Genomic DNA, 87,041 nt, shown 5'->3' on the forward strand with positions numbered 1-87,041 from the left:
CCCGTGCAGGTTTGCAGGCCGACGACCTGCGAAGACGTCCGCCGGCAGAGTGTCTGCCACGTTCATGACGAGGTCTGACAGCTTGGATGGTGTGCGGCATCGGGGCACACGCGGCGGGGTAGCCTGCGGAGATGACTTCACCGGGTGACTACACGGCGACGCTTCCCCGAAAACGCATGGGCGCGGGGGTCTTGTTCACGGACGCGGATGGGCGGGCGTTGCTCGTTGAGCCTGTGTACAAGGACTACTGGGAGATCGTGGGCGGGTGCGTTGAGGAGAACGAGGCGCCACGAACGGCCGCGGTGCGCGAGGTGAAAGAGGAGCTGGGCAAGGCGGTCTCTCTAGGGCGGTTGCTGGTGGTGGATTGGGTGCCGCCGCGGCCGGACCGCACCGAGGGAGTCATGTTTGTGTATGACGGCGGCACGCTCGATGAGCAGGGTACGGCCGATATCCACCTACCGCCGGACGAACTGTCTCGCTGGGCATGGTGTGACCGCGAGCAGATCGAGCAGCGGATGTCGTCGCTGCTGGCCCGGCGTGTGACTGCCGCGCTGCGGGCCAAGGTCGAAGGCAAGGTGTTCGATCTGGAGAACGGCTTTCAGGTGCTGTGATTCATACCTGCGACGCGCTCCCGCTCGTGGAAGCACGCCGTCGTGATGTTAGTCAGGCTGCGGTGCCGTAGTGGTCGGCGGTCGCGGCGCCGGCCCGGGGTGGCGCACCGGTGGCCCAGATCGCCGCCGCGCGTGCTGACTTCCGCGCGACCCGCTTCAGCCAGCTCGCCCGCCGCTTACCAAAGCTGCTCGCCCAGGCTGTCGCCTGCCGTGAGGCTGCCGCCCTCACTGAGGCTTCACAGGCCGCCGATCGGCTGGCGCAAACCTATAACTTGGCCACGCAACTGCTGGTCAAGTTGCACGACAACGGGATGGCGTGGGCAACCGCGGACCGTGCCGTTCAGGCAGCCAGTAGCGGCAACGACCCGATGGTGCTTGCCGACGCACGCCGCCTCGCGGCCACCGTGATGCGGCGTACCCAGCACCGCGACGGCGCACAGCGGCTCATGCTCGACGCCGCTCGTCAACTACACACCGACGGCGGACTCGCCGACACCGCAGCAGCCGCCGTATACGGGCAGCTACTCGCCGCAGCCTCCTACACTGCAGCCCTGCGCGACGACCGGGACAGCGCCTGGACACTGCTGGAAGAAGCGGAGAACGCCGCACGCCGCATTGGCACTGTGAAGAATGACCGGTTCGACATGCTCGAACTGGCCGTCTACAAGATCAGTGTGTCGCGGGTTCTCGGCGACTTCGGCGCCGCCGTCGACTACGCGCGCTTGGTCGACCCGGCCCGAATTCCGTCGCCCGAGCGTCGCGCCCGCTACTGGGAAGACACTGCCCTCGCGCTGCATGGCCGCGGTCGCCCACAGGCAGCATTCCAGGCGCTCGTCGCGGCCGATCGCGACACCCCACAGGAAGTCCGATACCGCCCGTGGGCGCAGAAACTCACCCGCGATCTGCTGTCCAGCGCCCGCCACAACGACCTCCCCGGGATGCGCGACTTCGCCGCCCGCGTCGGCGCACTTTGAACCAGCCCCTGATTTTGAACAGGACACCTGCCCAGGAGCTTCGGGTACCAGTTGGGAAGTGACGACCGGGCAGGGGCGCTCTCGAAGCGCGGTGTCTTGTCATTCATGCCCTCAAGGCTTTCGTGGCGACACCCCGGTCACCTAGGGCCTTTGCGGGGCATTGCGGGGCAGACTGTCGGAGTGCCTGACAAGATGGCGGGATGATCACTCCCGAACAGTTGATTGCGGCGCCGAAGGTTCTGCTCCACGACCACCTGGACGGTGGTCTGCGGCCGGGGACGGTGGTGGAGCTGGCTCGGGAGATCGGGCATGTGTTGCCGCGGACTGATGCCGGTGAGTTGGGTGCGTGGTTCGTGGAGTCGGCGGACTCGGGGTCGCTGGAGCGGTATCTCGAGACGTTCGATCACACCGTCGCGGTGATGCAGAACGCTGAGGCGATCAAGCGGGTGGCCAGTGAGTGTGTGCAGGATCTGGCCGCGGATGGGGTGGTGTACGCGGAGGTGCGGTACGCGCCCGAGCAGCACCTGACCGCTGGGTTGACGCTGGAGCAGGTGGTGGACGCGGTTGGCGAGGGGTTCGAGCACGGGATGGCGACCGCCGAGCGGCCGATCGTCGCTCGGCAGTTGCTGACCGCCATGCGCCACAAGGCCCGGTCGATGGAGATCGCGGAGCTTGCGGTGGCGTACCGCGACGCCGGGGTGGTCGGGTTCGACATTGCCGGCGCGGAGGCGGGGTATCCGCCCACCCGGCACCTGGACGCGTTCGAGTATCTGCAGCGGGAGAACGCCCACTTCACCATCCACGCCGGCGAGGCGTTCGGTCTGCCGTCGATCTGGCAGGCGATCCAGTGGTGCGGGGCGGACCGCCTCGGCCACGGCGTCCGGATCATTGACGACATCACGTACGACGAGGCCGGCGAGAAGGCCGAGCTCGGCCGACTGGCGGCGTACGTGCGGGATGGACGGATCCCGTTGGAGATGTGCCCGAGCTCCAACCTGCAAACGGGCGCGGCCGCGTCGATCGCCGACCACCCGATCGGGCTGCTCGCCAAGCTCCGCTTCCGGGTCACGGTGAACACCGACAACCGGTTGATGAGTGGTACGTCGATGAGCCGGGAACTCACCCTTCTCGCCGAGGCGTTCGGCTACGGGCTGGCGGACTTCCGCTGGTTCGCCATCAACGCGATGAAGTCCGCGTTCCTGCCGTTCGACGAACGCCTGGCCATCATCGACAACACCATCAAGCCCTGGTACGCCAAAGTCCTGGCGAGCTGAGCCTGCCCTCACGCGAGGGCAGGCTCAGGCCGTCAGACGGAGCGTTGGTAGGTGCGGAAGGCTCGGGTGGAGAGCCAGGCCACGAAGAGAGTGAAGGCCAGTAGGTAGAGGGAGTGGCGGGCTACCGAGGACCAGTCCGGGTTGGCGGAGAGGGCTTGGCGCGCGGCGATGGCGGCCCAGTCGACGGGGTTGTAGCGGGCCGCGACGTTGACCCAGTGGGGCGCGACCGCGGGGTCGATCATGATCGAGGACATGAACGTCAGCGGGAGCGAGACGAACTGCGAGATGCCGATCAGCGCCTCCTGCTGGCGGGTCAGCAGAGCCACCGCGTTCGACAGCGAGCCGAAGGCCGTTCCGACCAGCATCGAGGCCGCGACCGTGACGGCGTAGCCCGCGGCACCGCCGTCGTACCGGGCGCCCGCGGCCATGCCGATCGCGAACACCAGGAGGGTCTGGATCAGCGTGGTGGTCGCGTTGCTGATCAGTTGCCCGGCCATCAGTCCGCCGCGGCTGACCGGTGACGCGAGCATGCGGTCCATCACACCGCGTTCCATGTCCGCGATGAACGTCGTACCGCTCCAGCCGCTGGTCATCAGCGCGGTCATCATCACGATGCCGGGCGTGAGGAAGGCGATGTACGACGAGTCGCTGAAGCCCGGGATGTTCACCACACCCTTGAACAACTGCCCGAACAGCAGCAGCCAGATCGCCGGCTGGATCAACGTGAACGCGATCAGTGCCGGCTGCCGGTACTGCGCTCGCAGCCAACGGCCCGTGATGAGTCGAGTGTGCCCGACGAATCCGGTACGACGCCCGGCCAAGGTCAACGTGGACATCACGCCGCCTCCCTTTCAACGGAAGCCTCACGGAACGACCGGCCGGTGTACCGCAGGTACACATCGTCCAGCGACGGCCGCGACACGGTCACCGCGGTGACCGGAATCTCCTTGTCCTCAAGGGTTCCCAGTACGGCGGGAACCGCGGTCGCACCGTGGTCGACCCGGGCACGCAATGTGTTGCCCTCGACAACGATCTCGCCGACACCCGGCAACCCACTCAGTAACCCGCGCACGTTTCCATCGGTGTCCGGCGACACCAGTTCGACGTGGACCGAGTCGCCGCGTAGTTCGGCCTTCAGTGCCTCCGGGGTGCCCTCGGTAACGATCTTGCCGTGGTCGACGATGGCCAGCTGATCGGCCAGCCGATCCGCCTCTTCCAGGTAGTGCGTGGTGAGCAGCACGGTCAGACCCTCGTGACCGGACAGCCGGCCGACCTCGTTCCAGAGATCGGCTCGCGCCTCTGGATCGAGGCCGGTCGTCGGCTCGTCGAGGAACAACACCTGCGGCCGGTGGACCAGACCGAGAGCGACGTCGAGCTTGCGTTGCATACCGCCGGAGTAGGTCTTGACCTGGCGGCTGCCCGCGTCGGTCAGGTCGAATCGCTCGAGCAGCTCGGCGGCACGTCGTACTGCCTCTGCGCGGGTCAGGCCGTAGATCCGGCCGCTGAGGACGAGGTTCTCGACGCCGGTGGCTTGCGGGTCGGAGCTGGACTTCTGCGGTACGTAGCCGATTGACCGTCGTACCTCGTCCTGCGACCGGTTGACGTCATACCCGGCCACCCGTGCCGTGCCGGAGTCGGCCCGGGACAGGGTGGTGAGGATCTTGACGGTGGTGGACTTGCCGGCGCCGTTGGGACCGAGCAGACCCAGTACGACGCCCTCCGGGACGCTGAAGGTGAGACCGTCGAGCGCGCGCAGAGGTGGGTTCTTGCGGCCGGCCGGGTACGTCTTGACCAGGTCGACCGCTTCGAGGGCAGGCGTAGCCATGATGTGGTGACTCCCTTGTGGTGACGGGAGCCGGTCCGCTGCTGGCTATCCTGATGGTTGCGCCTTGGGTGCCAGGTCTTCGGACCGACTCGAGGAACTGCGGCCCTTGACCCCTGGTGTTGCCGCACCGCGGGTCGAGGGCCGTCCTGCTTCCAGGTGACTTCCTTCTAGGTGGCTTCCGGTGGTATCGCCCGCATCCAGGCGAAGTCGGTGCCGAAGTACTTGACCGGGTCCTTCAGTTGCTCGCCCGGGCTGATGCCGTCCTCCTGGTAGTGCTTCCAGGCCTTGCGCCAGAACGCCGAGCCGTCCAGCGCGTCGGTCCGGATCTCCTCGGCGAGTTGGTGGATGTACGCCGACTCGGCCTTGAGCAACGCCAGCCGGAACTCCGACTCGACCCAGAAGATGCGCGGGAACTCCATCGACGTCATGTGCTCGTGCACGGCGGTGACTTGCTCGATCTCCGCGTCGACCGCCTTGAGCCGCTGCTCCAGGAGCTCGGCCACCCGATCGGGCGGGAGGCCCGGCAGGTAGGCGAGGCCGGCCTCGAGCGGGTGGAACTCGCGGGTCGGCGTGCCGATCAGCTCGGTCAGCCAGTCGGCGAACTCCTGCTGGCCGGTGTCAGTGATCTGGTAGACCGTGCGCTCGGGGCGGTTGCCCTCGCGGATGGTCTCGCGGGCCTCGATGAAGCCGTTCTTCTCCAGCGCCGCGACGACCGAGTAGAGCGAGCCGTAGTTGAGCTTGATGCTCTGGTCCTTGCCGCGGGCTCTGAGGATGGTCGAGATCTCGTACGGGTGCATCGGGCGCTCGCCCAGGCTCCCCAGCACCGCGAACGCGAGCGGGTTGCCGACCTTCCGTCGCGCCATCGCGCCCTCCTCGATCTCAAGTACTCGAAATCGAGTATTAGTTCATGGGTATCCGATGTCAAGTATTCAGCCAGGCGAAGGCACGGAACCCCAGCCGCTGCACCGGCCGAACGCGCGGGGCAGTCAGCACGCGGTACACCGGCTGCTCGACGTACTTCGTCAACAGCCAGGCCAGCACGATGACCCCGGCCACCGCTCCGGCGATCTGCTCGATCCGCCCCGCCCCCAGCCCCATCAGGTGGTACGCGATCAGGTACCCGACCTCCTGGTTGAGGAGGTAGATGCCGAACGAGATCCGCGCCAGGAACTGGATCGGCCGGCGGATCGGGGCGAACACGTGCCAGTCCGGGCCTCGGGCGGCCAGTGCGACGAACACCAGCAGAACCCCGATGCCCAACGACGACGGCAGGTCAGCGGTGTGCGCGTGCTGGGCGAACACGGTCGCGGCGAGCAGGGAGCCCAGGTGCAGTACGCCGATCCGGTGCTGTGACCAGAGCCAGATCGCGATACCGATGGCAAACAGTTGCAGTCGATGTAGGCCGAGACCGTTCCACGCCACCTGGACCCAGAGTGGGCAGTGCAGGATCCGGTCGTGCCACTGCACTACCACCGGTGCCACGGTCATGATCCACAGCAGTCCGGTGATCCGCTGGCCGGAGCCCATGCCACGCGGCCAGAGCAGGGCCGCGGCGGCGAAGGCCATCAGTTGCAGCGGCAGTGTCCAGTAGGAGCCGTCGATGAGGCGCACGGTTGGGTCGAAGGCGCTGGCCAGCGTCAGGTTGCCCCAGAGGTCGTGCTGGGTGGGCAGGTTCCAGTTGTCCGGTCCGAAGGCGATCAGGACCGTGTAGGTGACCAGCACGGCGGCCAGGTACGGCGGGAGCACCCGGCAGACCCGCTGCCACAGCCACTGTGACGTGGATGCCTTCCGGATCGTCACGCAGATGAAGTACGCACTGATCACCAGCAGGACGCTGGCGCCGACCTGGAGTGGATACCTACCCAGTGGCGCACCGAGCTCGGGGTGGAGCACCGGGCCCTGGTACGTCGTGTGGCAGAAGACCACTGCGAGGACTGCGAGGACGCGGACGACGTCCCAGCTCAGACGGCGTGATGTGCTGGCCCGGAACGGGACAGGCGTTGCCACAGTTGCTCCAACATCTCTCGGCTCGCCGATCGTCTTCGGCTGTTATCCCCCTGTGACACTTCGAAGGATCCTAGGGGGAGCCGGTGGTGGCAGCGCAAATCCTGTGGGTTGCATCACGCCGCTCTCGGTCGACCGTCAGGCAGGTGCGCCGCGAAGAACCGGTGGGCTCAGAGCGCCTTGACCCAGCGGGACCATTCGGGCTGCGGGGCGTAGCCGGCTGTACTCCAGATGTGGTGGGCCTGGGCGTTGTCGTCGAGAACCATCGCGTCGGCTCGGGTCCCGCCGTATGACGCGAAGCGGTCCTCGGCCAGAGCGACCAGCTTGCGGGCGATGCCTTGGCGGCGGTGGGTGGGAGCGACGGCCAGGCGATAGAGGTGGCAGCGCCAGCCGTCCCAGCCGACGATGATCGAGCCGATGACGATGTCGTTGTCTACGGCAAGGATCAGTGCGGACGGGTCGCGCTCGATCAGGCGCAGTACGGCGTCGGCCGAGTCCGGCGGGCGGTGTGAATCCTCAGCAGCAGTGGCCCAGAACTTCATCACGTCGTCGGCATCGGCCGCGACGGCGTTGCGGTAGTCGACCATCAACTGGCGGTCTGGAAGGTGCGGCGGTAGTCCTGTGGTGGCACGCCCACCACCCTACGGAAGTGGTGCCGCAGCAACGCCGCCGTCCCGAATCCTGACTCGGCCGCGATCTGCTCGATCCCCATCCGGGTCTGCTCGAGCAGCGTCCGCGCCCGCAGCACTCGCTGTGTGGTGACCCATTTCAGCGGCGTCGTCCCGGTCTCCGCGACGAACCGCCGCGCGAACGTCCGCTCCGACATCTGCGCCCGCCGCGCCAACGCCGGCACGGTGTGGTCGATCGTCAGATTGTCGACCATCCAGTCGAGCACCGGCTGCAGGCTCTCACTCGACGACTCCGGCACCGGGACCTCGACGTACTGCCGCTGACCGCCGTCGCGCTGGGGCGGGACCACCATCCGGCGCGCGATCCGGGTCGCGACCGCACTGCCGAGCTCACGCCGGACCAGGTGCAGCGCCGCGTCGATCCCGGCCGCGGTGCCGGCACTGGTGATGATGCTGCCGTCGTCAACGAACAGGACGTCGGCGTCCAGCTTCGCGGTCGGGAACTGCTCGTTGAACAGCTTGACGTAGCGCCAGTGCGTCGTACACGCCCGGCCGTCGAGCAGCCCGGCCGCGCCCAGCACGAACGCACCGGAGCAGACCGTCAGCAGGATCGCGCCGCGTGCCTCGGCCCGGCGCAGAGCGTCGAGGATGCGCTCGTCGTACTCGTCCCGCCAGGTGGTCGCCGGGATTCCGATCAGGTCGGCGTCCTCGAGTTCCTCCAGCCCGTACGGCGCGATGACCTGCGAGTGGCTGCTGGTCTGCAACGGCTCACCCGGGCGGGTCGAACACACCTTGAAGTCGAACGCGGGCACACCGTCATCGGTCCGGTCGATGCCGAACACCTCCGCCAGCACCCCGAACTCGAACAGCGCGACGTCCTCCATCAGGACGACAGCGATCTTGTGCAGCATTCCGACAGTATGGCAGTAATTTGTGGAAGGATGTCAATAGTGCCAATGGTGGCTGGATCTAGTTGGTAGCACAATTGGTGCCATGACCGGAATCCTTGTTCTCGCAGTACTCGCACTGGCCGTCATCGCGGCTCTGGAATTCAGCAACAGGCGTCACTCGACCGGTCTCACCGCCGGCCCGAACGGCTCCTGGGCTTCCGCTGACCGCGACCTGACCAGGACCAAGCTCGACCTGCTCGCCCTCGGTGGCGTGGCCGAGCCCCTCAACCACAAGCCCGTAGCGACCGCAGGCACCGTGCACGCCATCCGCCGGGCCCGCGCCTTGACCCACCACGGCCGGCACGCGGCCTGAGCAGGTTGCCCCGCGCTGACGGGACCCAGCGCCAGGGGCAACCGAAGTACAGAGGACCGCCGGACTCCGGCGGTCTTCTGCTGTCTCAGACCTTGCGTTGCCAGGTAGGAGCCGTCGCGTTGGTGACGGCCCGCAGCACGCCTTCCACCGGGCCGTAGCCGTACCGGCTCATCCAGAGGTGACTCAGCACGACCTGTACGGCGAAGATCGCAACAGCGATCCCCATCGTCTCCAGCGGTGACACCTGACCGACCAGACTCAGCCCGATCCCGGTGAAGACCAGCATCGTCGCGACCGACTGAACCTCACCGGCAAGGAAGCCGTACTGCGGCTGATCTGGGCGAACAAGACGGTCCGCTTCTCTGCCTCACCGGACCGGACCCGGTCGGGTGCGCAGTTCTACAAGGCACGGATCTGGACGCCGGCCTTCCAGTAGATCGGCGGCTCGGCCATGACCACGTGTGGCATCGTCTGGTTGTGACTGACTACCGGGAAGTGAATCGGGCCAACTGGGACGAGCGGGTGCCGGCGCATGTCGCGTCACCCAGCTACCACGTGCCCGACTTCGAGGACCCGCAGTACCTCAGCGAGGTGGTCCGGTTCGACCGGCCGCGGCTGGGCGACATCTCCGGGCTGCGCGCGGTGCACCTGCAGTGCCACATCGGGACGGACACGGTGTCCCTCGCGCGGCTCGGCGCCCGGATGAGCGGTCTCGACTTCTCCGCTCCGGCGATCGAGCAGGCGCAGTCGCTGGCGGACCGGCTCGGGTTGCCCGTCGACTTCCATGTAGCCGATGCGTACGACGCGGTCGAGGTGCTCGGCGCGGCGTCGTACGACCTGGTCTACACCGGGATCGGCGCGATCTGCTGGTTGCCGGACATCGAACGCTGGGCGCAGACCGTCTCGGGCCTGCTCAAGCCCGGCGGGCGGCTGTTCATCCGCGAGGGGCACCCGATGTTGTGGGCACTGGACGCGGCGCCGGAGTATCCGGTGCTGAAGTACCCGTACTTCGAGACGCCGGAGCCGATCATCTGGGACGAGGGCGGGACGTACGTCGAGACCGACGCCGAGTTCGCCACCACCGTCACGCACGAGTGGAACCACGGCCTGGCCGAGATCATCACCGCGCTTCAGCGGGCCGGCCTGGTCTTCGACTCACTCGTCGAGCACGACAGCTCGCCCTGGAACGCCCTGCCCGGCCTGATGACCGAGGACGAGGCCGGCGAATGGCGCTTGACCCACCACCCGCGCCGGCTCGCCGCGACGTACACCCTGCAGGTGCACAAGCCCGCCTGAAGGCGCACTTCAGGCCCGGCTGTGCGTGCCGACCAGCCGGGCTGAAGTCCAGTGATGCCTAGTGCGCGCCGCCGCGGCGCTGCTGCATCTTCTGGAACGCGTCCTTGAGCTTGCGCTGGTTCTCAGGCTTGCTGAGCTCCCGCTGCGCGACCTGTGCCAGCTTGGCGACGACCGCACCCTTGACCAACGTCTTCACAAACCCCATCAGGGCCTCCCTACTCTCTTGCCCTAAGACGCTACCGCCCCGAGCCAACAAACACCTGCGGGTTCCCCCCACCACTTCCCTGTTCCCACCCCTTAGCCCGTTCCAGGCAGGAAAAGTGTCCCCGGGGTAGGGCACACTGGGACGGTGCCTGAGTTGCCGGAGGTCGAGTCGCTGGCGGGGTTCCTGCGGGAGCGTGCCGTTGGGCGGGCGTTCGTGCGTGCCGACGTGACGGCCATCAGTGCGCTGAAGACCTACGACCCGCCGATCTCGGCGCTGGTCGGGTTGCTGATCGACGACGTGCAGCGGCACGGGAAGTTCCTCGACATCTCCGCGCAGGGCGTGCACCTGGTGATCCACCTGGCCCGGGCGGGCTGGTTGCGGTGGAGGGACGAGCAGTCGACCGCGCTGGTGCGGCCGGGCAAGGGTCCGATCGCGTTGCGCACGGTGCTGGACGACGGCTCCGGCTTCGACCTGACCGAGGCCGGCACGCAGAAGAAGCTCGCGGTGTACGTCGTCCGCGATCCGGCCGAGGTGCCGGGGATCACGCGGCTCGGACCCGACCCGTTCACGCTGTCCCTGGACGACTTCAGCGCCATCCTCAAACGCGAGGGCCGGGTCCAGCTCAAGGGGGTCCTGCGCAACCAGTCGGTCATCGCCGGCATCGGCAATGCGTACTCCGACGAGATCCTGCATGTGGCGAAGATGAGCCCGTTCAAACCGGCGTCGAACCTGTCCGACGACGAGCTGAAGGTCCTGTACGACGCTATGCGCGAAACCCTCCAGGACGCCGTCGACCGGTCCGCCGGCCTCGCCGTCCAGGACCTGAAGTCGGAGAAGAAGTCCGGCCTCCGCGTCCACGGCCGCAAGGGCCAGAAGTGCCCGATCTGCGGTGACATCGTCCGCGAGGTCAGCTTCCACGACTCGTCCCTGCAGTACTGCGCCACCTGCCAGACAGGCGGCAAGCCGCTCGCCGACCGCCGCCTGTCCAAGCTGCTGAAGTAAGCCGTCAGGCTGCTCAGGTAGTCATCTGGTCGAACATCGCTTTCACGTCGGCCGAGTTGGGTGTGGCCGTACCGCTGGTCGTCCGGCGGGGGTCAACCCGTCGCGGGCAGGTGGACGGTGTACGGCGACGAGGCCGAGCGCCGGCCCGCGTCGAGCCGGACCCGGAGCTCGTGCCGGCCCGCCGGCCCACCGATCGGCACCGGCCCACCGATCGGCACCGGCCCATCGATCGGCACCGGGCCAGCGATCTGCAACAGCCCACCGATCGGTACCGGCCAGGCGATCGAGGCGCCCGGATCGAGGCCCTCGAAGCTCCACCGGCCGCGCGATCCATCGGGCAACTTCAAGGCGGCCTCGCCGTGAGCGGTCGCCCGGCCGAAGTTCGTCACCACGACGGACAGTTCGCCGTCGCCGGTCGGGTGGATCGAGGCCAGCACCGTCCCGATCGGCGCCACCAGGATCCGTCGTACGCCGGTCGCCTCGACCTGCAGCGGGACCACCAGGCCGGCCGGCATCGGGAAGGGGCCGACCGTCCGGTTCACGTCCGTGGTGACGGACGACTGGTTGGCCAGGACGATGCGCGCCTTGCTGTCGGCGAACACGCGGACAGCGACATCCGCGGAGCGGCGGGCGATCAGGTGGGACGTCGTACCGGTCGGCGTGAGGTCCCAGACACCGTCGGCGTTGGCCGTGACCGTGTCTGGCGGAACGATGCGCAGCTTGCCCTCCAGGGCGACGCGGACGACCGGTGTCTCGCCGGAGTCGGGCAGCCGGACGAGCAGGTCATCGCCGTCGAGCCGCCAGGTGAGCGCGCGGCCGGTGTGCTCCTCGACCACGTGGAGGGGTGTCGTCGCCAGGCCGGGCAGGCGGATCTCGTGATCGGCCGGCCGGCGGGTGATCCGGAGCAGCAGGAGCTCGCCGGTCCGCAGGATCGCCTCACCCCAGGGTTGCGGCCCGAACTCCCCGGGGATGCCCTGAATCAGTGCCATCGCGCCGCCTCCTCCGAAGAAGGTTCCGCAATCGGCGGGCCGGGTGTCAACGCGCGATCCACGCTTCGGGCAACCGCATTCCTGCCGTCCGGCGGTACGGTGGTGACCGCTCGCCTGAGATGATCGGAGCATGTTCCAGAACCAGGAGATTCCCTCGGTCGTGGTGGCCGAGTTGGACGACGCCTTGCTGGCCGAGGCGTTCGTATTGGATGTGCGGGAGCCGGACGAGTGGGACCGCGGGCACATCGAGGGCGCCAACCACATTCCGCTCGGCGAGCTGCAGGAGCGGGTCGGCGAGGTGCCGCTGGACCAGAAGGTGCTGTGCGTCTGCGCGGTCGGTGGCCGGTCCGGGATGGCGACGCAGTTCCTGAACCAGCTCGGCCGCGAGGCGATCAACCTCGACGGCGGCATGCACGCCTGGCAGACCATGGGCCGCCCGGTCAGCACTATCTGATCAGTATAGGAGAAAACCTTCCGGTCAGCCTCTGGAGACGTTACTTTGTCACCGGTCGGTTGACCGGCGTACACCTGTGCCTCATGTGGCGGTAGAGCGCACCGCGTCGGATGGCCGCGTCCGTCCACGTTGGGGAGGCTCCTGTGTCGCTCATCCGTCCCTTGACCGCAGCGATCGGTGTGGGCGGCCTGCTGGCCGGTTCCGTCGTCGCTCCGGCCGGTGCGCAAACCACGGTCGGCGGCATCCCGGATGCCGCGATCGCCGGCGACGGCGTGCTTACCACCCGCGAGGACAGCCCGGTCGCGCCGGGGGTGAACTACACCTCGTTCGAGCGCCTCGACCCGAAGGGCTGGCTCCGCGGCGACATCCTCGCCGCCGACCTGGACAAGCACGGTGTGACGGTCGACTACGTCAACACCGGCAAGGTCTCCGGCGGTACGCCGCTCAGCCAGCAGTTGGCCCGGAAGGGCGCGATCGCCGGTGTCAACGGCGACTTCTTCGACATCAACGACACCACCGCACCGCTGGGCGTCGGGATCGAGCGGAGCGGCCGGCTCATCAACGCGCCGGCGGCCGGGCACAACGACACCGCGGTGATCGGCCAGGACGGCCTCGGCCGGATCGCCGAGCTGTTCCTGCAGGGCAGCGCGACCGATGACGACGCGACCAAGCTCGAGCTGACCAACCTCAACTCGCCGACCGTCAACGCCGCCGGTATCGGCCTCTACACACCGGAGTGGGGCGACGCGGCCCGCACCAGGACCGTCGACGGCCTACCGACCGTCCGCGAGGTGATCCTTCGCGACGGCGTGGTCGTCTCGTCGGCCGCCACTCCGGGCACCACCCCGCTGGCCGCGAACGAGCAGGCGCTGATCGGCCGCGAGGCCGGTGCGATCGCGCTCGACGCTTTCGAGGTCGGCGACAAGGTCGAGGTGCAGTACGGCGTACGCCCCGACGCGGCCGATGTCGCCGTCGGGATCAGCGGCAACTACCAGCTCGCCAAGGACGGCAAGGTGCCCGACGGCGTCCCGGACGCCGACCTGGCGCCGCGGACCGCGATCGGCTTCGACGCCGACGGCAGCCGGATGCTGCTGCTCACCGTCGACGGTCGCGCGACCGGTTCCCGCGGGTTGTCGCTGAAGGAGATGGGCCAGCTGATGATCGGCCTCGGTGCCGACGACGCGCTCAACCTGGACGGCGGCGGCTCGTCGACAATGCTGGCCCGGTCGCCGGGCGAGGCGGGGCCGAAGGTGGTGAACGACCCGTCCGACGGTGGCGAGCGGGTGATCCCGAACGGTCTCGGCCTCTTGCCGGTCAAGGGTTCCGGGAAGCTCACGGGCTTCCGCGTCGAAGCTGTCGGCACCGCGGAAGAGGACCCGGATGCGGACGTCTCGCGCAGCTCCCGCGTCCTCACCGGCCTCAGTCGCGTCCTGGCCGCGTCCGGCCACGACGAGACCTACGCTCCCGCGACAGGTACGCCGTACTGGTTCGCCGGCAGCAATGTCCGGATCGACCAGAAAGGTGTGGTGACCGGACGGAGGGCCGGAGATGCGATTGTCACGGCAGCACGCGACGAGGCGATCGGCAGGTTCCCGATGACCGTCCTCGGTAGGCCGACCCGCCTGGCACCGTCGACCCGGCAGGTGTCGTTGTCCGACGCATCGGCCAAGGGCTTCTTCGAGATCAACGGATACGACGCCGACGGCTTCTCCACCTGGATCGAGCCACGCGACCTCGAGCTCTCGTACGACCCGGCGCTGGTGAATGTGGTTGCGCGCGGCAACGGGTTCGAGGTGAATGCCCTCAGCAACGATGCGGTGTCGACCGTGATCACCGCGAAGGTTGGCGACCTGACCACACAGCTCAGCGTCACTTCCGGTCTGACCAGCACGGTGATCGACGAGGTCGACGATCTGACTCGCTGGGCGGCGAACGCCGTACCGGTTGGAGCGGCGACGGCGTCGCGGTCCGCCGCCGAGGGGCACGACGGTGGGCAGGCGATCGCGCTCGACTACTCGCTGACCGGCTCGACAGCGACGCGAGCGGCGTACCTCTCGGTGACGCCGCAGCTGACGCTGCCCGGTCAGCCGCAGAAGCTGGGTGCGTGGGTCTACGGCGACGGCAAGGGTGCGTGGTTGCGGGCGAACGCCTACACCGCGGCCGGCGGTTCGCCGCAGACGCTGAACATCGCGGCGGCGGTGGACTGGACCGGGTGGAAGTACGTCGAGGCGGACATCCCGCCGGGGCTGGCGATGCCGCTGCGGTTCTGGCGGATCTACGTCGTTGAGACCGTGCCGACCCGGCAGTACTCGGGCCGGATCATCGTCGACGACCTGACCCTGCGCGGCGCGCCGCCGGTGGACATGGCGCCACCGGCGAAGGTGGTCGACCCGATGGTGGTCACCGACGGGACCGTGACGACCAGCGGCCGGTGGCGGTTCGCGGTGATGTCGGACGCGCAGTTCACCGCGGACGACCCGAACTCCGACTTCGTCAAGCAAGCCCGGCGGACGATCCGCGAGGCGCTCGCGCAGAACCCGGACTTCCTGGTGATCAACGGCGACTTCGTCGACCGCGGCTTCGCGAATGACATCGCGCTGGCCAAGCAGATCATCGACGAGGAGGTCGCAGGCAAGGTGCCGCTGCACTACGTGCCGGGCAACCACGAGAGCTACGGACCGGGCAACCTGTCCGAGTGGAGCAAGGTGTTCGGGCCACCGACCAGCACGTTCGACCACAAGGGGACGCGGTTCATCCTGCGTGACTCGTCGCTCGGGTCGCTGCAGGCCGGCGGCTTCGCCCAGATCCTCGACCTGCGCGCGCAGCTCGACGACGCCGCTGCGAACACGTCGATCCGCAACGTGGTGGTGATGGCGCACCACCCGATCGACGACCCGTCGCCGACGGCGAACTCGCAGCTGGGTGATCGCAAGGAGGCCCGGCTGATCGTCGACTGGCTGGCCGACTTCCGGGCATCGACCGGCAAGGGTGCCGCCTACATGGCCGCCCACGCGGGGACGTTCGCGGCGTCCCGGACGGACGGCGTACTGCTGCCGCTGACCGGCAACTCCGGCAAGGGCCCGTCGTCCGCCCCGGATGACGGTGGTTTCACCGGCTGGGCGCTCGTCGGGGTCGACGCGCAGGCGCGTGAGGCCGCAGCCGCTGAGCGGACTTGGTCGGCGCCGGAGCGGTCCTGGCTCAAGGTGGAGTTCCGCCCGCACGTGGATTCGCTCGAGCTCATCGCTCCGGCGTCACTGCGCCGGGGTGAGACGGGTCCGGTGGGCGCGACCGTCGTACAAGAGAGTCGGCGGGTGCCTGTCGCGTTCCCGGTGTCGGCTGACTGGTGGGGATCGCGAGAGCTGCACATCGGTCCGGCGGGGACCGCTCCGTTCTGGGCAGTGGCGTCGTACGACCCGGCGACCGGTCAGGTGACCGCACTGCGCCCGGGTACGGCGCAGCTGGGCGTCACAGTCAACGGCATCAGCAAGAGCACCACCATCACTGTCGGTTGGTAGCGTGACCGACGTGATTGTGCCTGGGCGGTTGGTGGCTGGGGATCGGGTGGCAGTAGTGGCGCCGTCCGGTCCGGTGCGGGCGGAGCGGCTTGAGACCGGGATCGAGTACCTGAAGCAGTGGGGCCTCGAGGTTGAGGTGCTGCCGTCGGTGCTGGCCGGCCACGAGCGGTTGAGTTACCTGGCTGCGGACGACAAGGCTCGGGCTGAGGATCTGCGGAACGCGTGGCTGGACTCGAGCTTTGCGGCGGTGTTCTGTGCGCGAGGTGGGTACGGCGTGCAGCGGATGCTCGAGTACGTCGACTTCGACGAACTGGCGGCTGTGCCGAAGTGGTTCATCGGGTTCAGCGACATCACTGCACTGCACGAGCCGCTGAACGCACGCGGGCTGGTCACCGTCCACGGGCCGATGGCTGCCGCTGTCGAGCAGTTGGGTGCATCCGTCGGCCGGCAACGCCTGTACGACCTGCTGTTCGAGCCAACGAGCGTCACAGACCTGCTTGCACCCGCAGGAGCCCGCACAGTGGTCGACGGAGTCGCGGAAGGACCACTCCGGGGTGGCAACCTGGCTCTGCTCGCGGCAAGCGTCGGTACGCCGACCTACGCGCCACCGACCGGGATCGTGGTGATGGAGGACGTCAGCGAGGACGCGTACCGAGTGGACCGGCTGCTGACCCAGCTGCTGCGATCCGGGTGGTTCGCCAGAGTCACCGGACTGGTGATCGGCGACTTCAGCGGAGCCGACGACTCCGGGTTGGTCAGCGCGGTCGTGCTCGATCGGCTGGAGCCACTCGGTCTGCCGATGGTGGAGGGCGCCGCGATCGGGCATGAGGACGTGAACCTCGCCGTACCGCTGGGGCTGTCTGTCCGGCTGGACGCGACAGCAGCAACCCTCAAACCGTTCTTCAGCTGAGGTGCTCGCGTAGGAACGCCAGCGCCTGCGGGTACGCGTCCAGCTTGTTCGTCAGCTTCGCGAGCCCGTGGCCCTCGTCCGCGTAGACCAGGAGCTGGCACGGTACGCCGCGCTTGGTCAGAGCGCCCGTAATCTGCTCTGCCTCGGACAGCGGCACGCGTGGGTCGTTGGCGCCGTGGATGACCAGCAGTGGTGCCCGCAGGTCGTCGACCCGGCTCAACGGACTCGCCGACTCCAGGAACTCGCGGTCGGTCGCGAGGTACCCGTACTCCCGCTCCCGCGTCGCCCGCCGGTAGTCCGAGGTGTTCTCCAGGAACGTCACCAGCGATGCGATGCCAACGATGTCCACACCGGCCGCCCACAATGACGGCTGGAAGGCCAACCCCGCCAGCACCATGTAGCCGCCGTACGAGCCACCCCACAGCGCAGCCCGCGAGGGATCACACCCGATCGACGGCAGCCACGCGTGGATCGCGGCCAAGTCCTTCACCGAGTCCAGCCGCAGCTCCCGGTCGTCCAGGGAGTACCAGCGCTTCCCGTACGCCGCTGAGCCCCGGACGTTCGGTACGACGACGGTGTGGCCAGCTGCGGCGAGTGCAGAGACCACCGGGTACCAGCCGCGCATAGCCGCACCCTCAGGACCGCCGTGGACGTGGACGACGGTGGACCCGAGGTCGGGCCCGATCGGCCGGTAGACGAAGACTGGCACCTGCTCACCGTCGAACGACGGCACGCGGTGGGTCTCCGGGTGCGTCAGCTCGGCCGGCACCTCAGGCATCTCCGGCGGCCGCATCGCGACGACCTCACCGGTCGCCAGCGTGTAGCGGTAGACGGTGGGCGGCTCGATCGGTGAGTGGTACGTCAGCAGGGCGAATGCACCGTCCGCAGACCAGATCGGGTCCGGCATCATCACGGCCTGTGCGCCGCAGCCGAGCGGGGGCAGGTCGAGCGGTCCGTCCAGTGCGCCGTCCTCCAGCTTGTGCAACGCCAGCGGCACCAGACCGTCGTCGATCGTGGCGACCAGGAGGTGCTCGGCGTCGGGGCAGACCCAGCCGGCCAGGTCGTGCTCGTCGTCCACCAGCAGGTCCGACCAGGTCCCCTCGGCCACGTCGTACTTCCGCAACGCCATCCAGTCCCGGTCCGCGTTACTCGCCACGATGAACTCGGACGAGCCCGGCAGCCAGGACACCGCCCTCTGGTCGTTGTGCGCGTCGTACGGCGTGAGCTCGGTGACTGCTCGGGTGGTCGTGTCGACGAGCACCAGCTGCATCGAGTTGGCCGGGGCGCTGGCCAGTGACAGGACGACCCACTTGCCGTCCGGCGACGGGTTGACTGCCATGGCCCAGCCGCCGCCGTCGTACAGGACGGACTCGGTGCCGGTGGAGAGGTCGTGGGCGATCAGGTCGAAGTCGACGCCGTTGCGACGGTTGGTGGTGAACAGCACCCGGTCGGCCGTGGCCTCGACCAGGTAGTGCTTGAACCGAGGGTCGTGGACGAGCGGCGTGAGCGTCGGGTCGTCCAGGTCGAGGATGGACAGTTGACCGCGTTCGTTGCCACCGCTGTCGTGCTCCACGACGACCCGACGGCTACCGGGGACGAACAGGGCGTTGGCGCACCTCTCGTCCAGATCGGTGAGCGCTCGCCAGGTGCCGTCGGGGGCCACTTCGTTGACCTGGCGGGTGCCGGTCCCGTCGTACAGGACCAGTAGGCGGCCCTCCTCGTTCACGTCGAGGGCCAGCGTGGTGGGCAGCGAGAGCAATGTCGTCAGCAGCACCATTGCATCCTCACACGAGGACGCTGATGGGCGGCGGGGCACGGCGTGGTGGGGCAGCCCGTGCTGGGCTGCCCCACCGAGTCAGCGGTCGCCGTGCCAGGAGCGCCAGAGCGCCGCGTAGGCACCCTGGGCGTCGACCAGTTCGTCGTGGCCGCCGAGCTCGACGATCTTGCCGTCCTCCACCACCGCGATCACGTCCGCGTCGTGCGCCGTGTGGAGGCGGTGGGCGATCGCCACCACGGTCCTGCCCTCCAGCACACCGGCCAGCGACCTCTCCAGGTGCCGGGCGGCACGCGGGTCCATCAACGAGGTCGCTTCGTCCAGAACCAGTGTGTGCGGGTCCGCCAGCACCAACCGGGCCAGTGCGACCTGCTGTGCCTGTGCAGGAGTCAGTGAGACCCCACCGGAACCCACTTCGGTGTCCAGACCGTTGTCGAAGCCGGCGACCCACGCGTGAGCGTCGACAGCACGCAGTGCAGTCCACAGCTCGGCGTCGGACGCCTCCGGCCTGGCCAGCCGCAGGTTGTCCCGGACGCTGCCCACGAACACGTGGTGCTCCTGGTTGACCAGGGCAACGTGGCTCCGGACCTGCTCGGCCGACATCCTGTCGAGGGCCGCACCACCCAAGGTGATGTCACCGACCCGCGGCGAGTAGATACCGGCCAGCAACCGGCCCAACGTCGATTTCCCTGCTCCAGAAGGGCCTACGAGCGCGACCCGGGCACCTGGCTGCACAGTCAGCGTGACGCCGTGCAGCACGTCGCGGCCTTCCAGATAGCCGAACCGCACCTCGTCGGCCAGCACAGTCCGGCCCTCCGGCTCGGCCTGATCACCTGCTGCGGCCGCCTCGACCTCACGGACCCCGACCAGGCGTGCCAGTGACACCTGCGCCACCTGGAGCTCGTCGTACCAGCGGATCATCATGTTGACCGGCTCGACCAGCATCTGGATGTACAGCGCACCCGTGGTGAGTGCGCCGACGGTGAGCCAGCCCTGGATGGCGAAGCCGCCACCGATCACCAGCACCGCCGCCAACGCGACCGTGTGGGTCATGTTGATCACCGGGAACAGGACCATCCGCAGGTAGAGCGTGTACCGCTCCCACCCGACCCACTGTCCGATCCGGGTGTCACCCAGCTTGATCCGGCGATCACCGAGCCGGTGCGACTCCACGGTCCGGCCGGCGTCGACGGTCTCGGCCAGCGCCGAGGCCACCGCGGCGTATCCGGCGGCTTCCGACCGGTACGCCGCCGGCGCCCGGCGGAAGTACCAGCGGCCGCCGATGATCAGGATCGGTGCCGCGATCACCACGGCCACCGCCAGCTCCGGCGCGGTGACGACCAGCGCACCGATCAGCAACGACGCCCAGATGACCGCGATGGTCAGCTGCGGTACGGCGTCCCGCATGGCGTGCGAGAGCCGGTCGACGTCGGTGGTGATCCGGGACAGCAGGTCACCCGTGCCGGCCCGCTCCAGCACACCCGGAGGCAGTCCGACCGCGCGGATCAGGAAGTCCTCCCGCAGATCGGCCAGCATCTCCTCACCCAGCACCGCACCACGCAGGCGCGTGAGCCGGACGAACACGGTCTGGACGAGCAGCGCGCAGACGAACCCGAGGACGACGTACGGCAGGTCGACATCGCGCTCCCCCTGCGAGAGCTTCTCCACCACGTTGCCGAGCAGCCAGGGTCCGACCATGCCGCACAGCGCCGCCACTGCGTTCACCAGCGTGAGCCAGCCGAACGCACGACGATGCCGGCGGAACAGTGTTTTCAGATAGGCGCGCACGGTCGCGCTGCCTGCTACCGGCAGCCGGGCAACTTCCTGCGGCGCTGCCGGGTCGTACTCTGGGCGCTTCACGCCGTCTCCTCGAGACTTGACTCTTCTTCACGGGTGACCACCGCGCGGTAGCGCGGGTTGCTGTGCACCAGTTCGTGGTGGGTGCCGACGGCGTCGACCCGGCCGTCCGGGATGAACACCACCCGCTCCGCGCGGTCCAGCATCAGCGGACTGGACGTGAACACCACAGTGGTCCGGCCGGACCGCAGCAGTCGTAGGCCGTCCGCGATCCGTGCCTCGGTGTGCGCATCCACCGCACTGGTCGGCTCGTCCAGCACCAGCACCGGCGGGTCGACGTACAGCGAACGGGCCAGTGCCACCCGCTGCCGCTGCCCACCGGACAGGGACCGGCCGCGCTCGGTCAGCAAGGCCTGCATCGGGTCCGACTCACCAGCCGGCAGCGTTTGACGCAGTACGTCGAGAATGTCCGCGCACTGCGCAGCGTCGAGTGCTGTCTCCGGAGAGACCTCACCACTCGCTGGTACGTCGAACAGCTCCCGCACGGTCCCGGACAGCAGCACCGGATCCTTGTCCTGCACCAGTACGACGGTCCGCGCGGACTCCAACGGGATGTCGTCCAGTCCGACGCCGTCGAGGAGCACTGAGGCCTGGTTGTCCTCGGCGGCCGGGCTGTGGCCACCGAGGCGGTCGGCCAGCCGGCCACCCGCATCCGGGTCACCGGACACGACCGCAGTGAAACTCCCGGCCGGCACATGCAGCCCGGAGACCGGGTCGAGCAGGTCACCGTCCGGCAGCTGGGCGTCAGCGGTGCCCATGGTCTCGTCGGTCCGCTTGAGCGACAGCACTCGAGCAGCCCGGCGCGCCGACACCTTGGAGAAGATGAACGCGCTCGCCGTCTCCTCGAACGTGTGCAGCGGCACCAGCATGAAGGTGATGAACCCGTACGTCGTGACGAGTTCGCCGACCGAGATCCGGTTGGACGTCACCATCCCGACACCCAGCCACACGATGACGACCAGGAACAGCCCGAACAGCAGCACCTGGAGGGCCGCGATCAGCGACCACATCCGCGCACTACGGACCGCGCTGGCGCGGTACTCCTGCGAGGCCGAGCGGTAGCGGTCCAGGAACAACTGCTCACCGCCGATGCCACGCAGCACGCGCAGACCGGCGACGGTGTCGGCGGCCAGCTCGGTGGCCCGGCCGCCCTTGGCCCGCTGCGCGTCCGCGCGACGCTCCGCGGGACCCATCAGCGGCACGATCGAGAACGCGAGCACCGGTACGGCGACGGCGACCACCAGACCGAGCTGCGGCTCGTAGAAGAGCAGCCCGATCACCACGGCGAAACAGGTCAGCAGTGCGGCCGCGAACCGGCCGAGCACCTCGACGAACCAGCCGATCTTCTCCACGTCGCCGCTGCTCACGGCGACCACCTCACCGGCGGCGATCCGCCGGGTCAGCAGTGAGCCGAGCTCCGCGGCCTTGCGGAACAGCAGTTGCTGCAGGCGCGACGCCGTACAGATCCAGTTGGTCACCACGGCTTTGTGGAAGAACGAGTCGGCACCGGCTTTGGCCGCGCCAAAGGCGAGCAGCAGGCCGCCCGCCAGGAAGAGCTTGGGCCAGGACAGGTCGATCACGGCCTGGACGGCCAGACCGACGGCGACCGGAGCGGCGGCGATACCGCCGAAGTACAGGAGACCCCAGAAGAGCGCGATCAGCTGACCGCGTAGTTGCTGGTGCTCCAGCCAGAGGATGAGTCGGAGACCGGACCGGGTGTCCGGCACACCCGGGTCGGCAAACGGAATGAGGCGCAGCGACATGACGTCTCACAAAGAGGCATAGGAGGGGTGAAGAAGGCACCTGACCAGGCGTGGATCAAGCCTAGGTGCGGCCACCGACAGTCCTCAAACCCTTTTCGGCCCGTGGTCTAAGGCCGGTATCCCGGTGGCTGAGACGCTGCCCGGAAACGTTCCAATCCGGCGGTTGTACAGTCTTCAAGTACGACGATCCGAGAGGAGTCGGGTGCAGGAACTGACGCGCAGGCGACGGCTGCTGATCCTCGTCATCTGCTGCTTCAGCCTGTTCATCGTCGGGCTCGACTCCACCATCGTGAACCTGGCGCTGCCGGCCATCCGGGCCGAGCTGGACGCGGACGTCTCCAAGCTGCAGTGGACCATCGACGCCTACACGCTGGTGCTGGCCAGCCTGCTGATGGTGTCCGGCTCGACCGCGGACCGGGTCGGGCGGCGGCGGACGTTCCAGACCGGGCTGGTGGTGTTCGGGATCGGGTCGCTGCTGTGCGGCTTCGCGCCCACCGTCGACCTGCTGATCGTGTTCCGGATGCTGCAGGCGGTCGGCGGGTCGATGCTCAACCCGGTCGCGATGTCGATCATCACCAACACCTTCACCGATCCGCGTGAGCGGGCGCAGGCGATCGGGGTCTGGGGCGGTGTGGTCGGGCTCAGCCTGGCCGTCGGACCGGTGGTCGGCGGGACGCTGGTCGACACGGTGGGCTGGCGGTTCATCTTCTGGATCAACGTGCCGGTCGCGCTGGCCGCCGTACTGCTGACTGCTCTGTTCGTGCCCGAGTCGCGGGCCGCGGTGCCGCGACGGATCGATCCGGTCGGGCAGGTGCTGGTCGTGCTGCTGCTCGGTGGGGTGACGTACGGGATCATCGAGGGGCAGATGGCCGGGTGGACGTCGCCGCTGATCATCGGGTGTTTCGTGCTGGCCGGGGTCTCGCTGGTGAGTCTTGTGCTCTACGAGCGACGGCGGGAGGAGCCGTTGCTCGAGCCGCGGTTCTTCCGGAGTGCGCCGTTCTCGGGGGCGACGTTGATCGCGGTCGCGGGGTTCTCGGCACTGTCCGGGTTCCTGTTCCTCAATTCGCTGTATCTGCAGTCGGTGCGCGGGTTCTCGGCGCTGCATGCCGGGTTGCTGACGTTGCCGATGGCGGCGATGACGGTGGTGTTCGCGCCACTGTCCGGATGGCTGGTCGGGCATCGCGGACCACGGCTGCCGCTGGTGGTTGCCGGGAGCATGCTCACCGCTTCGGGGCTGGTGTTGTCGCAGCTCTCGCTGGACACTCCGACGCTCGTGTTGCTGGCGGGTTACCTCGTCTTCGGGCTCGGGTTCGGGATGCTGAACGCGCCGATCACCAACGCCGCGGTGTCCGGTATGCCGCGGTCCCAGGCCGGTGTCGCGGCCGCGATCGCGTCGACCAGCCGCCAGGTCGGCGCATCACTCGGGGTCGCTATCGCCGGGACCGTGTTGACGGCGCGGTTGGTCGGTCCGCTGGAGACCGGGTTCGTCGACGCGGCTCAGTTGTGCTGGTACATCATCGCCGGCTGCGGATTGCTCGTGCTGATCCTCGGACTGATCACGACCGGCTCGTGGGCACGCCGTACCGCTGCTGCTGTCGCCGAGGATCTCGTCAGGGCTCGGTGATACCGGCGCGGGCGAGGGCTTTGAGGCGGCCGCGGAGGATCTTCTGCCGACGCTCCTCGTCGGGGAACAGGTCGATGTACGCCGCACCCTTCGCGGCGAGCAGGTCGTCGTCGAGGCGTCGTACCGTTCCAGCTGGGAAGCGGTGGGTCATCGCGGCCTGGACGGCGGAGCTGTCGATGCCGGCGAGCAGGTCGGTGAGTTGCTCCTCGGTGGTGACGCCGAGGCGCGCGAGCACGCTGAGGATCCAGGCATAGTGGTTCGTCTTCGCGTGCGGGGCGTCCGGGTAGCGCCGGGTCAGGTACGTCGTCAGCGTCGCGGGGGTGAGGTCACGCGGGGTCTTGTCCGGCTCGGCCGCGGCGAGCTCGCGGTACAGGCGGTCGATCTCGGTGAACTCGTTGTCGGCCAGCTCCATCAACGCCGCCGCGAGCAGGAACCGCCGGTCGAACTCGGGCTTGCGTTCCGGCGGGATGTCCAGCTTGTAGCGGATGTCGTGCTCGAACTCGGCCCACGCGTGCTGGACCGCCGTCCGGACCTGGATCTCCATCGTCAGGTTCTTCAGTACGGCGTACTCCGGCAGCTCCCGGCGATGCGCGTTCAGCCGGACCAGGTAGTGCTTGCTCGCGTACCCGAAGACCCCCTGCGCCCGGGTGTGCGCACCCATGTCGGTGTGCTCGACGATCTCGAACTCGGCCTCGATCACCTCACACACCCGGTCCACCGCCTCCACCAGGAAGGTGATCACCCGGGCCGCGACCAGGTCGGTGATCTGGTTCAGCGGATCGTCGTACTTCGGCCGGCCCGGGACATCCGGATGCAGCTTCGACGCCTTGGCCAGGAACGACTCCGGATCCTTGGCCCGGGCCGTCGCGGTCAGGTAGTTGATGCCTTCTTCCTCGCCGATCAACTCATTGATCAACGACTCCAGCTTCCGCGCACCCCCGACGTACTGCTGATGCACCCGCTCGTACTGCCCAGCCCACTCCCCAACCATGGCCGCACCCTAGTGCTCCCGCGGTGCTGGCGCTGTCTCGACAGGTCTAGCAAAATCTAGCAGTTTTGCTAGAAAGCTGTAGAGAATGCTGATGCGACACGTTCTGGTGGTGGATAGCGAAATCTAAGGAAAACGCTAGACGGGCTCATACAGTGGCAGCATGGATCCGATCCGGAATCCCTATGCGCCCGGCGCCGGTCAGCGGCCGCCTGAGCTGGCCGGACGCGACACCGAGGTGCGGCAGTTCGAGGTGGTGCTCGAGCGGGTCGCGGCAGGCAGGCCGGAGCGCAGTCTGGTGCTGAGCGGGCTCCGGGGTGTGGGTAAGACGGTGTTGCTGAACACCTTGCGGAGCCAGGCGATCAAACGCGCCTGGGGTACCGGGAAGATCGAGGCCCGGCCGGACCAGAGCATCCGGCTGCCGATCGCGCAGGCGATGCACACCGCGATGCGCGAGCTCGGGCACCGGCACCGCGACAACGAGCGGGTCGACCAGTTCAGCGCCGTACTGAAGGCGTTCGCGCTGCGGACCGCGGCGAACGACCGCAAGGGCATCCGCTGGCACCCGCCGGTCGACGTGGCCGCGGCGAAGGGCCGCGCCGACTCCGGTGACCTGGAGATGGACCTGATCGAGCTCTTCACCGACGCGGCCGATCTGGCCGGCGACCTGTCCGTCGGTGTCGGGCTGTTCATCGACGAGATGCAGGACATCAGCGCCGACGACCTCTCCGCGCTGTGCGCCGCCTGCCACGAGGTCTCCCAGCAGAGCGCACCCCTGGTCGTCGTCGGCGCCGGCCTGCCGCATCTGCCCGCCGTACTGTCCGCCAGCAAGTCCTACTCCGAGCGACTCTTCCGCTACATCCGCGTCGACCGCCTCGCCCGCGAAGCGTGCGACCGTGCCCTGATGATCCCGGCCGAGAGCGAGGGAGTCCGGTACGACGACGAGGCCCTCGACGAGCTGTACGCCCAGACCGACGGGTACCCGTACTTCGTCCAGGCCTTCGCCCACTCGACCTGGGACCACGCCCCGACCTCCCCGATCACCATCAAGGACGTCGCCGTCGCCGCACCGGAAGCATCCGCCGAACTCACCGTCGGCTTCTTCGGTTCGCGGTACGAGCGCGCCACCCCGGCCGAACGTGAATACATGCGCGCGATGGCCGAGCTGGGCATCGGTGTCGACGACGGCTCGGTCCCTACCGCCGAGGTGGCCAGCACCCTCAACCGCAAACCTCAGTCCCTCTCCCCGGCCCGCGACGGCCTGATCAAGAAGGGCCTCGTCTTCTCCGCCGAACGCGGCACCGTCGCCTTCACCGTCCCCCACTTCGGCAAGTTCCTCCGCACCCGCACCGCGTAAACAGACCAACCCACGCGTGCTACGCAGCCGCTCCGTCTCCGTCGCGCCAACCCGTCGTGGACAGTAGTGAATGAGGCTACATGTAGGCTATCTACATGAGAAGCAGATTCCCTCAGCTCGGATTGCCGGTGTCGGCGATCGTCTTGTTGGCCCTGCTCGCCGTTCCGCGAGTTGTTGCTCACGACCTCGACCTGGTCGGGCCGGCCGTCAATCTCGTCCTGGTCTTCGCTCCGCTGGTGATCTGGTTGGTGGTCGTCCTCGCCAAACGGGTGCCGAGCCCGATCGTGACGCTCGCCGCGATCGGGCTCGCGTACGGCGTATTCCTGGCCATCGGTCACCAAGTCCTCTGGACCTGGGCCGTCGACGAAGAGCCCCGGCTCGGCGGAAACCTCGCCGATGCTCCCGATGCCGTTCAGGCACTCGTCGTTCGTGGCTTCGCGGTGGTCAGCAGCATCGTCACCGGGCTTCTGGTCGGTGTCGCCGTCGGCATCGTCGCCTGGCTGATCACACGGGCGCGCTCAGGTTGGGGGGAAGACCCAATCCAGGGCGGCAAGTGACTTGTGGATGTACGGCGGGCGGTCGGTTTCGAGGCCGTAGTGGAGGTCCTCGAGAAGCGAGCAGCGGGCGTAGAACTGGGCGCGGTCACGGAGGCTCTCGCCCGCCGGGAGTGCGGCGTCGAAGGCGGCTGGGCCCAGGTCGCGGAGGATGAGGCCGAAGTCTCGGGCTGGGTCGCAGAGGGCGGCGTCGGTCCAGTCGATGATGCCGGTGGGCTTGTTGGTGCCGGGAGCGACGAGGACGTGTTCGATGCCGAGGTCGTTGTGGGAGAAGACCAGGTCCTGTGCCGGTGCCGGCAGCGGGGCGCGCAGGAACGCCTCGATCTTGCGGTGGTGGTCGGGTGGCAGGGCCGCGGAGACGTCCGCGTAGTGTTCGGCGGCTTCGTCGCGCCAGTCGGCCAACGGTTCGTCGTCGATGTCGACCAGGTCGGTCCAGCGATCGGTGTCCGACGTCTGCAGTACGGCGAGGAAGCCGCCGAGCTGGGCGCCGACGGCAACGGTGGATGACGACCGGTCGGCGATCGGGATGTCGATGAGCGGCGTACCGGTGAGCTTCCGGTAGGCCAGGCAGTTGTGCTCGGCCAGTGTGAAGACCGGCTCGGGCACCGGCAGCGGGCTCACCTCACCGAGCCGGGTCAGTAGCGCGGCCTCCCGGCGTACCGAGTCCGGTTCGCGCGCGATCCGCACGATGAGTTCGTCGTTGACCTCGTAAGCCACGTTGTCCAGGCCGGCGCCGAGACGGGCGACCGTTCGGACGGCATAGCCCGGCAAGCCGACGCTCACCAGGTGGCGAATGTCGACGTCCGCGGAGTCCTCTTCAGTGCTCACACGTTCGGAGCGTAATGGACGATAAGTAGACAGGCAACCTATGATCCGTTCATGGATCTGGTGGAACAAGCGGCCTGGGTTCTCTTGGCGGCCTTCGTGCTCTCGCTGGTGTACGAGCTCTACCGCGCGACAGTCAAGGCAGGTACGTCGCCGCACGACTCGATGACGGCCTTCGTGCGGACCAACCTCGCCCTCTACGTGGTCGCCGCCCTGGTGATCGCGGCGCTGTTCGCCGATCTCCGCTGCGCGCCATGGGTCGGCCTGATCTTCTCGGCCGTGGTGACCGCGGTGTCAATCCTGTACTACAACCCGACGATCATGGCGGCGCGCAAGCCCGGCGTCGTCGACTGGTTCGAGGACCTGGTCTTCACCAGCCTGGTCTTCCTGGCCATGGCCTTGCTGGCCTACCAGATCCTGGGCGTCACGCTCGAGCCGTGATGCCGGCCGGCTTCCTCCCGGCCGCTGCGGCCGGGTGCCTTTGGTTCGTTTGTTTGTCAAGGGTTGGAGGGGGCCTTTCGGGGGGTGGGTTTGGGTGGGTAGGGTGAATCGCCATGACCACCCGGCGGACTGGCCAGCCTGCGGACGCGGCTGCGCGGAAGCGTCGGGCTGGGCGGCACAGTCGGAAGAAGTCGCACAAGGTGCAGTGGTTCTCGGTGACCGCATTGGCGGTGCTGGGGACGGTGATGGTGGCGCATCCGGACGCGACCAACCGGCGGAGTCTGGCGGCCGAAGTGGTGGCCGGGGTCGCTGCGTCGGCGACCGAGGCGCCGTTCACGGCGCCGACGCCGGTGGCGACGCCGACGCAGAAGTTCACCACGCCGTTGCGTCCGGCACCGACGCTGACCCGGCCGCCGAAGGGTTCGAAGCCGAACTACTCCGTCTCCACCGGCAGGCTCGCCGTCGTACCAGGGTTCAACAAGGCCAGCGGCATCCGCGACAAGCTGACCTACCGGGTCGAGATCGAGCAGGGTCTCTCGGTCAACGGTGACGCGGTCGCGGCGGCCATCCACAAGACGCTGATCGACGCACGCGGCTGGCAGGCGATCCACCCGGTCAACTTCGAGCGGACCGACAAGGTCGACGCCGACCTGCGGATCATCCTGGCCACCCCGACGTTGACCGACAAGCTGTGTCTGCCGCTCGACACCGGCGGTGAGGTCTCCTGCCGGGTCGAGGACCGCGTCGTACTGAACGCGAAGCGCTGGATGTACGCGGTCCCGGCGTACTCGGGGAACATCCCCCTCTACCGCAGCTACCTGGTCAACCACGAGGTCGGGCACGCGCTCGGCCACGGCCACTCCACCTGCACCAAGGCGAAGACCCCCGCGCCGGTGATGATGCAGCAGACCAAGGGTCTCGGCGGCTGCCTCCCGAACGCCTGGCCGACGATCAAGGCGACCTGAGCGAAGCCCTCGTTCGTGAGAAGCTGAGTCCGAGGGGAGGGAGCAGCGATGTCGTCACAGGACTTCCCGACATACGGCCGGGACGAGCAACCCGAGCAGCCGGCCGACGAGCAGCACTACGCCCCGCCTGCTCCGTACGGCGGCGGCACCTACGGCTCCACGCCGCACGGCCAGCCGCCGGGCAGCTACGCCCAGCCCCAGCCCTACGGCACCCCACCCAGCCAGTACGGCGCACCACCACCTCAAGCACCACCCGGCGCGTACTCCCAGCCGCCCAACTACCGGCCGGGCTCCCCGTACGGCCCCCCTGCTCACCCGCAGCAACACGAGCTCCCGCAGTACGGGCGGGAACAACCCGTCGCACCCCGTGACCCCCGCGCGGCCCGCGTCGTACTGATCGCCGCGATCATCGCCGCCGTCTACGGCCTGCTGGTGCTGTCGGTCCAGCGGGTCGCCCTGCGCGAGATCTCCCAGGCACCCGGCTCGGCGCTGAACCACCCGCTCCGCACGGACGTCATCGACACCATCGGCCAGTTGCTGCTGCTCCTGGTCGGTGCGGCCGCGATCGCGATGTGGACGCGCGACGTACTGGCCCGGCGCAAGGTCGGGCGCGAGCTCGACCCGATCGAGGTCGGCGGTCTCCTGCTGGTCGGGGTGGCGCTGGTGCCGATCGTGATCTGGGCCGTGATGGTCCTGTCGACCGGCATGGGTGCCATCGACGACTCGCTCGACCGACTGCCCTCGGCGTACGGCTGGGGTGGTATCGGTCTGCTGATCCTGTCCGTCGGCTTCTTCCTCGGGTACCGCGAGCTGAAGCCGCCCGTCGGCAACCCGGTCGTCCAGGCCGCGCCGGCCCGCGCGCCCTGGGAGTGAGCATTCCGGTCGTCCTGGTCCCGGGCCTCGGCCTCGGGCCGCGGTCGTACGCGCCCACGGTCGAGCACCTCACCACGCCGTACCGGATCGTCACCCTGCCCGGGTACGGCGAACCAGCCGCGCCCGGCGACGACCTTCGTCCACAAGCCTTGGGTACGGCGGTAGCCGACAAGATCCGGGAGCGATCGGTACTGGTCGGACACTCGGCCGGCTGCCAGATCGTCGTGGAAACCGCCGTCGCCTACCCCGAACTCGTCCACGCGCTGGTCCTCATCGCCCCGACCGGAGACGTCCGCGCGTCGAGCTGGCTGGATCTCGTCGGCCGCTGGCTGGGTTCGGCCGTCCCGGAATCCCCGCGCCTGATCCCGGCCCTCGCGCCGCAATACGCGCGCACGACGCTCTCCTCGATCGCCCGGGCGGCGGAAGCGGCCAGGCGCCACGACATGGCCGGGGTCATCACCCGGGTGAAGGCGCCGATAGTGATCGTCCGCTGCCGGCACGACCACCTGTCGCCGGCGGAGTGGACCGACCGGCTTGCCGAGCTCACTCACGGTGAAGTCCGGACCCTGGCGACCGGCTCGCACATGCCGGTGCTGACCAATGGTCCAGAGCTCGCCGCGCTCATCCAGCGGGCAGCGGCTGCACCGGGTCCGGCCTGAAGCGCTATCGTTGACGCGGTAACAAACCTTTGCGGGAGCTCGCACCATGCGCGGGCTGAGAGGGCGACGCCGGGTCGCCGACCGCCTGAACCTGACCGGGTAATGCCGGCGTAGGGAGCGGGTCCAATCATGACCGAAACTGCTGTTCGTCCTGCCGACCAGACCGAGGCGCCGCTCGTCCTCACCACGGATGCGCCGCGCACCCTCGGCTTCCTCGACCAGTTCACCCTCTGGGGGAACCTCGGCATCTCACTGTTCGGCCCGGTGACCGGTGCGCTGGTCGCGGCGTATACGGGCTCGCTGGCACAAGGCCTGCTCGCGGTCGTGGTCGGCTGCGGGATCGGTGCGCTGGTGCTCGGCGGCGCGGCCGTGTTCGGCTCGCAGACCGGAGCGCCGGCGATGGCGTGTCTGCGCGGACTGTTCGGCCGGCGCGGCTCGACGGCGCCGACGGTCCTGAACATCGCGCAGAACGTCGGTTGGGCAACGATGGAGATCATCGTCATCTCACAGGCCGCGGTCGCGGTGACGAGTGAACGGTGGCGCTGGCTGTTCGTCGTACTGGCCGGTGTGCTCGCGACGGCGATGGCAGTCCGGCCGCTCGGCAGTGTGAAACTGCTGCGGAAGTTCATGGTCTGGCTGGTGCTGATCGCGTCGGTGTACCTGTTCGTGCAGGTGCTCAGCAAGCCGGTGCAGGCCCTGCCGCAGGACGGCGTCTTCGGCTTCTGGCCGGCCGTCGACCTGGCTGCCGCAGGCGTCGTGTCGTTCGCGCCGCTTGCCGCCGACTACACCCGGCACTCGCGCACCAACAAGGCTGCCTTCGCCGGATCCGCCCTCGGCTATGGGATTGCGGCGATCGCGTACTACGCACTCGGCGTGTTCGCGGTCGCGACCTTGCAGACCAACAGCACGGACGTGATCACCGCACTCGTCACGCTGCCGGCCGGCGCGATCGCGTTGTTCGTCCTGCTCGTGGACGAGGTCGACGAGGCGTACGCGAACGTCTACTCGACCACGATGGCCGCGCACAACCTGGTCGGTCACGTCGACCGGCGCTGGATCTCGATCGCCATCGGAGTGCTCGCCACCGGTCTCGCGCTGTTGGTTGACCTGGGCAACTACACGCAGTTCCTCTACCTGATCGGGTCGGTCTTCATCCCGCTGTTCGCGGTCGCGATCGCCGACTTCTTCGTGGTCAGCAAGATGAACTGGGACGTCTCCAGTACGGCGCCCTTCCGCTGGCAACCGGCCGTCGCCTGGCTGATCGGCTTCGTCGCCTACCAGCTCGTCAACCCCGGCACGGTCTCCGGCTGGTCCGCCTTCTGGCTCGACCTCCAGCAGCGCGTCTTCAACCACCAACCAGTCCCCGGCTGGCTCGGCGCGACGTACACCTCCATCGTCGTCTCGATGGTGGCCGCGATACTGCTTGGCAGGATCGGTCGCCGACCGCTGGACAACTGACCCGGAGTAACCGGGATACTTACGCAATGCTGAACTCCGCACTGCGCAGCCGGGCCGAGTACGCGGAACTCGGGGCCGATGGACTGGCCGCGCGTACCACGCCCGAGCGGGACGCAGCGATCGTGAAAGCCGTCGAAGAGCTCCTGGGCGACCGCGAGTCGGTGCTCGACCTGTGCTGCGGGTACGGCCGGGTGGCGCTGCCGTTGCGCCGGGCCGGGAAGGTCGTGCGCGCGCTGGACATCTCGCCGAACCTGATCGAGGCCGGTCGGGCGAAGGCGGCCGAGGAGGAGCTGTCGATCGACTGGGCGATCGGCTCGATGACCGACCTGCCGTACAAGTGGGACTCGTTCGACGCGGTGATCTGCCTGTGGACCGCGTTCCACGAGCTGTTCGCCGAGGACGAGCAGATCTCCACGATCTGTGAGATCTCCCGGGTGCTGAAGCCGGGTGGCGTGGCGATCATCGAGGGCCCGGTCTGGGGTCCGGCGACGGCGGCGGAGATCGCCAACGGCATGCGCCAGGGGCCGGAGCACCGGATCGTCACGACCGAGCACTTCGACTCCAGCAGCGTGCACTTCATCCACGACGAGATCAGCTACGGCCGGCTCTGCGCGGCCGCCGGCATCGACGACTACAAGGTCTACAAGCGCGAATGGGGCGGCCGCCGCCGCCTCATCCTGGAGATCCACGCCCCCGCAGCCGGCTAGGGCACGCAGGGAATTGAGAGACGCACCCTAGTCCTTCGCGCCGAGAAAGCCCTGCACCGCCGCGGCCAAGGCATCGGGGGCGGCCAGCATCGGCAGGTGACCTGTCTCGAGGGACTGGACCGAGGTGGCGCCCAGCGTCGCGGCGTAGGTGGCCTGGAGAGCGGGCGGCAGTTCCTTGTCGTTGGTGGTCTGGACGTAGCCGCGCAGCGCCGGGAACCGGCGATCACCGACCGGGTCGCGGTAGAGCTGTTGCGACTCGGGGCTGAACTCCTTGACGATCCGCGCCGCCTGCTCGTCGTCCAGGTCACTGGCCAGGCCCGAGCGGATCGCCTTGGCCGGCGGGCGGGTGCCGGCGAGTCGCATGATTGCGCTGACGATGAGCTTGTTGGGGAACGGCAGTGCGCCGACGAACGACTGCCCCGGCTTCGGGATCGAGGCTGCGACACCGATGAATCCCTCGACCCGATCCGGTGCTTCGGCGACGAGCTGGCTGCCGATCACACCGCCGATCGAATGCGCCACCACGATGAACCGCTCCGGAGCCTCGGCGAGCACCTTGCCGACGTAGTCGCGCAGCGATCCAGCGCCCGGGTACGACGCCACGGAGGTCGCCTGGTCGGCCGGGAGTGCGGTGCGGACGTCGTCCCAGATCCAGGCCGGCAGCCCGGCTCCGCTGAGGAACAACAATGGTGTGGTCATCGCCCCAACCTAGCGGAAACTCGGGTCGATCGCTGACCGGTCAGATTCTTGACCTGAAAACATTTCCGGAAAACATCCACCGACCCAGATTCCTTGCAGACAACCGGCCCGGATCCCTTGCAGACAAGGGAAAACAAGAAGCAGATCCCCACTCCACACTGGGGATCTGCTCCTTTGTCTGTTCAGTGTAAATCCATTCTCGGCGCGGCGGGAAAACTCAGCTTTTCGATTCAAGATTCAGCAGGAATCGCTTCGCTTCCAGTCCGCCGGCGTACCCGGTGAGTGCTCCGCTCGAGCCGATCACCCGGTGGCACGGCAGGACGACGCACACCGGGTTCGCGCCGAGCGCCGTACCGACGGCCCGGGCCGCCTTGGGCTTGTGGATCTCCCCGGCCAGTCGCCCGTACGTCGTCGTCCGGCCATAGCTGGTGTGGGCCGGCAGATCGGTCAGCACGAGCCGCTGGAACGGGGTCGCCAGTGCGAGATCCACGTCCAGCTCGAACTCGTGCCGTCGACCGGCCAGGTACTCGTCCAGTTGCCGTCGTACGTCGTCCAGCGGCTGAGGCTGCCGGAGTACGCGCGGGGACACGGCCTTGGCGAGGCGGTTGGTCAGGGTCTCCTCGTCGCCGAAGGAGCTGGCCACGACGCGGCCGTTCGCGACCGCGAGCAGCATCGTGCCGATTGGGGTGTCGTGCAGGGTGTAAGCGACGTCGGCGGTCGGGAAGACCGGTGGCTTGAGGTCTGGTGCGGTGAGCCGGGACAGCCGGCTCTCGAGGTCATTCATAGGTGTACTCCGAGTTTGGTGCGCAAGGTTGCGAGCGCGTCGCTGACGAGTCGTCGCGACGCCGCAGGCGTGGTGTCCAGGGCGGCGGCCACGCCGTGGTGGTCGAGGTCGCCGACGTACTTGAGCGTGATGGCGAAGCGTTGGCGTTCGGGTAGCTCGTTGACGGCTTGCCAGAGATCCGGGTCCGGCCAGTTGGCGGCGTCCGGGCCGTCGACCGTGATCGGTGGAGCTTCGTCGAGCGGGCTCTGTGGTCTGCGGGCCCGGTGTACGTCGGTGGCACATCGGGCTGTGATGGTCAGGAGCCAACTGCGCAGGTTCTTCGCCGAGGTGAGCCCGGGGTAGGCGGCGAAGGCCTTCTCCCAGGCACGCTGGGCCACGTCGTCGCCGTCCACCGGCCCGGCGAGCGCCCGCGCCAGTCGCGCCACGTCCCGCCAGTGCGCGTCGACGAGCGCCTGGAACGGCGGTAGCGAAACCTTCTCCGGAGCCATCACGTCAGTAGAACGCACGCACGCTCAGCTGTGTGAGGGCAACCCGGCGGCGTGTCGTTCCAGCCAGCGGTCATTTTCGGACGGATGTCCCAGATTCCGAGATTGTCTAGTTATTGGGTCGACATTGATGAGATAGTCGTTGACATGACGACGACTTTGCTGACACGCCGTCGCGTCATCGATCTCCTGCGGACGGCGAGCGCCACCTGTCGGTGACGGCTGCGCCGATTCGCGTTGCTCCGGCGGACATCCGCCGTACGAGGCCTGTCTGATACCGCCTCCACACCCCCGCCCGGTTGTGGCGCTGCCTGCTGCCCACTTCCGGTCGTCCCTGCCCCCGTTCCGAGGGAGAGACATGTCAGTCCATGCGATCAACCCGTCCGATCGTCCGCCCCTTTCCGTCGTACCCGACCGTCTGGAGGAGCGGACCGTCGACGCTGATGTCTACCGGTCCGTCTTCCGTCGCCACGCCGCCGGTGTCGTGGTGATCACCGCGGACGCCGGTCACGGCCCGGCCGGGTTCACCGCCACCTCACTGGTCTCGGTCAGCCTGCTGCCGCCGCTGGTCTCGTTCGCGATCGCCACCAGCGCGTCCAGCTGGCCGACCGTCAGCAAGGTCGACAGCCTGGTGATCAACTTCCTGTCCGCCGACCAGCAGGGGATCGCCGGCCGGTTCGCCACCAGCGGCATCGACCGGTTCGCCGAGCCGACCAGCTGGTCGAGGCTGCGCACCGGTGAGCCGGTCCTCGACGAGGCGCCGAGTTTCCTGCGCGCCCAGGTCGAGCACCGCTTCGCCGTCGGTGACCACTACCTGGTCGTCGCCCGCCTCACCACCCACTCCGAACGACGTGAGCACGAGCCGTTGCTCTACCACGACGGCCGCTACGCCACCGCCACTCCGAACCCGAAAGCACAACATGTCTAGGACCCGCACGTACGCCGTACTCGCCGCAGCACTCGCCACCGTCACCCTGGTGGCCGGCTGTGGCGGTGACGCCGAGGCCGGAGGTAGCGGCGCCGCGAAGCTCGCTCTCGACGCCCCGCTGCCGACCACCGTTCCGGACGGCGCCAAGATCGTCGTCGGCGATCCCACCACCCAGAAGGCGCTGGAACTGTCCGGCCAGATCGACAAGGTGTCGAAGTTCGTCCAGTTCGCCAACCTCAGCGGCGGCCCGCAGACCACCGAGGCGTTCCGGGCGAAGGCCCTCGACGTCGGCTCGGTTGCGGAGATCCCGCCGATCCACGCGACCTGGACCGGCCTGCACGTCAAGATCGTCGCCTCCAAGTTCCGCCAGGACGCGCTGAACCATCCGATCTACGAGCTCGGCATCGCGCCGGGTACGACGGTCAAGACGCTCGCGGACCTGCGCGGCAAGAAGATTGCCTACAGCCCGGGGCAGGCGCAGGGCGCGCTGATCCTCAAGGTGCTGAAGAAGGCCGGGCTGACCAAGGAGGACGTCAAGCTGGTCGAGCTGCCCAGCACCGGTGACGTCTACTCGCAGGCGCTGGCCGGTAAGCAGGTCGAGGTCGCGCCGATCGGCGGCGTCCAGATCAAGCGGTACCTGACCAAGTACGGCAAGGACGGCGCCGCCACCATCGACCACGGGCTGCGCGACGACGCGGGTCACCTCTACGTGTCCACCGAGTCGCTCGAGGACTCGGGCAAGGCCGCCGCGATCCGCGCGTACGTCGCCGCCTGGGGTGCCGCCCAGCAGTGGATCGACAAGCACCCTCGCGAGTGGATCGCGGGGTACTACGTGAAGGACCAAGGCCTCACCGAGGCAGACGGTCAGTGGCTGGTCGAGAACGCCGGTCACCCGGACATCAGCGCCGACTGGAGTGACGCGATCCAGCGTCAGCAGGAGACGATCGAGTTGCTCGCCAAGGAAACCGGAAACCCGGTGATCCAGGCGAAGGACCTCTACGACCTGCGCTTCCAGACCGTCGCATCCGACGCGATCAAGGGAGCCGCCAGATGAGCGCCACCACTCTGCCCGGCCTGCGCACACAGCAGGCCGCCGGGAGGCCCGTCGTCCGACGTCGCCGGCTCGGACCGGGCAAGCCGATCAAGTTCGGCGCCGTACTCGGACCTGTAATGCTGCTGGCGATCTGGAGCATCGGGTCGGCCACCGGCTTGCTCGACCCGCGGGTGCTGTCGGCGCCTTGGACCGTGGTCACCACGGCCGGTGACCTGATCGCCGACGGCCGGCTCCAGTCGAACCTGTGGACCTCCACCCAGCGGGCGTTCATCGGACTCGGCCTCGGCATCGTGCTGGGCGTCGTACTCGCGCTGATCTCCGGACTGTCCCGGCTCGGCGAGGCGATCCTGGACGGGCCGATCCAGATCAAGCGGGCGATCCCGTCGCTCGCGTTGCTGCCGCTGCTGATCCTGTGGCTCGGCATCGGTGAGTCGATGAAGATCGTCACCATCCTGCTCGGGGTGTTCGTACCGATCTACATCCACACCCACAACGGCCTGCGCACCATCGATGCGCGGTACGTCGAGCTCGCCCAGACCGTCGGGTTGTCGCAGTGGGACTTCATCCGCCGGGTGGTCCTGCCGGGTGCATTGCCCGGATTTCTGCTCGGCCTGCGGTTCGCCGTCACCGGCGCCTGGCTGTCGCTGGTCGTCGTCGAGCAGATCAACTCCACCAGCGGTATCGGCTACATGATGGAACTGGCCCGGACCTACGGGCAGACCGACATCATCATCGTCGGCCTGGTCCTGTACGGCGTCCTGGGCCTGCTCTCCGACGGCGCCGTCCGCCTAATCCAAAGAAGGGCCCTGTCATGGCGCCGAACCCTGGACTCCTAACAGCAGCCGTTCAGGTCAGGGACCTGGTACGGCGGTACGACGACCGCGCCGTGCTGGACGGGGTCGACCTGGATATCGCGCCCGGCGAGTTCGTGGCGTTGCTCGGGAAGAGCGGCTCCGGGAAGAGCACGTTACTGCGGGCATTGGCTGGGCTTGACTTTGGCGTCGACGGGGCCGGGGAGCTCGTCGTACCGGCCAATGTGTCCGTCGTCTTCCAGGACTCCCGGTTGTTGCCCTGGGCACGGGTGCTGGAAAACGTCGTACTCGGACTCGGCGGTGCCGGCGAGCGCGGCCGGCAGAGTCTCGACGAGGTTGGTCTCGCGGGCCGCGAGTCCGCCTGGCCGAACGAGTTGTCCGGTGGTGAGCAGCAGCGGGTCGCGTTGGCGCGGTCGTTGGTGCGTGAGCCGGAGTTGTTGCTCGCGGACGAACCGTTCGGGGCGCTCGATGCGCTCACCCGGCTGAAGATGCATGTATTGCTTCGGAAACTGTGCGCTGCGCATCAGCCCGCCGTACTGCTGGTGACACATGACGTGGACGAGGCGATCGTGCTGGCCGACCGGGTGATCGTGCTCGACGAAGGAAAGCTGGTCGCAGAGGAGCGGATCGAGCTGGCTGCGCCACGGAGCCCGGCCGATCCGGGGTTCTCAGCGGTTCGTTCGCGGTTGCTGGATGCATTGGGGGTTTCGTTGTGAGTAGGCAGTTGCACCTGAACGCGTTTCTGATGAGCACCGGGCACCACGAGGCGTCGTGGCGGTTGTCGGAAAGCAATCCGTTCGCGAACACGTCGGTCGAGCACTATCGCTCGCTGGCGCAGATTGCGGAGCGCGGGAAGTTCGACTCGGTGTTCTTCGCCGACTCGCCGGTGCTGTTCGGTGACGTCGGGCGCCGTCCGGCGGGCTCGTTGGAGCCGACCGTGCTGTTGACCGCTCTGGCGGCTGCGACATCGCGGATCGGGCTGATCGCCACCGCGTCGACGACGTACAACGATCCGTTCAACCTGGCGCGACGGTTCGCCAGTGTCGACCACGTGAGCGGTGGCCGCGCAGGGTGGAACGTGGTGACCACGGCCGGTCCTGAGGCGGCGAAGAACTTCAACCTGGCGGACCAGCCGGCGCATGCCGAGCGGTACGACCGGGCCGCGGAGTTCCTCGAGGTCGCGTACAAGCTGTGGGACTCGTGGCAGGACGACGCTCCGATCGCCGACAAAGAGTCGGGCGTATGGGCTCTGAACGACCGGGTGGTGCCGATCGATCACGTCGGGCGGCACTTCCAGGTCCGCGGGCCGCTGAACCTACCGCGGTCGCCGCAAGGCCACCCGCTGATCGTGCAGGCCGGGTCCTCGGAGGACGGCAAGGGTCTGGCGGCTCGGTACGCCGAGGCCGTCTTCACCGCGCAGCAAACGCTGGAGGATGCGCAGGCGTTCTACAAGGACCTGAAGGCACGGACGGCCGCGGTGGGGCGGGATCCGTCGACTTTGCTGATTCTGCCGGGGATCGTGCCGGTGATCGGCGGGACGGTCGAGGAGGCGTTGCGGCTCGAGCAGGAGCTGGACTCGTTGATCCGGCCCGAGTACGCGCGGCTGCAGTTGGCTCGCACCTTGCGGGTCAAGCCGGAGGACCTGCCATTCGATCAGCAGTTGCCGGCCGACCTGCCGGACGAGGACGAGATCGAGGGTGCGAAGAGCCGCTACACCCTGATCGTGACGCTGGCGCGACGGGAGAAGCTGACCGTGCGCGAGTTGATCGGCCGGCTTGGTGGTGGCCGAGGGCACCGAACCTTCAGCGGTACGCCGGAACAGGTCGCGGACGCGATCCAGGAGTGGTTCGACGCTGATGCGGCGGACGGGTTCAACATCATGCCCGCCGTACTGCCGTCGGGGCTGACTGCGTTCGTGGACCACGTGGTGCCGATCCTGCAGCAGCGTGGACTGTTCCGGACCGAGTACACCGGGACGACGCTGCGGGACCACTACGGGCTGGCTCGTCCGGCTGGTCGTCGTACCTCTGTGGTGTCGGAGGCTACGGCCTGAGTTGCTGTGCGCCGGGCCCCTGTCAGGTGGCGGGGCCCGGCGCTCAGTTGACTTTGACGACCAGCTTTCCGACCGCGGCACCATCCTGCATGATGCGGTGCGCCTCGCCGATCTGCTCCATCGTGAAGACCCGATCGACCCGGATCGGGAGCTTGCCGTTGGCAACCAGGTCGACGTACCGCTGGAACGCCTCCGCGGGCAGGTCGCTGCTTTCCCCGCCGTACGCCGTCAGCCGCACACCGTTGGGCAGATAGCCGATCGGGTAGAAATCCGGGATCGTCCAGTTGTCGCTGAGCATCCCGGTGAAACAAACGGTGCCGTGGACGGCGGTCGCATTGAGGGTGTCCGGGAGCACATTCGTCCCGATGAGTTCGAGGGCCGCATTCACACCGCCCGGCACGATTTCCCGGACCTTTGCCGCAACGTTGCCGTCGTCAACGATCGGGTAATCGACGCCGAGATCCTCGAGTACCTTTGTTCGTTGGGGATTCCGGGTCGTCGAGAACACGGTCAGGCCGTGTTCCTTCGCGATGGCCGCCGCGGCCACTCCGACGGACGACGTACCGCCGCGGATGAGCAACGTCTGTCCCGGCTCGATCGCCAGGCCGGTGTGCAGCGATCCGTGTGCCGTCTGCAGCATCTCCGGCAGCGCGCCGAGGGTTGCCCAGTCGAGGTCGGTCTTGACCGGGATGACTGACGACGCCGGTACGACGGTGTACTCGGCGTACCCACCGTCGTACTCCCGCCCCATCCCACCCATCATCGCGACCACCTGCTGCCCGGGCTCGAACTCCCCACCCGGCGCGAGGTCGACCGTCCCGGTCGCCTCGATCCCCGGAATCACCGGAAAGCGCGCATTGGTCGCCAGCCCAGCCCGAAGGTGATACTCCGACCGATTCAGCCCAAACGCCTCCACCTTCACCCGCACCCACCCATGCCGCACCTCTGGCACAGCCACCCGTCGCACCCGCATTTCCTCCGGCTCCCCCGGCCCCTCCAACACCACCGCCCGCATCTCCATCCCCCAATCCTCACCTCTCGCCCAAACCCCACCCCCAACACCTCGCCCACCCATTACTCACCCCACCCCAGCACCCCGCCCCACAGCCCCCACGCCAGCCACACCGGCCGCACAACTACCCGCCCTCGCCAGCCCACTCCAAGCAGACCAGCCCTCCGCCCGCGCCAACTCACCCGAGCCACGCGAGCCCCCCGCCCCACACCCATCCACGCCAGCCCCACCGGCACCCAGCCCACCCCAACCACGCCAGCCCCACCCACGCTGGCCTACTCGCACCGACGCTGACCCGGACCCGGACCCGGCCTGCTCCCGCGCGCCGGTTGTCACCCCAACTGGCCTAGGCCGGCAGGTGGTAAGTAATCGTTTTCCGGCAGTCGGCGTGCCTGCGTGACTTGGTGACTTGCGTGCGTGACAGAGTTGTCCTCATGGGGAAACGCCCAAGCGTGGTGGCACATCGCGGCGCTAGCGAAGTCAGTCCCGAGCACACGCTTGCGGCGTACCGCCGAGCGGTCGACGCGGGGGCTGACGGTCTCGAATGCGACGTTCGGCTCACCTCAGACGGACATCTGGTCTGCGTCCACGATCGCCGGATCGACCGCACCTCCAACGGTCGTGGCGTGCTGTCCACGATGAGTCTGGAGGAGCTCGAGGCCTTCGACTGGGGTTCCTGGAAGAACCCGTGGGCGGAGCTCGACGACGAGGCTGAGCTGCCGAGTCCCGACCTGCGGAAAGTCCTCACCCTCGACGAGCTCCTGTCGACGGTCCGCGACGCCGGCCGGCCGCTCGAGCTCGCGATCGAGACGAAGCACCCGACCCGGTACGCCGGTCTGGTCGAACGCCGCCTGATCGAGGCCCTCGACCGCTACGGCTGGGCGCACCCGAAGATCGGCACCGAGTCGCCGGTCCGGGTGATGAGCTTCTCCTGGCTGTCGCTGCGCCGCCTGCGCGTGCTGGCGCCCGGCCTGCGCACCGTCCTGCTGATGGACCGCGTACCGCTCCTCTTCCGCGACGGCTCACTCCCCACCGGAGTCTCGTACGCCGGCCCGAGCCTGGAGATCGTCACGGCCCACCCCGAGTACGTCGACCGCGCGCACAAACACGGCCACCAGGTCCACGTCTGGACCGTGAACGCCGACGCCGACGTCCGCCACTGCCGCGACATCGGCGTCGACGCCATCATCAGCGACCGCCCCGAAGCCGCCCTCAAAACCCTCGCCGAACCCCCGTCCCCACCCCTCCCCTCCTTCACCTTCCCCCCAAAACGCCACCCCCGCCGCCAGCAATAGCCCGCCCCACCCACAGCCTCAGCTGTCCCGCCTCCCCAGAAACCTGGGGCTGGCGCGGTGAGGGTCGGACGGAGGGGCCGCAGGAGGTGCTGCGAGCGTTCGTAGGCCGGGAGCGCGGAGCGGACCGGGCCAGCGGAGGCGGGAGGTCCGGGGCAGTCGTCGTGCGGAGGACATGGCGGAGGGTTCGCAGGGGTACTACGAGCGTCCGTGGGCCGCGAGTGTGGAGCGCACCGGGGCGGTGGAACGGTGAGCGCCCGGGGCGGTTGGAACTGTCCGTGGTCGGGGAGATGGGCGGCGCAGTAGTCGTGCTGCTCGGTGGCTGGGGGCTGGGGTGGCGGGAGTGAGTGGTGGGAGTGGCTGGTGGGGAAGGTGGTGGGTGGGGTGCCGCCGGCCCGGGAATGTGTTCGCCGTGACTGGCGGGAGCTTGGCGGGGGCGGGTGCGGGGCGGGTGGGTCACGGAGGGTGGTGTGGATACGTAGTGGTGTGAATGCGGGCCGTTATTGCAACGTTCAATTCTGTCGTTTTCGTCTCGGTTTCTTCGCTAAACGTGTGATCTTCAGCGGTGCTATGTAACGGAATGCACGCGGGTGTTTTCCCAGGCTGGAACGTGGGCAGAAGTGCATATGGCTGTTCCGATGAATGAGGAGACCCTGCTTGTCCTCTGCGACCCTGCCTGCCGACGTGAGCGTTGTGGACGTCGTACTGCCGCATGAAGTGTCCGCGGTAGCGGATGCCCGTCGCCGTCTAGCCGCCTACCTCAAGCGTTTCCGGGCCGCCGAAACCGCCTGTGACGACGCACAGCTCGTCCTGTCCGAACTGCTCTCGAACGCGATCCGCTACGCACCGCCACTGCCGGCCGGTGAGGTCCGCGCGGCCTGGTGGATCGACAAGGCCGGCATCCACGTCGAGGTGACCGACGGTCGCGGCGACACCGAGCCGCAACGCATCAACGACGCCCACCCCGAATCCATCGGCGGCCGCGGCCTGGCGATCGTGGACGTCCTCACTTCCACCTGGGACGTTCGCACTGCCCCCACCCACCGCACCGTCCACGCAATCATCCCCAACTAAACCTGCGCAACCGAGCAAACCCGCTCCAGGTGATCCAGGTGATCCCGCCAGGTGCTGAGGGCTCGAGCTCTGCGTCCTCGCACGCCATCAGACGCGTACGTCGTACTGCTCGACGTACTCACCGGCTGCGGGCCTGATATCTGCGGGAGGGGTTGGCGGGTTGGCTGTTGGGGGTGGAGGGCTGCAAGACTGCGGGCATGGGAAAGAAGTCGCGGCAGCGCGCGAAGAACACGACGACCGTCACGCTGGATCCGGCCGACCTTGTTGATGTCGGGCCGCGGGAACCTTGCCCGTGTGGGTCGGGGAAGCGATTCAAGCAGTGCCATGGGCGGGAGAAGGCCCAGGCAGCCGACGCGTTCGTGGTGCGGCCGTTCGAGGGGTTGCCGTCCGAGTGTGACCTGATCGCGTTCCGGGAGATCGTTCCGTCCGGTACGGCGGAGGTCGTGCTGACCGGCGAGAACGCGGGCAAGGTGGTCAATCTGGTCACCCTGCTGCCGATGGCGATGCCGGGTCTTGTGCGCGACGACGAGACGATCTGGATCGGTCTGCAGACGCACGCGTCGTCCGGCGACCCGAGCCGCGACCTCGGGCACGCGATCACCGCGGCGCTGAACACCGAACCGGGCAACCCGATCCAGCTGGGCGACCTGCTGAAGGACGGCCCGCGGCTGCAGGACCTGATCGACACCTCGAAGCCGATCGAGGTGAAGGTGCACGAAGGCTTCGACTTCTGGGTGAGCGAGAACGTCGAGGACCCGACCGGTGAGGTCGCCGCGGGGCTGGAGCGGGCGAACGCGTCCGCGGCCCCGACTGTGCGGTTGGAGTCGGTGGACGCGGCGTACTGGACGCAGATCGGCGACCGGCGGTACCTGCGCTGGGTGCTGCCGCACAGCGAGGACACCCTGCTGGACGCTTTGGCTCGTCTGCACGCGGCCGGCTCGTCCGCGCTGACGGAGGGCAGCCGGTTGATCGGCTCCTTCCGCGCGCTGGGTGTACTCGCGCCGGTCTGGGAGCTCCCCGCGGACGTCGAAGCAGCTGACGTGGAGAAGCCGGCCGCTGACTTCGCGGTCGCCCTCGAGAAGGCGCTCGCAACCGAGGCGTCCCTCACCACGGAAGAACGCGCTGCACGAGCTGGACTGGCCAGCCGGCAACTCACCATCCGCTAGACAAGCAACACACAACACCCGGTCCGCCCCGCGCGACCGGGTGTTTGCTTTGTCCGCTCAACCGCGCCAAGCACCTGGCTAGTCGCCGACAACGCATGAGTCGGTGAGTGAGGGCGCGCGGAGGGCGCCGTGTGGCGTGGCGCTCACGAGCTGGCGGGTGCCATCGGGCGGTGACGCGAGGCTGGCGCGTCCGCTGGTGATGGTTCGTGCTGCGCCGTGCGGCGTGGCGGCTCATGAGCTGGCGGGTGCCGCGGGGGTGGCGCGAGGCGGCGTGGCCGGCTGGTAATGGGTGCGTGCTGGCTGATGCGGCGCGGCGCTCACGAGATAGCGGGTGCGCTGGGCGGCGGCGCGGTGGCTGGCGTATGCGTGTCGGTGTGCCGGCGGGATGTCCGCGGTAGCCGAGCAATTACAGGGTTGCCGGGGTTGTTAGGGGCGGTGGGCAACCGTTGTGGTCTAGGCCGATCGGGGGCCTTAGGCAAAGTGTCGTGTTCGGGAGGCGGGGGATGCCTGCGACCGAGGTGAAGAAACGTGGACGGCCCAAGTCCTGCTGACGGGGGAGCAACAGGGCCTGGGCCTAGCCATGAAGAGTACTCAGATTGGTGGTCCGCCACAAGCCCCGATTTCACAGCGCGTGTCGTTGGGCTTACTAGGCCACTCGCGCGAAGGTTCAGGCACGCTCAGACCACCGCGAGTGGGGCGCGGAGAATCGGGCAGGACATGCACCGCGGCCCGCCGCGGCCGGAGCCGAGCTCGGAACCGGAGATGCGGATGACCTCGATCCCGGACTCCTCCAGGCGCGCGTTCGTCTCCACGGTGCGCTCGTACGCGATGCACACCCGCGGCGCCACCGCGAGGGTGTTGTTGCCGTCGTCCCACTGTTCGCGTTCGGCCGTGACGGGGTCTAGACCAGTGTCGATCCGCCGGAGTGTGTCGATGCCGAGGGCCTTCGCCGCCGCTACCAGGAACGGCTCCGGCTCGGCTACATGCAGCTGGTCGCCGTCCGTGGTGACCGCGTGTGCGCGCATCTCCTCGGCCATGTTCGGATACATCAGTACGGCGTCGACGTCGACCATCGTGCAGACCGTGTCGAGGTGCATCGTCGCCCGCTGTTGTGCGATCGGCACCGCGAGAACGGTGTGCGCCAGATCCTTCGCGAACACCCGCCGGGCCAGCCGCTCGACCCCCGCAGGCGTCGTCCGCTCGCCGACACCGACAGCCAGTACGCCGGGGCCGAGCGCGAGGACGTCACCGCCCTCGACGTGTTCGAGCTGGTGGCCGTACGTCTTGTCCGCGCCGGCGAACCGGGGATGGAAGGTGTAGATCAAGTCGGTCAGCTGGGTCTCGCGGACCCGGGCCGGCATCGCGAGCGAGGTGACGGCGACCGAGTCCCGGATCCACACGCTCGAGTCGCGGGTGAACAGCAAGTTCGGGAGTGGGTCGATCAGGAAGTCCTCGTGGGCGAGCAGCGACGTGACCAGGCCGCCGGCGCGGACTTCGTCGTTCCGTACGCCGGCCATCAGTGCCTCGGCCAGTTGCGCCGGATCGAGGTCGCTCAGTGAGACGCGGAGGTAGTCGCGCAGCGTGTCGCCGAGCCGGAGGTCCTCGATGGCGCCGGTGACGGCGACCGAACGTGCCTCGGGGTCGGCCAGCGCCTCGGTGAGCAGCTCGCCGAGGTACAGCACCTCGACGTCGCGGTCGCGCAGCGCCTGGGCGAACGCGTCGTGCTCCTCCTGCGCCCGGCCGACCCATGGGATGCCGTCGAAGAGCAGTTTGTCGTTGTTCCGCGGGGTGAGCCGACGGAGTTCGTTGCCGGGCCGGTGCAGCATCACCGTCCGCAGCGGTCCGACCTCACTGTCGACGCCGTACCCCTTGTCGACTCCCTGAGTCTCGGTCATCCGCCTGTCCCTTCTCCGGTCGTCCCAACCACGCTACGGCAGCCGCGTCCTGCACGCTGGATGCCGCTCCAATCTGTCTGATTGTCCGACAATATTCCTCAACCTCCAACCCTCGGTGGATGAGAGACGGCACACGTTGTACGCCGCTCGGCTGTGTCGCGATGCCGAGGGCGGAGGTGGGTCGGCCAGGGGCCGGGGGATATCGGCCAGGTGGCAGATGTTCGGGGGGTCGAGTGGGGACAGGATTTTTGGTGTGAGGACGCCGAGAGGGTGTCCGGGACCGGAGGTACCGAGATGACACGCAAGGTGACCGCCAACATCACGCTCTCGCTGGACGGGCGGGTAAACGGTGTAGGTGGCGACTTCGATATGGGCTGGATCGTGCCGCACGCGATCACCGAGGCGTCCCGGGATCACATGATCCGGGTGACGGAGCCTGGGACCACGATTCTGCTGGGTCGGAAGAACTACGAAGGGTTCGGCGGGTTCTGGCCGGCGGTGGCCGACGACGAGAATGCGGCGCCGCAGGACCGGGCCGTGGCGAAGTGGATGAACGAGACGGAGAAGGTCGTCTTGTCGTCGACGCTGACCGAGGCGAGCTGGCAGAACAGCAGGATCGTGGACGCCGAGGCCGCCGATGTGGTCAAGCAGTTGCGCGGCGAGGACGGCGGCGACATCATCGTGCTGGCCAGTGTCAGCGTGATCAAGGCGCTGCTGGACGCGGACGAGGTCGACCGGCTGAGCATCACGCTCGCGCCGGAGTTGGTGGGCGGCGGCGCCCGGCTCTTCGAGGACGGTCTGCCGGCGTCCTCCTGGCAGCTGGCCGACTCGACGCCGACGGAGTCCGGCGCCATCTGTCTGCTCTTCGACCGCGTCCGCTCGTGAGTGCGCGGCACCCGCACTCGCGATGACTGTGTGTGCTTGTGAATTGTTCATGGAGTCCTCCGCTCAGCTGGTTGATCGGCTCTCGGCAGAGAAGATGCCGTGATCCGGGCGGAGGGCTTCCGGGTTTTCCACAGGTCGTTCGAAAGAACGAGATATCCACAGCGGCCGGGAACTGACGAGGTCGTTCGGCTGCGGAGGAACTAGGCTGCGGTGCTGTGTCCGGTCATGACCTGCCTTCCGAGCCGTTCGAGCGAGCCGTCGCCTGTGTGATCCCGGCGAAGGACGAAGCGGAGCGGATCGCGGTCACGGTGGACGCGGTGAACAAGATCATCGGGGTGGACCTGGTCGTGGTCGTCGACGACGGCTCGGCGGACGGTACGGCGGAAGCCGCCGAGCGCGCCGGGGCGGTCGTCGTACGGCACGAGCGGAACCGGGGGAAGGCAGCGGCGATGGAGACCGGAGCGGCGGCGGTCGCGGAGCGCGACGGCGCACGCGCGCGGCACCTGCTCTTCCTCGACGCCGACCTGACCGACTCCGCGACCGCGGCGGCGCCGCTGATCGAGCCGGTGCAGAGCGGCACCGCGGACATGACCATCGGCACGCTGCCGATGCAGGTGCGTGCGGACGGTTCCAAGGCGGGTGGTCACGGGTTCGTCGTCAAGCTCGCGCGGGCGGGGATCGAGGAGGCGACGGGCTGGGCGCCGGAGCAGCCGCTGTCCGGGCAGCGTTGCCTGACCCGGGTCGCGTTCGACGCCGCCGTACCGCTGGCCGCCGGATTCGGCGTCGAGACCGCGCTGAGCATCGACCTCGGCCGCAAGGGGTTCCGCATCCTCGAGGTGCCGATCGAGGTCAAGCACCGGGCCACCGGAACGGACCTGCGCGGCCAACTGCACCGCGGCCGTCAGTACCTGCATGTCCGCCGCGCCCTCGCCGCGCGCAGCGCCTTGCCAGCCGGAAGCGGTCCGTCGCTACGCAGTCTGATCCCGCGGAAGCCGGCGCAATGAGCAGCAGCACGCCCGGCGACACCTCCGAGACGACAGACCCGCGGTTGGCCGATCGCTACGGACGCCGCGCGGTCGCGCTGTACCTCGCCAGTACGACGCTCATCGTGGCAGCCGGCCTGCTCGGCCCGTCCGTGGTCGTGCTGACGCTGACGAACCGGCACGCGTGGCTTCCGTCGTACTGGTTCGACAGCAAGCCGAACGACTGGCTCGTCACCGTGATGATCTACGTCGCCATCCTGCTCGGTGGGTACGGCGTCTTCCTCGCGACCAGGGCACTCAAACACGGCTGGGCGCCGCGGGTCGAGCGATTGGTTGCTCTGGGCATCGGTACGACGGCCGCCATCACGCTGGTCCCGCCGATGGCATCGGGCGACGTCCTGATCTATGCGGCGTACGGCCGGATCATGTCGCTCGGCGGCGACCCGTACACGACCGCGCCGGCGGACACGATCCGCCTCGGGTACGACCCGGTGATCGCGGCGACCGAGCGGCCGTGGCAGGGCGCGAAGAGTGTGTACGGACCGATCGCGACCTGGGTCCAGTGGATCTCGTCGCTGATCGGTGGCGACTCGATGCAGTTGACCGTGTGGATGCTCCAGTTGTCCGTCGCGATCAGCCTGGTCGTCACCGGGCTGCTCCTGCTCAAGCTGGTCGGGCCGAACCTGCCGAACCGCCGGCGCGTGGTGATGCTCGGCCTGGCCAACCCGCTGATCCTGTGGACAGTTCTGGCCGGTGCGCACAACGACGCGATCGCGGTGATGTTCGCGGTGATGGCGCTGGTGCTGTTCCGGAAGCACGTGTTCTGGGCGGGCATCCTGATCGGTGTCGCGGGCTGCACGAAGCTGTCGATCGGCCTGGTCGGCGTGGCGATGCTGTGGGCGCTGCACACGGATCGGCGGAAGGCTGCGATCTTCTGCGGTGGTGGCGCCCTGGCCATGGGCGGTCTGTATGCCTTTGTCGGCCTGCAGGCGTTCCAGCAGGCACGCTCGCAGACGTCGTTCATCTCCACCGGTACGCCGCACAAGGTGTTGCTGAGCTTCTTCGACCTGTTCTTGCCAGGCGCGTTGGTCAGGACGTTCCTGGCGATCATCGCGTGGCTCGGACTCGTGGTCGTCGCGATCCTGCTGTCCCAGGTGTTCCCGAAGTCGCTGGTTCCGCAGACGCATCCGGACGACCCGACGCCGGCCGCGATCCGCTACACCGCGATCTACGCGATCGCCTGGATCCTGACCGCGATGTACTCGCTGCCCTGGTACGACCTGATCGCCTGGGTCGCGCTGGCCGCCGTGGCGGCGTCGAAGGTGGACGGGTTGATGGTGATCCGGACGACGATGCTGGCGATCGCCTACGTGCCCGGACGAGATCCGAACGCACGCCAAGTGGCAGCGAGTCTCTCGGACTCGCTGGAATGGTTCAGCGCGCGTCTGCGCGACACGATCTGCCCGGCGATCGAGCTGGCGGTCCTGATCGCGCTCATCGTCTGGGCCCGCCGCGGCGGTGCTCAGTGGTGGCCGTACGACTGGCCGCGTCGCAAGCAGAAAGCCGTGCCGCAGAAGGCCGAAGCCCACTAGTCTCGCCGGGTGAAGAAACTGGTGGGGGCGGGCGTCTTCGTGCGCCGCGAGCCGAACGACTACGTGGAACAGTTCCGGAACGAGTCGATGTCGGTGGGTACCTACTCGATCCCGGCCGGCGGTGTGGACGACCAGGCGCCGCACCACGAGGACGAGATCTACGTCGTCACGACCGGCCGGGCGACCCTGGTGACGCCGAGCGGGTCCGAGCCGGTCGGGCCGGGCGACGTACTCTTCGTCCCGGCCGAGGAGGAGCATCGGTTCACCGACATCACCGAGGACCTCGCACTTCTGGTCTTCTTCGCCCCTCCCTACAGCGGTCGTTAGCGCCAGAGGGGTTCTGCTGCTGCGGCGGCTCGGGCGAGGATGACCTTGACCGGTTGCTTGAGCTCGGCCGCGGCGGCCACGACGTCGTCGTACTCGGGTTGCACGTTGACGACCTGGCCGTCGTACCGGGCGATCTTGATGCTGATGCGCTGGCCGTCGACCTCGACGCTGGTGAACTCGCGGTCGGCGGCGTGCTTGCTGATCGGGAACTCGCGCAGGCCGATCGCCGTGGTCTCGGTGAGGATCACGCGGCGGACCGCGTCGGCGTTCACGCTGCTGACCAGGACCGAGAGGGTGTGCGCGGGCCGGCCCTTCTTCATCAGGATCGGCGTCAGCCAGGCGTCGGCCGCACCGGCCTCGAGCAGGCGGGCGAGGGTCTGCGGCCAGAGGCGTGGGTCGAGGTCGTCGACGTTGGTCTCGTAGACGAGTTCGGTCGCCGGGCGGGCGGTGGTCTCGCCGACGACCACGCGGACGAGGTTCGGCACCTCGACCGGGTCGCGGCCGCCGGCGCCGACGCCGGTCCGGGTGATCCGCATCGGCGGGATCATGCCGAACTCGTCGGCCAGCGTGGCGAGCAGTGCGGCACCGGTCGGTGTCGTCATCTCGTACGGCGCTGTGCCGCCGACGACAGGGGCTTCGGCCTCGGAGAGCAGGTGGAGTACGGCGGGACCGGGCACCGGGATGCCGCCGTGCTGACCGCGCACCTGGCGACCGCCGCCGAGTGCGATCGTCGACACCACGACCCGGTCCAGCCCGAGTGACACCGAAGCCGCCGCGACGCCGACGATGTCCGCGATCGCATCCAGCGCCCCGACTTCGTGAAAGTGCACCGCATCCGGCTCGACCCCGTGCGCCGAGGCCTCGGCCCGAGCCAGTCGCGCGAAGGTGTCCAGCGCCCGAGCCTGTACGGCGTCATCCAGCCCAGCCGCCTCAATCAGCCGCCGGACCTCGGCCCAAGGGCGAGTCGGCCCGTGCCCGTGCCCAGCAGCCTGCTCCTCGCCCTGCCCGTGTCCGTGCCCATGCCCGTGGCCGACTGCATCGTGATCCCCTGCGGGGACGGGAGCGGAGGCGGGGTGGGAGTGAGCCGCAGCCGGACTCTCGCCGACTGCGGAAGTGGAGGGGTGGGCGACGGCCGGGTTCGTGCCGGGAGGGGTGGATGTCGCCGGCCCGGTCTCGGTGGGTGGGACGTTTTCGGGGTGGGGGGTGCCGGAGACGCGGACCGTGGCCTTGGTGGCGGCGATCTGGTGGCGGGCGGTGCGCTCGACTGTGACCGACAACGACGGATCCACCGCGGCGACGGCCGCGTTGATCGCCGTGAGATCGGCGCCGGCGTCCAGGAAGGCGCCCAGGAGCATGTCCCCGGACGCACCGGCGGAGCAGTCGATCCAGGCGATCCTCACTGGTTCTCCTTGATTTCGCGGGGCGCCGAGCGCCGGGCCACCCGGGCCGCGAACACGCCGGCCCCGAAGCCGTTGTCGATGTTCACCACGGTCACACCCGGCGCGCACGAGTTGAGCATCCCCAGCAACGCGGCGACCCCGCCGAACGAAGCGCCGTACCCGACCGACGTCGGTACGGCGACCAGCGGTACGCCAACCAATCCGCCGATGACGCTCGGGAGCGCGCCCTCCATACCGGCGACGACGATCAGGCAGTCCGCCGCATCCAGGCGCTCACGTACTCCCATCACCCGGTGCAGCCCCGCTACACCCACGTCGTTGACCACATCCACTTCGGCGCCGAACACCCGGGCGGTGGTCGCCGCCTCGGCTGCCACTGGGGCGTCCGACGTACCGGCGGCCACGACGGCGACCGTCCCCCGCAGTACGGGCGGCTCACCGAGGACCGCGGTACGGCCGACTGGATCGACCACTGCGGTCGGCAGAGCGGCGGCAACGGCCTCCTGCGCCTCCACGCTCAGGCGAGTGGCCAGTACGGCGTGAGACGGGTGGGTGGCGTGGAGAGTGCGCAGCAACTCGACCACCTGGGCGGGGGTCTTGCCGGCGCCGTAGACCACCTCGGCGTCGCCGGTACGCTCCAGTCGATCGGTGTCGAGGCGGGCGTATCCGAGGTCGTGGACGCCCGGCTGGGGACCTGGGTCAGGCAAATGTGTCACGTCGTGAATCTACGTTGCGCCCGACACCAGCACGTCGTGTGGTCCACCGAAAAGCACCACCCGAGCACTCTCCGCAATCGCCTGAATACTCAAGTATGACAAGCGATGCTTTAGGCTTCCGTGCGTGTCTTCGACGTTAGCCAGTGCATTCGGAATCGCCGCTCTGTTCGTGGCGGTCCTCGCCCTGGTGTTCGCCATCCAGGCGTTGCGAACGCAGTCCGGTGCCGCCAGGACGGCCAAGCTGCCCGCGACGCCCACGCCCGAGCCCGAGCCGCAGCCGGGGCAGCCGGAGGCCAAGCCGGGCACGGTCAGATCCGAGCTGCGGAAGCTGGGCAAGGAGATCGAGGTGACCCGCGGGGAGCTGCGCGAGTCGCTGCAGCACCTGGCGGTGGTCCGGTACGACGCTTTCGGCGACACCGGCGGGAAGTTGTCGTGGTCGATGGCGCTGCTCGACGACAAGGGCGACGGGGTCGTGCTGACCTCGATCAACAGCCGGGCCGATGCGCGCACGTACGCCAAGGAGGTCCGGGCGTTCGCGAGCGAGGCCAAGCTGTCGCCGGAGGAGGAAGAGGCGATCGAGACCCTCCGTAAGGAAGCCGGCCCGACCGTCGAAGGCTGAGTGAGCACTTCACAGGCAACGAGTCAACGGCGCTTCGGCACCCGAGCCACCAGCGCCCCGGCCTCGATCTCGGCCGTCAGCGAGCGCCCCGGCCCGATCGGATCCCCGTCGAGTTGCCGCTGGACGTCGACCTCCGCGGTGATCTCCACCTTCCGGCCGGTGAAGCGCTCCAGGTACATGTCGGCGCGGTTCGTCCGCGTCATCAGCCGCCAGACGACGATCGGCCACTGGGTCACCCGTCGCGGCGCGATCACGACGACGTCGAGCAGGCCGTCGTCCGGCCGGGCGTCCGGGAGCAGCGGGATGTTCGCCTGCAGCATGCCCACGTTGCCGACCACGACCGTCCGCACCCGGCGCTCCATCGGCTCCTCGTCGTCGAGCGTGATCTGGACCCGCACGGACGGGTGGTTGATGTTCTTCGCCGCCGACACCAGGTACGCCGTCCAGCCGATCTGACGCTTCAGGTGCGGCGGCGCGTCCGAGATGATCGCCGCGTCCAGCCCGAGCCCGGCCATCACCGCGAACCGGTCGGTGTCCAGCTCGTCACCGTGCACCTTGACCAGGTCGATCCGCCGGTCCCGGCCTTCCAGGATCCGCTCCAGCGCGTCGTCCAGGTCGAGCGGGATGTGCAGGTTCCGGGCCAGCAGGTTGCCGGTGCCGGCCGGGATCACCCCGACCGGGATCCCGGTGTGCGCCAGCCCCGCGCAGACGACCCGGACCGTACCGTCGCCGCCCGCCACCAGCACCAGATCCGACTCGTTCTCGATCGCCCGCTTGGCCATCGCGTTCCCGGCGTCGTCCTCGCGGGTCTCCAGCCAGAGCGGGTCGTCGAACCCCCGGACCGACAGTGCCCGCGTCACCTTCCGCCGGAACGCCACCCCGTCGCCGACCTTGATCGGGTTCACGATCACGGCGGCTCGTGGCGGGATCGACGTACCGTCGTCATCCGAAGGGGTACGACGACGCCGTCGCCGCAGCCCTGCGCGTAACCCGAACCCGATCGACGTGGCGGTGAGGATGGCCAGGCCGAGCGCCCAGCCGCCGAGCACGTCGGACACGTAGTGCACGTTCAGCGCGATTCGGTCGGCCGACGCGATCCACACCACCGCGATCGTCGGCAGCATCACCAGCAGGCGAAACCGGCGCCGCCACCCACGCACCGACGGCAGGACGACGCCCAGCGCGCCGGCCATCACGAACGCGGCGGTGGCATGGCTGGAGACGAAGGACCAGCCGTCGGCGTCGACCAGCATCGGGGCCGGCCGAGGCCGGTCGAAGATGTGCCTGACCGCGCTGACCAGGCCCAGTTCCGCGCCGGCCGTGACCAGCAGCCAGACCGTCAGCAGCCGGGCCCGCCGGTGCCAGAGGTACGCCGCGACGATCACGATGACCGCTCGCATCGCCCAGGGCAGGAACACGTCGCCGGTCACATGCCAGAGATCCACCACGTTCGGGTGGGTGGCGCCGTACGACGCGGCCCGGGCGGAGACGGACTGGTCCCAGCGCTCCAGCGGCCCCCAGTGGTTGGCGACGAGCAGGGTGATCACGATGAACGGCAGCGCACCCAGCACGACCGTGAGCCCACGGCCGACCGGACTGGGTGGATGGTGGTTCATGACCCGCTCGATTCCCCCTCGTGATCGCGTGCGTCCAGCCCATCATCCCGAATAGACTTCGCCCCTTCTGACACGCCCCGATACCCTCATCGTGTGATTGACGCGAAACTGCTCCGTGAGAACCCCGATGTCGTGCGCGCGGCCCTGACCAAGCGCGGTGAGAGTGCGGACCTGGTCGACCAGATCCTGGTGGCCGACAGTGAGCGTCGATCGTCCATCTCCGCCTTCGAGGCGCTGCGGGCCGAGCAGAAGGGTCTCGGCAAGCAGGTCGCCCAGGCCAAGGGCGACGAGCGGGCCGCGCTGCTGGAGCGGACCAAGACGCTGGCCGGCGAGGTGAAGGCCACCGAGGCGGCCGCGAACGAGGCCGGGAACCGCTTCGACGAGCTCGCCCGCGCCCTGCCGAACCTGGTGTCCGACGACGCCCCGGTCGGCGGCGAGGACGACTTCGTCGTGGTCGAGGAGATCGGCAAGCCCCGTGACTTCACCGCCGAGGGTTTCGAGCCGCGGGACCACCTGGAGCTGGGCGAGCTGCTCGGCGCGATCGACATGGAACGCGGCGCGAAGATCTCCGGCTCGCGGTTCTACTTCCTCAAGGGTGTCGGCATGCTGCTCCAGCTCGGCATGCTCCAGCTGGCCATCCAGCAGGCGGTCGAGGCCGGTTTCACCCCGATGATCACGCCGACGCTGGTCAAGCCCGAGGTGATGGGCGGCACCGGCTACCTGTCCGCCCACGACGACGTCTACCGGCTCGAGGACCCCGAGCTGTACCTGACCGGTACGTCGGAGGTCGCCCTGGCCGGCTACCACATGGACGAGATCATCGACCTTTCCGCCGGCCCGATCCGGTACGCCGGCTGGTCGTCGTGCTACCGCAAGGAAGCCGGGTCGCACGGGAAGGACACCCGCGGGATCATCCGCGTCCACCAGTTCGACAAGGTCGAGATGTTCTCCTACTGCAGCCTGGAGGATGCGGCCGCGGAGCACTTGCGGCTGCTCGACTGGGAGAAGGAGATGCTCGACAAGATGGAGTTGAGCTACCGGGTGATCGACACCGCGACACGTGACCTCGGCGTCTCGGCGTACCGGAAGTTCGACTGCGAGGCGTGGGTGCCGACGCAGGGCCGGTACCGCGAGCTGACCTCGACGTCGAACTGCACCGACTTCCAGGCCCGCCGGCTGAACATCCGGCACCGCGACGCCGACGGCAAGACCCAGCCGGTCGCGACGCTGAACGGGACGCTGGCCACCACCCGCTGGATCGTCGCCATCCTGGAGACGCACCAGCTGGCCGACGGCTCGGTCCGGGTGCCGACCGCGCTGCGTCCGTACGTCGGCGGTCGCGAGGTCCTCGAACCGGTTGGCAGATGACAGACACGCCGCGGCCGACGGCCGTTGCCCTGGACATCGATGGCACTCTGCTCGACCACGACGAACTGCTGTCTCCGGCGGTGATCGACGCGGTCCGGCGCACCGCTGCCGAAGTACCGGTGATCCTGGCTACCGGCCGGGGCTGGCAGACCACCCGGCCGGTGGCCGAGCGGCTCGGCCTGGCCGCCGGCACATTGGTTGTCTGTAGCAACGGTGCGCGGACGATGCGGTTCCCGGCCGGCGAGGTGGTCGACGAGCGGACCTTCGACCCGACGACAGTGATCGCGTCGGTGCGCAAGCACGCGCCGAACGCCCGGATGGCGGTCGAGGAGTACGACGGCAGCTACCTGGTCACCGCGCCGTTCCCGGACGGCGACCTCGGGCCCGAGGCACAGATCCGGGTGGTCGGCCCCGAGGACCTGGCACCGGAACCCGTGACCCGGTTGATCATCCGGGACCCGGAGCAGTCGGAGGCGGACTTCGTCCACCTGGCGGAACGCCTCGGCCTGCACGGGGTGAGCTACTTCGTCGGCTGGACCGCGTGGCTGGACATCGCCCCCGAGGGTGTGGACAAGTCGACCGGGCTGAAGGTCGCGCTGGCGCAGTACGACCTGGACCCCTCCGGACTGGTCGCGCTCGGGGACGGACGCAACGACATCGAGATGCTGACGTACGCCGGTCTCGGCATCGCGATGGGGTCGGCGCCGGACGAGGTGAAGGCGGCCGCCGACGAGGTGACCAAGTCGGTCCAGGACGACGGTGTCGCCGCTGTCCTCAATCGCTGGTTCTGACCCATCCATCCAGTCGAACCGATGGCGGCCGTGCTGCCAACACCTTTCGAGCAGAATCGAAAGGCTTGACAGAGATAGATTGCCATAGGCAACCGAAAGGCCCGGAACTCCTGCGTACGCAGGGGTTCCGGGCCTTCGCTGTCAGTGTCCGACAGTCCGCTGGCGGGCCGAATATCGGATCAGGCGACGCGGCTGCTGCCGGTCCGGCGCGGCTGGCGCTGCTGGTCGACGACCGTGTCGAAGGCGTCGAGTACGGCGTTGACCTGCGGCCGCGGCCGCGGGGTCTTGGCGGCCGGGCTCTGACCGCGGCGCGCCCGGCGCAGGTGACGCTTCACCGTCGACAGCGAGCAGCCGAGCCGCATGGCCAGGGACTCCAGGCTGTCGTTCGGGTACTGCGTCCGCAGCCGCAGCACCTCTTCGTGGCTGACCGGCCGGCGGGTCCCGCGGGCCCCGGCGAGCTGGTCGAAGTCGTCGGCCTGCACCTCGACGTCGAGCAGGTTACGCATCGAACGCCGTTGTGCGGCAGTGGTTCCGGCGACGAAACCGCTGACATCGTGCTCGGCAACCGCGCTGTACAGGCAGTCGGTGAACAGCGGACACGAAGCACACAAGGTCTTCGCCTCCCGCACGAGCTGTTCGTACCGCTCGCGCGTCCGCCGGGTGGCGGATGCGGGCGGCGGCTCCTCCATCAGGCGGTGCTGGAAAATATCCGACCGGGCGATGCAGCCGGTCATTGCCCCTTCCGTGCTGGAAGATGTGTCGACAGCGGCTCGGGAACTGCTGCCCCCTGATCCCGCTAGATTGGCGCTGTTGACGGTCATCGTGGCTCCCCAAGTATCAGGACCCGCGTGAACGAACGACGGTGAACGACGTTCGGCCATGCGGATCCACTAGCTGATGGACCGACGAACTGTTGCCGACCCACCGTTGTCGCCCCGGCGTGGGACGCACCGATCCATAACTGTTGACGCCGCTGCTGTGGTTTTGGTTGCAGCCAATTCCACAACAGTTTTCCGACGTTTGTATGTGCTTCCAGGGTGGGGCTACATCAGTCGCGCTGATCCAGAACAGGCTTACGACGCGGTCGAATCGCCCCCGGTTCCCCGCCAGACCACCGCATGAAATCACGCGTAAACCGTGCTGCGCAGGGGAACTTGCTGCCTTTGCAGCATCCTGCCGTAACGGTCTGGTGACGTTGTTCAAGGCTCAATCAGATTGGTCAGAAACGTCTGAAACCGGGCGCCGATCGCTTGCGCCGGACGGCCCGGGAGGGGTAATGAGCAATCCTCAGAAGGCCGGATACGGTGGTCCGGTGACGGCCCTTGACGACCTCCGCCCACCCCGTCTGATCGCCACCGATCTTGACGGAACCTTAGTACGCAGCGACGGAACCATCTCCGCGCGTACCCGATCAGCTGTGCTCGCGGCCCAACACGCCGGAAGTGTTTTCGTGATGGTCACCGCCCGGCCACCTCGCTGGCTGCACGACCTGGCCGATCTGGTCGGCGAACACGGTGTCGCAATTGTTGCCAACGGCGCCATTCTGTACGACGTCGTCCGGCGGCAGGCGATCCGGACCCGGCTGATCGATCCGGCGGTCGCCCTCGAGGTGGCGCAGGCGATCCGGGCCGAGATTCCCGAAGTGGAGTTCGCGATCGAACGATCGGACCGCTACGGGCAGGAACCGCACTACGTGAACCGCTGGCCGAAGCCCGACGACACGTTGGTCGCCGGAATCGAAGTGCTGTTGTCCGAGCCGGCCGCGAAACTGCTCGTCCGCCATCCGAGCTGGCACTCCGACGATCTGCTGGCCCGGATCAACCCGGTCGTCGCCGACCGGGTCACCGCCAGCCACAGCGGCGGGACGAGCCTGGTGGAGATCTCCGCGAGCGGTGTGTCCAAGGCGGCGATGCTGGCCGATTTCGCTGCTACCCAAGGGATTCCGGCCGCGGAGGCGATCGCGTTCGGTGACTCGATCAACGATCTGCCGATGCTCGCCTGGGCCGGTACGTCGTACGGGGTGGCCAACGCGCATGCCGAGGTGCTGGCGATGGTGGACACGGTGTGCCCGTCAAACGACGAGGACGGCGTCGCCGCCGTCCTCGAAGAGTTGTTTCAGCCTTTGAATTAATGGATTACAGATACATCCCACCGCTGCCGGGGCCATCGGTGCTGCCCTGCGGTGAGCCTGGGAACCCCGGAGCCTCATCGCCTTGGATCTGCTGGCCGCCGGGCAGTGCGCGACGCATGCCCTCCAGCTGCTGGCGGGCCGCCATCTGCTGGGCGAACAACGCCGTCTGGATGCCGTGGAACAGGCCTTCCAGCCAGCCCACCAGCTGGGCCTGCGCGATCCGCAGCTCGGCCTCGGTCGGCACGCTGTCGTCGGTGAAGTCGAGGCTGAGCCGTTCCAGCTCGTCGACCAGCTCCGGTGCGAGGCCGGTCTCGAGCTCCTTGATGGAGACCTTGTGGATCGACTTCAGTCGCTGCCGGGAGGCTTCGTCGAGCGGTGCCGACTTCACCTCCTCGAGGAGTGTCCGGATCATGTTCGCGACCCGCATCACCTTGGCCGGCTGCTCGACCAGTTCGGTCACCGACCGCTGCTCGTCGCGCTCGTCGTCATCGCTGTCGGAGCGCGGCGGCCCCTCGACGGCCATGCCGTCCGGCCCGACGATCAGCACCTTGCCGTCCTCGGTCCGCGCCCCGGCCATCGGAGTCTCCTGGCCCTCGCTGCTGCTCTCGCTCATCTGCCCATCCTAGGCGCCGTTCGTCCCGATCCGCGGATGGGCTGTGGATGACTACGATGAGCGAGCACGATGGCGTCGTACGGCGTCCCGGTTGGCGCAGGCGGGGCTGCAGTACCGCTGCCGGCCGGTCCGGGACAGGTCGGCGTACACGTTGTCGCAGCCGTCCGTCGCGCACCGGCCGAGGCGGGTGATGCCACGGCCCGCCAGGTGCAGCGCAGTACCCGTGCTGATCAGTGTCGCGACCAGTCGTCCGACCGGGACCTTCTCCGGCCGGTAGTGCATGTGCCAGCCGTCGCCCGCGTGGTTGGTCAGCCGCGGATGCTCGGTGTACTTGGCCAGCATCGCGTTGACCAGGTCGACGCGCGTCTGCTCGTCCTTTGCGTCAATCACTGCGAGCCACTCGTCCAGCGCAACCCGTACGGCGGACAGGTCAGCGTCGGTGACGCTGCGCTCGCGCACCAGCCGGCTCTCGACGCCGCTCTCCTCACACCGCTCGGCCAACTCCGCAGGCGAGTGGGCCGGTCGCGTGACGAGGTTGACGGCCAGCAGGACCGCGTCGGCGCCGTAAGGGTTGAGATGCATAATGGCATTACATCACGATGGATCCATGACAGCCAGACTCGAAGCCCACCGCCACCGTTGGACGGTGGCGTCCTCCCATCAGGTCAGTGAAGGCCTGGTCGTCTACCAGCGGTGTGCCTGCGGTCAGTGGAGAGTCACAAGCACACCACCGCCGTACCCGGTTGCCTACCCTGAGCAGGCGCGGATCGCGAGCTAGTCGATCCGGCTCACCATCGGCAAGCGCGACCGCGTCAACCAGGCAAGGAGCCCGGCGAACAGCGGTACGACGATCACGAATGCCACCGATCTCCAGCCACGGCACCACGAAATGCGGTGATCCGAAGGCTGCGTGTGCTGTGTAGCCGTAGAGCGCACCGACACCCACGCCCAGCACGCAACCGAGCTGTCCCAGCACCCACGCCTGTGCGGCCGCGAGGATTCCGATCAGGAAGAGCCGCGCGGGACTCTGGTACCCCTTCTCGATTGTCACCAGGTCGTCGTGGCCGAGCAGGCGATTGGCGGCAGCGAGTTCGTCCTTGGACGGCGTACGGCTCAGCCCGTACTCGACCTGAAGCATGCCCACGGTGCCGTACTTGGCGGCCGCCTCCGGGCTGATGAGTGCGGCGTCCGGCAGTACCAGGACCGCGGGTACGCCGCCCGCGTAGACCGCTGCGTGGCGGTCGATCCGCTTGCCGCTGGTCGCGGTGCCACTGATCACCTCGACCGTGTCCTTGGTGGTGAGATCGGGCGGCCGTAGCGGCGACGGCCATCATGATCGCCGCGGTGGCGGGGCCGGTGCGATGCCGGTGCCGGGCAGCATCGCGCAGCGCGAGCCGACCGCTCAGCGGCAAGCGTCCGGCCAGGCCCGAGAGCTTGCCGACCAGACTCGGCAGCGACCAGACGAGGCCGGCGATCACCATGGTGATTCCCAACAGGACAAGGGCAATACTGAGTATGCTCGGGTCAACGGTGGTCGCCGACCAGGCGGCGGACGAGGCGCTCGGTGGTCTTGTCGACGTCGTACGGGCGGCCGGTGCCGGGGGTGAGCTGGTCGAGGACGAGGCCGTCGATGGCGAAGTGGAGGAGACGGATCTCTTCGGCGCCGCCCGGCAGGCCGGCGTTGGAGTTGAAGGCGACGTCGGCGTCGAAGCCCTGCCGCAGGGTGCGGGACAGGATCTCGTGCAGGCCGGGTCGGCGGGCTGCTTCGAGTCGAAGCTCCAGAAGGGCGAGGGAAAGCTCGGGCCGGCCGAGCAGCCGCTCGACGATATAGCGGACGTAGTCGACCATCAGGTCGATCGTCGGCTCGCGCTTGGACAGTGGCTCGACGACGGCTTCGTCGGGGGCGAGACGCTCGAAGATCCGCTCGCCGAGCGCGCCGAGCAGTGCGTCGCGGGTGCGGAAGTAGTTGGACGCCGTACCGGCCGGGAGTCCTGCCGCGGCGTCGACGGCTCGGTGGGTCAGGCCGCGGGCGCCGGCTTCGGCGAGGACGGCCAGGCCTGCGTCGGCGAGTTGGGTACGGCGTTCGGGGTTCCTTGGCATTTGACAAGGCTAGCAGAGTCCACTACAACTGTCGTACACAACAACGACAGATGTAGTAGTCAGGAGAACGTATGCAACCCGCCGCTTTCGGCGCCACCGTGGTCACGGACCGACCGGCGGAGGTCGCCGCCTTCTACCAACAGCACTTCGATCTGCAGCTCACGCTCGACCTCGGCTGGTTCATGACGTTGCGTCGTGGCGAGGCGGACTGGGAGATCGCCATCTGCCAACGCGGCCACGAGACGGTTCCGGCCGCGGTGAGCCAGTTGACCGAGAGCACGAACCTGTTCGGCTTCGTCGTCGAGGACGCGGACAAGGTCGCGCAGTCCTTGGTCGAAGCGGGTGTGAAGCTCGAGTCCGAGGTGGTCACCGAGGTCTTCGGCCAGCGTCACTTCTTCGTCCGGGACCCCGAAGGCAGCTGGCTGGACGTCATTCAGCTGGTGTCCCCGGACCCGCAATGGCTGGCCGAGAACTTCCCGGCGACGTGAGCCGACGTCCGCCCTCAGCTGGTTCGGCCTGAGATGGTTCGCCCTCAGATGGTGAGGAGGACCTTGCCGATCTGGGCGGACTGCTCGAGGGTCTCGTGGGCGCGGGCGACCTGGTCGAGGGGGAAGGTGGTGTGCACGATCGGGCGCACCTTCTTCTCCGCGATCAGCGGCCAGACGTGACCGACGACCTCGCTGAGGATGTGGCCCTTCTCCGCAACGGAACGGACGCGGAGAAGGGATCCGGTGATCGAGCCGCGGCGGCTCATCAGCCGGCTGATGTCGAGTTCGCCCTTCGTGCCACCCTGCAGGCCGATCACCACGAGGCGACCGTCGTACGCGAGGGACTTCACGTTGTCGGCCAGGTACTTCGCGCCGATGATGTCGAGGATGACGTCCGCGCCGGCTTTGCCGGTCGCCTCCTTCACCACTGACGCCCACTCGGCTTCTTTGTAGTTGATCGCGACGTCGGCGCCGAGCCGGGTGCAGTACTCCATCTTGTCCGTGCTGCCGACCGTGGTCAGCACCCGCGCGCCGTGCGCGACGGCGAGCTGGATCGCCATCGTCCCGATGCCCGATGCGCCGCCGTGGACGAGTAGGGTCTCGCCCTCCTTGAGGTGCGCGGTCATGAAGACGTTCGCCCACACCGTGGCGACCACCTCGGGCAGTGCCGCCGCGCTGACCAGGTCGAGACCGTCGGGGACAGGCATCACCTGCGGCGCCGGTACGGCGACCTTCTCGGCGTACCCGCCGCCCGCGAGCAGTGCGCAGCACTCGTCACCGACGGACCAGCCCTCGACCTCGGAACCGACCGCGGAGATGGTCCCGGACACCTCGAGCCCGAGCGTTCCCGGCGCGCCCGGCGGTGGTGGATAGAGGCCTTTGCGCTGCAGCAGGTCGGGCCGGTTCACCCCGGCCGCCACCACGTCGATGACGACCTCGTCGACGGCCGGTGTCGGATCCTCGATCTCGCCGATCTGGAGAACTTCGATTCCGCCGGCACCCTCACATACGACAGCTCGCATGCTGCACACGGTACCCGTTACGTTCGGACGATCTCGGCCATGTCTCCGGCGATGCTGTCCAGGTGAACGGTGGTGCCTATCGAAGCGAACCAGTCCCATAGTTCGAGCGAGTGGTAGAGCCGGTAGAGGGTGGTCCGTTCCCGCCAGTCCGGGGGCAGGTCGCCGTACCCGTCCCGGAGGCCGTCCAGCTTCTCTTCGTTCCCGCGGATGGAGTAGGACTGCGTCTTGGCCAGGTCCATCAGCGGGTCGGCGGCGATCGCGTTCTCGACGTCGATGAAGCCGGTGACGCGCCAGGTCGACGGATCCACCAGCACGTTGCCCTCATGGAAATCGTTGTGACAGAGGACTGGCGTCGTGCTGGACTCGAGGAGTGCGGCGTGTGTCTCGACGTACTGCTGGATGCCCTGGTGTAGTGCGGGATCGCCGTTCAGGTCCTCGAATTCCTTGAGTTTCTTGGCGAATTGGCGCCGCATGTACTGCGTGTTGTCCGGCAGCGGGTCGAGGATCTCGTCGGTGAGATAGCCGTACGCCGGCTGCTCGATGCGATGGATCGCGGCCAGGAGCTGTCCGAGTTGTTGGTACGTCGCTCGCCAGTCGGGCGGATCGGTCTCGGACAGTGGTACGCCGTCCAGCTTCGTCAGGATGGTGAAGCTGTCTCCCACGTGGATGACCTTGGGGACGGTGTCGGCCAGTTGCGTTTCGAGCAGGCCGTAGACGTGGACTTCTTTGGCTTGTTTCCAGGCCCATTCGGGTGTGTAGACCTTGACGATCAGCGGTTGTGCGGCTCTACGTCGTACCTCGAAGACCGTGCTGAGTTGGCCGCCGGTCCGTCGTACGACCTCGGCGATCTCGCTGCCGGGGCAGGCCTTGGCAACCATCGCCTCGATGTCCACGACTTTCACGGTAGAAGGGCTGTCCACCGGTTATTCAGTCGTCCAAGTCGGCCCAAGTGTCGACGTCATGGCCGGCTCGTGTTGGCGCGGACCAGGTCAGGTCGAGGCCGGCGAGGGAGCGTCGTACCGACTTGTCCCGGGGATCGCCGACCTGCTGGATGGCCTCGGCAAGTTTTGTCCGACGGTAGGCCGTGGCGAGGTGTTGTTCGTGGCCTTCGGTGTCCCGCAGTCCGTGGCCGTCGTGGTCGCCGAGCCCGTTGATCAGGTTGGTGATGTCGCCCTTGGTCAACCAGGGGAGGTCGCAGCTGAGCACCACGACCACGGGAGTGGTGCCGTGGGCGAGTCCGGCTGCGATTCCTGCCATCGGGCCGCCGGACGGTGGGTCCTCGACGGTCCAGTCGACCGGGCGGCACGTGGTGCGGATCGGGCCGACCACAACGGTCGAGGTGGCGTCCTCCGTTGCCGTCAGCACCCGGTCGAGCATGGTGACGCCGTCGAGCACCAGCATGGCCTTGTCCACCCCGCCGAACCGGGTCGACCCGCCCCCGGCCAGCACCAACGCGTCGTATTCCACGTCGACAGTGTGCCAACTGGACCTGCATCGCGTGGCGAGGCCCGCGGCGGCGGGAATGCGGCACCATGGAGGCGTGAAGATCGCCGTGGTGCAGACCGCCAGCAGCTACGACAAGGCCGCCAACCGCGAACTGGTGACCAGGGTCGTCGCTGACGCTGCGCGCGAGCGGCCGGATCTCGTCGTACTGCCGGAAGCGATCATGTCCGACTTCGCGCTCGAGGGCGGCTCGGTGGCGGAGGCCGCGGAGGCGCTGGACGGGGAGTTCGTCGCCACCCTGCGCAAGAGCGCGGTGGAGCACGGGGTGGCGATCGTGGCGGGGATGTTCGAACGCAGCTGCGACCAGCACCGTCCGTACAACACGTTGCTGGCGGTCGGCGCGGACGGCTCGCTGCTGGGTGCATACCGGAAGATCCATCTGTACGACGCGTTCGGCTACAAGGAGTCCGATCAGCTGACGTCGGGCGATGTCGCGCCGGTTGTCGTCTCGGTGGGCGGGATGTCTTTCGGGCTGATGACTTGCTACGACCTGCGGTTCCCGGAGTTGTCCCGCGCACTCGTCGACGCCGGCGCCGAGGGCCTCGTCGTACCGGCCGCCTGGGTCCGCGGGCCGCTGAAAGAGCACCACTGGACGACGTTGCTGACCGCGCGCGCCGTCGAGAACACCTGCTACGTCGTCGCGGCCGCCCAGAACGGCAAGAAGTACTGCGGCCTCAGCCAGGTCATCGACCCCCAAGGCGTCACCATCGCTTCGGCCGGCGAAGCCGATGGCCAGGCCTTCGCGGAACTCTCGGGTGACCGCTTGGCCGACGTACGCCACCGGAACCCCTCCTTGAAGAACCGCCGCTACACCGTCACGCCCCGCTGACGTGGTGTGCGGACTCACAGACCACGAGCGCCGGGAGCGGTTAGCCTCCTGAGGTGGCCGATGGGTTTGATCTGGAGCATCACGGTGATCTCGAGGTGGGGGGTGGGCTGGTCGATCTGGCGGTCAACGTCCGGACCGGCACACCGCCTGGCTGGTTGGTTGACGAGATCACGGGCAGTCTGAGCGACCTGGCGTCGTACCCGCGGCAGGATGCGGCGCTGGCGGCCGTCGCCGCGCGGCACCGGGTGACGGCGGATCGGGTGCTGCTGACGGCTGGGGCCGCGGAGGCGTTCGTGCTGATCGCCCGCGCGTTCCGGCCGCGGCATGCGGTCGTGGTACATCCACAGTTCACCGAGCCCGAGGCGGCGCTGCGGTCGGCCGGGCACGTGGTGGACCGGGTTCTCCTGCGGCCGGAGGATGGGTTCGTTCTCGATCCTCGGGTGGTGCCGGCCGACGCGGATCTCGTGGTCATCGGTAACCCGACCAACCCCACGTCGGTGCTTCACCGCGCCGACGACCTGCGCGAACTGGCGCGACCCGACCGGATCCTGGTCGTCGACGAGGCGTTCATGGACGCCGTGCCAGGTGAGCCGGAGTCGCTCGCCGGTGCCTCGATCCCCGGGCTGGTCGTGATCCGCAGCCTGACCAAGACCTGGGGTCTCGCCGGCCTGCGGGTCGGGTATGTCCTCGCCGCCCCGGGATTGATCGAGCAGCTCGCGGCGGTGCAGCCGCACTGGCCGGTGTCCACTCCTGCGCTGGCTGCGGCAATTGCCTGCAGCAACGAGCACGCGCTCGCCGAAGCGGCCCAGGCTGCTCTCGACATCGACAGACAACGTGCCTACCTGCTGGACGCTTTGTTCGATCCTGTCGACCTGCGTTCGAGGACGTACGGCGTGCCGCGCGGGCCGTTCGTGTTGGTGCAGGTCGAGGGTGGCGCCGTACTGCGGAACGCCTTACGGGAGCGGGGATTCGCGGTGCGCCGCGGCGACACCTTCCCAGGGCTCGGGTCGGACTGGCTGCGGATCGCCGTACGTCCGGAAGAGATCACCGAGTCCTTCGTGAAGGTGTGGCGCGACCTTCGCGGTTGAACCGAGTCGTCGCTGTAACCCTGGTGGGGTTTAGCCCGTCTTCACTTTGCGCACAGGATGGTCGCAGAGTGTCCGCTTCCATGTCCGGCACTCTCGCGGCCAGTTGCGAAGGGAGCAGCACGATGAGTCTGAACAACGACGACATGACGACCTCGTCCGAAGGTGACGAGGGTCTGGCGGACGGTGGCGCGACCGCGGGTGCGACGGATGGTGGTGCTGACGGCGGCGCCGGCGAGTACGGAGGCTCAGCCGGCGGCGAGTCCTCAAGCGAGGGGCCGGCGGACGGCGGCGCTACGCCAGGCGGCACGGATGGTGGCGCGGATGGCGGTGCCGATGGTGGCGCTGACGGTGGTGCGGGCGGCTCCGGTGGTGGTGAAGGACCTGCAGACGGCGGCGCGTCGCCTGGTGTCAGCGACGGTGGCGCCGACGGAGGTGCCGATGGTGGTGCTGGGGGCGGCTCCGAAGGACCTGCTGACGGTGGCGCCGACCCGAACGCGACCGACGGCGGGGCCGACGGTGGAGCCAGCGGGAGCTCCGGAAGTTGATGAGGACGGTGCCGGGGGCCGGGCCGCTGCCGGACGAGCGCCCGGCTCTCCGGCGCTGTGTAGCGGGTGATCTGGACGAGTTCGCGCGTTCCTACTGGGGCGCGCGGGCTCTGCTGTCGCACGGCCCGGACCTGCCGGCGCCGTACGACGACCTGTTCAGCCTGGACGCCGCGGACGAGCTCCTGTCCCGCCGCGGCCTCCGCACTCCGTTCCTGCGCATCGCGAAGAACGGAGAGGTCGTCGGCGACGCGCAGTTCACCGGGTCGGGCGGTGTGGGTGCGGAGATCGCCGACCAGGTCCGCGACGACAAGGTGGCAGCGCTCTTCGCTAGCGGGCACACCGTCGTACTGCAGGCGCTGCACCGCACCTGGCCGGCACTCGTCGACTTCGGCACGCAGTTGTCGGTGGACGCGGGTCACCCGGTGCAGATCAACGCGTACATCACTCCTGCGGAGTCACAGGGGTTCTCCGCGCACTACGACGTACACGACGTCTTCGTACTGCAGGTGGCAGGTGAGAAACACTGGACCGTGCACGAGCCGGTGCACGTGGACCCGCTGCGCAACCAGCCGTGGACGGACCATTCGCAGGCTGTAGCTGCTGCTGCGCGCGACAGGGCTCCGGTGATTGACGACGTACTGCGGCCGGGTGATGCGCTGTACGTGCCGCGGGGCTTCCTGCACTCGGCGAAGGCGCTGGGTGGGGTCAGTGCGCACCTGACTGTCGGACTGCACACGATGACGCGCTATCTGCTCGTGCAGGAGCTCGCAGCGCTCGCTGCGGACCAGACCGCGTTGCGCGCTGCCCTGCCGCTTGGCTTCGATGCTGGCGACCCTGCGCAGGTCAGTGAGGTCTTGGCAGAGGTGGTGGACCTCTTCGTGCAGCAGATCCAGTCCGCAACGCCTGATGAGCTGGCTGAGCGTCTCCGCCGTCGTACGTGGTCCAGCACTCGTCCCGCACCGCTGGCGCCCCTGGCCCACGCCGCTTCGATCGCGTCCTTGGCTGTCGGTACGACGGTGCGCCTCCGGGCCGGCCTTCGCTGCCGCGTCGTACCGGGGGATCCTGTGGTTCTTCAGCTTCCCGATCGCAGGATCACGCTTCCCGCGATCACGGCCGAAGCCGTCCAGGCGGTCTGCTCCGGTGCCGATCACAAGGTCGGCGATCTTCCGGGGCTCGACGAGCAGGACCAGTTGGTCCTGGTACGCCGACTGCTCACCGAGGCAGTTCTCGTCACGAGCACCTCGTAGGCCGTGGATTGGTTGCAGCGGGCAACAGTAGAGTTGCGGTGTGAGGCGGGCGGGCGTTGTGGCTGAGAGGTACCGCGCGGAGACGGGCTGTGCGGCGCTGGCCGACGGGCGCGGAGACTCCTTGGTCGCCACCGCACCACCCGCCGAACGCTGGCTCCTGATCGAGTCCCGAGCCCCATGGTCCCGCAACGCCCTCACCAGCCTCCGCCACTCGTCGCCCGAGCCGAGGCCGGGTTCGGCGGAGCCCGGCGGGCCTGCTGAGGATCCATCCGCTGAGAACCTAGGAGCCGAGGTCGCGCGGCGGTGCGCGCAGCTTGGGTATCGGCCGGTGTTGATCCGGCGGTATGGGCGGATCGATCGTTCGGTGCCGCGGCGGTGGGGGCTGGTGGACTGCCGGCCTGGGCGTGAGTCGGTGCGGTGGGGTGTGTTGCCGTCGGACGAGCACTTGCTCGAGGTGCTCGACGGGGCGGATTCGGGCGAGGTCAGTCAGGAGCCGGTGTACTTGGTGTGCACGCACGGTCGGCACGACGCGTGTTGTGCCGTGCGGGGGCGACCGGTGACGGCGGCGTTGGCGGCTGCCTATCCCGAGCGCACGTGGGAGTGCAGTCACGTCGGCGGTGACCGATTCGCGGCGAATGTCGTCGTGCTGCCTCATGGTTTGTTCTACGGGCACCTCGCCGCGCCCCGCGCCGTCGAGCTCGCCAAGCACTACGACGAAGGACTCGTCGTGCCCGATCTCTTCCGCGGATCAGGCGCCTTCGTCCCGCCGGTGCAGGCTGCGCAGCACTTCGCGCGCGCCGCAGGGCATTCACTCGTCGTCGATGACCTTCGCCCCAGAGCTCTTCGCCAACTGGCCGGCAATCACTGGCAGGTGGATCTCGCCTTGTCCGGCACCGGTCTGGTCACCGTCGAGGTGTCGGCTCACCTCGACACGGTCGACGCCAAGCTGACGTGCGCCGGCACTGCGCCCGCCACGGTCCGCCGCTTCGAGCTCCACCACATCACGTCCAGCTGACAGCGCCCATCACGTCCAGCTGACAGCGTCCGGTGCTCGGCGCTGTTCTTCGAGAAGGCCGAGCACCAGGGACAGTGGAGCCCATCCGCCTCGACCGCGCCGGGTGACGGCGTACGTGCGCAGCATCGGCTCCGGGTCGCGCAACCGGCGTACCGAGATGCCGGGGGTCTTCGGATTGCCGGTCGGCAGCAGGGCGACGCCGAGACCCGCGAGGATCATCTCTCGCACGAGCGGGAGGCTGTCCGCGCGGTGCGTCACGCGCGGTTCGAAGCCGGCCAGCGAGGCGATGGTGCGTACGACCTGCTCGTCGCCGGTGTGGCGGGAGTTCACGATCCAGTCACTCTCGGCGAAGCCGGCGAGCACCTCGGCTGCCGTGCCGGACGTACGGCGGGAGCGAGAGGGCACCCCAAGACCCCAGGTCGCCTGCCACAGCCGGGCGACCTGAAGGCCGGGGTCGAGGTTCGCGGGGGCCAGGTCGTAGTCGTAGCTCACCGCGAGATCGACCTGGCCGCGCTCGAGCAGGGCAAGTGCTTCTGGCGGCTCCTGCTCCTGGATCTCCAGCCGTACGGCGGGATGCGCGGTGGCCAGCCGATGGACGACGGGCAGCAGCGTGTCCTGGATGGCGGTATGGAACGCGGCCACCCGGACCGTGCCGGTCGGATCGGCCGACGGATCGAGGTCGACGCGGGCCGCCTCGACCGCGGCGACGATGTCCACCGCGTGACCGGCCAGCCGCCGCCCGGCCGGGGTCAGCCGGACCCGTCGCCCGTCAGGCTCGAGCAGTGGGACGCCGACCTCGTGGGCGAGCGCGGCGATCTGCTGGGAAACGGTTGAGGTGGTCACCCCGAGCGTCTCCGCGACCGCGCGCATCGACCCGAGTCGCGACAAGGCCAGCAGGAGCTCGAGCCGGCGTACGTCCATGGCCCGATTGTTCAGCTTCCGCGAACGATCTGTCCACGATCCTCACGTGGGCGCGAACGGATTCGCGATGGACGCCGACCACTGCTGGTTCACGCCCGCGTGACCTGCACAGACGAGCCCGGCCCGACCCTCGGCCTTCACCGGCCGATACGACCGGACGGACTGCGATCCGGTGGCCCGAGTCCACTAGTCGGGGGACCCGTCGGTGGTCTCGGCGTCGTAGGCCGCCAGGGCCTGCGCGACCGACGGGCTGTCCTCGCTCGGCCGGCGCCGCGCGTCCGCACCGAGATGGGTCTCCCGGAGGTCGTCCATGAACGACGCCTGGAGTTCCGGGCCGCCCCGGGCCAGGGTCTCGGCGTAGCGGCTGAGCTCGTCGCTCGCCGAGAGCTCGCGATGGCTCCACACGCCGAGCTGGACCAGCGTCGGCAAGAGGCCGATCGACCGCTCGGTGAGGCTGTAGATCCCCTTCTGCCGGTGGGTCGGGTCTGCCACCCGCGTGAGCAGGCCGGCCGCGGTCAGTGAGCGCAGCCGGTCGGCCAGCAGCTTGGTCGAGATGTGCTCGTCCGAGGCCAGCAGCAGCTCCCGGTAGTGCCGCCGGCCGGCGAACATGACGTCTCGCAGCACCAGCAGGCTCCAGCGGTCGCCGAGGACCTCGACCGCCAGATTCAGCGGGCACGCGGACCGATGAGTCGTCATTCTGCAGTTCTTTCCACAGAGGTTGCCTATCAGGTGCAGTCAATCCTAGGCTGAGACTGCTTTCCAAAGGTAAGCAGAAATGGAGATCGCCATGACGCAGCAGTCACCGACCGCCCAGGTGCTCCCGATGCCGGGCCGAGGGACCGGAGTGACCGAGGATGCTCGGTCGATCGAATGGCCGGACGTGGTCCGTCGGTTGAGGTCGGGCGGGTTCCGCTGGTTCACCTCGCTGCGACCCGACGGACACCCGCACACCCGGCCCGTGTTCGCCGTGTGGTCCGAGTCGGTGTTGTTCACCGCGTCGAAGGGGACCGCCCGGAAGAGCCGGAACCTGGACGTGGACGGGCGCTGCTCGATCGCGACCGAGGTCGACGGCGCCCACGTGGTGGTGGAGGGCGTGGCGAGCCGGGTGGTCGACGAGGAGACGTTGCGCCAGGCGTCGGCCGCGTTTCAGGACGTCTACGGCTGGCCCACCAGGGTCGCCGGTGACGAACTGGACGCCGACTACGGCGCCCCGACCTCTGGCGGCCCGCCGTACCGGATCTACCAGATCACCCCGACCACGGCGTACGCCTTCCCCGCCAACGGCGACTTCTTCCCCACCCGCTGGACCTTCTGAGTCCCGAGCCCAGCTCTTGAGTGAGCTTGATGGTCGCGACAGGGCCGGCAGGAGTTTGGGACGGCGTCTGTGAACGCCGTCTGGTACGCCTCGGAGCCACCCGGCTTCTCGGAAGGTCGGCCGGCGAGCTGAACCGTCCATGGTCTGATTGTTCGGCTTCTGTGAACGATATGTGCACGATTCTCACGTGGACGTGAACGGATTCCCGGGCTTCACTGGACGGCATGAGTACCCGGGAGAGCCGTACCGGCGTGGCCTTCGCCGTTCTGGCGATGAGCTTCGTCCAACTCGGTCTCTCGGCGTCGGTCAGCCTGTTCGACCGGCTCGGGCCCGAGGGCGCCGCGTGGCTGAGGTTGAGTTTCGCGGCGGTGATCGTGCTGGTCCTGTTCCGCCCGCGGTTCAGTGCGTTCGACCGCCGCTCCCTCCTCGCCGCGGTCGGCCTGGGCGTCGCAACCGGCGCGATGACGCTGCTCTTCATGGCTGCCGCAGCCCGAATCCCGCTTGGTGTCGCGAGCGCCCTGGAGTTCCTCGGACCACTGAGCGTTGCCGTCGTGCGAAACTCGCGGAGGTTTCGCTCGGTGCAGAGTCGAGTCGGACTGGTGTGGCCGGCGCTGGCCTTCGTCGGCGTGATGTTGCTGACCCAGCCGTGGCGCTTCGTGAGTAACTCGGCAGCAGTGGATTCGCTGGATGTGCTGGGTGTGTTGTTCGCGCTCGCCGCCGCGGTGTGCTGGGCGGCGTACATCCTGCTCACCCAGCATGTCGGCGACAACGTGTCCGGACTTCAAGGCATGGGCGTGTCCATCCCGGTCGCAGCTCTGGTGGCGACCGTGGTCGCCGGACCGAGCACGATCCCGCTGATGACGTGGGACCTCGTGGCGATCGGAATCGGCTTGGCGCTGCTGCTCCCGGTCGTCCCGTTCACCCTGGAGTACTTGGCCCTCCGCCGCCTCGACGCAGGCGTCTTCGGCACCCTGATGAGCCTCGAACCAGCCCTTGCTCTGCTCGTGGGCTGGCTCCTCCTCCACCAGACTCCAGGCCTCCTCCCCGCCTTCGGTATCGCCTTCGTCGTCCTGGCCGGCATGGGCGCAGAGCGCACCTCCGCGCCTCGCCACGCTTCGCCCTCGTCGACCGAGCAGCCAGGCGTGCTCAGTCCGGGGTAGGCAGCTGACGGTCGCCCAGGTGGGCGCCGTAGAAGGTGGATTGGCGGGCCATGATGTCGCGCATGGGCGTGCCGCGGGGAACGCCGTACACGGTGCCGGGGAAGTCCAGGTCGCGCTGGAGTTGCCAGAGCTCTTCGTGCCGGTCGGGCGAGAAGAGCTGGGCCGGATCGCCGACCGCGATCCACCCGATCGGGAGGACCGCGCCGGGTTCCAGGCGCGAGTTCACGTGCAGCACGCTGTTGATCCGGAGTTCCGCGCCCGCGCCGGCGACCGAACCGGGGAACAACGCGGCGCCCGTGGCGATGAAGACCTCGTCCTCGACCGTGGCGCCGTTCACGTGTGCATGGGGACCTACCAGGACCGCGTCGCCGAGCAGAGCGGGATGGTCGGCCCGGCCGCGCACCAGGGCGTTCTCCATCACCACACTGTTCGCACCGAGACGGACCTCGCCGTTCTCCGCGGTCAGCACGGCACCGTGCAGGACCCTGCTGCCTTCAGCCAGTACGACGGCGCCGCAGAGCACTGCCGATGGTGCGACATAAGCGGATTCGGGCACGACCGGTCGTCGGCCGCGGTGTTCGAGCAGCATTCAGCGCTGTCCCTCCGTTGAGCATCACCTCGTCCTCGCTAGCTGTACCCGTTCGGCAGGCGGATCTCCACTGCCCGGGCCCTCACCACCCGGGCGGCAGTGCCCGGCGGCCGTCCACGTCGGAGGTGGGAGGTTCGGTCGCCCGGGCGCTCCGGGTGTTGGAGAACCGCGAACGAGGAAAACATTAGAACAGATGTTCGATCGGATGCAACGAATCCTGACCCGTCAATTGTGGTGTCTCAGGACATCGGTGACGGTTCTGTATCAGGACATCGGTGACACTGGGTGTGTCAGGACATCGGTGACGATTCAGGGGTCTTGGCGTGGGCCGCGGGGGCGCCGTTGCAGACGTAGGTCACTCCGGGCGCGGGTCTGGTGTGCTCGATGAGGATCTCGCCTTCGAGGTCGGCGACGGTGATCTTGTTGCCGGCGGTGATGACGAGGACCTGCTGGAAGCTCGTCGCCCGTCGACCATGTACTGGACTTTGTTCAGGATGAAGACGCCGTTGCTGGTCAGCTTCTTGACGACGGTGCCGTCGGGCAGGTCTGTGGGTAGCGGCGCCGGGGTGGGTCGGGGCCGGCTGGCGGGACGGCGCATCAGGTCACGGGTGGGCGAGGTGCCTCGGTGTTGGCGGTGGCCTGCCAGGCGGTCAGGGGTGTGACGCGGCCGGGCAGTCCTTGGTGGGGGCGCTGGGTGTTGTAGATGTGGTCGAAGGTGTCGACCCTCGGCCTGCACCGGCCCGGGTGCGTCCCGGCCCGCCGATTCTTCGCGATCGGTGGCCAGAACGCGGACTCGGATGATCCAGAACTGTTCGGCTAGCGCGGGCCGGTGCCGTCGGGCGACGGAAGCCCCAGCGATGACGCTGCCCACGACAGGTCGATCGCGATCAGCCGGATCATCACCGGGACCAGCCAGTCCGGCAGGGAATCGTGGTGAACGCGATAGGCGAGCGTGGCGGCACCGGCGGCGGCCCAGGGTGCGCCGTCGGGCATGACGTCGTAGGGAAGGGCGCCGCCTTCCAGGTGCAGGGTCGGGAGCAATCCGGCCAGATCGTGGTCGGCGCTGCCGCGTGAGGTATGGCTCCAGTCGACGAAAACCACCCGGTCGCCGTCGATGCAGATATTGTCGCTGCGAATATCCCCGTGCACCAGGCTCATTCCGTCCTCGTCGCAGCGGGATTCGGCGGCGATGAGCTGCGGTGCGGCGTTGTCGAGCCACTTCTCCGAGCACAGCTGCAATTCGAGGAAGGCCGTTCGGTCCGGGCCGCACAGTAGGCCGGGCCAGCGAGCGCGCGTTCGCGGTGTGGGTGAGAAAACGTTCGGTGCCTCGATATGTGAAAGATTGGCGACAGCGGTGAGTAGGAGATCGATATCGCCGGGGCGCCAATTCACACCCTGATGGCTGGCCGGCCAGTGAGCCCGGCTGAGATCTTCAGTGACGAGAATCGGGCGGCCGGGCTCGTCGAGCCACGCGATGATCGTTGGCGCGAACCGCTCGGGAACGTGCTGCAGGGAAAGGTGTTCGGTGCGGAGCCAGCGCTCGGTATCGTCGTCGGTGGCGGCTTTGACGAAGACGCGCGTGCCGTCGGCCAATCCGACTGAGTGCCGGATCGCCCCCGACCAACCGGTATCGGGGACGGCCCACGTCGTGGTCGGCCGGCCCAGTGCCTGTTCGACCCGGCGTCGGATCTCGGCATCGGGTTCGTCCGGCATCAGTTCCTCTCCCAGGGTTCACGCATCTACGTCGTCGCAGATTGGATTGTGGCAGAGAAAGCGTGGCTGCGCGCCCTTTCCGCGTTTGGTTGGCTGGGCTTGTCGAGGGGCCCGCCTGGCCCACAACTGCCGAGACGTAGAGGGCCGACTCACCGAAGTGTCACCACCAAGACCCCCGAAACTGTCACCGATGTCCTGATGCAGAACCGTCACCTATGTCCTGCGACAAGACATCCTGACCCGTCAATTGCTGGGGCTGCCGACAGAGATCAGGGGGTGGGGAAGAGGAGGTCGATCAGGGACTTCGGGTTGGTGGGGGTGTTGGTGAGCCGGGCCAGGGCGATGGTGGAGACCAGGACCCGGGCGGCGACCGCGGTGTCGTGGGGGCGTAGCTCGCCGGTGGCTATCCGGGCCCTGAGGAAGTCGCTGATGACTTGTTGGCCCTCGGTGGCGAAGCCGTTCAGTTTGGGCCGGGCCCGGCCGGCGTCGAAGAACAGGGACATGAGCTGGGCGTTCTCGGCCAGCGTGCGATCGAATCCTTCGAGCAGGTCGGTGAGGACTTCTCGGGCTGGTCGTTCGTCGGCTCCCTCACTCACCAGGGCTCGCAGCTGTGGCAGGAATCCGCGCTCACTGAGCAGTGCGACGACCAGCGCTTCCTTGCTCTCGAAATAGTGATACAGCAACCCCGGCGTGACACCTGCGGCCTGCGCCAAGGCCTTGACCGACGTACCGTCGACGCCGCGCTCCGCGAACAGCTCGAGCGCGGCGTCGAGCAACTGCTCGCGCCGACGCTCGGCCTGACGACGGCGGTTGCTCTCGGCCACTGGTTCCATCCGCGTCATTCTGGCAGGGGCGCGACATGTTCCGGCCGCACACCCAGCCCGATGAACCTGCCCGTGAGCCGGGTCAGCACCGGAACAGAACGCAGTACCCGCAAGAAGAACGGCACGTCCTCCGCATACAACCCCTTGATCACCGAGGCCTGGAACCGCTGCGTCACCGTGGCCGGGAACGTCCGCCGCCGCTGGACCTTCTGCAGTACGTCGACGCCGATCCCGCCGTTCCTCGCCGCCGGTCCGATCAGGTTCGCCGCCGCCACGGCGTCCTGGATCGCCAGATTGATGCCCACCCCGCCGGCCGGCGACATCGCGTGCGCCGCATCGCCGATGAACAGCAGGCCCGGCTGGTACCACTGTGTCAGCCGGTCGATCCGCACGCTGAGCAGATGGATGTCCTCGCCGAATGTGGTGATCTCGTCCAGCCGATCAGCCAGCATCGGCAGCAGTACGGCGACCTGATCGCGGAACGCCTGGATCCCGCGCGCCTCGATCGCCTCTGCCTCCCCCTTCGGGAACGCGTAGGCCAACTGCCAGTACGTCCCACGGTCGACGGCGACCAGCGACCCGCCCGGCCCACTCTGGAAGAACGGTGCTGTCTCGTCGGTGCGACGCGAGACGCGGAACCAGAACACGTCGATCCCCGGCGCCACCGCGGCTGGCGTGAGCCCGGCAACCTCGCGGAGCGTCGAGTTCCGCCCCTCGGCCGAAACGACCAGCTCGGCACGAACTTCCAACGGTCCATCAGCCGTCTCCGCCCGTACGCCGACCACGCGGCCACCCTCCGAGACGAGATCGGTCACCTCGGCCCGCCGGATGAGCCGGAAACCGTCGTACGCCGAGGCCTTCCGGACCAGGAAGTCGAGGAAGTCCCACTGCGGCATGAAGGCGACGTACGGCGAACGCACCCGAAGCCGGCGGAAGTCGGCGATGGTCAACAGCCCGTCCGGTGTGCCCATCGTGACCCGCTCCATCTTCCGATGGGGCAGCTCGAGGAACTCGATCGCCCAACCCAGCTCGTGCATCACCTCGATCGTCGACGGGTGCACCGTGTCGCCGCGGAAGTCGCGCAGGAAGTCGGCGTGCTTCTCCAGCACGATCACGTCGACGCCCTGCCGGGCCAGCAGCGTGCCGAGCATCAGCCCGGCCGGCCCTCCGCCGGCGATGGCCACCGTGGTCGATTCCCGCGTCATCGCAACTCCCCAGATTGACTAAACGTTCATTCAATAGAATACACAGAGCTGCGCCACGGGCCAGACCAGCGGAGGTCAGCGGCGCTGGGTGGTGGAGTGCGGGAGGGTGCGGTCGAGCGCGAAGATGATGGCGGCAGCCAGGATGGCTAAGGCCGACAGCGCCAGCCAGGGGAACTCGTGGCGGACCTCGAAGAGCTGCGCGAAGAACGCCGGCGCCAACACAGCCGCGAAGGTGAAGGAGTACTGCCAGTAGGACAAGTACTTCCCGTGCCCCACCACCGGTGCGACCGCAGCAGCGAGTGCGTTAGAGGTCGCCGCGTGCAGTACGTCGGCAAACGCAAAGACCATCGTCGCCAGGATGAGCCCAGGCACCACTAGTGCGGTCGGGATGTGCAGCAGCGACGCCATCAGCACTCCCCACACGGCCCACGTGATGCCGGCGACGATCATCACATTGGTACGACGTCGGCGCTCGGTGTGCCGCACTACCAGCGTCTGCCCAGTCGCCAGCACGACGGACACCCCGGCCAGCAAGACGCCGACCAACCACGCAGGTGCGGGGAGCGCGTCAGCGACGTACACGGGGAGCCCGACGCCGATCAGCATCGTGCAGAGCGCCAGCATGGTGTTGGCACCGATCAGGACCAGGAACGGCTTGTCCTTCCGCAGCAGCGGTGCCGGGCCCGTGTCCTGCACCTCACGCTTGTGGTGAGAGGGATGCAGCCGCAGCAAGAGCACGCCGGCCAGGAAGAAGGTCACCGCGTTGAGAGCCATCGCGATCAGGAACGGAGCGTCACCACCTGCAGCCAGCACCACACCAGCAGCCAGTGCACCGAGGCCGAAGCCGCCGGCCTGCATCATGCCGCCCAGACCGAACCACCTGTCGCGGTCGCCCTCGTCGGCCACGTCCGACAGCAGACTGAAGATCGACGACCAGAACACCCGCTGACCGAACGTCGTCAGCAGCGCACACAGGAACAGCAGCCACAGCGACCGGCCGAAGAAGAACCCGGTGAACGCCAGCCCCTGGGCGAACTGGGAACCCACCACCAGGGTGCGCGGCCCGACCCGGTCGATCACCACACCCACTCCGGCTGGTGCGGCGATGGAGAACAGCGTCGCCACGGTCAGCAGCGTTCCCGCCGTACCGAGGGGAATCTCCGCGACCCGCACGAAGTAGAGCAGGAGCAGCGGTCCGGCACAGCCCCCGCCGAACGAGTCGATCGCCAGGCCGGCGAGCAGCGGAAGGCGGCCGCGGATGTTCGGGAGGCCGAGGGACGTGGCTGTAGGCATGACAGAGTGCTCCGATCGCATCGACTCGGCCCACTCGCAGCGCTGCTACGAGACCACTCCACCAGGGGGCGTTCCCCTGACTACAGTTGGGGCTCTCGGCCAAAGACATTAGCAAGCTCCGGCCGAGAGCCTCTAGTTCTTTTCAGTCCGCTGCCCAGTCCGCTGCTCAGTCCGCGGTGACCACCGGTCGTACCGACACGTGCCGTAGCGGCCGCCACGCCACTGCTGTCATCAGCACCATTGCGAAGAAGGCAATGGCGAACGGGGCCGCCAGTCCGTAGCGCTGCGCCAGTACACCTCCCAGCCCAGCACCGATCGCCGCACCGCCCACCGAGGCGAGCAGGTACACGCTGTTCACCCGCCCCATCAGCGGCTCTGGTGTGGCGAGCTGCCGGGCAGTTGTCGACACAATGCCCCACACCACCGCGTGGACGCCGAACACGACCATCGTCGCGCCGGCGACCCACGGACTCCGGGTCAGCGCGAGGATCAGGTGCACCGTCGTCTCGATCACCAGTCCGGCCCGCAGCAGGGTCAGTGAGCCGACACGTGGTTCCAGCACGTGGTACACCGGCATGCCGAACAACCCACCGATCGCGCCGACCGACACCAGCAGGCCGAACTGCGTTTCACTCAGCCCGAGCCGCTCCCGGGCGAACAGCACCCAGGTCGCGAAGGCTGCACAGAAGGTGATGTTCATGACGAGGATCGAGCAGGCCAGCGTCCGCACACCCGCGTGCGCCCACAACCAGCGAACCCCCTCGCGTACTTCGCTCCAAAGCGCCGTACGGTCCGAGTCCGGAGGCGCCGGACGGACGGCGACCCGCGCGATGAGGGCGGCCGCGGCCGCGAAGGTGACAGCGTCGAACACCAGCGGGACACCGGCGCCGACGGCGAACATCAACGCGCCGAGTGGCGGACCGCCGAGCTGCTGCAACACCGTGCCACTGGCGAACAACCGCGCATTCGCCTTGCCCAGTTGATCTTTGGGTACGGCGCTCACCAGCAGCGCACCGGATGCGTTGTCGGCCAGCGTCTCCGCCGTACCGAGCAGGAACAGCGCGGCGTAGATCGCCCACAGTGGCGAGGTGTCCAGCAGTACGGCGATTCCGAGTGCGCCGAGGACGGTCGCACGAAAGATGTCAGCGGCAACGATCATCAAGCGGCGATCAAACCGGTCGACGAGAGCCCCGCTGAACAAGGCGAACAGCAGCCATGGCAGCTGCTGGACGAACGCGGCCGCACCGACCGCGGCCGGCTCGCGGGTGATCGAGGCGACGAGCAAGGGGCCGGCGGCAAGCATCGCGCCGTCGCCGAGGTTCGAGATGATCGCGGCCGGCCAGATCTTGCCGAAGTCGGAGCCGAGTTCGGGCGGCAGCAGGGACGTACGGAGGGATCGCATACGAATCTCCAGAGGGCATGACGGAACAACCTGACAACCGGCGCCGCTCCGACGCCGGCGGGTGGTCCGGTCAGCTGCTGATCAGGCGGTGCTGATTCAGCGCGGTGACCGGACGGTGTGTGCCATGTCCTCGAACGACCGAGACATTGCGCTCACCTCCGTCCGCCTACTGGGCGGTCTGTCCGCCTCTCCGCAGACCCTACAGTTCACCACCCGTCCCCGCACTCCCGTTCGCCCACCGCAGACCGCCGCGCTATCCTCAACGATCGGCGACCACGTCGCCTGGAGGGTTCGCATAGTGGCCGAGTGCGCTGGTCTTGAAAACCGGTATGGCGGGTGACCGTCATCGTGGGTTCGAATCCCACACCCTCCGCCCTGTGATGTCTCAAGACATCGGCGACAGCCGAACCCACGATTCGTGGGTTCGGGTGTTTGTTATTTGGGGTGCTTGCGGGTGGGTCCGGGTGGTCTCCCGGTGGGTTGGTAGTCGCGGCTGGGGTCGAGGGTGAGTTCGCAAGGAGTTCGCCGGTGTGGCGGCGTCGACGACGCGGATGTGCAGGTCGTGGACGAGGAGGAGGACGTTGGTTCGCCCGATGCCGATGTGGTGGAGCCGGCCGTTCACGCGCAGGGTGACCACGCCGGTGTGGTCGACGCGGTCGGTGCGGACGCGGTAGTGACAAGTGCTGCTTATCCCTCCCGCAGGCCCTTACCCCAATCCTGCCGGTACGTGTAAGCGGCGGCCCGAACCGCTTCGTCGTTCTCCAGACCCGCCCCGAGAGCTCCGCCCACCGTTGCGAGGGAGCTGGTGAGCCACGCCAGCTTCATGTAGTCGCCAACTCGAACCGCATGCCCGATGCCCTCCTCGAGCAGCTGTGAAGGCACCACAACTGGTGAGATCAGCACTGCGAGCAGGAGGAGTGCGGCATAGAGGGAGAGCACGCCCAGCACCACCGTTGCCGTGGTGGCCAGGTTGAAGAGGGTTACCTGCTTGCGACCGACCGGATATGACGCGTGTTCCCACAGACCAGCTCCGGCGATCAGCGCGACGGTGATCGCTGCGACAGACCCCACCCCGATCGCCGAGAGTCTGATCCAGCCGAGCGCGTCGCCCAGCTGCCAGATGTCGGGGGTGACGAGGGCAAACACTCCCGTTGCGAGAGCGGCGGTCAGCGCTCTCGACAGTCCGATTGCAAGCTTCCACGGCTGGTTGGCCCGGATCATTCCGAACAGCAGTCGCAGGTTCCCGCTGAGAACCCTCGCGGTGAACATGACGCTGCCGTCTCCCTCCGGCTGCTGGCTCCTTCCGAGCTCGCGGGCGCGGCGTCCGAGACCGGCAACCGGGCCCGACAGGGCGTGGTCGTCTGTGTCCCCGAGCAAGGTGCGCACGAGGCCGACGACTGTGTCACGGGTGCGTCGACGCAGTCCGATGGCGCCGAGTGCCGGCAGGCACACGACACCGACGCCGTGAAGTGGGCTCGCGTGAGCCACCACCGGTCGCCGGTGAGCCTTCAGCGGCAGATCGGTGAGACAGACGACCAGATCCCAGTCTTCCTTCAAGAGCCGGTCCCTTGCCGCGGCGACAAGGGCGGCGTCGTCGGCAGGTGGATGCACGAGCGCGTCGACCACCGTTGGCACCCGCCACTGGGCGGCGGGCAGATGCACACTCAGCTCGCCTTGCAGGTCTTCGGCGAGGGTCGACGCGATCTCGGTGGCCGTACCCGGAGCCGAGATGAGCCCGATCGCCACCTCGTCCGTGCTCATGGGAAAGTTGCCGGGCTGCGCCAATGATTCCGAGCTTCCTGCGTCATGGTGCGAGTGTCGGCTCACCGCGCGTCGTGGAGCAATAGGGAGCGGTCCGGCGGCATGGATGGTACGACGACATCGGCCGCTTCCCGGGGTCAGGAACGACGGCGCCGGCCCGGGTCAGGATCCGGTGGATCGTCGCCCGCGACACCCTGACCTGGTGCCGGTGCAGCAGGTGCCACTCGATGGTGTCCGCACCCGCGTCCAGCCCGGCCTCGGCCAACTGCCCACGCAGTCGCAGTACCTAGGCGGGTTGCCCTGGTCGGCCGAGTGGGCGACGGTGCGCGCACCGAGCACGAATGACTACCGCCGAACTCAGATCCCGCATTGATCAGTTTCCTGCGCCGAGCCGATCTAGACTCCCGAGACGGGCCCATACCCGGAGTCCAAGGAGCTCATCGGCGCGGGCCCCAGCAAGTGCCACTGCCGTATAGGCGCCGACGGAGAAGCCTCGTGAGAATTTTTGCCAATGACCTGTCGGATCCGGAGTGAGGCGTTCGTAGTAGGGGTGACAGGCGGCCGGAGGAAGGCCGCCGGACTGACAGAAAGGCATGGCGCCATGCGGAAACTGATCTACGGCATGAACCTGACCCTGGACGGCTACATCGCCGCGCCCGGCGACGACCTCGGCTGGAGCGCGCCGAGCGACGAGCTGTTTCAGTGGTGGCTCGACCAGGAGTTGGCGATCGGGCTGTTGATGTACGGGCGCAAGCTGTGGGAGGAGATGAGTTCCCACTGGCCGACCGGCGACCAGCAGCCCGACGCCACCCCGGCGCAGATCGAGTTCGCGCGGAACTGGCGGGACACACCGAAGGTGGTGTTCTCCTCGACGATCGACAAGGTCGACTGGAACACCCGCCTGGTCACCGGAGACGCTGTAGCGGAGATCACCCGACTCAAGGCCGACGACGGCGAGCCGATGAGGGTCGCTGGCGCCACGCTCGCTGGGGCGGCCATGCGGGCCGGGCTGGTCGACGAGTACGAGATCGTCACCCATCCGGTGCTGGTGGGCGGCGGCAAACCGTTCTTCACCGCGCTGGACAGCTGGGTGAACCTGAACCTGGTGGAGACGCGGACGTTTGCCGGCGGCGTGGTCCTGACCAGGTACGAGACGAGGCGTTGAGCGTGATTCCTTTGCTGCTTGTCCCTCCGGCGCAGGTGGTGCGTCGCCGCCCTGGGCATGAGCAACCGGGAGATCGCCGTCGGGCTCTTCCTGAGCCCGCGCTCCGAGCTCCCGTACCCGGCGGATCGGCACCAGTCGTTTGACAGATGCGGACCTTCCTGCCCGGCTCCTAGCCTCACCGACATGGGAAAAGTCATCGTCCGTGAAAGCGCGTTGAAAGTGGTGACGGGCAGTGTGACGGACGCTGCATGACGCATTTTCAGCAGATAACGACGGAGCACTTGGAGGTGCAGCGATGGACACATCCGCGCATTTGAACTCTGTTGTCGAACAGACGATCACGTTCGCCGATTGGGTGCACGGCAAGGATGCGTCTGCCCCGGTGCCGACATGTCCGAAGTGGACGCTGGCCGATCTTGTCGACCATGTCGGCGCGACACAGCGCATGGTGACAATGCTCGTGGGCGAGCGGATGAGCGAGCCGAGCAGCGCGTACGCCAGATACGTCCCGGCCCCGACCGATTCGGCCCAGTGGCGCGCTTGGCTGACCGACGGCGCGGCCGAGGCGAAGCAGGCGTTCGAGTCGGTCGCCGATGACACGCCGGTGTGGGATCCGTCCGGCGGCTCCGCAGGCGTGCCGTTCTGGTCACGTCGGCTGTTCGGCGAGGCTTCCGTGCATCGCGCGGACGCGGCTGCGGCGCTCGGAATGCGGTACGAGCTGGCGCCGGAGCCTGCCGTTGCGGCCATCGAGGACTGGCTGGACACGATGACGTCCCGCGGCTACTGGGAGAACAGGCCGGACTTCGCCGATGCGATGCGCGGCGGCGGCCAGACCCTGCACTTCCATGCAACCGACGCGCCCGGGGAGTGGCTGGCACGCCGGGAACCGGACAGGGTCGTCCTGGAACGCACGCACACCAAGGCGGATGTCGCGGTCCGCGGCCCAGCCGCCGAGCTACTGCTCGTGCTCAGCAGGCGCCGCCCGCTGGATGCGGCTCCTGGCTTGGAACTGCACGGGGATCGGGCACTGCTCGACCAGTGGCTCGAACACATGGATTGGGTCACCGACTGATCCGCGCTTGGATGCAACCTCGCGTCCAAGAGATCGGCACACCCGAACCCGCATCCTTGTGGTTCGGGTGTTGCTATTTGGGGTGGGCGTCCACGGGTTGGCGGGCGCTTCGATCCGGAGAAGATACGCAGGCCGGCAGCTGATCATCAACTGGCCGGTACGTCTCTGAGCTTCTGTGTGATCGCCTCCCGGCTGGCCTCCGGATCGTCGGTGTGATCGACGCCGATCTCGGCGAGGAGGGCGAGGGCGCTCTGCCAATGCTGCCTCGCCCGGGCTACGTCACCGAGGACGGCGTACGCCGCGCCGAGGCCGTCCTCGGCCCGCGCGAGATCGGGGCGCAGCCAACTCCGCTCGGCCAGGAGATGGGCCTGCCGGTGCTGCTCTAGTGCGGACCTGCCGTCACCGAGGTCGACATAGGCGCGTCCCAATCCCTGGTGCGCCTCGTACTGCCAGTTCCGGTTCCCGGTGCGGAGCGCTACCTCGAGCACCTCGCGGTAGGAGTCCAGGGCGGATGACGGGTCGCCGCTGCGGCGGACTGCGTTGCCCAGGTTGTGCATGCCGGCGAGCTCGCCGATGGGTAGACCCTCTTGGCGCGACAGTTCCACAGCACGACGGAACCCGTCCACGGCGGCGGCCGTTCGCCCGAGTTCGGCATCGGCCCGGCCACGGCCGATCAGCGCGTCGACCTCCCGTGCCCGGTAGCCGATTCGTCGGGCCAGGGCCAGGGCCTCGTCGAAATGGCTCACCGCCGTCCGGTAGGCGCCCTCGCTCAACCGGGCGTGAGCGATCGTGGAATGCGACTCGAGTTGCCCCAATTCGTCGTCGGCGTCCTCCGCCAGCCGCAGTGCACGGGTGAGGTGCTCGTCGGGATCCACGGAGCTGCCGCCGTACTGCACCGTTGCGGCGAGCCCGAAGTGCGCCTCCACCTCCACCAGCGTCAGTCCTTCCGCCGCGGCGAGAGACAGCGCTCGGGCGAAATGGTCGGCGGCGGCCGGGTACTCGTTCTGGCGTCGCAGCACCCGGCCGAGGTCCCCGTGTGCCCGGGCCACGGCGGCCCGGTCACCCAGCTTGTCTGCGGCCTGCAGCGCGATCCGGTGCAGGACCTCGGCCTCGCGGAGCCGGTTGCGCATGATCAGCCGCCGGTGCACCACGCCGGCCAGGTCGACGACATACCGATGCAGCTCGAGTTCGCTGGCCGCCTGGGCGCTGGCCAGCAGGTTCGGCAGCTCCGTGTCGAGCCATCCATTCGCCTCGTCCGCGGTCCAGCTCGTCGGGTCCACCACGTACGGCGGATCCGGCCGCCGGCTGCGGGTGTACGGATGCGCCAGATCCATGGCAGCACTCGCCCACGCGCAGTAATGGTCGAACAGCCTGATCAGCGCCGCCGACCGGTCCCGCACGGTCTCAGTGGACTGGGCGTGCCAGGCCGCGTGGGTCCGGGTGAGGTCGTGCATGCTGTACCGCCCGGCCGGTCCCTCGGCGAGGAGGTGCAGGTCCTGCAGGGTCTCCAGCGCGGAGCGGGCGTCGTCGCCACCGGTGCCGAACAGCGCCGAGGCCGCGCCGAAATCGACATCCGGGCCGGGGATCACGCCGGCCAGCCGGTAAGCCCGTCGGGTCGGCTCGTCCAGCGCGGCGTACGACAGGTCGAGGGCGGCGGACACTCCGAGGGTTTCGGCATCGAGGCGGTCAAGTACGACGGCGCGCTGCTCCCGCAACCGCAGTACCAGGTCGGCCAGCTGCCATGAGGGCCGGGACCGCAGCCGAGCCGCGGCGATCCGCAGCGCAAGCGGAAGACGGCCGCAGAGCTCGACCACCTCGGTCAGCTGATCGACGCCGGTCCTTGGCGATCCGGTGACTTCCGAGGCACGGGTGAACAGGTCGATGGCCGCCGACCGCGGCAGCGTGCCGAGCCGGATGGTCGCGCCGCGGTCGAGGCTCGCGAGCGTGTGGCGGCTGGTGGTGAGGACCTGACAGGTCGGGGTGGCCGGCAGCAGCGGCGCGACCTGGCCGGCGCCGGCCACATTGTCATAGACGAAGAGCAGCCGTCGGTCGGCGACCAGGCTGCGGAACAGGCCCGCGCACTCCTCGACCTCGACCGGGAGCTGGTCACCCGGCACGCCCAGCGCGCGCATCGTTCGGGCCAGCGCCTCGTCCGGTTCGAGCGGGCGAGTACTGTCGCTGAATCCGTGCAGGTCGATGAAGATCTGGCCGTCGGGGAAGTTCGGCGCGAGCAACCGGCCCGCCTCGACGGCGAAGGCCGTTTTGCCGACCCCCGCCATACCCTCGACGGCGATGACGGCCCGGCCCTCCGCGACGCGCGCGTGCAGGGCGGCCAGCTCCTCGTGCCGGCCGACGAAATGCGACGGCGCGGGCGGCAGTTGGTGCGGCGGATGGGGGATCGTGGACGTCGTCGAGGTGGGCAGAGTGGCTCCGCGTGCGGCCGCCGCCAGCTCGATCGACTCGTCGTCGGTCAGCCCGAGGATCTCCATGACCTGTCGAAGGGAGCTGTTGCGCGGCCGGAACGACTCTCCGGTCTCCCACCGCCGCAAGGTCCGTGCATCGACGCCGGCTCGCTCGCCGAGCTCCTCCTGGGTGAGGAGCGCGCGCTCCCGCCATCCGCGCAGTAGCTCACCGAAGGTCGACGGTCCAGGTTCGGTCACTCCTGCCTCCCCGTCGAAGTTTAGGCAGCGCGAGGGACCCATTGGCTACACCTGGCGCCAGCGCGGTGTGCTTCTGCCGGACGAATTCCGGAAGTGTCCGGCAGATGTCCGGTCGGCGACCTGGGACCGGCGCGTGCCTCGGCGAAGGGTGGATCAGGACCGAAGGTCGCTCCGACCTTCTGACGATTACCAGCCTGGGAGGACAGATGAGAATCGCCCGCATCCTGGCGGCGATCGCCGCACTCGTCGCCCTGACGATCGCAGCGACGACCGCACCGGCCATGGCCGACCGCGAGTGGATCGCCCCCGATGGTCAGGATGGAACGCATTCATGGTTCCTGAACCGATGAATACCTTGGCCCACGCCCACCACTGGACGACGAGGTCCCGGCACCGGACCAGCCAAGGCGTGGTCGCATACGGCCACTGCGCCTGCGGCCGGTGGCGCGTCAACCGCGACACCACGGCCCACGTCGAACTGACACTGGCCGTCACGTCGGCCGAGTCGCTGCTGCACCGACTGAACTGATCGGCACGGAGCCCGGATCCAGCCGCTCGGCCTGAGACGAGGCCGGGAACGGCGTGTATCAGCGCAGGTCTCATACGGAATTCCTCAACCCGGGAGACCCGCGTCTTACTGTTCGAGGAGTGTCGTGATGGTTTCCGATGTGGTGATTGCGGGTGCCGGGCCGAACGGGCTGATGCTCGCCTGCGAGCTGCGCCTGGCCGGTGTCCGGCCGGTGGTGCTGGAGCGATTGCCCGAACTCACCACAATGAACCGGGCCAACGGCCTGGTCGGCCAGGTGGTCCGGATGCTCGATCGCCGCGGTCTGTACCAGCCGTTGGCCGGGGAGTCCGGGCCACCGCAGCCGATGCCGGCGTTCTTCTTCGGCGCCGTGCCCATGGACCTGCACACGCTCGACGACAACCCGTTCTATCTAATCCGAAAATGGACCGGGTCGGGCGTGCGGCAAGATGCCGGTGGAGCGCAGGGGAGCCGGTTGTGGTTCAGGCGGCGGGTTCGAGGGTGACG

General features: G+C 68.3%; 88 protein-coding genes, 1 tRNA gene, 1 pseudogene and 1 riboswitch (1 of these 91 running past the window's edge). Of the genes and pseudogenes, 49 read left to right on the forward strand and 41 right to left on the reverse strand.

The genetic code is table 11. The features are described 5' to 3' along the window. A protein-coding gene (locus tag EV652_RS25240; protein ID WP_132211669.1) for a PDDEXK nuclease domain-containing protein crosses the window boundary here: on the reverse strand, positions 1-17 show its beginning. 340 nt of this gene lie to the left of the window's left edge; only the first 17 of its 357 coding nucleotides appear in the window; it begins with the start codon at positions 15-17; its stop codon lies beyond the left edge, outside the window. A gap of 114 nt (positions 18-131) precedes the next feature. On the opposite strand from EV652_RS25240, the gene EV652_RS25245 reads away from it, so the two are divergent. The 3 genes from EV652_RS25245 (at position 132) to EV652_RS25255 (ending at position 2,859) form a co-directional block, all read left to right on the forward strand. After that, positions 132-611: an NUDIX domain-containing protein gene (locus EV652_RS25245; RefSeq protein WP_242001987.1), complete on the forward strand. Its 480-nt coding sequence runs from the start codon at positions 132-134 to the stop codon at positions 609-611. Between the two features lie 110 nt (positions 612-721). Next, positions 722-1,585 carry a hypothetical protein gene (locus tag EV652_RS25250; protein ID WP_199238388.1) on the forward strand — a complete coding sequence of 288 codons (864 nt, stop codon included), beginning with the start codon at positions 722-724 and terminating at the stop codon, positions 1,583-1,585. Positions 1,586-1,785: 200 nt separating this feature from the next. Then, positions 1,786-2,859, forward strand: a complete 1,074-nt coding sequence (locus tag EV652_RS25255; RefSeq protein ID WP_132211670.1) for an adenosine deaminase — start codon at positions 1,786-1,788, stop codon at positions 2,857-2,859. A gap of 32 nt (positions 2,860-2,891) precedes the next feature. Here EV652_RS25255 and EV652_RS25260 read toward each other — a convergent pair whose 3' ends face one another. The 6 genes from EV652_RS25260 to EV652_RS25285 form a co-directional block, all read right to left on the reverse strand. Further along, entirely contained in the window at positions 2,892-3,695 is an 804-nt protein-coding gene (locus EV652_RS25260; protein WP_132211671.1) for an ABC transporter permease, read from the reverse strand. Then, positions 3,695-4,684: an ATP-binding cassette domain-containing protein gene (locus tag EV652_RS25265; RefSeq protein WP_132211672.1), complete on the reverse strand. Its 990-nt coding sequence runs from the start codon at positions 4,682-4,684 to the stop codon at positions 3,695-3,697. The genes EV652_RS25260 and EV652_RS25265 overlap by 1 nt, the downstream gene beginning before the upstream one ends. Positions 4,685-4,851: 167 nt before the next feature. Then, positions 4,852-5,547, reverse strand: a complete 696-nt coding sequence (locus EV652_RS25270; protein WP_132211673.1) for a PadR family transcriptional regulator — start codon at positions 5,545-5,547, stop codon at positions 4,852-4,854. A 58-nt stretch (positions 5,548-5,605) separates the two neighbouring features. Further along, positions 5,606-6,691 carry an acyltransferase family protein gene (locus EV652_RS25275; protein ID WP_158441237.1) on the reverse strand — a complete coding sequence of 362 codons (1,086 nt, stop codon included), beginning with the start codon at positions 6,689-6,691 and terminating at the stop codon, positions 5,606-5,608. 167 nt (positions 6,692-6,858) lie between these two features. Continuing rightward, positions 6,859-7,275 (reverse strand): GNAT family N-acetyltransferase, encoded by a 417-nt coding sequence (locus tag EV652_RS25280; RefSeq protein ID WP_132211675.1) that lies wholly within the window; start codon positions 7,273-7,275, stop codon positions 6,859-6,861. Next, positions 7,275-8,228, reverse strand: a complete 954-nt coding sequence (locus tag EV652_RS25285; protein WP_132211676.1) for a GlxA family transcriptional regulator — start codon at positions 8,226-8,228, stop codon at positions 7,275-7,277. The genes EV652_RS25280 and EV652_RS25285 overlap by 1 nt, the downstream gene beginning before the upstream one ends. An 82-nt stretch (positions 8,229-8,310) precedes the next feature. Here EV652_RS25285 and EV652_RS25290 point away from each other — a divergent pair, with 82 nt between their 5' ends. Further along, the gene (locus tag EV652_RS25290; protein ID WP_132211677.1) at positions 8,311-8,580 is read left to right on the forward strand and encodes a hypothetical protein; all 270 of its coding nucleotides are present in this window, start codon (positions 8,311-8,313) and stop codon (positions 8,578-8,580) included. 85 nt (positions 8,581-8,665) lie between these two features. Here EV652_RS25290 and EV652_RS25295 read toward each other — a convergent pair. Next, a pseudogene (locus EV652_RS25295) lies at positions 8,666-8,872 on the reverse strand (DUF418 domain-containing protein); the annotation flags it as partial. 185 nt (positions 8,873-9,057) lie between these two features. Here EV652_RS25295 and EV652_RS25300 point away from each other — a divergent pair. Further along, positions 9,058-9,876, forward strand: a complete 819-nt coding sequence (locus EV652_RS25300) for a class I SAM-dependent methyltransferase (RefSeq protein ID WP_132211679.1) — start codon at positions 9,058-9,060, stop codon at positions 9,874-9,876. Between the two features lie 58 nt (positions 9,877-9,934). Here EV652_RS25300 and EV652_RS44710 read toward each other — a convergent pair whose 3' ends face one another. Next, the gene (locus EV652_RS44710; RefSeq protein ID WP_199238389.1) at positions 9,935-10,081 is read right to left on the reverse strand and encodes a hypothetical protein; all 147 of its coding nucleotides are present in this window, start codon (positions 10,079-10,081) and stop codon (positions 9,935-9,937) included. A 144-nt stretch (positions 10,082-10,225) separates the two neighbouring features. Here EV652_RS44710 and EV652_RS25305 point away from each other — a divergent pair, with 144 nt between their 5' ends. Continuing rightward, positions 10,226-11,083 carry a DNA-formamidopyrimidine glycosylase family protein gene (locus tag EV652_RS25305; RefSeq protein ID WP_132211680.1) on the forward strand — a complete coding sequence of 286 codons (858 nt, stop codon included), beginning with the start codon at positions 10,226-10,228 and terminating at the stop codon, positions 11,081-11,083. Positions 11,084-11,175: 92 nt separating this feature from the next. Here the strand turns inward: EV652_RS25305 and EV652_RS25310 are convergent, their stop codons facing one another. After that, positions 11,176-12,072, reverse strand: a complete 897-nt coding sequence (locus EV652_RS25310; protein ID WP_132211681.1) for a hypothetical protein — start codon at positions 12,070-12,072, stop codon at positions 11,176-11,178. Between the two features lie 130 nt (positions 12,073-12,202). Here EV652_RS25310 and EV652_RS25315 point away from each other — a divergent pair, with 130 nt between their 5' ends. The 3 genes from EV652_RS25315 to EV652_RS25325 all read left to right on the forward strand — a co-directional run bounded on the left by EV652_RS25315 (position 12,203) and on the right by EV652_RS25325 (position 16,951). Further along, positions 12,203-12,526, forward strand: a complete 324-nt coding sequence (locus EV652_RS25315; RefSeq protein WP_132211682.1) for a rhodanese-like domain-containing protein — start codon at positions 12,203-12,205, stop codon at positions 12,524-12,526. Between the two features lie 143 nt (positions 12,527-12,669). Continuing rightward, a complete protein-coding gene (locus EV652_RS25320) occupies positions 12,670-16,041 on the forward strand; it encodes a phosphodiester glycosidase family protein (RefSeq protein WP_242001988.1) in 3,372 nt (1,123 codons plus the stop codon). 1 nt (position 16,042) lies between these two features. After that, positions 16,043-16,951, forward strand: coding sequence for a S66 peptidase family protein (locus tag EV652_RS25325; protein ID WP_132211684.1), 909 nt, complete (start codon positions 16,043-16,045; stop codon positions 16,949-16,951). Here EV652_RS25325 and EV652_RS25330 read toward each other — a convergent pair. The 3 genes from EV652_RS25330 to EV652_RS25340 all read right to left on the reverse strand — a co-directional run bounded on the left by EV652_RS25330 (position 16,944) and on the right by EV652_RS25340 (position 22,345). Beyond that, on the reverse strand, positions 16,944-18,725 hold the full coding sequence (locus EV652_RS25330; protein WP_242001989.1) for a S9 family peptidase: 1,782 nt from the start codon (positions 18,723-18,725) through the stop codon (positions 16,944-16,946). The genes EV652_RS25325 and EV652_RS25330 overlap by 8 nt on opposite strands. A gap of 81 nt (positions 18,726-18,806) precedes the next feature. Next, positions 18,807-20,585, reverse strand: a complete 1,779-nt coding sequence (locus EV652_RS25335; protein WP_132211686.1) for an ABC transporter ATP-binding protein — start codon at positions 20,583-20,585, stop codon at positions 18,807-18,809. Next, complete coding sequence (locus EV652_RS25340; protein WP_132211687.1) at positions 20,582-22,345, reverse strand: ABC transporter transmembrane domain-containing protein; 1,764 nt, start codon at positions 22,343-22,345, stop codon at positions 20,582-20,584. The genes EV652_RS25335 and EV652_RS25340 overlap by 4 nt, the downstream gene beginning before the upstream one ends. Positions 22,346-22,547: 202 nt before the next feature. Between EV652_RS25340 and EV652_RS25345 the strand changes: the two genes are divergently transcribed. Next, the gene (locus EV652_RS25345; protein ID WP_132211688.1) at positions 22,548-23,969 is read left to right on the forward strand and encodes an MFS transporter; all 1,422 of its coding nucleotides are present in this window, start codon (positions 22,548-22,550) and stop codon (positions 23,967-23,969) included. Here EV652_RS25345 and EV652_RS25350 read toward each other — a convergent pair. Beyond that, the gene (locus tag EV652_RS25350) at positions 23,956-24,960 is read right to left on the reverse strand and encodes a GTP pyrophosphokinase (RefSeq protein ID WP_132211689.1); all 1,005 of its coding nucleotides are present in this window, start codon (positions 24,958-24,960) and stop codon (positions 23,956-23,958) included. The two genes, EV652_RS25345 and EV652_RS25350, sit on opposite strands and share 14 nt — an antisense overlap. A 160-nt stretch (positions 24,961-25,120) precedes the next feature. On the opposite strand from EV652_RS25350, the gene EV652_RS25355 reads away from it, so the two are divergent. Both EV652_RS25355 and EV652_RS25360 read left to right on the forward strand, forming a co-directional pair. Continuing rightward, positions 25,121-26,314, forward strand: a complete 1,194-nt coding sequence (locus EV652_RS25355) for an ATP-binding protein (RefSeq protein ID WP_132211690.1) — start codon at positions 25,121-25,123, stop codon at positions 26,312-26,314. 95 nt (positions 26,315-26,409) lie between these two features. Beyond that, positions 26,410-26,871 (forward strand): hypothetical protein, encoded by a 462-nt coding sequence (locus EV652_RS25360; RefSeq protein WP_199238390.1) that lies wholly within the window; start codon positions 26,410-26,412, stop codon positions 26,869-26,871. Here the strand turns inward: EV652_RS25360 and EV652_RS25365 are convergent. Further along, positions 26,833-27,696, reverse strand: a complete 864-nt coding sequence (locus EV652_RS25365) for a phosphotransferase family protein (RefSeq protein ID WP_132211691.1) — start codon at positions 27,694-27,696, stop codon at positions 26,833-26,835. The genes EV652_RS25360 and EV652_RS25365 overlap by 39 nt on opposite strands. Before the next feature lie 51 nt (positions 27,697-27,747). Between EV652_RS25365 and EV652_RS25370 the strand changes: the two genes are divergently transcribed. From EV652_RS25370 to EV652_RS25395, 6 genes are all read left to right on the forward strand, one after another. Next, entirely contained in the window at positions 27,748-28,134 is a 387-nt protein-coding gene (locus tag EV652_RS25370) for a hypothetical protein (RefSeq protein WP_132211692.1), read from the forward strand. A gap of 113 nt (positions 28,135-28,247) precedes the next feature. Further along, positions 28,248-29,099, forward strand: a complete 852-nt coding sequence (locus tag EV652_RS25375) for a DUF3152 domain-containing protein (protein ID WP_132211693.1) — start codon at positions 28,248-28,250, stop codon at positions 29,097-29,099. A 48-nt stretch (positions 29,100-29,147) separates the two neighbouring features. Further along, positions 29,148-29,972 (forward strand): hypothetical protein, encoded by an 825-nt coding sequence (locus tag EV652_RS25380; RefSeq protein WP_132211694.1) that lies wholly within the window; start codon positions 29,148-29,150, stop codon positions 29,970-29,972. After that, the gene (locus EV652_RS25385; protein WP_132211695.1) at positions 29,969-30,631 is read left to right on the forward strand and encodes an alpha/beta fold hydrolase; all 663 of its coding nucleotides are present in this window, start codon (positions 29,969-29,971) and stop codon (positions 30,629-30,631) included. The genes EV652_RS25380 and EV652_RS25385 overlap by 4 nt, the downstream gene beginning before the upstream one ends. Before the next feature lie 21 nt (positions 30,632-30,652). Next, positions 30,653-30,765, forward strand: a riboswitch (TPP riboswitch). Then, positions 30,761-32,089, forward strand: coding sequence for a purine-cytosine permease family protein (locus EV652_RS25390; protein ID WP_132211696.1), 1,329 nt, complete (start codon positions 30,761-30,763; stop codon positions 32,087-32,089). (Overlaps the previous riboswitch by 5 nt.) 26 nt (positions 32,090-32,115) lie before the next feature. Beyond that, positions 32,116-32,796, forward strand: coding sequence for a class I SAM-dependent methyltransferase (locus EV652_RS25395; protein WP_132211697.1), 681 nt, complete (start codon positions 32,116-32,118; stop codon positions 32,794-32,796). Between the two features lie 27 nt (positions 32,797-32,823). Here the strand turns inward: EV652_RS25395 and EV652_RS25400 are convergent, their stop codons facing one another. The 3 genes from EV652_RS25400 to EV652_RS25410 all read right to left on the reverse strand — a co-directional run bounded on the left by EV652_RS25400 (position 32,824) and on the right by EV652_RS25410 (position 34,767). Then, positions 32,824-33,495 carry an alpha/beta fold hydrolase gene (locus EV652_RS25400; RefSeq protein WP_132211698.1) on the reverse strand — a complete coding sequence of 224 codons (672 nt, stop codon included), beginning with the start codon at positions 33,493-33,495 and terminating at the stop codon, positions 32,824-32,826. Positions 33,496-33,712: 217 nt separating this feature from the next. Beyond that, complete coding sequence (locus tag EV652_RS25405; RefSeq protein ID WP_132211699.1) at positions 33,713-34,279, reverse strand: methylated-DNA--[protein]-cysteine S-methyltransferase; 567 nt, start codon at positions 34,277-34,279, stop codon at positions 33,713-33,715. Next, on the reverse strand, positions 34,276-34,767 hold the full coding sequence (locus EV652_RS25410; protein WP_132211700.1) for an RNA polymerase sigma factor: 492 nt from the start codon (positions 34,765-34,767) through the stop codon (positions 34,276-34,278). Before EV652_RS25410 ends, EV652_RS25405 begins: the two co-directional genes overlap by 4 nt. A 355-nt stretch (positions 34,768-35,122) precedes the next feature. Between EV652_RS25410 and EV652_RS25415 the strand changes: the two genes are divergently transcribed. From EV652_RS25415 to EV652_RS25435, 5 genes are read left to right on the forward strand one after another with little or no spacing between them, the layout of a single operon-like run. Then, positions 35,123-35,692, forward strand: coding sequence for a flavin reductase family protein (locus EV652_RS25415; protein WP_132211701.1), 570 nt, complete (start codon positions 35,123-35,125; stop codon positions 35,690-35,692). After that, positions 35,685-36,746 (forward strand): ABC transporter substrate-binding protein, encoded by a 1,062-nt coding sequence (locus EV652_RS25420; protein WP_132211702.1) that lies wholly within the window; start codon positions 35,685-35,687, stop codon positions 36,744-36,746. The genes EV652_RS25415 and EV652_RS25420 overlap by 8 nt, the downstream gene beginning before the upstream one ends. Further along, the gene (locus EV652_RS25425) at positions 36,743-37,582 is read left to right on the forward strand and encodes an ABC transporter permease (protein ID WP_132211703.1); all 840 of its coding nucleotides are present in this window, start codon (positions 36,743-36,745) and stop codon (positions 37,580-37,582) included. The genes EV652_RS25420 and EV652_RS25425 overlap by 4 nt, the downstream gene beginning before the upstream one ends. After that, positions 37,558-38,274 carry an ABC transporter ATP-binding protein gene (locus EV652_RS25430; protein ID WP_132211704.1) on the forward strand — a complete coding sequence of 239 codons (717 nt, stop codon included), beginning with the start codon at positions 37,558-37,560 and terminating at the stop codon, positions 38,272-38,274. The genes EV652_RS25425 and EV652_RS25430 overlap by 25 nt, the downstream gene beginning before the upstream one ends. Beyond that, positions 38,271-39,611 carry an LLM class flavin-dependent oxidoreductase gene (locus tag EV652_RS25435; protein WP_206752095.1) on the forward strand — a complete coding sequence of 447 codons (1,341 nt, stop codon included), beginning with the start codon at positions 38,271-38,273 and terminating at the stop codon, positions 39,609-39,611. Before EV652_RS25430 ends, EV652_RS25435 begins: the two co-directional genes overlap by 4 nt. Before the next feature lie 43 nt (positions 39,612-39,654). Here EV652_RS25435 and EV652_RS25440 read toward each other — a convergent pair whose 3' ends face one another. After that, positions 39,655-40,632: a zinc-binding alcohol dehydrogenase family protein gene (locus tag EV652_RS25440; protein WP_199238391.1), complete on the reverse strand. Its 978-nt coding sequence runs from the start codon at positions 40,630-40,632 to the stop codon at positions 39,655-39,657. 425 nt (positions 40,633-41,057) lie between these two features. Between EV652_RS25440 and EV652_RS25445 the strand changes: the two genes are divergently transcribed. From EV652_RS25445 to EV652_RS25455, 3 genes are all read left to right on the forward strand, one after another. Next, a complete protein-coding gene (locus tag EV652_RS25445) occupies positions 41,058-41,918 on the forward strand; it encodes a glycerophosphodiester phosphodiesterase (protein WP_132211705.1) in 861 nt (286 codons plus the stop codon). A gap of 654 nt (positions 41,919-42,572) precedes the next feature. Beyond that, a complete protein-coding gene (locus tag EV652_RS25450) occupies positions 42,573-42,989 on the forward strand; it encodes an ATP-binding protein (protein ID WP_132211706.1) in 417 nt (138 codons plus the stop codon). A 197-nt stretch (positions 42,990-43,186) separates the two neighbouring features. Further along, positions 43,187-44,155 carry a DUF5926 family protein gene (locus EV652_RS25455; protein WP_132211707.1) on the forward strand — a complete coding sequence of 323 codons (969 nt, stop codon included), beginning with the start codon at positions 43,187-43,189 and terminating at the stop codon, positions 44,153-44,155. A gap of 677 nt (positions 44,156-44,832) precedes the next feature. Here the strand turns inward: EV652_RS25455 and EV652_RS25460 are convergent. After that, on the reverse strand, positions 44,833-46,050 hold the full coding sequence (locus EV652_RS25460; RefSeq protein ID WP_132211708.1) for an arginine deiminase: 1,218 nt from the start codon (positions 46,048-46,050) through the stop codon (positions 44,833-44,835). A 294-nt stretch (positions 46,051-46,344) separates the two neighbouring features. Here EV652_RS25460 and EV652_RS25465 point away from each other — a divergent pair, with 294 nt between their 5' ends. The 4 genes from EV652_RS25465 to EV652_RS25480 all read left to right on the forward strand — a co-directional run bounded on the left by EV652_RS25465 (position 46,345) and on the right by EV652_RS25480 (position 49,837). Then, complete coding sequence (locus EV652_RS25465) at positions 46,345-46,935, forward strand: dihydrofolate reductase family protein (protein ID WP_132211709.1); 591 nt, start codon at positions 46,345-46,347, stop codon at positions 46,933-46,935. Positions 46,936-47,150: 215 nt separating this feature from the next. Then, complete coding sequence (locus tag EV652_RS25470) at positions 47,151-47,939, forward strand: glycosyltransferase (RefSeq protein WP_132211710.1); 789 nt, start codon at positions 47,151-47,153, stop codon at positions 47,937-47,939. Continuing rightward, positions 47,936-49,510, forward strand: coding sequence for an MptA/MptB family glycosyltransferase (locus EV652_RS25475; RefSeq protein WP_132211711.1), 1,575 nt, complete (start codon positions 47,936-47,938; stop codon positions 49,508-49,510). The genes EV652_RS25470 and EV652_RS25475 overlap by 4 nt, the downstream gene beginning before the upstream one ends. A 9-nt stretch (positions 49,511-49,519) precedes the next feature. Next, the gene (locus EV652_RS25480) at positions 49,520-49,837 is read left to right on the forward strand and encodes a cupin domain-containing protein (RefSeq protein WP_199238392.1); all 318 of its coding nucleotides are present in this window, start codon (positions 49,520-49,522) and stop codon (positions 49,835-49,837) included. Here the strand turns inward: EV652_RS25480 and larC are convergent. Together larC and larB are read right to left on the reverse strand one after the other, a co-directional pair. Continuing rightward, complete coding sequence (gene larC / locus EV652_RS25485; protein WP_132211712.1) at positions 49,834-51,237, reverse strand: nickel pincer cofactor biosynthesis protein LarC; 1,404 nt, start codon at positions 51,235-51,237, stop codon at positions 49,834-49,836. The two genes, EV652_RS25480 and larC, sit on opposite strands and share 4 nt — an antisense overlap. Then, the gene (gene larB, locus EV652_RS25490) at positions 51,234-51,953 is read right to left on the reverse strand and encodes a nickel pincer cofactor biosynthesis protein LarB (protein ID WP_132211713.1); all 720 of its coding nucleotides are present in this window, start codon (positions 51,951-51,953) and stop codon (positions 51,234-51,236) included. Before larB ends, larC begins: the two co-directional genes overlap by 4 nt. Before the next feature lie 124 nt (positions 51,954-52,077). Here larB and EV652_RS25495 point away from each other — a divergent pair, with 124 nt between their 5' ends. After that, positions 52,078-52,572 carry a DUF4446 family protein gene (locus EV652_RS25495; RefSeq protein ID WP_242001990.1) on the forward strand — a complete coding sequence of 165 codons (495 nt, stop codon included), beginning with the start codon at positions 52,078-52,080 and terminating at the stop codon, positions 52,570-52,572. Positions 52,573-52,595: 23 nt separating this feature from the next. Here EV652_RS25495 and EV652_RS25500 read toward each other — a convergent pair whose 3' ends face one another. Beyond that, positions 52,596-54,188 carry a bifunctional phosphatase PAP2/diacylglycerol kinase family protein gene (locus tag EV652_RS25500; protein ID WP_132211714.1) on the reverse strand — a complete coding sequence of 531 codons (1,593 nt, stop codon included), beginning with the start codon at positions 54,186-54,188 and terminating at the stop codon, positions 52,596-52,598. 93 nt (positions 54,189-54,281) lie between these two features. On the opposite strand from EV652_RS25500, the gene serS reads away from it, so the two are divergent. Both serS and EV652_RS25510 read left to right on the forward strand, forming a co-directional pair. Beyond that, positions 54,282-55,556 carry a serine--tRNA ligase gene (serS, locus tag EV652_RS25505; protein ID WP_132211715.1) on the forward strand — a complete coding sequence of 425 codons (1,275 nt, stop codon included), beginning with the start codon at positions 54,282-54,284 and terminating at the stop codon, positions 55,554-55,556. Then, the gene (locus EV652_RS25510) at positions 55,553-56,347 is read left to right on the forward strand and encodes an HAD family hydrolase (protein ID WP_132211716.1); all 795 of its coding nucleotides are present in this window, start codon (positions 55,553-55,555) and stop codon (positions 56,345-56,347) included. The genes serS and EV652_RS25510 overlap by 4 nt, the downstream gene beginning before the upstream one ends. A gap of 179 nt (positions 56,348-56,526) precedes the next feature. Here the strand turns inward: EV652_RS25510 and EV652_RS25515 are convergent, their stop codons facing one another. After that, positions 56,527-57,081, reverse strand: coding sequence for a WhiB family transcriptional regulator (locus tag EV652_RS25515; protein WP_242001991.1), 555 nt, complete (start codon positions 57,079-57,081; stop codon positions 56,527-56,529). Between the two features lie 542 nt (positions 57,082-57,623). Here EV652_RS25515 and EV652_RS25520 point away from each other — a divergent pair. Beyond that, on the forward strand, positions 57,624-58,478 hold the full coding sequence (locus tag EV652_RS25520; RefSeq protein WP_132211718.1) for an HAD family hydrolase: 855 nt from the start codon (positions 57,624-57,626) through the stop codon (positions 58,476-58,478). A 4-nt stretch (positions 58,479-58,482) separates the two neighbouring features. Here EV652_RS25520 and EV652_RS25525 read toward each other — a convergent pair whose 3' ends face one another. The 4 genes from EV652_RS25525 to EV652_RS25540 all read right to left on the reverse strand — a co-directional run bounded on the left by EV652_RS25525 (position 58,483) and on the right by EV652_RS25540 (position 61,191). Beyond that, on the reverse strand, positions 58,483-59,091 hold the full coding sequence (locus EV652_RS25525) for a bacterial proteasome activator family protein (RefSeq protein WP_132211719.1): 609 nt from the start codon (positions 59,089-59,091) through the stop codon (positions 58,483-58,485). 51 nt (positions 59,092-59,142) lie between these two features. Beyond that, positions 59,143-59,673 carry a CGNR zinc finger domain-containing protein gene (locus EV652_RS25530; protein WP_132211720.1) on the reverse strand — a complete coding sequence of 177 codons (531 nt, stop codon included), beginning with the start codon at positions 59,671-59,673 and terminating at the stop codon, positions 59,143-59,145. Between the two features lie 7 nt (positions 59,674-59,680). Next, positions 59,681-60,370: a hypothetical protein gene (locus tag EV652_RS44135; protein ID WP_158441238.1), complete on the reverse strand. Its 690-nt coding sequence runs from the start codon at positions 60,368-60,370 to the stop codon at positions 59,681-59,683. 245 nt (positions 60,371-60,615) lie between these two features. Then, on the reverse strand, positions 60,616-61,191 hold the full coding sequence (locus EV652_RS25540) for a TetR/AcrR family transcriptional regulator (RefSeq protein WP_132211722.1): 576 nt from the start codon (positions 61,189-61,191) through the stop codon (positions 60,616-60,618). 71 nt (positions 61,192-61,262) lie between these two features. Between EV652_RS25540 and EV652_RS25545 the strand changes: the two genes are divergently transcribed. Next, a complete protein-coding gene (locus tag EV652_RS25545; RefSeq protein ID WP_132211723.1) occupies positions 61,263-61,679 on the forward strand; it encodes a VOC family protein in 417 nt (138 codons plus the stop codon). 44 nt (positions 61,680-61,723) lie between these two features. On the opposite strand, the gene EV652_RS25550 is transcribed toward EV652_RS25545, so the two are convergent. The 3 genes from EV652_RS25550 to mobA are packed head-to-tail and all read right to left on the reverse strand — an operon-like array spanning position 61,724 to position 64,168. Next, a complete protein-coding gene (locus EV652_RS25550) occupies positions 61,724-62,701 on the reverse strand; it encodes an NAD(P)H-quinone oxidoreductase (protein ID WP_132211724.1) in 978 nt (325 codons plus the stop codon). 17 nt (positions 62,702-62,718) lie between these two features. Further along, positions 62,719-63,594 (reverse strand): phosphotransferase family protein, encoded by an 876-nt coding sequence (locus EV652_RS25555; protein ID WP_242001992.1) that lies wholly within the window; start codon positions 63,592-63,594, stop codon positions 62,719-62,721. Between the two features lie 34 nt (positions 63,595-63,628). After that, positions 63,629-64,168: a molybdenum cofactor guanylyltransferase gene (mobA, locus tag EV652_RS25560; RefSeq protein WP_132211725.1), complete on the reverse strand. Its 540-nt coding sequence runs from the start codon at positions 64,166-64,168 to the stop codon at positions 63,629-63,631. Between the two features lie 73 nt (positions 64,169-64,241). Between mobA and EV652_RS25565 the strand changes: the two genes are divergently transcribed. From EV652_RS25565 to EV652_RS25585, 5 genes are all read left to right on the forward strand, one after another. Then, positions 64,242-65,033: a carbon-nitrogen hydrolase family protein gene (locus EV652_RS25565; protein ID WP_132211726.1), complete on the forward strand. Its 792-nt coding sequence runs from the start codon at positions 64,242-64,244 to the stop codon at positions 65,031-65,033. A 53-nt stretch (positions 65,034-65,086) separates the two neighbouring features. Beyond that, positions 65,087-66,121: an Rv2231c family histidinol phosphate aminotransferase CobC gene (gene cobC, locus EV652_RS25570; RefSeq protein WP_132211727.1), complete on the forward strand. Its 1,035-nt coding sequence runs from the start codon at positions 65,087-65,089 to the stop codon at positions 66,119-66,121. A gap of 122 nt (positions 66,122-66,243) precedes the next feature. Further along, positions 66,244-66,666, forward strand: coding sequence for a BatC protein (locus tag EV652_RS46045; RefSeq protein ID WP_199238394.1), 423 nt, complete (start codon positions 66,244-66,246; stop codon positions 66,664-66,666). Further along, positions 66,666-67,913, forward strand: a complete 1,248-nt coding sequence (locus EV652_RS25580) for a cupin domain-containing protein (protein ID WP_132211728.1) — start codon at positions 66,666-66,668, stop codon at positions 67,911-67,913. The genes EV652_RS46045 and EV652_RS25580 overlap by 1 nt, the downstream gene beginning before the upstream one ends. Positions 67,914-67,953: 40 nt before the next feature. Continuing rightward, on the forward strand, positions 67,954-68,928 hold the full coding sequence (locus EV652_RS25585) for a ferredoxin family protein (RefSeq protein ID WP_132211729.1): 975 nt from the start codon (positions 67,954-67,956) through the stop codon (positions 68,926-68,928). Between the two features lie 9 nt (positions 68,929-68,937). Here the strand turns inward: EV652_RS25585 and EV652_RS25590 are convergent, their stop codons facing one another. Both EV652_RS25590 and EV652_RS25595 read right to left on the reverse strand, forming a co-directional pair. After that, complete coding sequence (locus EV652_RS25590) at positions 68,938-69,849, reverse strand: LysR family transcriptional regulator (protein WP_132211730.1); 912 nt, start codon at positions 69,847-69,849, stop codon at positions 68,938-68,940. 186 nt (positions 69,850-70,035) lie between these two features. Continuing rightward, positions 70,036-70,545, reverse strand: a complete 510-nt coding sequence (locus tag EV652_RS25595; RefSeq protein ID WP_132211731.1) for a winged helix-turn-helix transcriptional regulator — start codon at positions 70,543-70,545, stop codon at positions 70,036-70,038. Positions 70,546-70,636: 91 nt separating this feature from the next. Between EV652_RS25595 and EV652_RS25600 the strand changes: the two genes are divergently transcribed. Together EV652_RS25600 and EV652_RS25605 are read left to right on the forward strand one after the other, a co-directional pair. Beyond that, entirely contained in the window at positions 70,637-71,164 is a 528-nt protein-coding gene (locus tag EV652_RS25600) for a pyridoxamine 5'-phosphate oxidase family protein (RefSeq protein WP_158441239.1), read from the forward strand. 224 nt (positions 71,165-71,388) lie between these two features. Further along, complete coding sequence (locus EV652_RS25605; protein WP_199238395.1) at positions 71,389-72,324, forward strand: EamA family transporter; 936 nt, start codon at positions 71,389-71,391, stop codon at positions 72,322-72,324. On the opposite strand, the gene EV652_RS25610 is transcribed toward EV652_RS25605, so the two are convergent. The 6 genes from EV652_RS25610 to EV652_RS25635 all read right to left on the reverse strand — a co-directional run bounded on the left by EV652_RS25610 (position 72,311) and on the right by EV652_RS25635 (position 79,350). Next, positions 72,311-72,913 (reverse strand): gamma carbonic anhydrase family protein, encoded by a 603-nt coding sequence (locus tag EV652_RS25610; protein ID WP_132211733.1) that lies wholly within the window; start codon positions 72,911-72,913, stop codon positions 72,311-72,313. The two genes, EV652_RS25605 and EV652_RS25610, sit on opposite strands and share 14 nt — an antisense overlap. Before the next feature lie 816 nt (positions 72,914-73,729). Then, positions 73,730-74,626, reverse strand: coding sequence for a phosphotransferase (locus EV652_RS25615; protein ID WP_132211734.1), 897 nt, complete (start codon positions 74,624-74,626; stop codon positions 73,730-73,732). A gap of 269 nt (positions 74,627-74,895) precedes the next feature. Further along, complete coding sequence (locus EV652_RS25620) at positions 74,896-75,459, reverse strand: TetR/AcrR family transcriptional regulator (protein WP_158441240.1); 564 nt, start codon at positions 75,457-75,459, stop codon at positions 74,896-74,898. A gap of 5 nt (positions 75,460-75,464) precedes the next feature. After that, positions 75,465-76,655 (reverse strand): FAD-dependent oxidoreductase, encoded by a 1,191-nt coding sequence (locus EV652_RS25625; protein ID WP_132211736.1) that lies wholly within the window; start codon positions 76,653-76,655, stop codon positions 75,465-75,467. Between the two features lie 75 nt (positions 76,656-76,730). Then, complete coding sequence (locus EV652_RS25630; protein ID WP_132211737.1) at positions 76,731-77,948, reverse strand: MFS transporter; 1,218 nt, start codon at positions 77,946-77,948, stop codon at positions 76,731-76,733. 166 nt (positions 77,949-78,114) lie between these two features. Further along, a complete protein-coding gene (locus EV652_RS25635) occupies positions 78,115-79,350 on the reverse strand; it encodes an MFS transporter (protein ID WP_132211738.1) in 1,236 nt (411 codons plus the stop codon). Between the two features lie 284 nt (positions 79,351-79,634). Between EV652_RS25635 and EV652_RS25640 the strand changes: the two genes are divergently transcribed. Next, positions 79,635-79,723, forward strand: a tRNA-Ser gene (locus EV652_RS25640). Positions 79,724-80,037: 314 nt separating this feature from the next. Here EV652_RS25640 and EV652_RS25645 read toward each other — a convergent pair. Continuing rightward, positions 80,038-81,111, reverse strand: coding sequence for a hypothetical protein (locus EV652_RS25645; protein WP_132211739.1), 1,074 nt, complete (start codon positions 81,109-81,111; stop codon positions 80,038-80,040). 202 nt (positions 81,112-81,313) lie between these two features. On the opposite strand from EV652_RS25645, the gene EV652_RS44140 reads away from it, so the two are divergent. The 3 genes from EV652_RS44140 (at position 81,314) to EV652_RS25660 (ending at position 83,348) form a co-directional block, all read left to right on the forward strand. Beyond that, the gene (locus EV652_RS44140; protein ID WP_158441241.1) at positions 81,314-81,484 is read left to right on the forward strand and encodes a hypothetical protein; all 171 of its coding nucleotides are present in this window, start codon (positions 81,314-81,316) and stop codon (positions 81,482-81,484) included. 228 nt (positions 81,485-81,712) lie between these two features. After that, positions 81,713-82,276, forward strand: a complete 564-nt coding sequence (locus EV652_RS25655) for a dihydrofolate reductase family protein (RefSeq protein ID WP_132211740.1) — start codon at positions 81,713-81,715, stop codon at positions 82,274-82,276. 295 nt (positions 82,277-82,571) lie between these two features. Further along, positions 82,572-83,348: a maleylpyruvate isomerase family mycothiol-dependent enzyme gene (locus EV652_RS25660; protein ID WP_132211741.1), complete on the forward strand. Its 777-nt coding sequence runs from the start codon at positions 82,572-82,574 to the stop codon at positions 83,346-83,348. Positions 83,349-83,494: 146 nt separating this feature from the next. Here the strand turns inward: EV652_RS25660 and EV652_RS25665 are convergent, their stop codons facing one another. Beyond that, positions 83,495-86,008, reverse strand: a complete 2,514-nt coding sequence (locus EV652_RS25665; RefSeq protein WP_158441242.1) for an ATP-binding protein — start codon at positions 86,006-86,008, stop codon at positions 83,495-83,497. Positions 86,009-86,214: 206 nt separating this feature from the next. On the opposite strand from EV652_RS25665, the gene EV652_RS44145 reads away from it, so the two are divergent. The 3 genes from EV652_RS44145 (at position 86,215) to EV652_RS25675 (ending at position 87,039) form a co-directional block, all read left to right on the forward strand. After that, positions 86,215-86,358 carry a hypothetical protein gene (locus EV652_RS44145; RefSeq protein WP_158441243.1) on the forward strand — a complete coding sequence of 48 codons (144 nt, stop codon included), beginning with the start codon at positions 86,215-86,217 and terminating at the stop codon, positions 86,356-86,358. Then, the gene (locus EV652_RS25670) at positions 86,355-86,537 is read left to right on the forward strand and encodes a hypothetical protein (protein WP_132211743.1); all 183 of its coding nucleotides are present in this window, start codon (positions 86,355-86,357) and stop codon (positions 86,535-86,537) included. Before EV652_RS44145 ends, EV652_RS25670 begins: the two co-directional genes overlap by 4 nt. Before the next feature lie 127 nt (positions 86,538-86,664). Continuing rightward, positions 86,665-87,039: an FAD-dependent oxidoreductase gene (locus EV652_RS25675; protein ID WP_132211744.1), complete on the forward strand. Its 375-nt coding sequence runs from the start codon at positions 86,665-86,667 to the stop codon at positions 87,037-87,039. Positions 87,040-87,041 lie beyond the last annotated feature (2 nt).

The organism is Kribbella steppae (assembly GCF_004342025.1).
Classification (GTDB): Bacteria; Actinomycetota; Actinomycetes; order Propionibacteriales; family Kribbellaceae; genus Kribbella; species Kribbella steppae.

What these genes read in the sequence shown, in the direction of transcription:
- EV652_RS25245 (WP_242001987.1), top strand. Translation starts at nt 132, where the DNA reads ATGACTTCACCGGGTGACTACACGGCGACGCTTCCCCGAAAACGCATG.
- EV652_RS25255 (WP_132211670.1), top strand. Translation starts at nt 1,786, where the DNA reads ATGATCACTCCCGAACAGTTGATTGCGGCGCCGAAGGTTCTGCTCCAC.
- EV652_RS25260 (WP_132211671.1), bottom strand. Translation starts at nt 3,695, where the DNA reads ATGTCCACGTTGACCTTGGCCGGGCGTCGTACCGGATTCGTCGGGCAC.
- EV652_RS25265 (WP_132211672.1), bottom strand. Translation starts at nt 4,684, where the DNA reads ATGGCTACGCCTGCCCTCGAAGCGGTCGACCTGGTCAAGACGTACCCG.
- EV652_RS25270 (WP_132211673.1), bottom strand. Translation starts at nt 5,547, where the DNA reads ATGGCGCGACGGAAGGTCGGCAACCCGCTCGCGTTCGCGGTGCTGGGG.
- EV652_RS25280 (WP_132211675.1), bottom strand. Translation starts at nt 7,275, where the DNA reads ATGGTCGACTACCGCAACGCCGTCGCGGCCGATGCCGACGACGTGATG.
- EV652_RS25285 (WP_132211676.1), bottom strand. Translation starts at nt 8,228, where the DNA reads ATGCTGCACAAGATCGCTGTCGTCCTGATGGAGGACGTCGCGCTGTTC.
- EV652_RS25290 (WP_132211677.1), top strand. Translation starts at nt 8,311, where the DNA reads ATGACCGGAATCCTTGTTCTCGCAGTACTCGCACTGGCCGTCATCGCG.
- EV652_RS44710 (WP_199238389.1), bottom strand. Translation starts at nt 10,081, where the DNA reads ATGGGGTTTGTGAAGACGTTGGTCAAGGGTGCGGTCGTCGCCAAGCTG.
- EV652_RS25310 (WP_132211681.1), bottom strand. Translation starts at nt 12,072, where the DNA reads ATGGCACTGATTCAGGGCATCCCCGGGGAGTTCGGGCCGCAACCCTGG.
- EV652_RS25315 (WP_132211682.1), top strand. Translation starts at nt 12,203, where the DNA reads ATGTTCCAGAACCAGGAGATTCCCTCGGTCGTGGTGGCCGAGTTGGAC.
- EV652_RS25340 (WP_132211687.1), bottom strand. Translation starts at nt 22,345, where the DNA reads ATGTCGCTGCGCCTCATTCCGTTTGCCGACCCGGGTGTGCCGGACACC.
- EV652_RS25350 (WP_132211689.1), bottom strand. Translation starts at nt 24,960, where the DNA reads ATGGTTGGGGAGTGGGCTGGGCAGTACGAGCGGGTGCATCAGCAGTAC.
- EV652_RS25355 (WP_132211690.1), top strand. Translation starts at nt 25,121, where the DNA reads ATGGATCCGATCCGGAATCCCTATGCGCCCGGCGCCGGTCAGCGGCCG.
- EV652_RS25360 (WP_199238390.1), top strand. Translation starts at nt 26,410, where the DNA reads ATGAGAAGCAGATTCCCTCAGCTCGGATTGCCGGTGTCGGCGATCGTC.
- EV652_RS25370 (WP_132211692.1), top strand. Translation starts at nt 27,748, where the DNA reads ATGGATCTGGTGGAACAAGCGGCCTGGGTTCTCTTGGCGGCCTTCGTG.
- EV652_RS25375 (WP_132211693.1), top strand. Translation starts at nt 28,248, where the DNA reads ATGACCACCCGGCGGACTGGCCAGCCTGCGGACGCGGCTGCGCGGAAG.
- EV652_RS25380 (WP_132211694.1), top strand. Translation starts at nt 29,148, where the DNA reads ATGTCGTCACAGGACTTCCCGACATACGGCCGGGACGAGCAACCCGAG.
- EV652_RS25390 (WP_132211696.1), top strand. Translation starts at nt 30,761, where the DNA reads ATGACCGAAACTGCTGTTCGTCCTGCCGACCAGACCGAGGCGCCGCTC.
- EV652_RS25395 (WP_132211697.1), top strand. Translation starts at nt 32,116, where the DNA reads ATGCTGAACTCCGCACTGCGCAGCCGGGCCGAGTACGCGGAACTCGGG.
- EV652_RS25400 (WP_132211698.1), bottom strand. Translation starts at nt 33,495, where the DNA reads ATGACCACACCATTGTTGTTCCTCAGCGGAGCCGGGCTGCCGGCCTGG.
- EV652_RS25405 (WP_132211699.1), bottom strand. Translation starts at nt 34,279, where the DNA reads ATGAATGACCTCGAGAGCCGGCTGTCCCGGCTCACCGCACCAGACCTC.
- EV652_RS25410 (WP_132211700.1), bottom strand. Translation starts at nt 34,767, where the DNA reads ATGGCTCCGGAGAAGGTTTCGCTACCGCCGTTCCAGGCGCTCGTCGAC.
- EV652_RS25415 (WP_132211701.1), top strand. Translation starts at nt 35,123, where the DNA reads ATGTCAGTCCATGCGATCAACCCGTCCGATCGTCCGCCCCTTTCCGTC.
- EV652_RS25420 (WP_132211702.1), top strand. Translation starts at nt 35,685, where the DNA reads ATGTCTAGGACCCGCACGTACGCCGTACTCGCCGCAGCACTCGCCACC.
- EV652_RS25425 (WP_132211703.1), top strand. Translation starts at nt 36,743, where the DNA reads ATGAGCGCCACCACTCTGCCCGGCCTGCGCACACAGCAGGCCGCCGGG.
- EV652_RS25430 (WP_132211704.1), top strand. Translation starts at nt 37,558, where the DNA reads ATGGCGCCGAACCCTGGACTCCTAACAGCAGCCGTTCAGGTCAGGGAC.
- EV652_RS25440 (WP_199238391.1), bottom strand. Translation starts at nt 40,632, where the DNA reads ATGGAGATGCGGGCGGTGGTGTTGGAGGGGCCGGGGGAGCCGGAGGAA.
- EV652_RS25445 (WP_132211705.1), top strand. Translation starts at nt 41,058, where the DNA reads ATGGGGAAACGCCCAAGCGTGGTGGCACATCGCGGCGCTAGCGAAGTC.
- EV652_RS25455 (WP_132211707.1), top strand. Translation starts at nt 43,187, where the DNA reads ATGGGAAAGAAGTCGCGGCAGCGCGCGAAGAACACGACGACCGTCACG.
- EV652_RS25460 (WP_132211708.1), bottom strand. Translation starts at nt 46,050, where the DNA reads ATGACCGAGACTCAGGGAGTCGACAAGGGGTACGGCGTCGACAGTGAG.
- EV652_RS25465 (WP_132211709.1), top strand. Translation starts at nt 46,345, where the DNA reads ATGACACGCAAGGTGACCGCCAACATCACGCTCTCGCTGGACGGGCGG.
- EV652_RS25475 (WP_132211711.1), top strand. Translation starts at nt 47,936, where the DNA reads ATGAGCAGCAGCACGCCCGGCGACACCTCCGAGACGACAGACCCGCGG.
- EV652_RS25500 (WP_132211714.1), bottom strand. Translation starts at nt 54,188, where the DNA reads ATGAACCACCATCCACCCAGTCCGGTCGGCCGTGGGCTCACGGTCGTG.
- EV652_RS25510 (WP_132211716.1), top strand. Translation starts at nt 55,553, where the DNA reads ATGACAGACACGCCGCGGCCGACGGCCGTTGCCCTGGACATCGATGGC.
- EV652_RS25515 (WP_242001991.1), bottom strand. Translation starts at nt 57,081, where the DNA reads ATGACCGGCTGCATCGCCCGGTCGGATATTTTCCAGCACCGCCTGATG.
- EV652_RS25520 (WP_132211718.1), top strand. Translation starts at nt 57,624, where the DNA reads ATGAGCAATCCTCAGAAGGCCGGATACGGTGGTCCGGTGACGGCCCTT.
- EV652_RS25525 (WP_132211719.1), bottom strand. Translation starts at nt 59,091, where the DNA reads ATGAGCGAGAGCAGCAGCGAGGGCCAGGAGACTCCGATGGCCGGGGCG.
- EV652_RS25530 (WP_132211720.1), bottom strand. Translation starts at nt 59,673, where the DNA reads ATGCATCTCAACCCTTACGGCGCCGACGCGGTCCTGCTGGCCGTCAAC.
- EV652_RS25540 (WP_132211722.1), bottom strand. Translation starts at nt 61,191, where the DNA reads ATGCCAAGGAACCCCGAACGCCGTACCCAACTCGCCGACGCAGGCCTG.
- EV652_RS25545 (WP_132211723.1), top strand. Translation starts at nt 61,263, where the DNA reads ATGCAACCCGCCGCTTTCGGCGCCACCGTGGTCACGGACCGACCGGCG.
- EV652_RS25550 (WP_132211724.1), bottom strand. Translation starts at nt 62,701, where the DNA reads ATGCGAGCTGTCGTATGTGAGGGTGCCGGCGGAATCGAAGTTCTCCAG.
- EV652_RS46045 (WP_199238394.1), top strand. Translation starts at nt 66,244, where the DNA reads ATGAGTCTGAACAACGACGACATGACGACCTCGTCCGAAGGTGACGAG.
- EV652_RS25580 (WP_132211728.1), top strand. Translation starts at nt 66,666, where the DNA reads ATGAGGACGGTGCCGGGGGCCGGGCCGCTGCCGGACGAGCGCCCGGCT.
- EV652_RS25590 (WP_132211730.1), bottom strand. Translation starts at nt 69,849, where the DNA reads ATGGACGTACGCCGGCTCGAGCTCCTGCTGGCCTTGTCGCGACTCGGG.
- EV652_RS25595 (WP_132211731.1), bottom strand. Translation starts at nt 70,545, where the DNA reads ATGACGACTCATCGGTCCGCGTGCCCGCTGAATCTGGCGGTCGAGGTC.
- EV652_RS25600 (WP_158441239.1), top strand. Translation starts at nt 70,637, where the DNA reads ATGACGCAGCAGTCACCGACCGCCCAGGTGCTCCCGATGCCGGGCCGA.
- EV652_RS25605 (WP_199238395.1), top strand. Translation starts at nt 71,389, where the DNA reads ATGAGTACCCGGGAGAGCCGTACCGGCGTGGCCTTCGCCGTTCTGGCG.
- EV652_RS25610 (WP_132211733.1), bottom strand. Translation starts at nt 72,913, where the DNA reads ATGCTGCTCGAACACCGCGGCCGACGACCGGTCGTGCCCGAATCCGCT.
- EV652_RS25615 (WP_132211734.1), bottom strand. Translation starts at nt 74,626, where the DNA reads ATGCCGGACGAACCCGATGCCGAGATCCGACGCCGGGTCGAACAGGCA.
- EV652_RS25620 (WP_158441240.1), bottom strand. Translation starts at nt 75,459, where the DNA reads ATGGAACCAGTGGCCGAGAGCAACCGCCGTCGTCAGGCCGAGCGTCGG.
- EV652_RS25625 (WP_132211736.1), bottom strand. Translation starts at nt 76,655, where the DNA reads ATGACGCGGGAATCGACCACGGTGGCCATCGCCGGCGGAGGGCCGGCC.
- EV652_RS25630 (WP_132211737.1), bottom strand. Translation starts at nt 77,948, where the DNA reads ATGCCTACAGCCACGTCCCTCGGCCTCCCGAACATCCGCGGCCGCCTT.
- EV652_RS25635 (WP_132211738.1), bottom strand. Translation starts at nt 79,350, where the DNA reads ATGCGATCCCTCCGTACGTCCCTGCTGCCGCCCGAACTCGGCTCCGAC.
- EV652_RS25645 (WP_132211739.1), bottom strand. Translation starts at nt 81,111, where the DNA reads ATGAGCACGGACGAGGTGGCGATCGGGCTCATCTCGGCTCCGGGTACG.
- EV652_RS25655 (WP_132211740.1), top strand. Translation starts at nt 81,713, where the DNA reads ATGCGGAAACTGATCTACGGCATGAACCTGACCCTGGACGGCTACATC.
- EV652_RS25660 (WP_132211741.1), top strand. Translation starts at nt 82,572, where the DNA reads ATGGACACATCCGCGCATTTGAACTCTGTTGTCGAACAGACGATCACG.
- EV652_RS44145 (WP_158441243.1), top strand. Translation starts at nt 86,215, where the DNA reads ATGAGAATCGCCCGCATCCTGGCGGCGATCGCCGCACTCGTCGCCCTG.
- EV652_RS25670 (WP_132211743.1), top strand. Translation starts at nt 86,355, where the DNA reads ATGAATACCTTGGCCCACGCCCACCACTGGACGACGAGGTCCCGGCAC.
- EV652_RS25675 (WP_132211744.1), top strand. Translation starts at nt 86,665, where the DNA reads ATGGTTTCCGATGTGGTGATTGCGGGTGCCGGGCCGAACGGGCTGATG.